Consider the following 103,214-nt stretch of genomic DNA (forward strand, 5'->3'; position numbering starts at 1 on the left):
TTTTCTTCCCATATTCAATGCTGACTCCTCTGCTGTTTATCTGCAATACGATTTCTATGCCAATGGTTTAGGAGGTTACGGAGAAGGTAATGGAGCAATTTTCTTAAAGAAAAATGGGGAATGGGAATATCAGGATTTCATCCCGGGCTGGATAAGATGAATTGGTGTCCTAACTTTCTCAATCTCATCTTAAAATAGGATCAAATCACGTTATAAAATAACCAAAGAATACATAAAGAGCTCTATGATTCTGTCTCATGAATCTTGACTCCTGCTTCTTTTTCTATCTTACTGTAACTGTAAACTTATAATTGATCACTTTTTACTCGCTCTTCAATGTTTTCACGGGATTTGCACGGACGCTCTTATAGGTTTGGAAGAAAATCGTAGCCAAAGCCAATCCGAAGCAGGCCAGTGTTGCAAGCAAAACCACCCAAATCTCAATTCCTGTTCTGTAGGCAAATTCCTCAAGCCATCGCTTCATAAATAGCAGCGCCAGTGGCACTGCGATCAGCATGGAAATCAAGATCAATTTGAAATAGGAAGCAGAAAGCATCAGGAAAATCTCAGGCAAAGTCGCTCCAAACACCTTTCTTATACCAATCTCCTTGTTTCTCAACTCAGTGGTATAAGCCGTCAATCCAAATAAGCCCAAACAAGCAATGATAATCGAAATTCCCGTCAACACCTGAAGCAGGTTCGCCATTTTCATTTCAGACTGATAGACTCTTCCGAAATCCTCATCCAAGAAACTGTAATTCATCGGCACACGTGGTTCAAATTGCTTCCAGGCCAACTCCAACTCATCCACTCCTGCCTCGATGTTTCCACCCTGAATCTTTACAGAAATGTAGTCTCTAAGGAAGTAATCGTGCATGTATTCTATCACGAGCGGTTTAATCTCATTCCGAAAAGATTCAAAATTAAAATCTTCTACCATCCCCACGACTTCAAGCGTGGCTTCGTCATTCTCCCCTTCGTTTTTCATTACCAACTGACCGATGGGATCATCCAAAATACCAAGTTGCTTTGCAGCCATTTCGTTGATTACAATTTTGTTTTTGTCCGCACCTGATGTTTCTCCAAAGTTGCGTCCCTTCAGAAGCTTGAACTGATAGGTCTCCAGATAGGAAGCATCCGCTTCATACCAATTCATTCCCTGTTCCAGATCGTTTGTAGGGACGTTGAAAGAACGCATCTGGAACTGGCCTGACATGGGAATTCCCGTAGAAAAGCTCAGTGCCTGTACATTCGAGCTGGACACAAAATGCCCTTTGAAATCCTCTCTTTGTGAATTTTGGATTTCCCCGTCATTATGAATGATCACCAATTGATCCCGATCATAGCCTGGATCAGAATTTTGGATAAAACTCATCTGACGTTGAACCAGCAGTGTACAGATAATCAGCGTAAGTGAAGTAGCAAACTGAAATACCACCAGTCCATTGCGGAAACTGTGACTGTTTTTCCCAACAGATAATTGCCTTCTGATGATCTGAAGCGGCTTAAAAGAAGAAAGATAGAATGCAGGGTAAAAACCTGACAACAGCGTCAGGATTACCACCAAAGCCGGACATATCCACAGGATCATTTCATTTGTGTAGAGATTGAACTGTAAGTTTTTACCGGTTAGTTGATTGAAGGCCCCATTACTGAGAGATACGACTACCAATGAAATGGATACACTGATCAGCACCAATAGGCAAGCTTCGGTGAGAAACTGATAGATGAGTTGGGACTTCCGTGATCCCATTACTTTACGTACCCCCACTTCCATAGAGCGAAGTCCAGCTTTGGCAGTAGCCAAATTCATAAAATTAATACAGGCCAAAAGCAGCACAAATGCCGCCACTAAGGAGAAAATGTAAATGTAACTCTGGTAGCCATTTGCCTCGTGCTCGCGGAGCAAATGTGAATGAAGATGAATGTCCTTCACGGGCATGACTTTCAGGTTGTAACCCGAATTTTCGTCTCCACCCTCCAGCATAGGAATGGCGTAGTTGGTTACGATTTGATCCAGTTTCCCGGCGACCACATCCAGCTTATCCGATGGGAACTTTGCATAGGTATAAAGTATTGCCCATGACCAGCTTTCCATCTCAAAAATCTCAGCATTCATTCCAGGCTCATATACCAGCATATCAAAATGAAAATGCGATTGAGCAGGAATATCTTCCACAACCGCTGAAATCTGCTTTAGGTCTGGGTTATTACTTCCTATCATCAGGCTCTTTCCCACCATCTCATCAGGCGACTCATCACCAAAGTATTTGTGTCCCAAGCTCTCGGTGATCACAACATTCTTGGAATCTGCCAAGGCTTTCTCTTTATTTCCTGCCATCACCTTGAGGTCAAAGACATCAAAAAAGCTAGGTTCCGCATAATAGACTTTTTCCTCCCTAAAAACCTGATCCTTGTTTTGGCCTGAGCCTGGCTGTATGGTGAAATCATTCCATTTCAACAGTCTAGTGACTGCTTCTACCTCAGGAATATCTGCTTGAATCCTCGGCCCAAGGGATGGCGGCGCGGTGGCATAGCTAGCTGTACTATAATCTCCCCAGTGCGATGTAATCCGAAAAACCGATTCAGCATCTGGATAAAAGCGGTCGTAATTTACCTCATCCTGAATGAAGAGCAAAACCATCAAAAAACCCGAAATCCCCATCGTCAACCCTAATACATTGAGAACTGTGTAAAGTCTGTTCTTCTTCAGAACTCTCCATCCGATTTTAAGGTAGTTTTTCCACATGGTTTGCTATTGAAAGATTTGAAAGATTGAAAGATTCGTTTTATCCGTCATTGGTAGAGAGCTAGTACTATTTTTCGAAATAACAAACAGGTTTCTTATCCCTCTGTCGTTCGCAATAACCTAAATCACCAATCGTATATCCGAAATCATAAATACCCTTACTCGCTTTTCAGTGTCTCGGCAGGATTTACCAACGCTGCTTTGATCGCCTGAGAGCTCACAGTCAACAGTGCAATCAAAAGTGTAATTCCACCAGTCCATAAGAACACAGTCCAGTTTATGCTGGTCCTATAGGCAAATGTCTCAAGCCAGTCATTCATGAAATACCAAGTTGCAGGGATGGCGATGATCACAGAAATGAATACCAATTTGGTAAATTCTGAAGAGATCAAGCCTACCACGCTGGTCACAGAAGCCCCCATGACTTTGCGTACAGAGATTTCCTTTTTTCTTCGTTCAGCGATGAAAGTAGCCAAACCGAAAAGTCCCATACAGGATATTATTACAGCCAAACCTGTGAAGAGCGAGGTCAGCTTAGCTGTTCGCTCTTGAGAACTGAATTTACGGGCATGCTCCTGATCCACAAACTTATACTCAAAAGGTGAATCGGGATTAAACTTATCAAAAACCGTCTCTACATTGGCCAAAGAATTTCTATAGTCTCCACCCTCCGAAAATCGAATATGAATGAAGTTCAGGTTCCGTTTTGGTCCCATCACCATAATAGGAATTACCTCATCAAAAGGTGATTCCATAATAAAATCCTTGACTACCCCCACTATGGTAAACTCATATGAATCGTCCTTAATTACCTGACCTATAGGATCTTCAAAACCCATAATTTTCGCAGCTTTTTCATTGACTACTGCCGAAAGACTATCACCTGGATAGGTATAAACATCGATATCCCTACCTGCAATCAGCTCCATTCCTGCCGTTTTCACCAAGTTGGCATCAGTTCCCATTCGACTAATTATTGGCCTGAACTCAGGGTCTTTACCCTGCCATTCCATCCCATCTGTATCAGAATGGATATTCGTCAAGGGAGAAAAAGTATAACTCACTTCGGCCACTTCAGGAAGTGCAAGCAATTCATTTCGGAGTGCAGCTTTATTCTCTCTCATATTTTGAGTTACCGTATGAAAAATCAGATTCTCTTTAGTAATCCCCAAGTCTCTATTTTGGACAAATGTCATCTGGTCTTGCACAATCCATACACTTGAAATCAAAATGACTACCACCGCAAATTGAAACACAACCAAGACTTCCCGGGGCTTCAATCCAAAACTTCTTTTTGAATTCATTTTGGACTTGAAAACCACAGTCGGTTTATAGGAACTTAATAAAAATGCAGGATAGCTTCCAGCCAATATTCCTGTCACAAAGACATAAACCATAGAAATTCCCCAGAAAAAAGGCTGGGTAAATGGACTCTCCAATTCCTGTCCTACCAGATCTTTAAATCCTGAAAAAGATACCGAAACAACGAAAAGGGCTAATAAATAAGCCGCAAGAGCGATTAGCACAGATTCAGCCAAGAACTGTCCTACCAGCATTCCTTTGCCGGCTCCTGAGATCTTTCTAATTCCCACTTCTTTAGATCGCCTATCACTTTGAGCAGTACTCAGATTCACGAAATTGATGGCAGCGATGAGCAAGACTATAATGGAAACTATCCCAAACATCCAGATCATTTCAATTTTGCCACCAACAGACTTCCCATTTTCAAACTTCGAATACAGATGCAGGTTCCTAATTGGAAAAAGGAAATCAGAAACTTCATCCATTTCTGAATTTTTCGCCGTGAAGTCTATAAACTTTTCATTAAATGAAGCAAGGTCTGTCCCTTTAGTTAACATAGTAAAAGTGCGGTGAGAATTATTCCCCCAGGAGTCACCCACCCAGCCCAATACTTTCAGCTTCTCAAAAGGTAAAAATGCCGTAAAAGGGAAGTCTGTGTTTTTAGGCAAATCTTTAATAATGGCCTTGACTTCAAAGTCCATTTGCTTTTCCACTGTGACGGTTTTACCCATAGCCGGAGCAACCCCAAATAGCTTTTTTGCCACAGACTCTGTCAACACAATATTTCCCGGCTCTGTCAATGAAGCTACAGGATCACCTTCCAATGCTTCGAAACTAAACATCTTAAAAAAGCCCGGATCGGTAAAAGTGGTTTCTTCGTAAAAATTATTTTCTCCTACCGTTAAGAGTTGCTCACCCCATTCTGTGATTCTCGCTACCTCTTCCACCTCCGGAAACTGCTCTTTCATAGCAGGTGCGTAGGGTGCAGGGGTATAATCCCAGGTGAACACCTCACCTTGCATTTCAGCGTTTCTCCAGTTCGCATAGACTCGATCCGAATTCTCGTGAAAGCGGTCAACAGACATCTCGAATTGTACCCAAATAAGAATCAATATCGAGGCAGCCATACCGATTCCCAGTCCGGCTATATTGATAAATGCATATCCCTTACTTCTGGTGATATTTCTCCAGGCGATTTTAAGGTAGTTTTTCCACATGGTAGATAATTCTAGGTTGTTCTTAATTCTAGCACTTCATCATTCAGTGTTCATCATTCAACATTCAATTTCGCTTGTTGTCAGTTTCGTGTTATCAGGTTGTCGTTGTTAGCCGGCTCTTGTCTTCCGGACCCTTTAATTCCACTTTTATGCCATAAAGAAAGGCGCAAAACAATTCCCAAAGCTGTAAAAAGTTTAATCACGGAATAACTTCCGAACATTTTTGTCCGACTGCGGTCAATACTTAAGGTTTTCGAAACCACAAAGGGTTGGGTTTTTCAACAAGGGTTGTAGCATCTTCCTTCTTTGGAAAAGTTTCAGTTAGTTTCTACAGCTATACTACCCCAGCAAATCATGTTAGATTTCCCCAAACTCTTCCAAAAGGCTCAGGTGTCTATTCACTTTTCAGACTCTTCACAGGATTCACAATAGCAGCAACTATCGCCTGATAGCTCACCGTAATCAATGCGATGACAAGAGTAAAGACTCCCGCAATTAAAAACACTGACACACCAAGCTCAATTTTGAATGCAAAGGAATCCAGCCAACCGTCCATCGCAAACCAGGCAATTGGTGTAGCCAAGAGAAATGCGGTTCCAACCAGCTTGGCAAAATTGATGGACAAAAGCAGGACGATACTTCCTACTGATGCTCCCAGAACTTTACGGACACCGATTTCCTTGGTTCTCAAAAAAGCAGTATAGGAAGCCAGCCCAAACAACCCAATACATGCAATCAAGATCGCAAGCATGGAAAACACCCCCAAAATCTTGCTTGAAGTTTGCTCATTTTTGTATAACTCCGCCATACTATTATCCAAAAAGTAATACGATAAAGGAACTCCATCAGCCTGTGCTGCCCATTTTTCTGCCAATGATTGCACCACTTCACCCTGTCGGTCCGATGCATATCTGATCGCCAAAAAATTGGTGAAACCAGCTGGGTTTTTGGTGTTGAAAATAGCTAAAGGTGTCACCTTGCTGTGCAATGATTCGAAATTAAAATCCTCAACTACTCCTATCACAGTAAGCTTCGTAGTTACATTTTCCCCGCCAATGGCATTGGTAGTGGTGAGATACTGGCCCAGCGGATTTTCATTTCCAAAAAACACTTTCACCGCTGCCTCATTTAAAATTAAAGAAAGTGAATCATTAAAGGCTTCATCAAAAACCCGCCCCATCTTTGGATTCAGCCCGATTGTTGGGAATAAACCTGCGTCGGCGGCAAACCCCTTGGTAGTCAACACATCCCCTCCTCCTGGCTTGGTAAACTGCACGCCGAATGTTCCTTGACCGGGCACAGTACTCGTCTTTCCAGTGGAAATTACCCCTGGTAAATTTTCTATCTCTTGCTTCAGCGCATCATGATTTGCCTGTCTCCCAAACCTCCGAAGGACAAGCACATTCTCTTTGTCAAAACCAAGACTGGTGGATTGAAGAAAGTGGAGTTGGTCATTGATAATCAAAGTCCCTGAAATCAATACTATCGCAATTCCAAATTGAAATACTACCAGTCCATTGCGCAGCCAATTGCCCTTACCGGTTTGCAATTTCCCTTTGAGAATGCTTATGGTATTGAATCTTGAAACACGGAAAGCTGGATAATTTCCCGCCAAAAGCCCTACCAGCAGTCCAAAAACCAGCAACAGTGGGATAGAAGTGATCATCGCCTGAAAGTCAAATACCAAGTCCTTTTGTGCCAGATTATTGAAATAAGGAACTGCTAAACTCACCAAAATAATCCCCAACAGCAGACTAGTGAAAGTCAGCAATATAGCCTCCATTAGAAACTGGGTAATGATTTGGCCCCTGCCGGAGCCCATCGCTTTTCTAACGCCCACTTCTTTTGCCCTGTCTGCCGATCTAGCTGTCGCCAGATTGATGAAATTAATACAAGCCAAGACTAGGATAAAAATTGCAATGGAAATAAAAATATAGACATATAGATAATTCCCATTTGCCCGCATTTCAGCTTCCAGATTGGAATGAAGATGAATATCAGCCAGAGGCTGAAGGAAATAATGATAGCCATTTCCGGTAGCGGTATAATCAGCATAGCTTACTCCCAAATTCCGCTCTATTTCTCCTGAAGCATATTTGTCTACTAATTCTGGGATCTCTGCCTCCACTGCGTCAGGACTCACATTTGGATCTAATTTCAGGTAAGTATATGCTGAGAAAGAAGTATAATTAGCCTGATTTACGAAGGGATGGGAAGCAGTAGAAAATAGATAATCTACCATCATATGCGTATTCTCCTGAAGATCTCTCATCACTGCAGTGACCTCATATTCACCCTGCCCCTGCTTGATCGTTTTTCCAATTGCTGTACCTCCTTTGAAAATCCTATCGGCCACAGATTCAGAAATCACCACTGTATTCGGTTCTGTCAACGCTGTTTTCTGATTTCCCTTAACCAGTTCAAAATCGAATACTTCAAAGAAATTAGAATCAGCAGCAGCTAAAAAATCCTCCTCAAACAATTCCTCCTCGTAAGACACTATATTGCCAGTACCATAATAAAACAGACGGGTAGCAGCTTCCACGCCTTTTACTTCCTTTTGGAAAGTTTCTGAATAGCTATGTGGAATGATTGCATAGAAACTCACATGATCAGGATAGACCCGCTGCAGTGCCACGCGGTAGATATTTTCATGATCCGGGATAAACTTATCATAAGACAGTTCATCTTTTACATGGAGCATAATCAATATGCAGCTCAGAAATCCTAACGTCAACCCCAACACATTGATACTGGAGTAAACCTTATTTTTCTTGAGGTTTCTTATTGCAATTTTTAAATAGTTCTTCCACATTTTTCACTGATTTAAAAATTGAAATAGTTCAATTAATTGCCCGCTTTGGCAGATTTGATAATTGGTTTAATTCGAATTCCAATTAAGTAATACCTTTGATCTTTACGCACAAGGTATTATAATACATTGCAAACGACCATTGAAGGCCTCTTAAGGATAAAGCAAATACTTCAAACGCATTTCCTTATACGCAGAAAGCTCAGGTTCCCAGCCAGCTCTAATAACTTCCATAGGGACATCATCGATGATTTGCTGTCTGAAATCTCCTCGCCCAATTTGGATTTCTATATTGTTCATCTGGTTGCTAAACTTAGACTCAAAAAACTTCTCCTTTTCCGGGCTGGCTTTGTAGAGTTCGCGTATCCACTCAAAATTAATCTGCCCGCTCTTTCTCAATAGCTCGGTGTCGTATTCACGCAAATCAATTCCATAGCATACTTCGTCCATGAAAATAGGTGTTTCGGCCATTCCTTTTATACCTGTTGGCTTAAAGCTGAAATCATAAATACCCTTATAAGCTGGGCTGCCTAATACCGTAAATGGAAAATAGGTTCCCCTGCCATGGTTTATGTAGACACCCTCAAACATGCACAAACTTGGGTAAAGCAGCACCGACTGTGGGGTATTCAGATTTGGCGATGGGGCAACAGGCAAAACATAGGGCATATCGTGTGCATAATTCGCTACTGGAATTACTTGGATGTCTGCCTTTACCTGATTTGTCAGCCAGCCCTCTCCATTTGCCATCATCGCAAACTCTCCTACTGTAAGCCCGTGAGACATCGGAATCGGGAACATACCAATACCCGATTTGTACTTCATATCCAGCACCGGACCGTCGATTAAATAGCCATTGGGGTTTGGTCTGTCCAGGATCAACAAGGGTTTGCTGTTTGCTTCGCAAGCCTCCATCAAACGAGCCAAGGCATTGATATTGGTATAAAACCTCACGCCAACATCCTGAAGATCATAGATCAAAATATCCACATCCGCCAGATCGGCTGCACTCGGCTTATTCTTCTTGCCATAAAGCGATATGATTGGGATGCCTGTCTGCTCATCTATTGCATCACTTATCTTGGCACCTGCACTGGCATTTCCCCTAAAACCATGTTCCGGCCCAAAGACTTTTACTATGTTGATTCCCAATTTTTGCAGGCTATCCACCAGATGCGTTTTGCCAATGATAGAGGTTTGATTGGCCAGAATAGCGACCCTTTTTCCTTCAATTAAATGCAGGTACAAATCAGTTTGCTCTGCCCCTGTTTTAATTTCTTGTACAGGTTCTTCAGTTTGGTTTGCAGCAAGTTTTGTAGTGCAAAAGCAAAGAAGCATGCTTAGCGTCAAAAGTAAAGTGGATTTCATCTTTATTGGGAAAGTAAGTTTCAGGTTTTTTAAAAATACATCATTGCGAGGAACGAAGCAATCCCGATTATTCTGCCTTGGTCTGTGTCTTCAAAGACCACTATTATTTCGGTTTGTGAGACAGACCGAGGTGACCAATCCTATCTTGGGCAAAAGATTTTTTGCCCATACGAAAAACCCTTCTACAACCAGATTGCCACGCCTCGTTCCTTGTCCCGCAATGACGGTAAACGAAATCCCAAATCCGAAATCACCTCATTCACTTTTAATTGCCTTCACAGGATTGGAATTGGCAGCTTTCAACGATTGAATGGTCACCGTCAGAAGAGCAACTCCCATGATCGTGGCAGCGGCTAAGGGTATAAACCACCACTCAAAACTGATCTTGTATTGGTAGCCATTCAGCCAGTCCTGCATCACCCAGAATGCCAGCCCCGAGCCGATGACAATCGACAGGAATACAATGAGGATAAATTCCCTATTGATTACCTGAAGAATAGATAAGGTGGAAGCTCCCAACACTTTTCGGATCCCGATTTCCTTTGTCTTTTGCTCTGCGATATGGGCTGATAAGCCTAACAGACCCAAACAGGAAATGATGATGGTCAAAATGCTGAAGTATTGCGCCAAGTCTCTGAGGCGCACATCTTCCTGATATAGACGCGCATAATTTTCATCCATAAAGCTGTATTCAAAAGGGAATTCAGGATTGAGGTTGGTAGCAACATTTTCCAAGTAAGCAATCGTCTCTTGGATTTGGTCAGTATTCACTTTTACATACCCTTGCCAGGTATTGGCTGGATCTAACAGCAAAATAGCCGGAGCCACATTTTGTCTGAAGCTTTCGAAATGGAAATCTTTTACTACTCCGGTAATAGCTCTTTCTTCTTCCCACAACCTGAAAAACTCAGATCCTTCGTGGTCTTTTTGCATCAGCTCATAGGCAGCCTGATTTAATATGGCTCCCGAGGTAGAATCAGCCCCATTTATTCGATCAAAATCCCTCCCTTTCATCAACTCCAAGCCAGACGTTTTCAGAAAATCATAATCGACACGGATGATTTCAAAAAGGGCTGCATTTTCAGGGTCTTTTCCTTCCCAGGAAACTCCTCCCGAATTGGAGTTTCTCCCCAAAAAACCAAAGGAGGATCTGCTGACGGATTCTATATTTTCATTCTTTTCCAGTTCAGCTTTAAAGACATCAAAACTTTCTAAAAGCTTTCCTTCCAAAGGAATCTGAATCAGTTGATCCTTGGAATAGCCCAAATCCTGGTTCATCGCAAAACTAATCTGCTGATACACGACCAAAGTGGAAACAATCAGAATAGTTGCTAGAATAAACTGGAATAACACCAATCCTTTTCTGGCAATCACCACCCCTTTACTTGCTTTGGTAAAGGACCGAAATACCGAAACAACCTTGGTAGCTGACAGATAAAATGCAGGATAGCTTCCCGCTACAATCCCTGTAAAAAGAATAATTGAAATGAGTTGCAGCCAAAAAGCCCCAGTCCCATAAGGCACATACATTTCTTTACCTGTCAGGTTATTGAATATGGGTAAAGTAGCCTCCACTAGGAGCACCGCGAAAATCGCTGAGAAAAACGTGATCAATAAAGACTCAGACATAAACTGCATGACCAGCGAACTCTTATCAGCCCCTGCCACTTTCCTTACGCCCACTTCCTTGGCTCTTTTCTGGGATTTGGCAGTGCTGAGATTCATAAAGTTGATACAGGCAATAATCAGCACAAATAGGCCGATCATGGCAAAAAGCTTCACATTTTTGATTCTACCTTCTACTTTTTGACCATCTTTCCAACTGCCATGTAGGTAATAATCTGCATATGGGTAAGCGAACAGACGAACGTTTGAATCTTCGTTTCTATCCTTGATATAATCCTCCATGCTTGCAGAAAACTTCTCTCCGTCTACCCCATCCCGTAGTCGTATGACAGTTCTTGGACCATTGTTCCCCCATTCCTCCAGCCAGTCATTTTCCTCAAAAAAGACAGAATAGGGAAGCACAAAGTCGAATTGCATCGAAGAACTAGTCGGAAAGTCCTTCACCACACCCTGAACGATGAAGTCTTTGGAATCTGTCCCACCTTTGATTTCTACATCCTCACCCACTACATCGGTTCTTCCAAAAAGCGAAATCGCCCCGCTTTCTGTCAAAACCACATGGTTACTTTCAGTGAGCATGGAATTGAGATCTCCCTCCACCACTCCATAGTCGTAGATTTTCAGCAAATCAGGCATAGCATACAAGCCTTCCAGCTTGATACGCTTATCCTCCTGAATAAACAGCAAATTCTGCATCCAGGTATAGGTGGCGGCATATTCCACATCCGCCAAGGTTTCCTTCATGCTTTCAGCCAGGACACCTGGCGTAGAATTGGTCGTGAAAATATCCGCCCCATAGGATTGATGCTCCATCATCTGATAGACCCGCTCTACCTGAGGCAAGTCCTTATTGACGTTCATCTCCGAACTCACCCAAAGTCCGATCAGAATTGCTGCCCAAAGCCCGAGTGACAACCCGAACAGATTAATGAAAAAGGTGAGTTTATGCTTTGCAAAACCTCTTAATGCAATTTTAAAGTAGTTCTTGATCATGGCTTCGGATTGGAAGATTGAAATATGGAAAATTGAAAAATTAGAGACAACCTTTCATATCTATTTGATCCTTGGTTGGTGTTCTCAATTTTTTGTTCTAATTCTAATGCTAGATCTAATTAAATAGATGCATCTGGACAGCAACTAGTTGCATAGCCAATGCCAAAAGGATAAAAAAGGCCTTTAGTGAACGTATATGTGGATTTACCTGAATCCCTTTGTCCGACTTTATTGGTTTTTGGTCGCTTTCGGACGAAAAAACAAAATCAGATGTGAGAAATCTTAAATCCACCTCCTGTGTTTATTATTTTTACTTTCTTATTTTAAAATTCTGGCTTCCGCTTTTAAGCTCCGGAACCCCGCCCGGCGTAGTCAATCAATTCTTCACTTTAGCTAGTATTGGTACGTTAACTATTAAAATACTCCATCAAGCATCGCCATCAAATTCCTTCTCCTTTTGTAATCCTTTTTTATACTGTTGGCTATTTCAACAGCTTTTATTGGGTTTACTTTAAAAATAGACTGTAGTAAATTGACAATTGATTCATAGTGGTGATCCCCTGTGTAGGGCAGTTCCTTATCGATCAGTTTGATGAAATACGCGGTGGCATCACCAGGATATTTTTCGCAATACTTTTTGAAAAAATGTAAAATAGATTGATCATCCAATGTATTACTAGCCAGAACAAGTTGATGTGCCTCGTCAATCCTATCCTTTTCTATCAAATATTTCAGGTAAAAATGGTGACTCGCCGATTTGCCAATTTCCTCAAACTCTATTCTTTTGTCCGGGTAAAATTCGATTACCCTACCCAGTAGGGTATTGGTTTTATAAGTCTTCAAACCTGAAATCAAATCCTCAAAAATAGGCTTGCCTCCAGCGTTTTTTAAATAAACCAACTTTAGAAAAAGGTCTTCAGTAAATACCCAAGGATTGGAATTTGCATCCCTCAAAGCTTCAAGATATTGGATGGCTGTTTCAGGTTTTTGGAGTTGTACCAAGGTGTCCACCAATTCTAGGCAGAGACTTTTATCCGAATGATAGATTTTCTCCAGGATATATGCCCTTTCCTCAAGGTTCAGTATATCCCTCAGGAACCTGTAATAGTGTGCATGATTAGGTTTATCTTCCCTGCTAAGGGACTTGAGAAACACCTCCTTCATCAATGGCTTTTCCGAATCCTTATAGATCAGATGAAGCTCGTTCCCAAAATTGGAAAATGTTGAATAACCAGAGGATTCCAATTCCTTTTCAACTTTTTCTACAAATTCTATTTTTTGCCCAAACGGCAGGATAAGGATATATCTCTGAATCACTGCTAAAAAAGTATCACCTTCAAAATATTCCTCAGGATAATCGCGATAAAGCATGCCGTCATCCTGGACTTCCTCGATTTTCTGGATGCAAAAAAGAAATAATTTTCCCGTTTCTACAGGAAACCGATCCCATAAACCTGAGAGCCTTTCGGATAAACCTTCCAGACTGGCTTCAAATTCATAAGGCTCGTATAATAAATTTCTGTCATCAAACAGGCCCTTTATATCTTTGGCTATGCGATCAAAGGCTGTCCTTGCCTTATCAACATCAAGGTGTTGATTGCTCACTTCTTCCCTAAAACTGTTCGGGGCAAACTTTAGAACTAATTCTACTAGTTTTTCTTGGGGTAGATTTTTTACAAAGGTGGTAAAATCAAATTCAGGCATAAGCTATCGTATGAGGGATTCTGGTAATTTTGAATTTTGTCAATTATAAAATTCTACTTTAAACAGGCTCTGCAAAATCTTGGTTAAAGTTTACTGAGCTCATCCAGCATGGCCGGTCGTCGGGGGAATTTTTCTCTGAGTTGTTGCGCAATAGCTTTGATCCTGGCTGACCCGGAAGGGATATCCTTCATGACTTTCTTCATTAATCTCGCCAGTTCGGCATAAGCAGATCGATCATTGGCCAGCTCCCCCTTTTTTAAGAACAAGGGTATGTACATATCCATCATCGCATCCGGGAAATGTCCATACAGGTGAGGATGATACTCCAACACTGACCTTAGACTCCTTGCATTTTGCACCAGCGTAAGCAGTCTATCCCACATGTTCTCCTCGATATAAATAGGCCCAAGCTCCATGAGAAGTGCATCATTTGTGCTCCATAAATTTCTGGACAACCTGTTTTGCTCAGCTAGCACTTGTGCTGTCCGCTCTGAAATAAATTCCTCAATTAGCGGTTTCCACTCTTCATCGGTATAAGTAGATTTCCACTGCAAATAATACGTCCTGTCCAGACCCCGATCAAAAGCCAGGTTTTTGCTGACCTGCCTTACAGAAGTCGTATCCCTTTCCAGTGTAGCAATATGCAACAAGTCTTTTTGCCAGTCTATGACTGTTCCTAGATTTCCTTTGGCCTTTGCTATACTGATTCCCTCTTCAATTAGATTCTTGGCTGATTTGTATTCCTTTTGGGCCAGCTGCTTCATCAGCTCAGCTTTCCGTACCGCCACGATATCCATGTTTTCCGAAATTAGCCTGTCCGCTTTATCGTGCTGTCCAACTTTCTGAAAAAAATCAATCAGCATAGTCTTAAAATGTGCACCCCTTTCCTTGCTAAAGCCCCCTCTCTGTATTGAAATTAATTCTCCCACAAACTGAGGATACTCCTCATTCTTGCCCAGCCGTATGGCCAAGGAATGAAAAATGGAGAACAGGTCATCTCCAAAATCACCATAGTCAAAATACAGACTGTTTCGGAGTTCGTTCTTCAGGAATTGGAATAGTTCTTCATGGACACCACCGGAAACCAAATCTTCCTCTGCTACACTTTCAATGAGGCTAATGATATAGGAAATACTTCCACCAATACTACCGCTAGAATCGTCACATTCCTGAATGATCTCTGTTGTAGGCAGTAGTAAGGCTTTGGCTACCTTAAAAGCTCCTCTGAAATCACCCTTATGCGCAAATAAATAACCATTTCCTGTCAACGAATCGATTTGAGAAGACACTGCATAGGCACTTCTATAGTTTATATATCCGCGATCTGAGTTTTTTTCAATAATGGATTCAACCAAGGATCTGTACATCTTCACTTGATCAATGCCTGCATCTTTTGAGGCAAAATAGACACGTACCTCTGTTTCAAAGTCAGGATCTTGGATTGCCTGGTGGAGAATAAATTCCCTGAATTCATCTGCTTTTATCTTTAGAAGGAGTTTTTTGAATGAAGTTTCAGCCATGACAGAGCGGTTGATTCGTTTCAGCAACTTTACGGAATAAAGGTTTCAGATACCACTCAAGCTATAGTCAATCACGGGAATTTGACAGTATTTGTCAAACAAAAGATTAATGTTTTACAATTTTTGTGTTACATACAACTTCCACTCAATGGCATATCTGGATCGCCTTCAGCTAAGAAAAGCCCTGGATAAAAAAAGGGAGTTATTGGATTCTGTATATCTGGGAACTTTGTAGTGCAAAGAGCATTGCTGCAGATCGAGAATTGTCAACCTAAGGCCTCTCCTCCCCATTACAGCTTTCTGGCTTTAGACTTCTGACTTTCCATTTTAGCTTTATTGGCCCTAGTAACTAAACCTGCACTTCTTAATTACTGATTTATTTTAAGTAGCTTTTAGGGGCTAGGAAAATCCATTTCTTTTCGAAGGATAAATTTCAAAATGGTGCTTACGAAAGAATATCACTATACCAACTAAAAAAGAATGAACGGTAACGATACCAAACGGCTTTCAAGACTTACCTCCATTTTGTTGCAATTACAATCCAAACGCATGGTCACGGCAACAATGTTGGCAGAAAAATACAAGGTAAGTACCCGTACCATCTACCGCGATGTCAAAGCTTTGGAACAGGCCGGAGTACCTGTGTTGACAGAAGATGGAAAAGGTTATTATCTGATGGATGGGTATAGGATTGCACCTGTGGCTTTTACAGAAAGTGAAGCCAACGCCTTAATTACTGCACAGAAGCTAGTGGCAGGTAATAGTGACAACTCTTTTATAGAAGAACTGACCAAGGCTATGGATAAAGTCAAGGCCGTATTGCGTCACAAAACAATAGCTAATTCAGAATTGCTTGCAGAGCGCATGGCCATAAGCACTACCTATCCGAAAGACTTTACTACCAAATTCTTACCCGCTTTACAATCAGCTATTATCAATTTTTCGCTCACTAATATCGACTATCAAAAAGAAAACGAAAATTCTTCTACACTAAGAACGGTAGAGCCCTTTGCTGTCCTTAATACACAGAACAATTGGCTGTTGTTAGCCTGGTGTAGATTGAGAAAGGACTTCCGGTTTTTCAGGATAGACAGGATGAGACGGATTGATGTCCTAGACGAGAAGTTTCAGCCACATAAGCTGACTTTAGAAGAATTCTTTAAACAGGCAAAATGATTTTCAGACCCTTGACATAGGGCTGTCATTGAGAGCTTACAACTTTGTGGTATCATAAACCTTTAATCTAGAAAATATGAAACCACATTTCAAACTCAGAGGACTGGCCACCGTCAACTTCTATGCAAAAGACCATGATGGTGCGAAAAAATGGTATAGTGAATTTTTAGGCCTTGAGCCTTACTTCAATGTGCCGGGCTATACCGAATTTCGAGTTGGTGACTACCAACAAGAATTAGGGATTATTGATAGTAGTTATGCTCCAAAAGGTTATTCTGAGAAACCATCAGGAGCTATTGCTCATTGGCATGTTGACGATTTAAAAGCAACACTCGATAGACTAAATACTATGGGAGCTACCGAATATCAGCCTATCACTGATCATAGCCAAGGGAAAGGGACATTTGTAACAGCATCGGTTGTTGACCCTTTTGGCAATATCCTTGGCATCATGACGAATGTTCATTATCTCGATATTTTAAAACAAAAGAATTCCTAAATCATGATGGAAACAAAAGATGGAAAACAAGCTGTCTATGCCAAAACGAGACAGGAATGGCGTAATTGGTTGCAGGATTATAGTCAAACCGAGCAATCCGTTTGGCTGATTTTGTACCATAAAAAAAGCAAAGTTGAGAGTGTTAATCTTATCGAAGCAACTGAAGTAGCTTTATGTTTTGGCTGGATAGACAGTCTATGTAAAAAACGAGATGGAGAAAGCTATTATCTGACTTTTTCTAAGCGGAATGAAAAAAAAAGTAACTGGAGTAAAATAAATATTGAGCGGGCCGAAAGAATGATAAAAGAGGGTAAGATGACTTCCTACGGTCAACGATTAATTGACATTGCCAAACAAAAAGGTAAATGGAAATTTTGCTAACAGAATCCCATCAAAAGTGTGGAAAACAGATGATTCTTCATTTAACCCGGAATTATGCATTAGGTTTCGTTATGAAGGCATTAATAGCAAGAAAATCAGGATGTTTGGAAACTTAGGCATAGCACCACTTCGGTGAAGTTAAAAACAGCAATGCAATGACTGATTTTGAAGCAATTAATGGTTGTAATAGAATTGCTAACGCATATTTCGGGGTTTAAAGCTTGTCCGTTGAGCAGTCTTGGAATAATGACGACTTTATCCAATGGTAAATTTTTGATATCGGCCATCCCTACGGTATTTAGTAGAACGAGAACCAGCACTGTAGTGATCCCAACCCCGAGGACACAGGTCAGGAAATTCATGAAAAATATTTGTCCTAAATAAAGAAAATTAAGCTTATAAGTCCCAGAGGGACGGTCGATAGCTACACCAACTCTTTAAAAAGGAATTTTCCCTTTGTGGTCTGTGTGCTCCACAGGCCACGGTGACCAACCCTAACCCTTACGTAAAACCCTAAACTTACCTTACCAATAGTTGGTCTGTGAGTACATACCGAGACAAAAGCAAGCCTTTCGAAATCCGAAATCCAATTATTCACTTTTTAGGGAATTCACCGGATTCGCTGTCGCCGCCTTAATCGATTGATAGCTGGTCGTCAGCAAGGCAATCACAATAGCAAAGAGTCCTGCTCCCAAAAATACCTGCCAGCCTAGCTCCTGCTTAAACTGGTAATCTTCCAGCCACTTTTGCATGGCCCACCAAGCGATAGGTGAAGCAATCAGGAAGGCGATCATCACAAGCTTTGCAAATTCCTTGGAGAGTAATACCACAATGCTTCCTATGCTGGACCCCAGTACTTTCCGGATTCCTATTTCCTTGGTTCTTTGTTCTGCTGTAAAGGCCGTTAACGCAAACAAGCCCAAACAGGCGATTACAATTGCAAATCCTGCGAAAATGCCAAAGACTTTGCCTAGTCGGGTTTCAGAAGCATACATTTGACCGAATCGATCATCCAAAAAAGAATAGGTAAAAGGTTGCCCCGGAGCCATTTCTTGCCATTTTGACTGAATGAAACCTACCACTTCGTCTGTATTGGAAGAGTTGAATCTGAAGGAAGCTATACCATTTGGCTTGTCGCTTAGAAAGATCATCACAGAGCCTATATTTTCTTTGAGCGATTCGAAATTGAAGTTTTTCACTACGCCTACCACAGTCTTACTTTCCAATTCATCCAAGTTCGCTGTCTGGTTATCACCAGCCAGGGTATAGATTTTTTGACCTACGGGGTCGCCCACAAAATTGAATTGCTTTGCAGCAGTTTCATTCAGGATCACCGCACTGGAATCAGAAGGGAAATCCATGGAAAAATCCCGTCCTTCAGCGATTTCCATCCCCATAGTCTTCACGTAGTCGTAGTCCACCTGCCAGTTTTGCAGGCTCACCATATGCTCAGCTTGCTTGGGATCTTTCCCTTCTGCCCACCAAGCCGTGTCGCTTCTCCAGGTTCCCGCCACCGGCAAATACCCAGTAATCGTCCCGGACTCCATCATACTATTTGCCAGAATTTCCCGCTTGAACGTTTCTGCCTGATCCCCTAGCGCATAGACATCTTCTACTGTTATAATTTGCTCCTTGTTAAAGCCGATCTTCTTATTCTGTATGTAATTCAGCTGATTGAAAACAGCAATCGTGGCAATAACCAAAATGATAGAGATGGCAAATTGAAATACCACAAGGGAGCTTCGGATCATTCCGCTTCTCATTCCCATGGAGACATTCCCTTTCAGAATACTGATCGGCTTGAAGCCCGAAAGGAAAAATGCCGGGTAAATTCCTGCCAAAAGACCTGTGGCAATCGCTCCTAGCAGTAGTATCCCATAAAAGTTAAAATAGGAAAATGGAACGACAAGTTCTCTTCCTGCCAAATCATTGAAAAATGGCAGCAAGAGGGAAACCATCGGCACAGCGATCAGAAATGAGATAAAGCTCAGCAAAATGGACTCCATAAGAAACTGACGGATCAAATGTGCACGAAATGAACCCATCACTTTTCTGATGCCTACTTCCTTGGCACGGTTGGCGGATCTCGCCGTGGACAAATTCATGAAATTAATACAGGCAATGACCAGAATAAAAAGTGCCACTGCTATAAATAGGTAGATGTAAGTGATGTTGAAATTAGGCTCAAACTCCCCCATCAGGTCACTTTTCAGGTGAATATCCAGCAAAGGCTGAACTTCATACTCCATCTTGCCACCATCGGCTAACATGGCATCCAACGTGGCTCCTTCACCGAATAATTTACCTAATTCTGGCTCTGCATTCTTTTTGACCAAAGATCTAAGTTTTTGATTTAAATTTTCCGGATCAGCATCGGCTCGGATTTTCAGATAGGTCTGGAAATTATTACTCAACCAGGATGTGTTTTTTGCTTCATCTAAGCCTTCCATGGACAGTAAAAAATTAAAGTGGAAATGGCTATTCTGAGGTATATCTTCATATATGCCAGTGATCCTAAAATTCATTTTATTATCCAGAATCAAGGTTTTCCCCAAGGCACTTTCCTCCGGAAAATACTTCTCAGCAGTGCTTTTGCTGATAGCCATGGTATTGGGTTCCACCAAAACCCTATCCTGATTCCCTTCTAATAGTGTGGTCCCGAAAACATTGAAAAAGTCTCTACTAGCCCAGATAACACCATTTTCCTTAATATTCTCATCTACCTTTTTGACTAGGTAAGACCCGCGTCCCCTAAAATTAACAGCATATTCAACTTCGGGGAATTCTTCAGGAAGTGCCTCAACCATCGCAGGTGGAGCCAGTATCATATCCCAATGATTCCCTCCAAAAATTATATCCGAATGAATCCTATAAATCCGCTCGGCATCTTTAAAGTGCTTGTCATAGGAAAGCTCATTGATCACAAAAAGAGAGATAATCATGCAGACTGCCACCCCTACCGATAGTCCAAGGATGTTGATAAAAGTGTAGAACTTATGCTTCTTTAAGTTTCTCAGGGCGATTTTGAAGTAATTCTTGAGCATGATTTATTGATTTAAAAATTAGAAGATTAGAAGATCAGAAGATTTCAAAATTGAAAGATTCGATTTATCCGTCATCTGTAGTGAGGAACGAGCGCTTCTGCATCGCTCGCAATGACCTACTCTTCACCATAGCTTATTCACGTCACATACCGTAGTAAAGAAATAGCAGAATAATCCTCCTCTTCCAATTAGATGCGCGAAAAGGGTGTTTGGTTGCATTACTTCGTCGAGGTTTGTATCTCCACATTACACTATACCTCGCACCTCACTTTTCATTGTAGCTACCAAAGAGCACATCCCCCAAGCTTCAAATTTTTCAATTTTCAAACATCAAATCCTCTCACTCACTTTTCAGTGAATTCACTGGATTTGCCGAAGCAGCTTTGAATGCCTGATAGCCCACCGTAATGAGTGATATTATAATTAATACCATCCCTGATCCAGCAAAAATCCACCAACTCAGACTTGTCTGATACGCATAGGTTTTCAGCCAATTGTCAGCAAAATACCAAGCCAAAGGCACTGCAATGATGATAGATACCAGAATGAGCTGCACGAAATCCTTGGACACCAACCTCAATATCCCGAAGGTAGAAGCTCCCATTACTTTGCGGACTCCGATCTCTTTCTTTCGCTTTTCTGCCGTGAATGCTGCAAGTCCGAATAATCCCAAGCAACTCAAGAAAATAGCCATCACTCCAAAATATTTTGCAAGCTTGGAGACACGCTGTTCGGAAGCATACAGCGACTGATAGTCCTCGTCCATAAAAGAATAATCCATCGGTTGGGCTGTTCGCCTGACGAAAAGCTCCTCGATTCCTGCAATGGTTTCCTTTTGATTCTGTGTCCCGATTCTCACCATGATCTTTTCGGCAAAACTCTTATCATACTTCAGAAACGCAGGTTTGACATTTTCTTTTAGTGATTCAAAATTAAAATCCCTGATTACACCTATGACTTCTTTGTCCTCTCCCCAAAGGTTCACAATTTTACCGACCGGCTCATCAAATCCGATTGTACGTACTGCTGTCTCATTCAAAATTATCTTTGAACTCTCTTCTCCAAAGTCAGGAGAAAATGCCCGCCCACTCACTAACTCAAACCCCATGGTTTCGATCAAACCCATATTGACCGAAATATTCTCAAATTTCACCTGTTCATCGGGATTTTTCCCTTCCCAGGTAAGACCAATGGTAGAACTACGTAACCCAACTAAGGGGTGACTCAAACTGGAAGCATCTTCTACGCCTGGACTATTTTTCAGCTCTGCCAAAAATGAGTCCAGCTGATTGGGATGAACCCCTGAGGCATTTATCTGAAGGAGATGACTCTGGTCATAGCCGAGGTTTTGGTTTTGGATAAAGGACATCTGCTTACCGATAACAGATATCCCGATGATCAACAGAAGTGAAATCGTAAACTGGAAAACCACCAGACCTTTTCTGGCCAATAACTCTCCAAAACTTCCTTTGATCGTTGATTTCATAACCTCCATGGGCCTAAACTTGGATAGGTAGATTGCCGGATAAACCCCTGCGAAAAACCCTGTTACCAGACCTATGGCTAATAAAGCCAAGATCAAATCAGGTTGAAACGACAAGTTTAACGACTTGGAAGTGACCTGGTTGAAAAAAGGCTGCAAAATATAAGTTGCCACAACAGCCATCACTAAAGCCAAAAAAGTGAGCAGCATTGATTCGACAATGAACTGGGTGAAGAGACCTCCACGACTTGCTCCCATTGACTTTTTGACACCAATTTCCTTCAAGCGGCTCATCGATCTGGCGGTGGTCAAGTTCATGAAATTGATGCAGGCAATGATCAAAATAAAAAGCGCAATGGCTGAAAAGAGTTTGGCATAGCTGATCCTGCCTCCTACAACTTTGCCATCTTCATACGTTCCGTACAGATACGTATCTCCATAGGCTTGAACAAAAGCCGAGACATTACTTCCCTCGTCTTTGGCTTTTATGAATCCTTCAATTTGCTCATTGAAGTCTTCTATATCTGTATTTGGACGAAGGAGTACATAGGTGGAAGCATTGAAATTGCCCCAGTGTACTCCATCACCGAGCATCTGTTTGAAATAGGAAAAAGACAAGAAATAATCATGCTTATCCACATCCATAGACCCCAGATCTTTGAAAACTCCCGTCACTTCTACTTCATTCTGAAAATCAAAAACCTGCCATTTCACAGATTTTCCCAATGCTTCTTTCGGTGAACCGAAGAGTTTGGTAGCCATAGTTTCCGAAATCGCCAAGGAATTGATTCCGGTCATGACCTGATTTGGATTTCCTTCCACAAAATCAACCGAAAAAATATCAAAATAACTTTGGTCCACAAACAACCCTGCTCCGGTCATTTTAACATTTTTATTTTCGAAAGTAACTCCTTCAATGAATGGAGAGGTCCCAGCGGACAATTCTACCTGAGATAACTCTGCTTTCATTGCTTCGGCCATATCACCCGGAGTAATTCCTATAGTCACGATTCCACCACTGTTATCATGATTGGTCATCACTGCGTAAATCCGATCTATCTTCTCATGATATCGGCTAATACTCAACTCATCCTTTACCCAAAGTAGGATCAAAACCACCGTGGTAAGACCTATGGCCAATCCAAACAGATTGATCGCAAAGATCTTCTTGAACTTCATAAAGTTGCGGAATGCAAGGGTTAGTTGATGGTGGAGCATGTTTTTTCGATTTTAAGATTAGAAAATTGGAAACCTAAAAGATTTCAGGATCCTTTGCAGTGGGATGCACCTTCACAGACCACTTGTATTTCAGTCAACGAAGACACCGAAAGAGGGGAAGAAATCATTCCGGGTATGATCCGCGAAGCGAAGGCCAGGTTGACCGATTTTCCAATTTTTCAATAGTTAAACATGAAACTGCTCCCTGATATTCTCTGTCACCACTTTACCATCAAATAAGTTGATGATTCGGTGCGCATAGTTTGCATCATGCGGAGAGTGGGTTACCATCACAATCGTGGTTCCTTCATTATTGAGTTCTTCCAGAAGACGCATCACCTCTTCACCGTTGGTAGAATCCAGGTTACCCGTAGGTTCATCGGCAAGGATCACAGAAGGCTTGGCTACGATGGCTCTGGCAATCGCTACACGCTGCTGCTGACCACCTGAAAGCTGCTGGGGAAAGTGATTTCTTCGGTGCATGATGTTCATGCGGGTCAATACTTCTTCTACCCGTGTCTTGCGCTCATCGGAAGGTATTTTAAGATAAAGCAAGGGAAGTTCCACGTTTTCAAATACAGTCAGTTCATCTATCAGGTTAAAGCTCTGAAATACAAAGCCGATATTGCCTTTTCTAAGTGAAGAGCGCTGCCTTTCAGAGAACTTTGCTACCTCATGTTCGAGGAAATGATATTCGCCTGAATCTGGATTATCCAGCAGACCGAGGATATTCAAGAGCGTGGATTTACCACATCCTGAAGGCCCCATGATAGCGACGAATTCGCCCTTTTTGATTTCGATTTGAATACTGTCCAATGCTGTAGTTTCCACTTCTTCAGTGGCGTAAAGCTTTCGGAGATCGACGGTTTTGATTACGTTCATGTGAGTTAAGTTTGAGACCGGAGACCGAAGACCGAAGTCATTTGATCCTCCATTCTTGTTTTATTTTTATATTCTTTTAATATCAATGATTAGCTTATTTTTTAAGTGCCTTTTCGCCATTGCGGGGAATAGTTAATTCCAATAGTTAATTCTAGCATTTTGACCCGAAGCAATCCAGTATTGAATTTAAGAGATTGCTTGGCCACACCATGACGAACTCCACTATTTTGCGTCCATCAACCAATCGTCTCTCTTCTGTTTACCCGACACCCAACATCATCTCAACTCCAGCACTTCATTCTTCCCGAAATTCTCGTAGCCGCTGATGATAACTTTCTCACCTTCTACCAGGCCTTCCAGCACTTCGTAATATTCTGGATTTTTATTCCCAAGTCTGATATTTCTCTTTTCTGCATTTCCTGAAGAGTTAACCACAAACACCCAGTTTCCTCCAGTGTCCTTAAAGAATCCTCCTGTCGGCAAAAGCAAACTCTGCTCACTATCGCTAAGTTGCAGTCTGATTCTTACACTCTGCCCTCTTCTGATTCCCTTTGGACTCTCACCTGTAAATGTCATATCCACTTCAAATCTTCCATTGGTAATCGTCGGATAAATCTTGGTGATTTCAAGCTCATGATCTTTACCACTTAATGTGAACTTGCCCTGCAAACCCTGACCGATCCTAGGCAGGTACAGCTCATCTATAGGCACACGTACTTTAAATTCGTCCAGTACATCGATCTGTCCATATCTGGAACCTGAATTGATCGCCTGACCAACTTCGATCTGCTCCATAGCCAACTGTCCTGCGATGGGAGCTTTTATCACCAGTCCATTCAGTATCTGACCTACCCCCTCAAGTGAAGCATTCATTCTCCCCTCAGACTGCCGTAGTTGCGCAAGCTGATAAGACCTGGCAATGGAATCACTCCTGTATGATTTATAAGTTAACTCCTTCCTTTTCAGGTTGTACTCATATTGCTCTGCAACTTCTTCGAATTCCCGGTCAGAAACCAGTTTCTTTTCATGGAGCTCTTTGAACCTCTTATACTGAGGCTCCAGCAGACTGATCTGATAATCTATCTCTGCAAGCTGGCCTTGCTGGCTCAGGTCATTTTGATCCAGGAAAAGACGTGTCTGACGCAAATTATTGATTTGCTCATAGAGCATAGTTTCCCGCTGCATCACATCCAGCTGCAAATTGGAATTGGCCATAATCAAAATCGTGTCTCCCACTTCAACTATTGCTCCTGACTCCCGTACGATCTCCGATACCATACCACCTTCCACTGCATCGAGGAAAAAAGTCTGTGCTGGCTCGATCTGTCCGGAAACCAATATATAATCTGTAAACTCACCTTTCGAAACTGTGGCAATACTTAAGCGATCTTTCTCCACATTCATCGTAGATCTATGATCGGCATATCCGATTTGGTAAATGATCCCGGCGACTAAAACAACTCCGCCTACTATCCAGGCAATTCTTTTAGGGGTCCAGGTTTTCTTAGCTAATTTTCTATCCATTGTGTATAAATGCCATTTTCGGGCTGTCCCCAATATGCCAAATGGTATGCCATGCAAAAAATCGCCTTTACAGGCCCGTTTCGTTGATTTGGGAAAAATCGGAATCGAGACTCGCGAACATTTTCGTCCGCAAGCGAACAAAAGAATGCAAAGTCGAATACATTTCTTTTTCCTTATATCCTTAAATCATCCTATAAAAACAGCCTCATATTGTCCGAAATCAAACGTTTTGTAGCAAATTTATATGGTCTTGTTTTTCGGTATGCTTTTGGAACAGGAGCACAGCGCAAGCAGGATAGGTTTCCATGCTTTTTTAATTCCTTTTTACTATGAGCGAGCAACGAACAGGCAAAATTCTTATTGTGGATGACAATGAAGACCTCCTTAAAGCAGCAAAAATTTTTCTAAAGCGGCATTTCTCTCAGGTAGACACAGAGACTAATCCTGATCTGCTCCCCATCCTCACGCATAATGAATCCTATGATGTGATTCTGCTGGATATGAACTTCACCAAGGATGTGAGTTCAGGACAGGAAGGATTCTATTGGCTGGACAGGATCCTGGAACTTGACCCTTCCGCTGTGGTGGTTCTGATCACTGCCTATGGTGATGTGAACCTAGCTGTCAAAGCCATCAAAGAAGGTGCGACTGATTTTGTCTTAAAGCCGTGGGAAAATGAGCGCCTGCTGGCTACACTAAATTCTGCTTTGCAGCTTCGCAAAAAGAAAATTGAAGTAGACCTGCTAAGGGATCAAAAAGAAACCTTGCAGCAGGATATGGATAATAAATTCAAAGACATTATTGGTCAAAGTGAGACCATGCAGAAGGTTTTTGAGACGATCGAACGAGTGGCTGTCACAGATGCCAACGTGCTGATTCTAGGGGAAAACGGCACCGGGAAAGAATTGATTGCCCGGGCCATTCACAGGCATTCCCGTAGAAACAGAGAGGCATTTGTAGGAGTTGATTTGGGTTCTATTACTCAAACTCTTTTCGAATCGGAGCTTTTTGGCCATAAAAAAGGATCATTTACAGATGCCAAGGAAGATCGTGCAGGCAGATTCGAGCAAGCACATAAGGGTACGCTTTTCTTGGATGAAATAGGAAATCTACCCCTTGCCCTTCAATCAAAACTCCTGGCAGTACTTCAAAACCGCCAAGTGACACGCGTGGGAGCAAACAGACCTGTGGATGTAAATATCCGGCTGATTTCCGCTACCAATATGCCTATTCATAACATGGTCTATGAAAATGGCTTCCGTCAGGATTTACTTTATCGTATCAATACCATTGAAATTCAGCTTCCTCCGCTTCGTGAGCGTTTGGAGGATATCCCTCTTTTGGCGGATCATTTTATTACTTTTTACTCCAAAAAATACAACAAAGACATCCGTAAAGCCTCTGAGCCACTGGTGAAACGAATGACAAAGTATCACTGGCCTGGTAATATCCGTGAGCTTCAGCATAGTATAGAACGGGCGGTAATCATGTCCAATCACAATGTCCTGCAACCAGAAGATCTGTTTTTGCAGAAAATGGCACAACCTGAGCGACAGGATGAATCCGTAAGCTTGGAACATCTGAATATCGAAGATGTGGAACGCATTTTAATCAGAAAAGCGCTGCAAAAACACAATGGTCATATCACGCGTGCAGCTGAAGAACTCGGTCTGACACGATCTTCACTCTACCGCAGACTGGAGAAATATGGTTTATAAGAGGTTTTCACTTGGAGTTGGTTTACGGATTTTCGGAATTATCGCTAGCCTGTACCTAGGACTTTGGCTGTATTATAGTCAGAATCTTTGGCTGGCCCCTGCTATTTTGGGGCTGATCTCTCTTATCCAGATTGGCGAGATGATCTACTATGTCAATTCCATCAACCACAAACTCGCACGATTTCTAGACTCCATTCGCTACGCTGACTTCTCAAGCTCCTTCACTTCAGACAGTAAAATGGGAAAGTCCTTCCGCGAAGTAAATGCTTCTTTCAATGAAGTGATGGAGGTTTTCAAACAGACCCGTGCCGAGAAGGAAGAGCAGATGCTTTTTCTTCAGGTGATTATCCAGCACATCAATACCGGAATTATTTCTTTCAATGACGTAGGGAAAATCGGGGTAATCAATAATGCAGCAAAACATCTGCTTCAGATTCCACAATTTCGGGACATTACAGACTTGGGCAAGCTATCTCCCAAACTCCTTGAGGATGTAATGGATATGAAACCAGGACAGCGGATCTCAAAAAAAGTCAATCCTTCCCTACATCTGATCATACAGTCCACTTCCCTCAAGATGGGAGGCCAAAGCTGGACCCTACTTTCTCTTCAAAACATCAATGCTGAACTTCAATCCAATGAACTTGAAGCCTGGCAGAACCTGACAAAAGTACTGCGGCATGAGATCATGAATTCCATTACTCCGATTTCCAGTTTGGTGGAATCACTCCGCACCATTTTGGATGAGGATAGCTATGTACAGCAGGAAGGATTTTTGATTAAAAAAGAGGGCTTTATGGACATGCAGGAAGGCTTAGATACCATTGCCAATCGCAGCAGAGGCTTAGTGAATTTCGTAAATGCCTACCGGGATTACACCAATATTCCTGCCCCGAAAAAAGTAATTATGCCTGTAAGGCAACTATTTGAGAATGTGCTCAATCTGATGAAGGAGGATTTAAAAATGGCTGAGGTAAAAATAGATACTAAGATTCATCCCGGTGATTTGGAAATCCGCTGCGATCCCGATCAGATTACCATGATCTTGATCAATCTGGTAAAAAATGCCTCTGAATCCTTACAGAATCAAGCTGATCGTACCATTTGGCTATCGGCCATTGGCCAAGGGGATCTAGGATTGATGATACAAGTGGAAGATTCCGGGCCTGGGATCATTCCTGAAGCGTTGGAGCGGATTTTTGTTCCTTTTTACTCTACTAAAAAGACCGGAAGTGGTATAGGCCTTGCAATCTCAAGGCAGATCATGAATCTCCACAACGGCAGTCTTCAAGTGACTTCCATCCCAAATGAACGGACTATTTTTACGATGAATTTCAGGTAGCCGATGCCAATGTGAGTGTCTCACTCACTTTTTATAAAGGAATTATTTTTCCATTCGTGACGACACGGACGGCGGCCTCGTGTTAGCATAATGGCTATATATGCTCTACAGACTCTACTCTGACCTTTGTGAAAAACCTCTGAGAACGGATGAACGCAAAGGCTTTTCAGCAATTTGAGATTTGCAGTCTTGCGCTGTTTTACTGATTAAGATTTGCAATCCCGGACTATTTAAAACTTATACATCCCTGTTACACCGAAAGTGGCTGGATTGCCTAGGTGGGATGGACCAAAGTTGTAGGCGTAATCAATATAGGTAGTATCAAAGATATTTTTAGCCCATACAGTGAGTTCCAATTCATCTGAAACCACCCCGAATTTTGCATTGGCTATCTGATAAGCATCCTGGCTGATGGTATTCTCTAGATTGAAAAATTGCTCTCCAAAGTACAACCACTCTCCTCTAAGCATCCAATCCAGTTCATCGGAGTGGAAGAACTGAGGAGTCCACTGAGCGGCAAGCATTGAAGTCACATCAGGAGTAAAAATCTGTCTGTTTCCAGCGTAATCCACTTCTCCCGATTCTCCGGGAAGCATTAACTTATCAAAGGTAGCATGCGTAAATCCAAAGCTCCAGTCAATGCCCAAGTTTCTGGTAGGAATGGCGTTGATCTCCCACTCTATTCCCGCACTTGTCATATCACCCGCATTTTGAGTCACCACAATAGCATCCGGCAAGATTAGGCCTGGAACTTGCACATCAGAAATTGCAGTGATGAAAGCTGATACATTTACTCGCATCCGTCTGTTGAAAAAGTAGTTTTTACTTCCGATTTCAAAGTTATTTGAGAACTCAGGATCATAGGCAAACAGGGGAGGATTACTCGGATCAGAACCGATCTGAGTCAGACCTCCTGGCCTAAAGCCACGGCTGTAACTTCCATACACTTCATTGGTAGGTGCCAGCTGATAAGCCAGAGCAACTTTAGGGGAAATTGCATTGTAATCTACTTTCCCTGTAGTATCAGGCTGGGTCACCATGAGATCTCCTCCAAAATCCATCTCTTGGGAAACTGTTAGTTTCTTCTTTTCATAATCAGAGCGTAGCCCGGCCGTCAGTTTCAGTTTGTCCGTAAGACTATAAGTTGCCTGACCAAAAAATGCAAAACCATAACCTGTCGCCACATTGGTATTGATCGTCGTGAAATTAGAAACGGGGGAGCCCACCAAAGCAGCATCAGCTCCAAAATATACTCCCTGCCTGGTCGGTGCATCTGAAGTGAAGCCAAAGAATCCAACCTGCCAGTTCAATTTCTGTCCTGTATTCGCAGAAGCCAATCTGAGCTCCTGAGTCCAGACCGACACGGTATTCCAATCCTTCCCATAATCATTCACAATAGAAACCCCATCGATAGGCGAAAAATCCCCGTCTATTGGCGCTTTGTAATAGCGGTAATTGTTTTGGTAAGAAGTCTGGGAAGAAAAATTAAACCGAGATCCAGTATTTTTTAGTACCAAAGAAATATTCTGACTGTTGTCTACCATCTCTGTGGTAGCATTTTGATTCACTTCATAAGGGTTCTCAATAGCAGAATCCGGGTCAGGGGCCAAAGAAAATGGGCCGTTATTTCTGCCAGTGTTACTTTTGAAGTTTAAAATGGCTTCCCAGTTTTTTGCAAAAAGATAATTAAGGTTCCCTGCCACCAGCAAATTCTTTTGCTTATCAAAATCACTGTCATTGTATAGATTGGTATAATATCCGTTCAATTTGTCGGCTAAAACTGACATGCCTACATACAACTTTTGCGGAAGCAGCATTGTCTTCACGCCTGCCGCCAATCTTGTAAAACCATAATTTCCTATATCGGTGCGGACAAATCCAGAAAGTTCATCAGACTTCGGTTTGGTAATGATGTTCATCACACCGCCCATGGCATTCCTGCCATAAAGCGTCCCCTGAGGGCCCCGCAATACTTCGATTCTCTCTACGTCATTGAGCAGGAAGAAATAAGTATCCAAGCCGAATTGATTCACTCCATCTACATAAGTCGCTACCGCTGGTTCATAGGAAGTGGTGGTGATGCCGCGGATCGAAATCACGTTCCGGTTGTCACCCGGATTGGATGAGTAAAAGTTTGGGATGTAACCGCGGAGATCTTTTGTCTGCCAAAGATTCATTTCTTCCACCTTCCGATCATCAATTGCAGATACACTGAAAGGTACCTTTTGAAGATTTTCAGATTCCTTTTGTGCCGTGACCATGACTTCTCCGAGCTGGGTGGTTTCCGGAATAGTATCATTTGACTGTGCAAAAGAAATCCGGCTAGCAATGCTTAGCCCTGCGACAAGAAATAAGGTTGCTAGTGCTTTGTGGGTTATAATTGACATAAAAGAATTGATACAGTTTCAGCGACGAATTTAAGGCTTGAAGGATTAAATACCTGCTAAAGAATAACTATTTCCGTCATTTCTCCGCAGAACATTGATATTGTGTTTTTTGGGAAAAACATAAATTGAAATTGTTTTCTATAACAACAATTCTTGAATTTGTTTTTTACAGAAAACAATATGGAAAAGACTGGCAGAAATTTCAGACAGAAAAAGCAGCCAATAAATTCAGGGAATTCCAAATTCCTTTGTTGCAGTAGACGGGTTAAAAACCTGTGGTGAAAGTAAAACTCCGCTTTGGCTCTTTGGCTTTTTGTTTTGAATTGAATTGAAAATCAAAGCAACTTCCTGTCTCCCAATTTTTTAAAAAACTCATCTCTATAATTCCGACTGATCGGGTAAAGATCTTTTCCGATCAAAATCTCATTGGAATGGACCTCATCGATATGTCGCATATTGATAATAAATGAGCGGTGGATCCTGACAAACTCTCCCGGCAAAGCATTGGCAATACTGGTCAGGGAAACCAGCGACATCACTTTCCTAGTAGATGTGATGATCTTGATGTATTCCCTTTGAGCCTCAATAGCCTGCACTTCAGCAAAGAGGAATTTCACAATCCTTGTATCGGTTTTGATAAAAAAGTAATCAGGTTTCTCCGCAGTTTCCTCAGCTACCACCTGTACAGAAAGGTATTCCACAGCCTTATCAATGGCCTTACTGAATCGTTCAAAGGAAACCGGCTTCATCAGGTAATCAATCACATCCAACTCATACCCTTTTACTGCATATTCCTCATAGGCGGTAACAAGAATCGTTAGTGGTCTCCCCGGAAGCTCTTTGAGCAAATCCATTCCCGTCATTAGAGGCATACGGATATCCAACAGCAGAATATCCACAGAATTTTCCTTCAGAAAACCCATCGCCTCTTCTCCATTACTGCACACACCTGCCAATTCCAGGTTTGCAACTTTAGATACATAGTCCGAAAGCAATTTCCTTGCTGGTGGCTCATCATCGACTACAAGAATTTGGTAATTCATCTGTTTATAATTGATTTTTTAATGGTCACCTAGAATAGTCGGGGCAAGCTATGGAATCTCTCATGGTGAATAATCATCCCCTGCGTGACTTATTATTGATCATGCCTGTCTTCCTCCTTCAAGCAAGCCCGATTTCATTTCAGGTCTATGGTTAGTTTCACTTCAAAGGAGGTTGCTTCTTGCTCCAAAACCAATTCATGTTTTCCTGGGTAGATAAGATTCAGCCTTTTTTTGACATTTGTTAACCCTACACCACTCTCCTCCTCGGCCGTCTTTCGGGCATCGATTACATCATTTCTAATATAGAAAAACAGCTGATCACTGGCGTTGATATTCAGGTTAATCTCTATGGTTCCATCGATGGTGTTGCCGTGTTTAAAGGCATTTTCCAGAAAAACCAAAAATATCAAGTGTGCGATTTGGTGCCGGTCCTTCACTCCCCGATGGTTAAAAAATATCTTTGGCTTTTCATCCAGCTTCAACCTCCACAGTTCGATGAAATTCTCCATAAAGGAGATTTCTTTGGAAAGTGAAACAAACCTTCCCTGATCTTCATAGAGCATGTGGCGCATCATTTCGGACAGCTTCATTATCGCCGGAGCGGTGTTGCTGTCGCTGAAATAAGCCATGGAATAAATGTTATTCAATGTATTGAAGAGAAAGTGCGGACTGAGCTGGAGCTTCAGAAACTTCAGTTCCGAAGCCAACTGGCTATTTCGTAGCTCTATAGCATTTCTCTGCGCTTTGATCAGATTGGCAAAAAACCAGATCACCGTAGTAATGAGATAAAAGCCAATAGCCGGAACAGATCTGATAAAATAAGTATAGGTAACAGACATATGGGTCATCCCGAGAAAATAAACCCTCAAAAGTACAATGATCACCACCAAAGCAATAGACGCTAAAATGTAGGCAGAATACCTTTCCTTTTTATAAAGCCGCGGGAGAAGTAAATAGTAATTGATATATGCTATAGACGAAGAAGTCAACACATCAGAAATGACGGCCTTCCACACATCGTTGGGAGATCTAGTCCAGTTGCTAAGTGAAGCAAACAATATTGCCCCATAGCAAAGCCAGAAAAGTACATGCAGCGCATAAAAAACCGGACGCGATACGAGATTATTTTTCATCGTGGAAATTTAGGATTTTAAATAACACCAGATCCCAGAGATCATCCAACTGACACTTGTGATCTACAGAAGGCCTTTTTTATCCAGCAAGAGGCGGACGCTAAGCTTTTCAGCGATCTATTAAAGACAGCTTTTTCATTCGTAGATCAAATTTGTTGTCTGGGTGAGAGAATTCTGCTGTCTGTTGATTTCATCTAAACCGTAGCATTTGTTTACGTCTATTAGTTATGGATAAATCGGTGAGGACGCTCATATATGTTGGATACTACTCTTTAATAAGTCTGATAAAAATAGATGAATGGTAAAGTGAGTAAAATAGCACCACGCCCGTCAGTGGACTCCACCACCCGAACCAACTGAAACAAACTATGAAGTATTTTCTCTTATTCATATTCCTCTTCGGCTCTTTGAGTTGCGCCAGCCAAACATATACTGCCTAAAAATGTAAAAAGAGATTAGAAAAGTCAATGATTCAGACAGCAACCAAGATACAACCAAAAATCAAAGCTGAAGTGCCGTCAAATTCTGCAGCAACCAGGATCAATGCGGATTTTCTGGAACTGCTGGAAAGTCAATTTCCTATAACAGATCTGCGCAATACGTTAAAGCTAAGATCAGCCTCAGATTTTGCAGAAAAACTAAGCGTTCATGTGAACCATCTAAATAGAACTGTAAAAGCAATAAATCACAAACCAACTTCAGTATTCATACGGGATAGAATTCTTGCCGAATCCAAGCGCCTGTTGGAACAGAGTAATTGGAATGTATCTGAGATAGCTTATGCATTGGGATTCACAGAAGTAACTCATTTCAATAACTTCTTCAAAAAAGCCATGAATATGAATCCATCCCAATTTCGCCAATCGCTGACAGAAAATTGAAAATATATAGCTAGGTAGGGTTAAAAGAAAGTTCAAATCCAGATGGACTTGGTTTTTTAGTATTCAGGTTCAAGCGAATTCTAAGGCACCTAGATCGGAATCCTTTGATATAAAATTCACTTAGAGTAACTTTTAACTATCACACCATCAACCCAAAATAAAGACTGAATGAAAAATACACTTTTAGGTTTCCTTTTTATTTGCTTTGGCTCTACCCAATGCTATTCCCAAAGCAATCGGGTAATAAATCTTTTCCCTGAAGGAACTGTGCTTCACAGCAATATCCCCTACCAAAATGACACCTTAGAAAAACATTTGTTGGACATTTATTTACCTGCAAATGTTAGTGGCAAAGTCCCTCTGGTGGTATTTATTCATGGAGGAGGCTGGCTGAGTAATGATAAATATGCTGATATGGGCTACATGAAGGAGACCGTTTCAGAAATCATTGAAAGCGGCTATGCCTTGGCGTCTATCGATTATCGATTTAGCACTCAGGCAGTTTTCCCAGCGCAAATGCTGGACTGCAATGCGGCCATTTCCTTTTTGGTGGACAATGCAGATAAATATGGCTTTGACACCGAGAGAATCGTGGTGATGGGCTTTTCCGCAGGAGGACATCTAGCTTCAATGGTTGGATTGGCCAAAAACAATGCGGTGGATGCTTTCTCCATTCCGGGCAGTACTAAGGATTTCAACTTCAAAGGCGTGGTAGATTTCTATGGACCGGCAGACTTAACCCTATTTCCAGGAGCAAATGATGCCAAATCTCCTGAGGGAATCTTGATCGGAGCAGCTCCACTAGATAGACCAGACTTGGCCAAAAATGCCAGCCCGGTGAGTTTTGTAGACGAAAATGATCCTCCTTTCTTAATAATCCATGGAGAGAAAGACGATATGGTCTCCCCCAGACAATCTCATTTGTTAAGTTCTTGGCTCACAGTGAAAGGCGTACCCAACGAACTGATTATTGTCAAAGGTGCTCCACACTTCGGGCCTATGTTTGACATGGAGGAAATCAGAACGAAAGTGATGGCATTTTTAGGAAAAAGTCTAAAATGAAAACTATGATACCGGCTGCCTACCCTCCTGTTTTCGCGGCTTTGGCAAATGCACTAAATAAAGCTACCGGGAAGAGGTTTTATGGTCAGCCTTTTATCAATCAGTTGAAAAGTTAGTAGAATTTAGATTCCTTTTAAATAGCCCACTTCGGCAGCAGAAAATAAACTTCGTTTGAATTTCGTAAGCAACACTCCTTGTAAATAATTAATTTAGAGACAAATACAACACTTATGGCACAGTTTAATTTGAACATCAACGGAAACTCCATGAATGTAGATGTAGATCCCAATACTCCTTTGTTATGGGTGCTGAGAGATCATTTAGATTTGGTCGGAACCAAATTCGGTTGTGGAATCGCACAATGCGGTGCATGTACGGTTCATGTAGATGGTGAAGCAGTCAGGTCATGCTCCTACCCTGTCAGTGTAATTGAAGACAAAAAGGTCGTAACGATTGAAGGCTTGTCTGAAACCGGCGATCACCCGGTACAAAAAGCCTGGCTGGAACATGATGTCCCACAATGTGGCTATTGCCAATCCGGGCAAATCATGTCGGCAGCAGCATTGCTGAAGAAAAACCCAACACCAAATGATGAGGATATAGCTAATGCCATGAATGGAAACATCTGCCGCTGTGGTACCTATACCAGAATCAAAGCAGCTGTTAAAACTGCCTCTCAATCACTTTAATCCGCCAAACCATGACATTAATTGATAAAAAATTAAATAGAAGATCCTTCCTGAAAGTCTCTACACTGGCCGGAGGCGGAATGATATTGAGTTTCAGTTGGCTGGCCGGATGTAAACCTACCGCAGAAGAAGTGTTAACCATGCCTGATGAGTGGTTTGAGATCAACAGCTATATCAAAATCGGAGAAAATGGAGCTGTTACGTTATTTAATCCGAATCCTGAATTCGGTTCAAATGTAAAAACCTCTCTTCCTATGCTTCTGGCGGAAGAGTTGGATGTTGACTGGAAATATGTCTTTGTTGAACAGGCCGACTTCTATCCTGAGCGCTTCGACCGCCAATTCACCGGCGGAAGTCAGGGAATTCGTTCCGGTTGGAAGCCACTGCGTACCGCTGGAGCCACTGCCAGACATCTAATAGTTGCTGCTGCATCCCAAGCCTGGAATGTACCTGCCGATGAAATCACCACCAATGCCGGAACAATCGAACATAAATCATCAGGAAAAAAAGCTGGATATGGTGAAATGGCTTCTTTGGCAGGAACATTGGAAGTGCCGGATCCTGAATCTGTTAAACTGAAGGAAATAGCAGATTTTAAAATAATAGGCAACTCCAAAAAGAATGTGGATGGCATAAAAATCGTAACCGGCAAACCGATGTTTGCCCTGGACCATAAAGTGGAAGGGATGAAATATGCAGCCATTGTCCATCCTCCTGCTTTTGGGATGAAGCTAAAATCATTTGACAAAAGCTCTGTTACTTCCTTACCGGGAATTCAGGATGCCTTTGAAGTGAAGGTCTTCAAGGATGATTACAGTAGGAATTTCTTTGATACTACCACTTTTCCTGAGATTATCGCCATCGTTGGAAACTCCACCTGGGAAGTGCTGCAGGCTAAGAAAAGTCTCAAAGCAGAATGGGAGAAAGCCCCGGAAAGCACTTTCCCTATGGCCGGAAGAGGTGGCCAGGCTATGGACATCAAAGTACCGGAAGGACTTGAAAATTCCAGTTCACATAAAGAAAAGATGGCTGAGTACATAACCAAACCTGGAAATGTACTTAGAAAGGACGGGGATCCGGAAGGCGCTTTCAAATCTGCGGCCAGAGTTCTCGAAAGAACCTACTCGGCGCCATTTTTGGCACATAATACCATGGAGCCGATGAATGCATTTGCAGATGTAAAAGGTGACAAAGCTATCATCTATGCACCTACCCAAGCCCCAGAATTGATCAGGCAGACAATTTCCAGCAGCCTGGGGATCCCACTGGAAAACGTACAGATCAACCTTGCCCGAATGGGAGGAGGATTTGGGCGTAGAGCATATAGTCATCATCTGACAGAAGCGGCTTTGATTTCCCAAAAAATCCAGGCTCCGGTGAAGATGGTTTATACCCGTGAAGATGATATGAGTGCAGGTGTTTACCGCCCTACTTACGCTGCCACCTATCGAGCCGCTTTGGACGGAAACAATAACCTACTTGCACTTCATGTGAAAGCCGGGGGTATTCCTGAGTCCCCTATTCATGCCAATAGGTTCCCTGCGGGAGCTATTGATAATTACCTGGCAGAAGGCTGGCAGATCGAATCCAACATTACCATCGGGGCATTCCGGGCACCGAGATCCAACTTTATCGCCGGTGCGGAACAGAGCTTTTTGGATGAACTGGCAGAGGAAATGGGCAAAGATCCGATCGATTTCCGCCTGGAATTGCTGAAAAGAGCCGAAACCAATCCTGTAGGTGAAAACAATGATTACGATCCAAAACGCTATGCAGGCGTACTGGAACTGGTCAGGGAAAAATCAAACTGGTCTTCCGTACCAAATGGGGTTTCGCGTGGGGTTTCTGCTTACTTCTGCCATAATTCCTACGTCGCTGAAGTGGTAGATGTCAGCATCAAAGACAATCAGCCCGTGGTAGAAAGTGTGTTTGCTGCAGTGGATTGTGGAATTGTAGTCAATCCCGATGCTGCCGCAAATATGGGAGAAGGTGCGATTGTGGATGGAATAGGCAATGCTTTCTTTGGAGAAATGGCTTTCGAAAATGGAGCACCGACCAAGACAAATTTTGATAAATACCGCATGATCCGACACAGTGAAGCACCGAAGAAAATCGAAGTGCATTTCGTGGATAATAAGGAAGATCCTACCGGCTTGGGTGAACCACTCTTCCCTCCTGTCTTCGCGGCTCTGGGCAACTCACTCTATAGAGCAACCGGCAAGCGACTATACGAGCAGCCGTTCCAGCCGCAAATCATGCAGATGGAAAATCTTCGAATGTAATTCAAAACCGACAATGACTATGTCAATTAGCCCTGGATTCTAAGCTTTTGACATAGTCAATGGTCGATTTGGCCACCCCAAAACTTGCTGGAATCATTAAGTAATCGAAATTAATACACGCTACTTTGATAAGCGCCTGATGATGGATACAATGTTCTAAATTATAGCAAAGCTCCCGGTAGTAGCTACTTCGTATAGTTTCACGCTCTGATCCTGAGGATATGTTTAGAAGAATTTCTTTGTCCTGTAATTGAAGATTTACTTGGATCTCTTTGATCCTTGCTAGCGCAAAATCCAAATCTATCTCCAGTCTTTTATCCCGTTTTCTATCATCGTAACAAACAATTCCTGACTCATACTGAGCCAGTAGACACTCGTACAATTCCAGAATATGGCGAACATGCTGTCCAATACTTGAAGTCTTCAAAACAGGAGAAAAATCTTCAAAATCTTTGGGCCTTATTTGGATTAAAAAATCTGACAATTCTCCAAGAACTTCTAAATTCAACTTTGCTAGCATAGGTACTTTTTATATGGGTTAAAAACTGGTTTTTTAAAATACCACAAAGAATCAAACAAGCCAAGAAACATGTGATGGTAAGAGAGAAAATAGCTCCTTCATCTCCCCTTATCTCGAATAATTTCACTTTGTTGAGTTCCTTACTTTTTCAAATACTGCCATAAGCTTCTCAGTGTATCTCTCTTGCTATATTTTCGGTTTTGCCAGGTAAGATTAAGTTCCGCCATATTTGCCATATATTGAAAATAGGTGTTTAAAGTTTTCAGTCCCTCACGATAGTTTTTCTCCGGGGAATACATCTGAATAGGCTCTGCGTTGGCTCCGTTTACCTCCAAAATTATTACTTTCTCCGGATCTGATAGCTCTTTCATATCATCCACCTTCACATCCAGCCTACCATAATTGATCCCTTCCACTGGTTCAAAAATTCTTACAAAAGCTGTGGTCATTTCTGCACTGAGGTGGGTACTATAGTCCAAAAACACCGCGCCTTTACAGTGGTTTCCCATAGGGCTCAGTTTGAAGATTTCATTTCTTGAAGGGATAAAATCGGGGTCGTGCAGATGAATCAGAGATTGATATCTACTTGCTCTCGGATGATTTTGAATCAATTCAGAAATAGTGGAAACTCCATCTCCAATCACTTGAAGCGAAATCTTTTTGGTAAGGGAGGGAATCGAAAATTCTCCGGTTACAGGATTCTTAACGAAAAAAACACCGTATTCTTGCGACTTCTCAATGAACTCCTGAATCAAATAATCTTCTTTGGGTTGATCCAGTAGATATTTCTCCAGCTCATTACGATTACTGATCAGCTTTACCCCTTTTCCTCTCTCGCCTTTATCAGGCTTTATAATAAAGGGAAACAAGATCTGTTGAGTTCTGGCTTTTTCTAAAATCAACCTGATATCTTCATTTGAATGAATCAAGCAAGAAGCTGGTAAATTGACTTTAGGAAAGTGATTTTGAGCTGCAAACTTGGAATAATTATATAAGCCGCCATTCTCTAAAGTTGGATTAGCGGCAGCAAAGAAGTTTACTTTTCGGAGCCGGATAGCCCAGTAAATCCCAATTATGAACATGGGGATATGAAACCACCAAGCTGTCCTAAACTCGAATGAATTGTACATCCGGGTAGGATCTGTCAGCTTTTCCCAGCTTGTGGTTGAAATCTGCGATGATCCCTGGCTTTCATTGGCTACTACCTGCATGCCTTATTCGTCCTTTTTGACCGTCGGCCAGTTTTTATCTGCTTTTTTGATCATTTCAGCTTGATCAGCCATCCAATCCGTTTGCACTTTGCTATTGTAATTCAAATACAATTTATCATCTACAATCTTCCAGGCATCCGGGGAAATGGGAGCCTTATAGCCTGATGCCAAACCAAAAGCACAGTAACCACCGTATTGAGGCATATATTTCGAAGGATTGGATTTGAACAGGTCAAGATTTTTCTGGGAAGAAAAATACCAATTCGCTCCGTTGTGGGTAAGCCTGAATTCTTCTTTTCCCATCGTTGGCGCTGATTCTGTAAAATAAGCGACAGGATCATATCCCTTTATCGCTTTGTTGTTTTCAGAAAATACCTCCGGTTTTTGGGCATATGCTATACACACCGCTAGCATCAGCACAAAACTTAGGCTCACTTTTTTTAAGCTAATGTTCATAATAAACTAGGTTTGGGTTGGAGTGTTATCCAATCAGCAACTTTTACTTGTACTTAAAGAACTCTCCTTAGGCTGGAATTTTTTGTCGCTTGATATACAAATTGGAGAAAAAAAATTTAAACTTTCATCTCAACTCCACAAATAGTGACTCAAATCTCAATCCAGAACCTTAGGTTCCAGCCAAATCATCGTCAGACTCAATAAAAATAACCCAAGCCAAAACCAATCGGAAACTCTCTTTTGTGAAGGAACATTATCGGACAAGGCTTCTAGCTTTTCGTGGGATTTCAATAAATCAGCCCGTAATTTCTTAGCCCTCAAACTTGGCCATGCATCTGCAGCGTAACTGTAAAACGCTAAACTATCTTCCATTGAAACCCATCCAGAGTCCAGGTTTACAAACTTTCCTGTTTTGGAGAAAGGATTCACCAGAGATGGCTGGAGAAAAATTGAATCAGAGTCAATATTTACAAAATCCTCTTCATAATTTTCGCGATTTACCCAGATCTCAGCTTGCATTCCTGCAAATGCAGGTTGCTTAATCCCAACGGAACCTGATTCCTGAGGGAGCATCGCTCCCAGTATTTCTTGCCAAATCTCCTCATACCTCAGGCTATCGCCGGCCAATTTGAGCGGGAAAGTCTCACCCAGCAAACTCACGCCCACTTTGGCATTGCCGGTTTGCTGCATGGCAAAGGCTTGCTCAAAGGACGATTTCTGTGCAGTAGTATTTTCCAAAACATAAGGTGATGCTACCAGCTCTTGCCCAGCTTCCCTACTTACTTCAGCTGTGATCCGTTTAATTTTAAAGTAGGTTCCAAATGTCTTATTAATTGCAGAAACATCCTTCTCTGCCTCATCCAAATTAATTACCAAAACGGAGGTTCCATTATCAACAGCCTCGAGGGCTGATTGTTTGACAAGTTGTGACGGATCAATAATCAAGAACTGAAGGGAATCCGATTCGTTAGTTCCTGAACTTATGACGGAGTTTTTTGAGATATCAATCCGTTCATCTACCTGCTCACCTGAGTTGATCAAATGCTGCCTCAACGTCCTGATTTCAGCATCAGGAAAAGCAAATTGTAAACTGTATTGAATGGGTTTAGCAGCTTGCACAAAGAAATGAACAGGGCCAGCCAGACTATCATCCACCATGAGACTCAGCTCATTTCTTCCAACAACTTTAGCAGGAATTCTTAAGCTAAAAGTACCTGAATTCGGGTCTGTAATCGTTTCAGCCCGCGTTTCTCCTTGTTGAGCCAATGTAATTGTTACCGAATCCCCTGCTTCAATTTTGCCATTTACTACTTGCATTTCCCCCTCACGCAGAATTCCCTTCCATTCCAAAAAGGAAATTGAACCTTGTTCAGAATCTACAATCCATCTGACATCTTTCGTAGTGAATTTCAATAAATCTGCCTGAGTGAAATCATCACCTAAAAGATAAACAGGATTTCCCTGTCGGTTGTAATCGGTGATTCCCATTGATTTTTTGATTCCCAGACTATCTTTCCAAAAGCGCAGCTTATCTTTTGTAACAGATGCTGAATGAACCAATACTGCTTGCTCAGGCCGATTGGAGATCCAGGCCGGCTGAAATAGGTACGCGATCAGCACTAGAACAAAAAATGCGTTTAATGAAATCTTCACCGCTTTTCTCCAACCTTTATGGGTGGACTTTAGTATCCATGAAAGCTGAAAGCCGAATACGGCAATAGTTGACCCGGCAAAAAGCCATGCCCATGGATAAGATATCAAAGGTTCGAATTGAATCATTTAAACTTCCTCCAAAAAGCTTTTTCTAGTTCTTTTTGTTTGAGAGAAGATGCATTTACACCTTCACTTTGGGCTAAAAGAGGATATAGTTTCTGAAATAACTCCCTTTTCCCCTCTTCATCTATTTTTCCAGCATTCATCTCCTGAAGCCGCACCAAAACAGGCCAGTCCTGCATCCCTGAATAATTCATCCTGTAAGTCCAGAGCTCACCAAATTTCTTTACAGCGGTTTTGTCGCGGGCCGAAAGTTGTTGCTTGGGAAGCATTCCCAATACTTCCGCAGCAAGGGGCGCCAGTCGGGTGTTCATGGCTAGTTGAGCTACTTCAATTTGGGTCTTTAGTTCGTCCAGATCACCGGTCAACCGCTTCTCCTCTTCCTTTATCGGAGGTGGATCAAAACCAGTGCGCTTCACATAAACCCTCGATTTTTGCTGAACAGTTTTTAGATATTCCAGTGCCTTTTCCTGAAAAGGCAAGGCTTCTTCCGGCTCAAAAAGCCTCAGTTGCAATTCAGATTTCCACATTTGATCCAAGGCCATTTTCAGTGTGCTTTTTGTGGATTCCTCAAAATAAGTATTGGCTTCAGCATCCTCGTGATTGTGCATATAAGAGTCCAATAAGTCTCCCAGACCTCCGTCATCATCCGAAACATGGGATGATTCAGATTCATTGTGGGATTCCTGGTCATGGTCGTGTTCTGGCAGCAGTACATTTGCCGTAATTCCCGCCTCATGCTCCTCATCATGCCTGTGCTCATAGCCTTCCAGGAGATTCTCATTATCCTCCAACTTTCCACCGCCGGCAGTTTCTTCAAATTCTTCTCCCAGATACTGGCCATAGCGTAATCTAAGCATCTTCTGGTCATAGCCAATTTCATTGGAAATGACATTGAATTCCCGCTCAGTGAGATTCTTTTTATCAGCCAAAAGCTTTTGGGTATCGATGATGATCTGTCGCTGACTTCTGAAATAGTCCGGCATGACATGTATGGCCATTCCCACAAGTTCCTCCTCAGTCATTCCCGCCGAATCCACATAGTTGATAAAGTAGGTGTCGCTTCTCGAAAAGTTAGGTTCAGGCATCTTATTATCGATTGCCGCCCAATAATAATAAAGCTCATCACCTTGCCTGAAATCCAAGGCATCCAGGTCCAGCTTTACAGACAAATTTTCAGACTTGAAATTCCGGGAAGGAATCGGAATTCTACTTTCACGAAACTTCACATTTTCACCTGACCCACGGGCCAAAGTTGCCACCAGGAAAACTTCCCGAACCTGAAAGTCATCCGAGACTTTTGCAGACACCTGCATGATCTTAGGATCATTAATGAAATGATAGGTGTACAATTCCTTATCCGCAGGTTGGATCACAGGAGGTGTATCCAAGACAGCTTCCAAAGGAAAGTAATCAGATTCAAAGACAAGCTCATTATTCTTACTTGCGCGAAGCGAATAGATCCCGGAATTTCTCACCCGGTCACGGAGAACAAACTGATCTTCATTTTTCATAAACAGCAGCCCATCACCATTGGAATTGACTAATTCTAAGTTGAGATCTTGGGATTCTGAAAATGAAATAACCCATTCTATATCAGATCCTATAATAGTTTTTACTTCAAGTGATAATTGATTTACTTTTGGCAACCTTGTATATGCAGGAGGAGTGATAGAAACAGATGCCGAAGTCAGCTCTACAGGTAAATCAGGTACGGAAGTCCCTTCGACTTTACTGTTTGATTTGGTCTGAATTGCGGGTGCTATTTCTTCAGGAAGACTTAAGAGCGATAGTCCATATACACCCGATGCTAGAAATAAAGCAATCAGGAAAGGCCAGGTATTCTTATTCCAGACCCTAATTTCACTGCCATGGAAATTAGCATTTACCCGCTCCCACTGAAGCTGCTCCGCTATATTTTTGTCGGTCTTGTCGAGAAGTTGCAGACTGAATTCTAGGTTAGGAAACTGCTGATGCAGCAGCTGAATAGCTTTTATCCTCATACTTTGAAACATCCCTAAAAAGTATCCCGAAATGAGAAAACCAAGTACCACAATCAAACAGATCAGCCAAACAGAAGAAACAAAAATCATCGCAAATACAGCAACTGACAATCCGGAAAGCAAGGATTTCAATCCGACCTGCACATGCAGTTGCTGCTCACTTTTGGCGATATATTGTGCTATACTGCTCATAACCCTCTCTTATTGGCCAAGTATCGCTCGGCTCCAAAACATAGCGCAAAAAGGCCCAATAAAATCAAATTTAGATTTGCCTTCTTGTTTTCATTTTTGCGTGGCTTTATCAAAAACCTGCCCTTAATCTGGGCATAGCTTAAGGGGGAATCTTTCTTTTCCAGTCCCGAAAATTCCAGAAAAGCCTCAAGAATCACCTCAGGCAATTTCCCTGTCTGTACCAGTTCAGAATGTTCGAAATCCAGTTTATCCGAAAAAGTTACTAGGTTGGATTGCTCCGAAAAAGAGAAGCTGTCTGAGATAAAGTAGAGTTTATCCCTATCTGCTGCTGAAGAGATAATGCGGTCAAAAACAAGTCTTGCACTATCAATTTTTCCTTTTTCCGAGAAACCAAATCCATATACATCCTTGATTGCTTCCAGAGATGCATTGATAAATTCACGCTCGGTAGCTGAAACATCCCCCAGATAATACCCGAAATCTTCCTTTTCCAAACCAATCAAAGTTCCTGTTTCACCAACTTCTGAACTAGGAACCACCACGCCACTTGGATCAACTTCAAGCATTCCCCCGCCCTCTACTGAGATAAACTGTATTTGCGAGGCTGTCAAATCAACACTCCCCAAATGCAGAATTGGTTTGAGAGGACTCAGGTAAAAAGCTGATTTCAACCCAATTCTGGAATTTACCAAGTACAGATGAAGAGTAGATGTATTGCTAGGAACTAGATCAAGTGAAACTTGAATATTTCCTTCTTTTTTCTCTGATTTTAAATCATCTAAGTCTTCGATTAGAGTTAGATTATCATCTGCCCAATATACTTCCTCTTCCTTTTCTAAAGCCTGCAGAAGCTCAAACTTAAACTCTTCAGCCAGTTGGTCATTTGGCTGTACCAAATGGATAACCCGCTCTTCGGGGGTTTTACCCATCATAGGGATAAATAGCTGACTTAGCAGCGCCACCAGTAGCAAAAGCATAAGTATCCTCAACAAAAGCAGCAGGATATTCTCCAGACGGAACCCTTTGGCAACAGTGCTCTGATCCTTGGAAAGCCAGTGCATCGCTGCCCAATCAATTACGTGACCATTTCTTCCCTGCCACAGGTGAATCAAAACTGGAATGCTGATTCCCAGCAACCCCCAAAGCAATATGGGCTGAAGAAACTGCATCAGAAGAGTGTTTGCTTGGAAAGAAATCTGCTGATTACTTCGAAAATAGGATCTGTCAATTGCATCTGAAACAAGTAAACTTTTGGTAGAAGCAAAGATCTTTTAAACTCTGATAAATAGTTTTTTATAGATTCATTATAGTTTTTTTCTATCGACTTATGATTCAGAATTACAGTATGGTCGGACTCCAAATCCTTGAACCTAAAATTGCCTTTTAGATCAAACTCTTCCTCCTGCTTGCCTAAAATCTGGAACAGCACAATCTCCTTTTTGGGATGTCGCATTTGCTCTACTATATCGAGCCACTCATTCTCCTTTTGCAGAAAATCGGAAACCAGAATGATCAGTTCTTTCTGCTTGCTTTTCAACACCGGAAAATCCTGCTTCCCTATCGGCCAGGATCCTGCCGCCATTTCTTCTTCCAAATAGTACAGAATACGTTGAAAAGCCTTGGGTGAGGCAGAGACCTTCTGAACCACTTTCCCGTCCTGACAGGCAAAATAACTCAATGAGTCACCTTGCTGATGTGCCAGGTAAGAAAGTGATGCCAGTAGGTTTTTAGCGTAATCAAGGCGTTTGATTCCATTTTCCCCATAATTCATCGATCCGGATAAATCAAGCACCATACGGATGTGCAAATGGCTTTCTGCCTGTGATTCTTTGATCATGTACTTACCGGATCGGGAGAAATACTTCCAGTCGATCCGTTTGGGATCATCTCCGGGCTCATAGTACCTGTACTGCTCAAACTCAGACCCAACTCCCACACGTTTGCCAAGGTGCACACCGTTCGTGAGTTGTTCGCTTACGATTTTGGCAGCCAACTTCAAATTATTGAGTTTGATGATATCCAGATTACTTGCTTGCATGGATTGGCAATGATTCTAGGATTTTGGAGATGATTGCTTCAGGTCGGACATCCTCGGCTTCCGCCCGGAAGTGCAGTGAGAGCCGATGTCTCAATACGGGGAAAGCCAGCGTCTTGATGTCTTCAGGTGTGACAGCATAGCGTCCTTTCACCAACGCCCGAGCTTTGGCACAAAGAATCAAAGCCTGGCCTGCACGGGTCCCTGCCCCCCATTCTACGTAGTCTATAACAGCTTGAATTTCTGAATTTTCAGGACGGGTAGCTCGAATCAACTTATTGATATAAACAAGCAATTGAGAATCGATGTGAACTTCTCTTGTGAGTTTCTGTAAGTTTAATATATCTTTTGCTGAGAAAACAGCATCAGGTTTGCCTTTGTAAGTCCCTGTGGTTTTTTCCAAGACCTCCAGTTCCTCCTGCTCAGATGGATAGCCTAATTTGATATATAGGAGAAAGCGGTCAAGTTGGGCTTCCGGCAGCGGATAGGTTCCTGATTGCTCGATAGGGTTTTGTGTGGCGATAATCAAAAAAGGAGCAGGAAGCGGATGCTGCTGTCCGCCGTATGTAACTATTTTCTCCTGCATCGCCTCAAGCAGTGCTGCCTGCGTCTTGGGCGGAGTTCGGTTGATCTCATCTGCCAAAACCATATTGGCGAAAATCGGGCCTCTGTTGAACTGGAAAAACTTCTTGCCTGTCTCATGGTCTTCTTCTAGAATTTCCGTCCCCAGAATATCGCCAGGCATCAAATCCGGGGTGAATTGAATTCGCTTGAACCTCATCTCCATTCCCTGAGAAAGAGAATTTACCATGAGAGTTTTTGCCAATCCGGGCACCCCTTCCAGCAGGCAGTGCCCCCCTGCCAGCAGTGTGACAATAATTTCTTCAATCACAGACTCTTGACCGACTATGACTTTTGCAATCTCTTTTTTGAGCTGGGGAATCTTTGCCACCAACTCTTTAAATGCTGTTAATAATTCCGTGTTTTCCAATATCATTGTGTTAATGCATAAACCACTATATTGACACCAAACCTGGTATTGTCAACCTTTAGGAAGCGTTTGTTTCTGAAGTCATAATCCCACTCACAACCATAATCTTTATTACTATAGAGCACTCCTATTCTGCCATTTACGACAATAGCTTTCAAGTAATCATGGATCAGATCATCTCCCCATCCATTGAGCTCAAAGGAAGTTGCAGGTGGACCATCTTCAAACTCGAAGAAGGACGAATAAATTGGGTGGTTATTGGGTATTTTTTGGAGTGCATTTTCTCCAAAGATCTTGGCCATTTCGGCCTCGAATGACTTGGCAAAAAGCCCGTCTATGTCATGATTGCAATCGTCTGCAAAGACAAAGCCCCCATTCTCTACGTAAGTCTTGAAATTCCGCCGTTCTTCAGAGGAGAATTCCACCAGTTTATGTCCACTGATATAGCAAAAGGGACTCTTGAAAATCTCCCTGCTGCCCAGCTCTATTACTCTTTCCTTCTCGTCTACCGGAATGGTTGTGTATTCCACCAGAGAATTGAGCAAGTTGACAGGCATGCGCTGATCTGTGTCCCAATTGCCGGAGTTGTATTTTATTCTGGTAAAGAAGAAGGCTTGCATTGTAGGGAATAGTGTTCAGTCTCAGTGATCAGTTTGCAGTGATCCGTCTCAGTTTCCAGTTTGCAGCCAACCTTTCGGCTGCAAACTGAATATTGTACACCGTCAACTGAATTAAACAGCGTCAGACAAACTGGTAAAGGTAAAGTCCCGGATTTTCATAGCCGGAATCAAATCACCTCCTACTCGCTGCTGCTGACCCAATGCTTCAATATTGTTCAGCATGATGATAGGACTTTCGTTGAAGCGGAAGTTTTTCACAGGGAATTTAATCTGGCCATTTTCAATGTAGAAAGTTCCGTCACGCGTCAGGCCTGTATATAGTAAAGTCTGGGGATCTACCGCTCTGATATACCAGAATCTGGTTACCAAAATACCTCTTTCGGTACTTTTCACCATATCAGCTATGGATTGGTCGCCACCTGCTATAATCATGCCGCTGGGCCTTCCAGTAGGTTCCACTCCTTGCTTCTCTGCCCAATAGCGGGAATAGAACATATTTTTCACTACGCCATTCTCTACCCATTTCATAGGTTTTTGAGGATAGCCTTCATTATCCCATGGCGCACCCGGAATCTGCGGGCTAAGTGGATCCGAATAGATGGTTACACGCTCGTCAAATAGCTTTTCCCCCAGACGGGTTCCGCCTCCCTTTTTACTTAGAAAACTTCTGCCCTCATCAGCACTTCTGGCCTCCAGGCTTCTGGTCAGTAAGCCCATCAGGTCGCCGGCTGCCGTAGGCTCAAGAATGACTGTGTATTTACCAGGCTCTATGGCCTGGGCATTCTGTGAAGCCTGGGCTTTTTGCATGGCGATGTTTGTGACATCTTTGGAATTCAGCAGACTAACGTCGTTGAAATCACGGATAGCGTATCCTGATCCTGTACCGTCGACTGTACGCACCGTTATGGAAAAATCCACGGATGTGCTCTTGTTATAGCCAAAAAGGCCTTTGCTGTTTCCCTGAGCCACAAATCCCGAAAAATCCTCCAGATATCCGGCGGCAGTAAGGTTCTTCTCACTACTTGGACCGATACTATCCGCTGCGATCTGAGCCCGCTTATCAGGATTGATCTGATCTGTGGCGCTCACGAAAGTCTTGCTCTCCACATATTCTTGTGGTCCCAGCATCGGCATGTATTCGGGATTTTCGGGTGCCAGTTGGGCGATTTCCTCGGCTCTGGCAACTGCCTTTTTAAGTGATTCATCATCCAATTCATTGATTGTGGATGAGCCGGATTTTTTACCGAAGACCGAGGTAACATTCAATCCTATTTCATTTGTCTCTCCGCTGGTGCTCACAGAATTTCGTGCATAACGAATATTCCCGGTTCTGCCACCGTAAATCGTCACCTCGGTCTCATCCGCTTTTGCGTAGGAAAGTACTTTATCTATTATTTGCTTTGCTTCTTCTTTAGTCAAAATGGCCATAATTCTCGTGTTGAGGTTAAATATTTCTTCCCGTATTGATCACATTCACACCGTCGAAGCGGGTGGTAGAACTACCGTGTGAAACTGCGGATGACTGCGATGGCTGACCTTTCCCGTCAAAGAAAGAACCAAAAAATCTATAGTCATCTTTGTCGCAAATCTGGGAACAGGAATTCCAGAATTCCTGAGTATTGGACTGATAAGCCACATCTTCCAGCATACCTGCAATTTCACCATTTTTGATTTCATAGAATAACTGACCTCCAAACTGGAAGTTATACCGCTGCTGATCGATAGAATAAGATCCACGTCCGAGGATATAAATGCCTTTTTCCACATTCTTGATCATTTCAGCAGGACTTAGTTTCTCCGTACCTGGACGTAAAGAAACATTCGGCATACGCTGGAACTGGACGGAGCTCCAATTATCCGCAAAGCAGCAGCCATGGGATTCCTTTTCTCCCAAAATCCCCACCTGGTCACGAATGGCCTGATAATTCACCAGCACACCGTTTTTAATCAGATCCCATTCCTTGGTTTTGACACCTTCATCATCATAACCTGTATTTCCAAGGGAAAAAGGCTGGGTCTTGTCCGCAACTATATTTACTTGGTCAGAACCGTATTTAAAATCACCTGATTTCCACTTGTCCAATGTAGCGAAGCTAGTTCCTGCATAATTCGCTTCATAACCAAGTACCCGATCCAACTCAAGAGGATGTCCTACCGATTCGTGGATTGTCAACCCCAAGTGATCAGGATCCAATACCAAATCATATTTACCCGGTATCACAGACTTTGCAGCAATTTTCTCCTGGGCGTGTTTGGCAGCCTCGCTGGCATCTTCTACGATGTCATAGGTATTTTTGTAACTGTTGAAGCCTGCCGGATTCATGATTTTGTCTTCTGCCAGACCATCCATGTACTCATACCCCATTCCCATGGGAGCACTAAGCGCCTGTCTGGTCCGGAAACCTCCGGATTCTTTATTTACCGCCGTCACAGTGAAGGTAGGCCAGATTCTATGGATATCCTGATCGATGTACGAGCCATCAGTGGAAGCGAAATACTTCTGCTCATTGATCATAAACAGTGCGGAATTGACAAAAGCCGCTCCATTGTCTATTGCGGCATTATTTGCCTTCAACAAAAGATCAATCTTTTCTTTCACGGGAATCTCCAATGCATTCTTTCTGATTGGGGTATTCCAAGTCACTTCTCCGTGACCCGGTTCAGGAGCAAGTTCCACTGGCTCTTTCTGAAGCTTGGAATTTGCTTTGGCTATAGCCACTGCATTTTCGGCGCATTTCTTAATTCCATCAGGTGAGACATCAGAAGTGGACGAAAAGCCCCACGTACCATTGGCAATTACCCTAATCCCAACACCAAAGGTCTCTCCGTTGGAGATATTCTGGACATTTTTGTCACGGGTGAACAAATTTTGTCTTAGGTATCTTCCGATTCTTACATCGGTGTAGGCCGCTCCCTTCGCCTTAGCTGAATTTAAGGCAATATCAGCCAGAACTTTTTTGGCAGCAGCATCGATTCCCGGTTCGAGCAATCGCTCTGCAGAGACAGGATTCCCCATCATGACAAGTCCCGAAGTGGCCAGGGCACCGAGCCCCATTCCGGAAAGGTGGATAAAATCTCTTCTTTTCATCTTAGATTTCAATTGATCTCTTGGTTAAAGTTTATGGTTTATATTTCTACTGATGTTATTGGGTTTACTAGTTTTTCTCAAAGTACTTCTATCTCTGGATTAAGCAAAATAAAAATACAGACTCGGTAAATTTGCAGGGTATGAACCGGAATATCCCTGTTGAAAATTTCAAAAGTCCATTTTTTGAACCCATAGGTTACGAATTTTACAAAAATAAACCAGCCGCATAAACTGTACTGAACCCTTACTCTTATTAAGACACCAGGCCTAGTTGAAATCCTGTTTTGGGAGTTTGTCCTGACCGGTGTAAACATCGCTCCAACACATCCTCAAACTAAAGAGCCAGCCTTAAGCTTTCCATTTTATCCTAAGATAGCCGACCATATCAAGAAACGAAAGAATTTCAAATAAAACCAATTTTTAATATTTTTACATAATATCAATAATTATTGGCTAGTTTTTAAACCATTATTTTAAATAACACTGAAATATTTTCAGATTTATACTAATTTTTTACCCTATATTTTAAATTTGGTAAAACCACTCATGTAAATCCATTGTGGATTTTTAGAGCTCCAGCCAAATTAAATTTCTTCCACTAATTTATTTTTTCTCAAAAAAAAGGGAAGCAGCCCATTTTCAAAATTTATTATTGAGGCAGGTATTTAGTTCTCAAATCTGTAAAATAACCAAGATTTCAATTCTATTTTTTCAATAGAATTAGCCTATTAATAACCAAATCACAACCATATGAAAAAACTTAGACTAATTCTTCTATTGACACTTTTGTCGGGGGGAAGCCTTTTCGGTCAGTCAATGACAATCACCGGGAAGGTAGAATCCTCAGAGGACGGGCTTCCAATACCCGGAGCAAGCATCCAAATCAAAGGAACTACCAATGGGGCTATAACTGATTTAGATGGAAACTATTCCATCTCAGTCCCGGGAGCATCTTCAGTACTGATATATTCATTTGTCGGTCACGCTACCGTAGAGGAAACTGTGGGAACCAGATCAACAATTGATGTATCCCTGAACCCCTCTGTTAGCGACTTAGGAGAAGTAATCGTCACGGGTGTTGCCGTAGGTACTCCCACGAAAAAATTGGGTTTTGCCATTGGCAAAGTAGACAAAGAGCTGCTACAAGAAGCCCCGGCAACTGATCCCGGAAATGCTATCCGTGGAAAAGTTTCAGGAGTTCAGATTGTACAAGGGACCGGAAGACCGGGAACTGCCCCCTCTATTCGGCTTAGGGGAGTGACTGCTATTTCAGGAAGCCAGCAACCGCTAATTATAGTAGATGGTGTAATCACACAAGGGAGCTTGGCAGACATCAATATGAATGATGTCGAAAGCGTTGAAGTCCTGAAAGGAGCCGCTGCCTCATCACTTTATGGTTCTATGGCCGGAAACGGAGTAATACAGATTATCACCAAAAGAGGGGCTGAACGGGAAGGTGTGACCAGGATAACTTTACGTCAGGAAATAGGAAATAGCTACCTGGCAAATCAAGTCCCCCTGTCCTATCATCACAGATATCAGCTGAACCCTGACGGAAGCTATGTATTGACCAATCCCAACAACCCCAACACCCGGGTTGAGGAGGCGGATGGGATCATGGACAATGAGTATCCTCAAATATTTAATAATCAGGAATTACTGTTTAAGGCCCAACCATTCTACACTACCAATGTGTCTGTTGCAAACACAGGTTCAAAGACAAACTTCTTTCTGGGTTTTGAAAATCTGAACCAGGGAGGGATTGTAGTGGATATGCCCGCATACAAAAGGCAGAGTTTACGTCTGAATGTAGATCACCAACTTACGGACAAAATCAAACTGACAAGCAGTACACTCTATGTCAATTCGGATAGCCCAAACAATGGCGAAAATGGACAAAGCGGCTTGTTTTACCCTGTTCTAGCCCATGAACCTGATCAGGATTTGTTCGCCAACAGGGATGGAGGTGTATTACCGAGGTCTCAGAGCAATCTACAGAATCCTTTATATGAGGTGCGCAACAGGTTTTTCAGAAGAGACAGAAGGAGGTTGCTTCAAAATATTCAAGCAAATTATAAAATCCTCAACTGGCTTAGTTTAGAAGGACAATACTCTATGGACAGGGAGTGGAATACCAACGAAAACTATACTCCTAAGGGATATGTCACACAGAATAGGCCAGAAGGGGGGCTTGGCTCACTTTCACAGACTTGGAGAAACAAAAGTGCCGAAGTTGTTACCGCATCAGCGTATGCCCAAAAGAAATTTGGAGATTGGAATTCACTGCTGACGCTCAGGTATCAATTTGAGAAATATACTGATGAAAGAACTGATATTGAAGGTTCCAATTTCGCTGTCATTGACATTCCCAGATTTACAAATGTAGACCCAAGCACCTTAGATGTAACCAATTCAATAACAGACATTCGAGCTGAAAATTTATTTCTGAATTTGGGGCTGGACTATAAGGATAAGTACATATTTGAAGGATTAATAAGAAGAGATGGTTCTTCACTATTTGGAGAGGATGAGCGGTATCAATTATTCTATCGTGGAACCGCAGCATACAGGTTGTCTGAAGACATACAAATACCAGGATTTCAGGAACTTAAATTAAGAGCCTCCTATGGAACATCTGGGGCTAGACCTCGGTTTGAAGCACAATATGAAACATTTGACTTAGACCGAGGTGTTGCCTCAAAAGACGTATTGGGCAACAGAGCGCTAAAACCTTCAAAAATCGGAGAATTTGAAGTTGGTATTAATGCTACTTTCTTCAATAAATGGACTTTTGAGTTTAATTATGCCAACATCAAAGCGGATGATCAGATATTGGAAGTACCTCTTTCCAGTGTTGCAGGTTTCAGTTCTCAGTGGCAAAATGCCGGTACTGTACGAACTCATGCCTATGAGTTTAGCCTAGGTTCATTTTTGATTGAAAGAACAGATTTCTCCTGGAACTTCAATATCGTTGCGAGCAATTCCAAGTCCACAGTGGAGTACCTTGGAGTACCAACTATACTTCGCGGTGATGGAATAACCAGCGGCATGTTCAGAATAGCCGAAGGAGAACAATTTGGTGTTATGTATGGGAACGTGTTTGCAGAATCCGCAAGTGATTTTATTTTAGACAACGATGGTTTTATAACCAATATATCAGGCTATCTGCCAAATTCTGAATCCAATAAGACTCCTGCAGATTTTGAGCAAAACTCAGATGGGTATATGGTTGCAGCAGGTACAGAAAATACCTCAGCTGAATCCGCTACGATTTTATATGATCCTACAACGGGCCAAAAGCTTGATGCAAAAATAGGAAATAGCGCACCCGATTTGATAGTAGGATTAACCAATACACTTCGCTATAAGAATCTATCACTATTCGTACTCTTAGATGCACAAATAGGTGGGGATATTTACAATTCTTCCAAGCAAAATCTCTACTTCCAGGAACGTCATGGGGATCTGGACCAATTCGGTAAGCCTGAAGGTCAGCGCAAATCAGTGCCTTATTACTCAGGTGCTACCAGTTTGTATAACGGTGCTGCACCTTCAAAACATTTTGTGGAAAAGGCTACTTATATGAAGCTCCGCGAGATAGCCTTGACCTATAGAATTGATGAGTCCATGATGAATACAATAGGAATAGGAAAAGTCTTCCATGATGCAAAATTTTCTCTTATAGGCAGAAACCTCCTGACGTTTACAGACTATACAGGCTTTGACCCAGAAGTTGCTTCGCTCAGTGCCGATGATCCTACGACTTTCAGATCTGATTCCTATGTATATCCAATGTTCAGAACATTTACTGCCGCCATTGAATTAAGGTTCTAATTCTAAATTCCATCAATTATGAAAAAATCACTAAGAATATATTTGGGTACAATACTGACTGGCACCATGCTTATAACTGCCTGTGCCGATCTGGATGTAGAAAACCTAAACAATCCCAATACTGACAAAGTACTAGCCACACCTGATGACTTAAAAGGTGTTGTGGGAGGTGCATTTTCAGATCTCTATGGTCTTTTTAGTGCATATAGAGGCCAGGTAAACCTAGAACATACTGCTGACCATACAACTATGACAAACAACGTCAGCAACTGGTGGTCTGAATTCAAAGTAGAGCCTAGGCCCCAATTTGCCAACAGTTTAGCCAATTCAAACAGAGCTGGGATCATAGACAACCCTTTTAGACTAACCAATTCAGCTATTTCCTCAGCCATAGATGTAATCAGACTAATTGAAAATGATGGAATAGAAATCGGCCCTGATGGATCAGAGACCGAAATGGTACTGGCATCTGCCTATTTTGCAAAGGGTATGGCAGAAGGCTATCTCGCCTCTACTTATGATCAAGGGTACGTGGTAGACAAAGACACAGAACTCACCTCAATTGAGCTATCCCCTTACGATGCTGTAATGGACATGGCATTGGCTGACCTGGATAAAGTGATCCAGCTAGCCTCTTCCAATACTTTCCAATTAGACCCGACATTCATCAATACGCCGTCTCCAATGGGAAGCACCGAGCTTGCCGGGCTGGCAAGTACTTACTCAGCCCATTTTATGATGACTAGAAGCCGGACAAAAGCACAAAATGATGCAAATGACTGGGAAAAAATCAAAGAACTAGCCCAAGGTGGTATTACTGACGATTATATTATCGTGCAGGATGGCTCCAACTGGAGCAATTCATTTGTTGAAATTTCTGGGCTGGATTGGTATTTTAGAATTGACCATAGAATCATCCGGATTTTTGATCCTTCTTTTCCAAAAAGATATCCATTGGAAGCAACAGCTTTGTTACCTCCTGCTACTACTGATGACAAAAGGCTGGAATTATATTTCTTTTATGAAGAAGATATGTCCCGATTCAACCTTACACGAGGTGCACAATTGAGAAGCAATTACAGAATAGGCAGATGGGATGAATTTTATAGAGCGGGAGGAATTGGCCCTATCCCTTATTTCTTCGATTATATCAATCAACTAATCATAGCCGAGGCAGAAGTGATGACAGGAAATACGCAAGCAGCGATTGATATCCTAAATGAAGGAAATAGAGTTACTGTCGGCGGATTAGAACCTCTTCCAAGCACACTATCTGACCAGGAAGTACTGCAAACAATCTGGGACGAACGGGATATCGAAGTTTGTAGAACGGATTGGGCAATTCCTTTCATGGATGCAAGGCGAAGAGGTATTCTACAAAGAGGAGTATTACTTCACTTTCCTGTGCCTATCACGGAGATGCTTGTACTCGGTCTTCCTGAATACACATTTGGAGGTCAGTCTGCAGCGGATGGGGTAAATACCTCTGACGGTGAGGGAGCATGGTACACCCCACCTGGCTTGTAATCCAACAGCAGGTTTCAGCATCCTGATTAACCAATGCTGGTAAAAGCAAATGCGTTGTGCCTTTTATTGGTACAACGCATTTTTTTTCCATCACCTATCAATCGTCCGAAAGGTCAAGTTGACCCTTGGCTTAGAAACTACCTTGGTTGGAGGAAGTCTATGCATCCAATGCGTCTGGGTAGTTCCCTTCATCACCAGCAGACTCCCGTTTTCCAAGATTTGCGAAACAGTCTCTTTTGAGACTTTATGCTTGAAAGCAAACTTGCGTTCAGCTCCAAAACTCACTGAAGCAATGGCTCCATTCTTTTTCAAATCTGTTTCTCCATCACTATGCCAGGCCATTCCCTCACTCCCATTGTGGTATAGATTCAGCAGGCAGGAATTGAACGTCTCCCCCGTTTTGGTTTCCACCAGTCCCTTCAGTTCCAACAATTCCCTGGTCCAGGGTAAGGCAGTTTTCGTATGGTTAGAATAGGTGTATTCAAACGGAATTTCTGCATACCATGCAACTTTCCGCTTGGTTTCAATGCGCTTTCCAAAAATAACAGCCACATCATTCTTCCATTGAATCTGATTCAATAAATAATCAAGGTAGCTCATCGCCTGAATAGTGGGCATAATCTTGCCATAGTAATTCACTGTGCCATCCTTGGGCAACAGATTTATATTCTCGATTAAATCCTTATTGAATAAATCCATGTTTTTCTGTTATTCTTCTCCGTTCAGCTGGGCAGCTTCCCAACCGATAATTGCTGATTTTCTGGTATTGCCCCACATGTAGCCACCTAGTTTACCGGTAGACTGAATCACGCGATGGCAGGGAATCAGGAAAGCAACAGGATTACTGCCGATGGCAGTTCCAATAGCGCGGGAAGCTTTTGGTTTATCTATTTCCGTGGCGATACTACCATACGTTGTGAGATTCCCCTGCGGTATCTTTAGCAGTGCCTCCCAGACTTTCAATTGGAAGGGAGTGCCATGCAAATGCAATTTGATCTGGTTGAGTTTACTCCAATCATGATGAAAAATAAACAAGGCTTCCTGCTGAATTTCATCCACTAATTGATTGTACTTTGCATTTGGAAAACGGGCTTTCATCAACGCTTCCCCTTCTGTTTGGTCGGCAAAAAAAGCTAAATGACAAATCCCCTTTCCCGTAGAAGCCACAATGATTTCTCCAAATGGGCTTTCTGCAAAGCTGTAATTGATATGGAGGTTTTCTCCACCATTCTTGAATTCCCCGGGAGTCATTCCTTCTATTTTCACAAATAAATCATGAAGCCTTCCGGTTCCGGATAGCCCCGTTTCCTGCGCAGTATCAAAGAGGGTCGCTTCTTTCCCCTGCAAAAGCTGCTTGGCATATTCCACGCTCAGATACTGCATGAATTTTTTGGGGCTTACTCCTGCCCAATCACTAAACATCCGCTGGAAATGAAAAGGACTCAGATGCACCTGCTCTGCAATCTGCTCAAGAGATGGCTGGCTTTTAAAATTGGATTGGATATAACCAATTGCTTCGGCAATCCGCTTATAATTAATTGATTGGCTCGCGTTCATATTTTGAATACTTAGGTTACTCAAAAGTAGAACGATTCATACTATGTCAAAACCCAAATCTTGCGCAGTTTTTCCAATATACAAAGCTATTTTACTCCCTCTTCACCTTTAGCTCCCGCTTCTGGAGATGCAAGGTAGCTTCATAAAAAACGTTTGCTTAAAAGTGTCATGACTTGGACCAATCGTAATGAAGTGCCCAGACGGCCATAAAAAAAACTTTATGACAATCAGCTTCCTATATTACAACCACTCCAGAGTTGCCCTGCGCCCCCCCGCTCCCCATAATTAAATAGACACTTTTAAAAGCCGTCCATAAAGCATGAAAGGCTTAATTATGCAGAAACAAAAACCTTAAATCTTCTTCAGCGCATTTGCCAGATCGCTTTTTAGATCTTCGGCATCTTCCACTCCTACACTCAACCTGATCAGTGAATCGACCAACCCCACTTTCTCCCGTTCTTCTTTTGGGATACTTGCATGAGTCATAGATGCCGGGTGGCCACATAGTGACTCTACTCCACCAAGGGATTCTGCAAGAGAAAATAAGCGGAAGTTTTCCATCACTTTTCTTGCATCTGATTCCTTGTTTCCGACTAGTGTAAAGGAAATCATCCCACCATAGTCACGCATCTGCTTTTTGGCAATATCATGATTTGGATGATCTTCGAAGCCAGGCCAATAGACTTTTTCTACTTTGGGATGGTTCTTCAGGTAGGCTGCTATGGTTTTACCATTTTGAGAATGACGCTCCATTCTCAGGTGAAGGGTCTTAATCCCTCTCAACACCAAGAAACAATCCTGTGGCCCTGGAGTGGCACCGGAGGCATTCTGGATGAACACTAGTTTCTCGGCCAGCTCATCGTTGTTGACCACCAAAGCTCCCATCACTACGTCTGAATGTCCTCCAAGATATTTGGTTACCGAATGCATCACGATATCAGCTCCGAGATCCAGTGGATTTTGCAGGTAAGGAGAAGCAAAGGTATTATCCACAGCCACAAGGATATTTTTGCCCTTTCCTAACTTTGCAGCCGCAGCAATATCTATGATATTCATCATAGGATTGGTAGGGGTTTCAACCCAGATCATCCTCGTATTTTCGGTGATATGGTCGGCGATACTTGCCGCATCCGACATGGGTACAAACTTGAATTTGATCCCATATCGTTCATAGACTTTAGTAAACAGGCGATAGGTTCCGCCATAGAGGTCATTTGTGCTGATGATTTCATCACCGGGACTGAAGAGTTTGATCACCGCATCGATGGCTCCAAGTCCTGACGAAAAGCAGATGCCATGTTTGCCATTTTCCAATGCTGCCAGGTTATTTTGCAAAGCGGTACGGGTGGGATTGTGTGTGCGCGAATACTCGTAACCTTTATGGTCTCCAGGTGAGGTTTGCACATAGGTGGAAGTCTGGTAGATCGGAGTCATAATTGCTCCTGTAGATGGGTCAGGCTCTATTCCTGCATGTATGGCTTTTGTTCCAAATTTCATTTGTAATCGGATTAGCTTGTTTTGGTTCTTACTAAAGAAAACCTTTTGAGATTTTCACGGTGATTTAAGGATCTGCTTATTAAACTTGCAGACATTCTTAGTGAATCAAATGATGATTAATCAAATATGACAAAAAAGGGCAGGATATTCAAAACTATCCGTCGGTACTTCAGCAGCCACCCTGCCGGAATTTTTGCATGGCTATGGGTCACGGCTATGCCTTTTGTAGGTAGTGTTATTTTTGCAGCAAATTATAGTTTTCTTGATGCATATCAGCTGCACGGTGCATTGGATTATCTTGCCTACACTGTGATCGGTGCATTGCTGATGGGGTTGGCGCTTCTTCCCACCACATTGGTTGCCTTGGCTTCGGGTTTTTATTTCGGCTGGACTTCTCTGCCATTTTTGATTTTAGGCTATTCGCTAGCCTCTGTTTTGGGATATGTATTGGGCACACTGACCAATATGGGCTTCACAGAATTACTTTTTAAAAAAAATCCAAAGTTTCATGCTGCGCTTGAGTCCCGTAAAGAAAAAGAAGGCTCCTTGGTATTCTTTGTAAGGATCTCACCGGTAGTTCCCTTCGCCGTTTCCAACTTCCTTTTTGCCAATCTCAATATCAAGCTCTGGAAAGTGCTGGTGTATGGAATTCCCGGAATGCTTTCACGGACCGTACTCGCATTTGCTGCGGGAGTGGCAGCCAATTCTTATTTGGCAGCAAAACAATCCATGAATACTCCCCTACAATGGGGAATTGGACTGGCACTGCTGCTTATTGGTTTGGCAGGAATCTATAGCTATGTGAAAAAATCAAGAAAATAATCAGCTGAGCTGAAAACCAGCCTACAACCTCCTATTGTCAGGACTTTGTCTATTTTATCATCAAATCAATGAAATACCCTATCATTAACACCGAAATGGCAAAAGTGAAAACACCTAATATGTAAGAAAAAAGCGCTTTGAAGTAATTGGAGACCTGCTTTTTATCAAAAAATTGCCCGATTGCCCAGCAGCTATAAACCATAAAAAGCATCCCGCCATAATCTAAAACCTTAAGATTGGTCACCCCTTGAATGATTCCAAACCCAGCAAGAATAATCATCCCCATTCCCATTACAAAGCAAAGAAGAATCAGAATCTCATAGAAGTTATAGCCATATTTTTTAAAAAGTAACTTAGTCCATAAGGCTATAAAAACCCCCATGATCAAATTCCCATAGCCGTAATTATTTTGTATCCACTTAAAAATGACAGTTGCCGTCGTAAAATTGGAATCATCATAGTTGATATATCCATCTTCAAACTGGAAGAATCCTCTTAAAACCGAATATACCAGCGAGCTGATGATGATGAAAATCACTGGTTTCACCAGCCGGTTTCTATCTTCAGCAATAAACCTCCTGACGGTCACCCCCGGCCTGATGAGCAACTCTTTGACAGTGTATAATATTCCCTTATCAAAGTTTAAAACACTACTGACTTCTTTGACTATATATTTTCCATCTATCCGTCGCAATTCTTTGGCACTGCCACAGCTTACACAATAATTCCCACTGATATATAGCTCGCACTTTTTGCAATAGTCAAAAGAATTCTGATTTTCCATTTGGATTAATAAGATGAGCTAGGTTTGATTACTAATAAAAGTATCACCATTCCCTATTTTAAGTTCCTCTCCTTCAAAACTTTTTCCAACTCTAATTTTTTGAGCTTGTTCTTGGCAGCTATAGGTAAGTAGATCAGGGGAAGAAAAGTCAACAAGCCAAACCCATTATTAAGGGTGCTGTAAATTGCAATCCCAACCAACATTCCTATGATTATTGCATCGTAAATCTTTGTGGGTTTACTTTTTTTTGCTACTGCCAGCAGTTCTTGGTCAGTGAAAGCAGCTAATTTATTTTGATTCATTTTTTTTGCTTGATGGTTTGGTTGGATTAAAGTCAAATTATGAATTTTACTAGAAAGAAAGGTACAACGGCAAAGCGACCACTTACCACACTGATAACTTGTACATTGGATTTTGTACGGAGGTCTTCTATTCAATTCGTGGTAGAACCATAGTTTTGCATTATTGTGAAAGCTTATAATTATGTTTATTGCTAGGAATGCGATCCTGTTTTTTTTATGGAGGATTAAAACTTATATCCCCACTAAGTTAAGGGTATTACCATTTAAAAAATCAACAACAGCCACCACCATTGTAATGAAAGGTAGATCCAGAAATATAAATATCATCTCTACCCAACTCTTTAAACTGTCTAGCTGTTTTATCACAAATAGCTAGGGGCTGATTTTTCACTAAAACATGTCCTTTTTTATCATCGAAATATTCTTCATCTCCGTAATAAATTGCCGCTCTTCCAGTAAAAACACAAGCACCGTCCGGCAGAACCGGATCTTTAATGGCTGCAATTTCAATGCTTTCAATAAATATTAATTCCTCTGTGGGATAATTTTTAGTGTCGAGTATTCTATATGGTTTGCGTGCTCTAATTTCAATGGTACCAAATCCAGCATCGGTCAAGGCTTTTATATATTCATTTATTGAAAGACTTCCACTTAAGCACTGAGCACGTAGGCGTTCATCATTTCTTAGTGTTTCGTTCATAGGTTGCTCACAAATTGGGTCACTCATTACCAACCTCCCATGTGGCTTTAACACACGATACATCTCATTTAATGCCTGTTTGAGATCCGCTTCTTTGAAGATATTAAACAGGCAGTTCTGCGCAGCAACATCTATAGTATTATCAACTACAGGTAAGTTTAATGCATCTCCCTTCTTGAGTTCAATGAATTCACTTTTAAACCAAGGGTTCATTTCTTCGGCTTCCACAAGGTTTTTACGGGATGCTTCCAGCATTTCATCTACCACATCAATACCAATCACTCCTCCTTTCTGACGAGAGAAATAAGAAAATTGTAATAATTCCATTCCACCACCCACACCAACATATAGAATTTTGGGATTTTGAGTTAAATCACGAGCATTTATAGTACTACCGCATCCATAGTTCATTTGTTGCATTATTTTCGGAATCTTTAAGCCTGGTAATTCCCAAATTGGATTGGCAGTACAACAAAGCCCAATATTTGGTGTTAAGGCTGCTTCTTTATATAAGTCGTGTGTTGCTTCTAAGTAGCTCATAAAGTTTTTTTAATAAAGTAATCGCATTATACGCTACTTTCCATCATTTCTTAAATGTACGGGTTGCACTGAACGTGATTCAACTTGCCGGGCAGACAGCCTTGGAGACGGCGGGCTACCTCAGCAAATACATCTTCCCATAGCCCTTCCTGAAAGCCTTGTCCCCTGCCGTAGGTCTATGTTCCATAAACTGCCCGTTTTTGCGGACTAGCACCCGATAGATATATACGCCATTGGCAAGCTGATCACCAAATTCATCCTTGCCGTCCCAAGCATATTCAGTCAGGTTATTTCCGATACGGATCGGCCCAAGCTCATTCTGCAAAATCTCCCGGACGACTTTTCCGGTCACAGTCATAATCTGAATCTTGATTTCATCAGGCACTTCCATGCCCGTCACCGTAAAGATAAACCGCACAGCCGTGCTGAAGGGATTTGGATACGGATAGAAATTGGTAATCTGGGATTCATTGATCACTTCGAATGTAATCTCATATGGCTCCGGAGAATCTTCATTTGCAATCCGAAGTGTATAAATACCGTCTTCCAGTGGTCCAGGAATCAGCGAGACCTTGAAGTCCTCGTCTTCTGAGGCTGGTGTCCAGCTCAGATTTGGGTTAGAAAAACTAACGCGTTTGAAATCGCAGGTTTCACAGTTTTGCTTGAGGTATAAATCCAGTCCCACCGTATCTTTTTTGTAAAGCAGTGTCTGGTCATTTTTCAGCAATGCTGTAATCATCACATTTGGCGACACGATATCTCCATCCATGATGTAAATTCCATCGAAGTTCACATCCAAAAGTGCTGTGGAATTATCGCCTTCTACTATAAAATAAGACCCCATATCTACCTGATTATTGCGGAAAGTCTGCTCACGCTGGATTCTGGGATTCGCAAAAATCTCCAGTCGGTTTTCACCTGATTTTCCTACAGAATTAAATTCTATCGTAAGGTCAAACGCTTCCCCAGCTTTCAACGCCGGGAATTTCTTAGAAAACTCTTCCACCTTTTTACTCGTCAGGTTGGTCATTTTCCAGTCCACCTGAATGGAGTCTGAGAAGTTATACTTGGAAATATTCTTGAATTGCAGTTCCAAAAGTCCAGTCTCGCCCTCACGAAGATTGATCTGATCCTTGGCTGATTTCAGAATCAAAACACCTTCCGGCACTCCGGTATAATTCACCTGCCACTTCTCCAATTGCGCCGGAGCCGTGGACTCAGCATCATTCATGCTGTAGCGCAACTTCAAGTATGGATAAACCTCCGTGTTGATAAATGACAGATCCATTTCCTGATCAAAAGTATTCCCGACCAGTAGTTCTTCCTGGCCATTATCTTTCACTCCGATGATATCAAAGTAAGTTTTCTCCTCTTCATTAATCCAGTTTCTCGAATTCACATGTTGGAAGAATCGCTCCCAGGATGACGCCGGTCCCACCCTAGGTGTCAAAATCATTCCAGAAGTCAGGTAACCTGAAAGTTCGGTGTCGAATGAAAGCGTTTGCTGGGATGAAGGCACCTCCATGGTTTTATCCCCTATTATCTCTATCGCCTCCCCCGGACGCATGCCTTTTCTACCATAAAGAATATAAGGATCCCCTGTTTTCAAGGCTCTCAGCGTAGCTTCACTGGCTCCGAATTCTTTCAACTTCTCAATGGCAATATCCGGCCAAGCTTCAAAGGTGACATTACCTACGGAAAAAATCACCACATAATCACCCACTTTCACATTATTCACATAGTCCACCAGCATAGTTTGGCCCGGTGTAGTAATCCAGGAATTTTGGATGCTCTGGATCATTTGGGGCACCCGACCGCAGGCCCGGGAATCCAGGATATCAAAGCCTGGAACAGGGATAGCCAAATAGGGCATCAGACTCTTTTGCTCAAAAGCAACTAAACCCAACGAGCCATTTGGACACAAGCGACTATTGGCATTGTTCACATTATCGATGATCTGAGGAATCTGATCCAGATAGAACTGGGTATTTCGGAACGAAAGTGTGTCCACTCCTGCTCCTACAGTAAAGACCTCGACGTTTGCCTGAATATCCAAGTATTTCCATTTTCTATCTGATTCACCGATTTCCAGATTCGTCAACTGATCCTCTTCCAGTTGGTAGCTCGTCCGCTGTGTCCATCCCTCCGGACCCGAAGGGATATAAGAGAAGCTGGAGTTCGTCCAGACATCTGTCTCACCGGGTATGGCTTCCTGAAATTTTGATCTCCAATAGAACGTTGTACTATCAGTGAATAAAGAGAGCTCTAAAGGCATTTCCGCCAATCCCCTCGTGGTGACACGAGCCTCTTTGCGGAAAGCGGAATTGAAAGCAGCCGCTGTATCTAATTGAATAATAACGGTACGATCTTCTGTAGTTTTCCCAGGTACTTGAACGATCAGGTTTGTGTCGGTCCCATTCACAATTCCATAATCCACCGGGTATAAATTCAATGTGCCACTAAGCGGAATGAACTTGGAATACGTGACAGAATTATTGGCAAAGGTCATTTCCCCAACTTCCATTTTAGAATTCACCTCAATAGTGAAAGTATTCTCACCGGCGGAATTACGGCCTGTATTAGGAATGGTGAAAGAGAGTGAATCTATACGGGAGATGTAGGGGACTTTTACCGGAGAAAAGGACTCAGTAGAACCATCAGCTAATTTTCTGGTTACTTTATATTCCAGAGAGTCTGTATCTACCCTCCCGATATTCCGCAAAACAAAACTTAATTTAAGACTGTCTGAAAGCACCGAAAGCGGCACCTCATCAAAACTATCCACTGATACTTCCTCAACTTTGACCGCATAGTCAGCTTTGTCCGCAGGAAAAATTCTTAAACCCGGATCACCATAATTGATCATCTGCTCCATGTGGGAATACGAAAGCGGACTGGAACCGTAAGCATCCAAATAAGCGGCTTCGGCTTCTTGTTTTACTTCACCAAGTGTCCTATAAATCAAAGTACTATCCGAAAATGCCTTCCTGTAGAACATATCAGAATATCGCCGCAGATACACATCCACACCGATAGCCGAATTTGCCATTACTGAAATTGCACCTTTGTCCGGAGTAATCACCCAATCTTCCCCTTGGGTGTAACTATTTCCATAAGCACTTCCGTAGTCACAGCCGTTAAACAGCATGACGGGATATTTGCCTTTATTCTGATAGTTCAAGGTGGGATCTGAAGCAAAACCGATTTCTATATCGATCACCGTAGGAGCTCCATGTCCAAAAAATGTCAGCATGGATCGCCCTTCATTCAGATCCCCAGTGATATCAATGACTTCAACGGTAGAGTTTGAGCGCTTTCTATAGGTAGTAACATTTCCTCCCAGAAAAGGTCCTTCGGCAATAGTTTTAAAGCCATTCATGAAATTAAAATAGCGCTCCAACTCAAACTCAGATACACCTCCGCTAAGGTGAATCAATTCCTTTTGCCAGGAATCAGAAATCCCTACCCCATCTTTCTCTATCGCTTTTCCCAGATAATCTGCCAATTGCTGCGCATTTCTTGCAGGAATTCTACCCACAGCTAAGGCAGGGACGTTTGGTTTGGACCGATCAAGTCCAACCGTGTATACATTATCTGAAAAGGGAAACCCTCCTGCCGGAATGAGGTCCCGGAAGCTAAATGCTGAGGGATTATTTCTGTAGAAATAAGTTACTCCCCCTGCTCGCGCGGTAGAATACATCGCCAATGATCTACCTGCAAACAGCATATGTGTTGGCTTGTGAACAGGGTAATATGCCTTCAAAAATTCATAAATAGCTACCGGGGAATATTCTCCATAGCCGAATTGATTATACAGATCCTCGACCTTTACAGTCAGCGTATCAAAGCCTCCTCCTGCTGGAGAAGCCCGGTGTTCGGCATAGGCTTTCAGCGGGTTGTCAAACTGGGTGGTAGGCTGCTCCAGCACATGATGTCCTACCAAAATATAATTTGCTGGCTGTGCTAGGTAATTTCTGAATTTCACCTGTTCCAGTGAGGTTATTTCTGTGATATTCTCTTCATTCTGCAGCCAAATACGGCTCGAATCATTAGGAACAGAGGCTCTGAAGGCCAAGGTTTGGGCATTGACAGATAGCTGAACTTTCTCAGGATTTGCCGGATCAGTGATCTCCAAAGCGGAATAAGATCCGGAAAGCTGAGAGAGCTGAATCCGCTGATTTCCGGGAGGGGAAATAAAAAGCTCTGAAGAAAAATCCCCCGTACCCACATTGTTTTGCAAGGTAACCTTAGCGAAAGCTACAGATATATTATCCACAGATTCTGTTCCTACTGATTCGAAGGATACAACTAGGCTTCCATCTGGGTTGAAATCAGACATTGTCAGGTTAATTGATTGCTGGGGATAATCAAATCCGGCAAAATTCACTGTGGTCAGTAAGCGTTGAGATGCGGCATTGGGCCCAGCGTAGATTCTTGTAGCGTGTGCATTCTCCGATCTGCCTACCAGCCCAAATTCCAACTTTGCCAATCCCGAATTCGCCATCGCTCCCAATTGGTCCAAGACAATCCGGCGGGTGTTGCCTTTAGTGATCACCGAAGACATCCAACCTTGTCCCAAGTCAAATTTGGACAATCTAAATCCCAGCGCATATCCAACACCCAATGAATACTGTTCGGAAAAAGTCAGTAGTTTTTCCGAGGCATATCTATTTGTCAAAGGCAAAGTTGTCTCTGGCACAGACCTGAGAATCATCCTTTTTCCACTTTGGCCACTGGTGATAGTCAGGAAAAAAGCGGTGGTATCAGAAGTAGTGTTCAAGTATGGATTCGGGATCTTTTCAAAATCGGAGTAAAGCAATCTATCCAGTGTCCCATCATTTCTCCTTCCATAAAAGTCAATGAAATCTCCTGTATCAAACTTCCCGTCATTTTCTCCTTCTACATGGATCGCTACTTCTTTTCCGCGATGATAAAGCCTGATAGTTCTAGGATCCAAGCCAATCAGATCGATACCTGAGTTACTCAGTGATGCTGCTGAGATGCGATGTATACCATCGGAAGCAGTAGAAATCTTGTAGTAAGTCTGATCATAACTATACCAGACTGGCTGCTGGGCTTGAGCAAACTCATAAAGCATCAAGAATGTCAGAAAAACGAATAGTAGTCTTTTTATCATTTGTCTGTCCAGCTTTTAAATTTTCTGAAATCAGGATCCAGTTTCTCCAAACTCACTTTGACACTAAACACATGGGAATAAGGTGTTTCAGATACATTTCCGATATCAGAAAGAGCATAATCAATTTGAAATTTATCACTAACAAAAACCCCTATTCCCATACTCGGCTGGACATTTATACTTTCTTTGCCCTGAAAATCTTTGATGTACTGGAAGTTTCCGATTCCCGCACGGAGAAATGCTATATTCTGAAAACCTGCTTCCAATCCAAACCGGGGATCAATACTTAACAAAGATGTGCTTACCACTGTATTTCTCTGCCCGTCAAAAGTCATATCCAAATCCAGCGTGGTCAGTAAACTGAATTGGTTTCCAATCTTCCAGTTGTAGGCCACACTGGATATCGCACGAGGTAAAGTCAATTCTATCGAATTAACCGGAATCTCATTATCTGTCTGTGCATATATCTCGCGAACCAACTCTGCATCATGTGACCAAGCATTGAAGGTGGTCGTAATATCGCGTACCATCAAGCCCAGTGTCAGTCGATCTTTGATATAAATTCCTCCTACATCCAGTCCAAATCCCCAAGCCTGGGCGAATTTGCCGACATTCCTGTGGATTACTTTGACATTCATACCTACTTTGAATTTATCCGAAAGATCTCGGGCATAGCTCAGAAGCAAAGCGTAATCAGCGGCATTGAAAAACTGAATATTATTATAATTCAAAGCGCCATTGGCATCGTACAGAAATCTGGTATCGGGAATATCATCCACTCCGAATCGAATGAGCGAAACTGCCACTTGGCTTTGATCTTTGATCGGTGTGGTAAAAGCCATATAATCGTACTGGGCCACGCCGGCAAAATACTCAGAGTGCATCAAACTGAATTCATACTTATGCCGCACGCCCATCAGCGCAGCAGGATTCCAATAGGCTGCTGTCACATCCCGAACGGCAGATACCTGGGATCCCCCCATGCCAAGCGCCCTGGCTCCTACTCCAATACTTAGAAATTCGTTGGAATATTTTGGAGCCAAATCCTGAGCGAACAGTTTAGTATGACCTGCCCAAAAAGCCAGTACTATTGCCCAGAAAAAAAAATGACTTCTGATTTTATGTTTCACCTTATAAAATAAACCTTTTTATCAATCCCATTTTAATCCAAACTAGAATTCCTCAAAATCGACAAGGCACCTGTCCGCTCTCGTACATAAATATGTTCAAATTTTTAACATTTTATTAAAGCCCAATTGGTCGTATTTTTTCTAAATATTTTTTCCCGACTTCCTTATCAAAACAATAATCGTCTCTTAGAGTACGTAAAGACACTTTTTGATCTTATTTTTTTATACCTACTACCTGTTTATGACAAGGAAATAGGTTATACAAGGTAGCTTGGAAAAGATTGGTATAATTTTTCTCTAATAAGAAGGGACGGGAATAAGGATTTTCCGGAACAAGACACCTAATCACCTAACAAATGAATGTCGCCAACACACAGATTCAAATGCGCAAAGGACTCTTGGAGTTTTGCGTATTGCATATCATTTCCCGAGGCGAGGTTTATACTTCAGATCTGATCGAAGAGCTCACCCAAGCTCAGATGATTGTAGTGGAAGGCACACTGTACCCACTACTGAACCGACTGAAGTCAGCCTCATTGGTCGAATATCGCTGGGTAGAATCTGAATCCGGTCCTCCGAGGAAATACTACTCCATCACAGAAGAAGGAAAAGCCTTTCTTGGCACACTTTCCACTACCTGGGAATCACTAGTCAATTCCACCCTCCTAATCACCTCAAAGAATTGATCATGAAAAAGACTATAAGTATAAACATCAGTGGGATCCTTTTCCACATCGAAGAAGACGGCTACGATACGCTCCGCAAATACCTGGATGCCATCAACCGCCATTTTTCTTCTTACAAAGATAATCATGAGATCATATCTGATATTGAAAACCGTATCGCTGAGATTTTCCTTAGCAATCTGAAAAACAACAAGCAGGTAATCACTGCGGAGAATGTCGATAAGCTCATTGAGAAAATGGGAACCATAGCTGATTTTGCTTCTGTAGAAGAAGAGAAAGCCGATTTGGAGGAAGAAGAAGAAAATGCAGCGAATGATCAGGATTTCTATAAATATGTAACTCCCCCGGATGCAGACAAAAAAGGCTATAAGAAACTAGTTCGCCTGGAAAACAGAAAAATCCTGGGAGGTGTGTGCGCAGGAATGGCTCATTACTTCTCGATAGATCCACTGTGGACCAGGCTAATAGCTATTCTATTGTTATTCTCTGGCAATCTGCGTTTCAACTTTGGATTCTTGGATATCTGGCCGTTTGATGATTTTAGACTCAATCTGAGTTTTGGACTTTTTGCCGCTGTGGCTTATATCGTGCTATGGATTATCTTGCCTGTCTCCTATGAGATTGAAGAGGATAAAAATATCAAAAAACTCTATAGAAACCCAGATGACAAGGTAATCGGGGGTGTGGCCAGTGGATTGGCGGCATATTTCGGGGTGGAAGTAATCTATACGCGATTAGCTTTGGTTTTATTGATCTTAGCCGGTGGGTCAGGATTTCTTATTTACCTGATTCTGTGGATCATCACTCCTGTAGCCAGTTCAATTACAGAGCGAATCCGTATGAAAGGGGGAGAGATCACCTTAGACAATATTGATTCCACACTCAAAGAAAACATCAACCCTATCCCAAAGGCCCCAGAGTCAAGGACCAGACAGATACTGTTGACCCCTTTTAGGATAATAGGGCAGGTGATCGAAGGTATTGGAAGTGCGCTGGGACCATTGGGAAGATTCTTCCTGAATGTGATCCGGGTGATTTTCGGCTTATTTGTATTCTTCATTGGCTTAGGACTGACCATCGCTCCCATTTTTAGTTTGGCTGTTTATATGGGCGTATTCACCAACGATGATTACCGGGTTCTGATGGACAATTTCCCTGTGGAGCTATTCTCCAATCTGGTTCCTATTTGGCTGGTGGTTGGTGCATCATTCCTACTGATCATTCCTGGCATCATCATCATTCTGCTCGGTCTAAGTGTATTGATGCAAAAGAACCTGATTGGATCCAGATTTGGTTTTGTAGCACTTGGACTATGGTTATTGTGTGTAGGAATATGCGCATTCCAGATTCCTCTGATAGTTGCCCAGTTCAAGGAAGAAAACTGGCATAAAATAGAGGAGACTATACCTGTGACAGAGGGGATTATGATCCTGAGAATGAATCCTATAGGAGAAGAGTCCACTTTCAACAATGTAAACCTTAAGTTGGAAGGAACCTCAGATAGTCTGGTGACACTTCGGGAGGATTTCTTCTCCAGAGGAAAAACAAAAGCAGAAGCCATGAACAATGCTAAATTGATAGGGTATAACTACACCGTTATGGATTCGATCATCACTTTTGACGAGGGTTATGATATTTCAAATATTAATACTTTCCGCGACCAAAAGCTGAATCTGTTCCTTGAAATACCATATGAAAAGCCTTTTATCATGGAACGTTCACTTTTGGAAATCCTCAGAAACACTATTTATAGAAACGGCTTTAGATCCAATGATGTCTCCCAAAATACAATCTGGGCATTCAATCAGCAAGGTTTGGTCTGCCTGACTTGTAAAGAGGAGGTGCCACAGAATGAAAGTGAAAACTCAGAGGGAGTTAATTTTGAAGTTGAAGAGCCTGATACTGGAGAATATAACCGGGAGCAGCTCGACAGCATCAGTAGAGCGAAATTTAACCAGCCCAAGAATCCTGCAAACAACGCCGCCGGGCTTAACTAAATCAAACAGGCACCCAGTTGGGTGCCTGTTTTTTTTGTATCTTTTTGCCCTAAACCCAAAAGCAAAATGGATGTAACTGTAAAGTTTTTAGGCGCAGCAGGCACGGTGACTGGCTCCCGATATTTACTGGATCTGGGAAATTTTGAATTCCTGGTAGATTGTGGACTTTTTCAGGGAAGAAGAGAACTTCGTCAGAGAAACTGGGATAAATTTCCGATGCCACCTACAGAAATGGAAGCAATCGTGCTCACCCATGCGCATATGGATCATATCGGATGCCTGCCTAAGCTGGTCAAAGATGGTTTTTCAGGGCCTATCTATTGTACGGAAGTGACAGCGGAACTTGCGAAAATCTTACTCCTAGACTCTGGAAAGCTTCAGGAAGAGGAAGCTGAATATGCAAGGAAAAAAGGCTATTCCAGACATAAGATTCCTGAGCCCCTTTATACTGTGGAAGATGCGGAAGCAGTATTTCCATTGTTGGTGCCAAAGGAATTCAAGAAACCTTTCCCTATCCATCCGGCAGTAGAAGTCACCTATTATCACGCAGGCCATATTTTGGGAGCGGCAAGTGTGAAGATTACGATCAAAGGCGATCATCAAACCAAAAAACTTGTGTTCTCAGGCGATTTGGGAAGATATCATGACCCGTTGCTTTTTCCTCCTACCCTAATCCCGGAAGCGGATGTGGTCTGGATAGAATCAACCTATGGGGACCGGATTTCCACACCTGTGAAACCCGAAGAAGAACTTGCCCGCGCCATCAATGAGGTGTTTGACAAAGATGGTTTGGTGATTATTCCAGCATTTGCAGTAGGAAGGACACAGTTGGTGATGTATTATTTGTACCAGTTGGTGAAAAAAGGAAAAATCCCGAATGTGCCTATTTATTTAGATTCTCCTATGGCGATAAATGTTTCCAGGCTGTATAAGGAATTCCATCAGGATCACCAGTTGATAGCCGTATTGGACAATACCGATCAGCATCCCTTCCAGCATTCCCAGCTGCATTACTTCCAAAAGCAAGAGCAATCACGTATGCTAAATGAGCTCAAGGGGAAAGCTATCATTATCTCTGCCAGTGGCATGGCAACCGGTGGACGTGTATTGCATCACCTTTTCCATCACTTGCCAAATGAAAAGAACGGAGTCATTTTCGTAGGTTACCAGGCAGAAGGCACCCGGGGCAGACGGCTTGTGAATGGTGAGACTGAGGTAAGGATTTTTGGCCAGGAAGTCCCTGTGAAAGCAAAGATCTACACTGTGGAAGGACTGTCAGCCCATGCCGATCAAAACGAATTAATGGAGTGGGCAGAAGGCTTCAATGAGAAACCCCAACTAACATTTATAATACACGGAGAAGAGAAGAGCACAACGGTGCTTGCCTCAAAACTAAAAGAGGAACTTGGATGGAATACTGTCATTCCAAATTATTTGGAATCATTTATGCTGTTTAAGGGAATCTGATACGCTAGCGCAACTTCTGTATAAAAATACCTTAAACCATCAATCCATGAACAGACCAGTAAAACTTCTTTTCATTTCAGCATTTATCCTGCTGCTTTTTCAATGTGCCCCCTACCAACCGGAAGGCCAAGGTGTAGTAGGACTTGTCACCTGGCAGGAAGGCAATCAGATGCCCACGATAGTGGAAGAAGGCAGTCAGGAAAAGAAAAACAAACGAACAACTATTGGAGATCCTGTTAAAAGAACTGTGCGGGTTTATCCATTGATTAAAATCTCTGATGTAACCTTAGAAAATGGTTTGTTCCAATCTGTGGCAGCCAAACCTATCACTGAAATAGAAACTGACGAAAACGGTGAATATTCAATCAACCTGAGTCCCGGTAGATATTCTATTCTTACAGTCGAAGAAGGCGGATTATTTGCCAGCATATTCGATGGTGATGGTAATATCCAGCCGGTTACTGTAAAAGAAAACGAATGGACATTGTTGGATATCGTCGTAAATTATAAGGCTGCATTCTAATCCAGAGAAAACAAAATACGGTTCATTTATAAAGGTCTCCTTTTGACATTGAATTGATCAAAAGGAGACCTTTTATTTTTAATTCTTAATTTCAGCACAATATAAAACAGGAAAGTACGTAGCTTAGAAAAAAGCACATGACACTTATAATAAGCCATTTACAAGACCCAAAAAAACTTTGAATAGCATTATTGATAAAAATTATTAACTTTTTTTCACTTGCCTAAGCAACCATTTTTTCACTAAAGGCATCTACCTAATTGAAAGCTTAATCGAATGTTCAGCAGAGTCAATTTTTCAACCGAATCAGGATTATTACAAGGATGCCTCAAAGGCGACCGAATGGCGCAGCGCCACTTGTATGATCAATACTCGGGGAAATTCTTGGCAATCTGCATCCGGTACCTCAAAGACCGGGAGCATGCCGAAGATGTGATGATCGAGGGCTTTATGAAAATCTTTGAAAAGCTGCCCCAATTTCAATCCAAGGGAAGTTTTGAAGGCTGGATGAAGCGGATCATCGTCACTCAGGCTCTCATGACGCTAAGAAGTCACCGTCACCTAATGATGGAGATCAATATGGAAAATGAGACCGAATACCAGGACCATAATTATGAGCTCAATCACATGGAAACTGAAGACCTGATGAAACTGGTAGAAAGCCTTCCGGTAGGATACAGGACAGTGTTCAACCTCTACGCAATCGAAGGTTTCTCACATCAGGAGATCGGAGAGCTCTTGGGAATAAGCGAAAGCACTTCGAAGTCCCAGCTCAATAGGGCAAGGAATACTTTAAAAGAAAAAATTGCCAGTCAAACACCAAAAGAAAGGAGAATCAATGGCTAAGGAAAAGAATAATCTGGATCAGCTTTTCAAAGAAAAACTGGAAAACCATACAGAAAAACCAAGTGTACTTGCCTGGGAAAGATTAGAATCCCAGTTGCCGCAGAAGTCCAAGTCCTACAAAGGGATCTGGTGGGCCGCAGCTGCATCAATGACTATTTTCTTCACTATTGGGTATTTAGTGTTGCGGGAAGGAGATACCACTTTAGAAAACCCAATACTTGCTGGCAATAACACAGAAGAAAGTACTGAATCACCTATTCAGACCGAAGTCATAACACCAGAAGCATCACAGGAAGGACAAAAAGAAACGGAAAATCAACAGACAACTGAAGAACCGATAACTAAGCCCACTAGTATAAAACCTAAAGCCAGGCCAGCTGATTCTTCTTCTAAAACCCAGAAATCCCAGCCAACAACTTCTCAAAATCCAGTGGCTATGACAGAGGTAAAAGAGGGCACCGGGCAAGACAAAACGGTAAGGGAGGAAACACCAACTATTACTTTGGAAACATCAGTGATCCCAGAACCTGAATTTCCTCCTGTGGAATTGGAAAAAGCTGTGGCCGAAGTAACAGAACCAGTTGAAACACAACCAGCCTACACTGTAAAAATCTACTCTAGCGGATTAAAAGAAGAACCAAAAGATAAAAACCTCATTGCCGAAATCGGCAAAACAGTCAATGAAGTGGAGGGATTACTGGGCAAAGTAGATCAGGGATTTGCAGACCTGCAGGATGCAAAAAACAATCTATTCGCCAGCATTACCACCCGTAAGCCGAGAGCTGAGAAATAACAACTCACCAACTAGCATTAATCGAAACAAAAAATGAAAAAATACCTTCTATTATTCTCTATGATGGCAATCGTGCAACTAGGATTTGCCGCAACAATGCCATCGATAGCCCACAGCGTTCCCAGTGACAGCGTGGTGATTGAATTCGGGAAATCCGGAAGAATAGTCATCATGGTGGATAGCAAAGAAGATTTTGAAAAACTAAAACTGATGAACATCAATCAGATCATCCGTGAGCTTGACCTGGAAGAAGATGAGGACAGTGGAGAAACCACCATAGTGGAAATCAAGAAAAAAGATGGTTCCTCCAAGCAGGTGGTAAAGGTGACAGAAGATGGAGCAGAAACGGAAGTATATATAGGAGGTATGCGGATTTTGGTAGATGAAACAGGCGAAAATACTAAAGTTCGTTTTGAACCGGGCTTGAAAAGGAAAAGCGATCCGCCATTCAGAACTTACTTCAACTTTGATCTGGGGGTAAACAACTACCTGGAGGATGGTAAATTCCCTACCTCCGACAAACCTTATGCAGTAAAAGGCTGGGGAAGCTGGAATGTAGGTGTTAACTGGATGGCTGCTCAGCGAATCTCCAAAGGGTTCTACTGGGACTTCGGCCTAGGATTTCAGTTCTATAACTTCAAGTTTGAAAACAGAGACTACCAGGCCATAAGAGGTGATGAAGCCATAGATTTTATCCAAAGAACGGACGTTGATGGATTCAAGAGTAAAATCTCTGCTTCCTACATTACAGCGATGACCATGCTGGAGCTGGATTTTGGCAAAATGAATGACAATGGACGAAGAGGCGTACGCATTGCCGCCGGACCTTATGCAGGATACAGACTCGGTGGTCAATCCAAATACGTCTATCGTGAACTGGGCGGATCAGGTCGTCACAAAGACAAGCAAGACACTGGACTTTACCTTCAGAATTTCAGGTACGGAGTGCGCGGTGAGCTTGGCATAGGCAGAGTCAAATTCTTCACTACCTATGACCTGAACGAACTGTTCCAGGAAGACAAAGGACCGGCTCTTAACCCGATCACTTTTGGGATAGTATTTTGAGGGATTGGATCATTTATCCAAATGTCTCATTAAGCACCCTGCTGGTGAGCAGGAAGTCAAAATGGGCTTAACCACCACAAAGGTTTCTTACTCAGCCTGACACATGAAAAACGAGTTTTGACCCAAACCTTTTAAAAATGAAAACTACACTACTACCCCTGTTATTTTTGGTTCTCTCCTTAAGCCAGGCTTTTGCACAGGGCGAACCCGACACAGTGATCTACACCAAAACCAAAGTGATCAAAGTCTTTGGGAATACCTGGTCCTATCAGCAGAAAGAGGACGGAAAATGGATTTTGGATATTGAGGAAGACGATGAAGTAAAGATCAAAGACATTCATCAGAGACAACGATTTACCGCTGGGCTTGATACTGAGTTGGGAATCAACCAGGTCACACCTACTGATCAGATGCCAACTGTGAAACCTTGGGGATCCTGGTACTATGCCATCAATATTCTAGGCACAACTAAAATTGCCAAAAACTTCCATCTGTATTCCAGCATCGGGGTAAACTGGTACAATTTCAAACTGGAAGACAGAAGTTTGATTGCTGTAAAATATCCAGACGGAATAGTCTGGGAAGAATTCTCAGGGTCTGGCACTGGAACAAAATCCAAAATATCCGCCTCCTACCTCAACTTCACCTTAGTCCCTACGCTACTGTCCAACAACCAAAAACTCCGACTTGGACTTGGTGGCTATGCCGGCGTAAGAATCGGTGGACGGGGAAAATTTGTGTATGATGATGAAAATGGCAAAAAACAAAAGCAATTTGAAAAATCAAACATGTACGTAGAGAACTTCCGCTATGGGGCACGTGCAGAAATCGGAGTGAGCGATGTCACGCTTTTCTTTAACTATGATTTAAATAACCTTTTCCAAGAAAACTTAGGTCCGGAAGTTCAGGCAATGAGCTTCGGAGTTACCATCAGATAAACACCATAACTATGAAAAAATTCTTCAAATTATCAAGCTTGGCTATGGCCATGATGCTGATCTCCGTTGTCAGCTTTGCGCAAAAAGTATTGGTAGATGCCAATAAAAACTATACTAATATCAAAGCAGTGGAAGTAAGTGGAGGGTGGCTGGACGTCTCCTATATGGGTGGCCCAGATTCGGATGTAAACGTGGAAGCCTATCTGGAATCAAACGATGAAAGTCAGGACATCATTTTCGTGACTGTAGGCGATGTGTTGAAAATATCCTACGAACAAAGTTCCAGAAATTCTTCTTGGGGAAACAACCGAAACAAAGGATATATCAAAATCACGGGTCCTATGAATATGGATCTGGACATGAAAAATTCCTCCGGCACTCTCACTGTGGACAAAATAGTTGGGAATAAAACGAATTTAAGAGTTTCATCCGGCAAGATCACAGCCACAAATATCTCAGGAGATTTGGCAATCAAAGCCAGTTCAGGAGCGCTATATATAGACAAAGTGTCGGGAGACATAGAAGCGGGTGTGACTTCTGGAAATGCCGACATAAGTAATATAGGGGGCAGTGTAGATTATCAGTCAACAAGTGGGTCGTTGACAGCTGACCGAATAAAAGGACAATTAAGCGTGGCTTTAACCTCCGGAAATGCGAAGCTCAGCAACATAGGCACTTTGGGAGAAATGAAATTCACTTCCGGAAATATTCGTGCTACCAACGCCGGATTGAGCGGAAACACCAATTTCAATGGCACCTCTGGAAACTTCAGAATCCAGACTCCCTCCAATTTAAAGGATTTCAACTTTTCCCTGAAAGCATCTTCTGGCAACCTAAAAGTGGGAGGTATCAATACCGGGAAAAACCTGGAAATTGATAATGATGCATCTGCCTGGGTAAAAGGATCTATTTCCTCAGGAAATATCACGATAGAAAATTAATTAGCTATAATTATCCAAAAAAGGCCAATCCATATGGGTTGGTTTTTTTGTGAAAAAAATTTTCGTAGTGTACACGGATGTTTTCGCAGAGAGCGCTCTTTAAATCATAACAACAACTTATAAAATGGGGGCTGAATCCCCCCTTTAAAAAAGAAAAGTGTTTAAAATTTATAGTACCACCGTTCAATTAGCTAATTTTTATTGTCCGTGTTCAAGGCTCAAATAACTATTGAATTCTTGGCCCCAATTTCTTGATTCGAAAATCTTCAATCTTACTCCGGCCTAGAAGCTAATCTTATGACTTCAGCATCTTCCTTGTTCAGTTTAAGCAAAGTTTTGATTCGCTCAGGAGTTGGTTTAGCTACAGAAAAAAAGAACAGTACCCCAGCGAAAACCACATTGTAAATAGCCGATCCAAAAAAGAGCAATCCTGCCGAGCAAATCAAGGCAGCCACGAAAAGCATTATATATCGTTCGCGTGTGGCATTTGCGTAGATTTTTAGCTTGACCAACAAATCCTCTGTCTGAAAAACTGCCTGTACTTTTTTTCTAAAAAGCAGGTACTGAGCCAATAAAAGGCCTATTCCTGCACCAGACAAAAATTGATCAACTAACAGTGGTAATTCAGGAAGGTTCCATGTTGCTTTCCCGGTTGATTGATACAAATAGATCATCCCGAAAATAGGAAGAACCAATACCAATAAAATTAAAATAAGCCGATCGAGTTTTATGTAAACCTTCCTGAATTCCTCTATTTCCAAAATAAGAGCTTTAGTGAGATTATAAGAATTACTCAATGGTGATCTTCACATCATCGCTGAGCGGATGCCCTACGCAGCAAAGTACATAGCCTGCCTCAATTTCATTAGGACTCAAACCGGCATCTTCATCCATTTTCACCTTACCACTAAGCAACCTCCCTCTACAAGCGGTACAAAGGCCGCTTTGGCAGCTGTAGGGCATATTCAAGTCCTGCGACAATCCAGCTTCCAGGATAGTTTTATCCGGCGATACAGTCACCACACTTTCCTCACCTTCTAAAATCACGGTGACATCTCGAGTAAGCAATCCTCCAGTAATCCCGTGAGCGGCATCCTCATGTGCCTTATCAGCAGCGGCTGAGTAGAAACTCTCTCTGTGCACTTTCTCGCTAGGAACTCCCAATTCATCCAATACCGCCACCACATTGTCCATGATCCCTTCTGGTCCGCAGGCGAAATACTCCTTATCGAACTCAGGTTCTGACTCAGCTTTTTTAGCGAAATCCAGAATTCTTTCTTTGGACAATCTTCCTTTTAAACCTGTCCATGCCGCGCTTGGTTGACTCAAATTGTGAATCACTTCCAGCCTATCCCCATCCTTCTCGACCAAAGATTCTAATTCCCTTTTGAATATGATTTGTTCCTCATTTCTGCTACAATAAAGTAGGGAAATTTTAGAATTCGGCTCATTTATCAACACAGATTTCAAAATCCCCATAATGGGCGTTATTCCACTTCCTGCAGCCACCAAGAAAAAATGCTTTTTATTTTTGGAGTGAAAATCAGTGGTAAAATTACCTAAGGGTTTGAGTACGTTGATCGTCTTACCGGGAAAAACCCGCTCGTTTAGGAAATTGGAAAATTTACCTTTAGGGACACGCTTTACAGAGATTCCCGGAAAGGGATCTACATAAGGAGACGTGCATAGGCTATATGACCTACGTTGCTCTTTGCCTTCAAAATCCATGACAAGCGTAAGAAACTGACCTGGCTTATAATCAAGAAACGGCTCTGGCTGTTCAAAATACAAGGTGACTGTATCTTCTGTTTCTTTTACTACCTCCCTCACTTTCAGTGGCAAAAACTGTGATGCCTTTACCTCCTTCTTTTTCTTAAATAAATTGAACATTCCTGATCTGAGCTTTTATCTGTTTAAACGGTGCAAAATTAATCCACAAAGCCAAAGTATTCGGCCTTATGGTTGATTATTTGTAAATCTTAACCCAGATAAAGACGCTGTGGTTCGAATTTTTTAAAGGATATTTCCTGAATTAGGCGACTTAAAACCGAACTTTTGGCTTCAAAAAATTAACTTTGCACCTTCCTAAAACCAATTTGACTTAAAAAAGATGGAATTAAACGCTTTGACCGCAGTGACTTCTGTAGATGGACGGTATGCCGGCAAAACAGCTCCTTTAAGAGCATATTTTTCTGAATTTGCCCTGATCAAGTACCGTGTTCATGTAGAAGTGGAGTATTTCATTGCACTTTGTGAACTTCCATTACCACAATTGAAGGACTTTGACAAGGATCTTTTTGAGAATCTCCGGTCGATTGTTTCTGATTTTTCGTTCGCTGACGCGGATACTATCAAGGCAACCGAAAAAATCACAAACCACGATGTAAAAGCTGTGGAATATTTCCTAAAAGAGAAATTCGATGCGCTGGGGTTGGAAGCGCACAAGGAATTTATACATTTTGGCCTGACCTCTCAGGACATCAATAATACTGCGACTCCTTTAATGCTGAAGGAAGGGTTGAATGAAGTGATTCTACCGCAGCTGCAAGCAGTACTCGACAGACTCTCTGTATTGGCAACTAATTGGGAAAACATCCCAATGCTTGCAAAAACCCACGGACAGCCCGCTTCCCCTACCCGTCTGGGTAAGGAAATCGAAGTATTTGTAGTCCGTCTTAAAAAGCAACTTGAATTACTTCATCATATTCCTTTCTCTGCGAAATTTGGCGGTGCTACCGGCAATATGAATGCACATCATGTCGCCTACCCTTCCTTTAAATGGAATGAATTTGCATTTCAGTTTGTGGGCGAATACCTGGGCTTGGAGAGAAGCTATCCCACCACACAGATTGAGCATTATGATAATCTTGCGGCAGTTTTTGATGGGCTGAAACGAATCAATACGATTCTTTTGGATCTGTCCAAAGACGTCTGGCAATATGTGGCAATGAATTACTTCAAGCAAAAAATCAAAGCCGGTGAAATCGGTTCTTCTGCAATGCCGCATAAAGTCAACCCTATTGATTTTGAAAATGCTGAGGGTAATCTGGGCATTGCAAATGCATTATTGGAGCATTTGGCTGCAAAGCTACCTATTTCCAGACTGCAGCGGGATTTGACAGACAGCACTGTACTGAGAACCATAGGCGTACCGCTAGGGCACATGTTGATTTCCTTTGAATCTTTGCTGAAAGGCTTGGATAAACTTGAGCTCAATGAGGCTGCAATCCATGCTGATTTGGAAGAAAACTGGGCGGTGGTCGCTGAGGCTATCCAAACTATATTGAGAAGAGAAGGATTCCCAAAACCATATGAAGCGCTTAAAGATCTAACCAGAACCAATGCTAAAATCACCGAAAAATCCATATCGGAATTCATCGCTAACCTTCCTGTTTCTAATGAACTGAAAGCTGAGCTGAGTGTGATTTCCCCTTTCAACTATACCGGGATTTGACAAAGTAGTGAGCAGTAGCAGTTGTCACCATACAAGTCACACTATTGCCGCCGTTCGTAAGTCACGAACGGCATTTTTTTCTCAATTAAGAAGTTAACTATGGGGTAGAAATATTTCTGCCATCATGCATCGGGCGCTTCCTCCTCCCAATTTTTCTATAGTAGCAATAGCTGGACTGATGATAGTAGTGTATTTTTCTATCAACTGGATCTGCCCGATAGTTAGAGAATCCAGCGCGGATTCAGACATTACCGTGAATTTCTCTCCCCCCGCATTTCCTACTTCGAGCATGTTTCCAGCGAAGTGAAATTTTTGTTTTGCTGTGATAGGCACCACTTTTTTACCGGCTTCAGTCAATCTTTTTTGTACTGCCTGTTTTTCTAAAGCTTTAGGAATACTATCCAAACAAACCACCGCTATATCGGACCCCACATGCATCATCACATTGGTATGATAAATGGGACTGATCACCCCCTGAACCTCTTGAGTTGCATGAAATGCAATGATTTTATAGCCAAGAAGCTTTCCTAAATAATCAAGCGGGATAGGATGTGTACGTTCAGAATAGCAGGCAAAAATTGTTTTGGACTGATGATCCATGACCATGCTTCCTGTTCCTTCCAAAAACTGCCCATCTTCTTCAAAAAAACTCAAATCAATAATTTCATCCACTTTAAACTTGCGCTTTATCAAGTTCTCAATCAAGTCCTTTCTCCGCTCTAATCTTCGATTGTGGGAATACATAGGATACAAAATCAACTTTCCGTCCGAATGTGTGCTAAACCAGTTATTGGGAAAAATCGCATCAAGTTTCACTGGCACAGCAGTATCTTCTTCTATGATGACATTGACACCCTGATCTCTAAGCATGAATACAAACCCATCAAATTCCTTTTGCGCCAGTCTATTGATTTCATCAGATGACCTTGTATCCGCTTGTTGATAAAAGTTATTCTCAGCAGTTTCCGGATTGAATCCAAAATTAGCCGGTCGAACCATCAGAATAGTAGAGGAAGTCTGCATTAATTTCGCGTAGCAGTGTACTTATAAAGAACGGGATCCAAGTCGAATCGTTTTTCACTGAGGGTGTAGTATACTTTGCCGTCAGGCCTAAAGCCAATTGCCTCTCCCTGAGGTTCTGGAGAATAAGGGAGTTCTACTGGAGCTCTACCCATAGCTCGTGCTACAGTTTCTCCTATGTTCCTTTTCCAATAGTAGACGGTAAGATAATTTTTAACCACAATTTGACTCCCGTCCGCAGAAATATCCGCTGCAGTTGCGTTGGTAAACGGGAGCTTGATCATTTCTTCGAGCTCAGCTTCACCAGTACCAAATTTATCAGCAGGCAATCTATAAACCATATTGAGGCTATCTCGCTTAGAAAGTATGAAAATATCTCCTGTGATAGGATCAATCATGAGGGATTCTGCATCCCTAGCTCCTCCAGGATAAGTGAGTTTTATCTTTTCGGGAATTACCTCGTTTTTAGAAATACCAGCACTTGGCTCAGGAAATCGATAAATAATAACTTCTTCATATACCGCATTGTTATCTCCGATCTCTCCCACGTAGAGGTACGATCCGCCATTAGCTCCTGGGCCTACAGCTATATCCTCCCAATCTCTATTCTCAGTCTCTAGCAATTTAATTTCACCTAGTCTATTTCCAAGCGAGTCTATCAAATAAACGACAGCTTCTCCACCACTGTCATTATGTATGTAGATCATGCCAGGATGCATCCTACTACAAGCCAAGCCTGAAATCTCATCTAAGGATCTATCCTTTAGGACAGCAACTGCAACTCCCTCTCCGAAACCTGGGACCAAATCTTGCTGCGCATTGACGCAAGAAAACGAAAAAAATAAAGCAATAATTCCTACAGTTGTTTTCATATGATTATATTTTGTCTGTTAAGGGCCATATGGAATCTCGCATGCATTATAATCATTCCTCTGTGTGTTGCCTGCAACATGCTCGATTTCATCTGTTTATAATTGTTTTAAATGGTCAGATGGAATCTTTGACGATCAAAATAATCATTGCCCTGTGTGTTTTAATGATGATTTTAATCGTGTCGATTTCATATGTTTATAATTTGTCTTTTAAGGGCCATATGGAATCTCGCATGCCTTATAATCATCCCTCTGTGTGTCGTTTTCGACATGCTCGATTTCGTATGATGGCTGTTAATACTTTCTAAAAGTAAATAAAATGGCAAGCTGCCTTACTATACGAATAGCTCTTTACAGCTTCTTTTTATATTGGAGACCTCAAACAAGTGAAAAAATGGATCCTATACTGAAGAAAATGACATGGAAAGAAGGAATGAACATCCAAATCTGGAATGCTCCTTCTGAATTAAATGAATTGGTTACTTCTTGGGAGAAGGACGGGCTTATCCATTCTGAATCCAAGCCTGATTTTATGCTGGCATTTGTTCAGACTCAAGATGAGATAAAAAAATACTTTTCAGAAATGCAAAACTTAGCTCCCGAAGATCAACAAATCTGGCTTGCTTATCCCAAAGGAACTTCCAGACGATACAAAGCACAAATCAACCGGGATTCAGGCTGGAGCTATCTGGGGCAATTTGACTATGAGGCTGTACGTCAGATTGCAATCAATGAAGATTGGTCTGCACTTCGCTTTCGAAAGACCAATCGTATCAAAAAAATGACACGAAACTTCAGCGTAAAAGATCAAAAGTGAATTGACAGTGATGGTTAAAAGATCATAACCCCTGCTTGTCCATTAGGCAGCGTAGGAAATGGTCTTTCTAGAGTTTGCCAAACCCTATTTTAGTGTCACCACTATAGCGTCATAAAAGTGGATAAATATAAAGTAGGATCATCCCCTGTTCCGATTCAAACGTCTAATATGAATAATAAATCAAAAAAATTAAGTCACTGATTTAGAAGACCAAAACTAGTAGTAGCACAAAAACATGGAGTTTTTCATGTTTGTAGTTTGGAATAAATGGAATAGCCTCCTACATTTGCATCACCAATTCGGAACAAGCGCCGAATACAATACAAAATTCCTTCTTAGCTCAGCTGGTTAGAGCATCTGACTGTTAATCAGAGGGTCCTTGGTTCGAGCCCAAGAGAAGGAGCTGAAAATCAACCACTTACGATTGAAAATTGTAAGTGGTTTTTTTATTTGCAAAATGTTAAAAACACGGATTGAAAGACCAACTTTTCACATATCATATATCTAAAAATCAATAGATTAACTTAAAAGAAACAATTAAGGCTTCTTGAATTTTCGGTCTTGAAATTTTCTTTTGGGATTGAACCTAATTCCTTCTACTAATCTGCCTTTATTTCCAGTCTCTATCCAATCGACAATTTCCTTTTTGAAAAAGTAAAGTTTGCCAGCCTTTTTATGGAATGGGATCTGTTTTTTGGACACATAGCTATAAATGTTTGTCTTTTCAGCTCCAGCAATTCGCAAATCCTACTTAATGTCAATACTTCTTCATAGGTCCCTTTTGAAAAACTAGCTTCTTGGATCGATTTTAAAACCAGTTTATTCTGCTCAATCAATTGAGAAATAGCGTCAGGCAAGTCTTCAAATTTCAATTCTATGGATAAGATAGATTTAATTTATATCTGAGAAGTGGTTGTATTTAAGAGAATAACTCTTCTGTTAAATTTAAGCCGGCACTTAAAAAAATAATCACACTGATATCCGAAGTCTGAACCACTTTAGGTCGAATAAAAAAGGGGATTTCCACTTTTAAAGCTCCCCTTCATCTGCAAAGGAATAATAACCTTCAGTTGTAATAATAACATGATCTAGAACAGGTAGATCCAAAGCCTTACCAATTTTCACCAGATTAGCTGTCAATCGTTTATCCTGTTCTGATGGAAGTAGATTCCCACTCAGATGGTTATGTGAAATTATTATCGACTGTGCGGCTCCCTTTAGCGCTGCTCCAAAAACCAGTTTGGCATCAACCACTGTACCGGCAGTTCCACCCTTTGAAATCGTACATATTCCCAGCACCCGGTTTGCCCTATTCAGTAAAATCACCTGAAAGTGTTCTGACAGTTCCAGTGAATCCTTATCCCAAAAACTATACAATACTTCATATACCTGTCTGGAACATCCTACTTTTGGGCGTTGGGATGATTTTACTTTTGGGGCATAACCCAGTGTAATTTCTGCTACTTGATTGAGATTGGTTCCTTGATTTAAAGCTTCCATGATAACTACGTTTAAGTTTGAAATTATTTAGGATGCCGTAATCAGGTGCTACGGGAGCGAGGATGCAGGAAACGGAATAAACCAGCAAAGGCAAGCGCGTGGGCTTTAAGCCGTAAGCTCTTGCCCCCTGTGACGGGATCAGGCTAATTTGGCGGAGGAAGGAATGGAAAAAAAATAGTCCTATTATTGGACTACCAGAAATTTCTAACTAAAAGACTGAATGATCGAATTGTATAAATTCCATTTGCAACACCTAAAACTAATGTTCCAAGGGCTAAAGGATAATGCAATGCCCATTTATAGCAATTTGCCATCAATTGCAAAAAACGATGAAGTTGGCCCCCGGCTGTCGATTTAAACTGATCCCATGCTGGTGATGCAAATTGGCTCCAAGCAGCTCAGTAAACTGACGGGTGTCTTTGTTTTCCGTTATCTGGGATTTTTAATTTCATTCCAGATACAAATTTCAGGATATTCCAGCAGGGTCAGTTTATTGAAAAGTCCTATTTCACTTTATTGAGAGGTCCAGAAAAACACGAGCTACGGATTTGCTAATCTCTGTGTCGGTACGGCTTTTGCCACCAAGAAACTGGCAAGCGGTTTACCTATCTGGCCCAAAGAACCTGTTAAAACAATTTGCATCTGCTTATGATTTGATGTTTCTATATTTCAAAAGCGTTTTGATTTGAAAAATCAGAAATACTCCAAAACACAGGAGTTGTAGCCAAATCTGGGTTACTTTCCTGGAAGTACAAATTGCTTTAGTGGAAATAAAACAAACTGTTTTATCATGTCAATTGAAAACGTACGTCTGTAATAAATACCCGCCAATCAGACCGATAGGGATTCCGATAATAGCATTGATCAATGCGGCCCGGGATTTCTTTGGAAATTCGGTTCTATATCTATAACTCAGATAAAACCCTACTGGAGGTAATGCATTGGAAAGTATGGTAAGACCAATGGACAATTTGTCTTTTGGGGTGATTTGCCTGTTCATTTACTTGGGATGGTTTAATAAACTCCTTGAATGAGCATGTAATTGGGAATTTGATGAGCGATGGAAACATCCAACTCTAAAAGTCAACTTTTGCCAACTTTTTAGATACTTCCCATAGTTTTAAAGATACTTTTAAGTCGCTTGCCTGGGTCGGGATTTTGGCGATAGCAGGAAATCCCCTGGTTTCCTGAATTTTGTCGGGACCATAATACAAGCCCCCTTTTGCCTCTGGAGAGGTAGCAGCGTATAACGTCGGCAACGCTCCCTGGGAAGAGGGTTGGAACAAAAAAGGAAAAAAGGTTCTCATGATGCCTGGCCCGCTCCACCGTCCTGCACCGGTGATCAGCAGATTGGTACGGGAGACACCCGGATGGGCAGCTATACTGGTAATGCCCCAACCGTATTTTTCACTCTGTCGCTGAAGCTCCAAAGCAAACATCAAATTGGCGAGTTTTGCCTGACCATAAGCCTTACTTGGGACATAGGAGGCCTCGGACTGTAAGTCATCAAAATTAATTTGCCCTGCGCGATTTGCAATACTTGATACTGTCACAACACGGGCATCAGGTGATTTACGCAATAAAGGAAGTAGCTGGGCGGTCAAAGCAAAATGGCCGATATGGTTTGTACCAAACTGCAACTCAAAACCATCAGCGGTTTCGAGTCGTTTTGGCGGGGTCATCACGCCAGCGTTATTGATCAGTAGGTCAATGGCTTGGCCTTTTGCAATCATATTTGTCGCAAAGGCTTTGATGGAAGACAGGTCTGCCAGGTCTATTTTTTCAAAACTCACTTTAGCCTTGGGGTTAATCTGATGTATCCTGACAATTGACTCGGCCCCTTTCTGAGGGTTACGCCCCATCATGATCACATTCCAGCCTGCTGCTGATAACGCCAGTACATCTTCATACCCAATACCTTCTGTACTACCTGTAATTACAGCCAACCCCCAGTTTCTTTGGGGAATATGATTTGCTGTCCACTTTTTGATTTCGTTTTGCATTTTTTCTGTTTTTTTATATGCAAAGTTGCTTTGCATATAAAAAACAGATGTAGCCAAAACGCCTTTCGTTGTAGTCAAAAAATGTTTTGATTATGAGAGCTGCGATAAACTTTAGAAAAGTGGCCAGGATTAGGATAAATTCTCCCTGTTTGGTTTTATTTGGCACTTAATCCTGCGAGGTTCTAAGTCAATAACAATTCCGCTCACTGAATGGGGGAATGCTAAAAAAACGGTTTCTATTTTATCATTATCAATAGATCATAGTCAAAAGCCAATCCTTTTACCAATGTTCATCCAAAGAATTTGAGACAACTCTTCCCGGTGCTCTTCCCTTAAAATCTGTTCAGGATAGAAGATAGGTTCATCACTGAGGTCAAACGTGCCATAGTGCATGGGAATCCATTGTCTTGCCTTTAAATCTTTAACCGCTTTAATCGCATCTGAAGGGCCCGTATGTGCAGGTTTCATAAACCATTGTGGTTCATAGGCTCCAATCCCTATCATGGCAATGTCTATATCATAGTCGTTGCCAATGTCCGTGAAATGCTTTCCATACCCGCTATCACTGCCATAATAAATTGTTTTGTTGGAAACATTATCCTGAATCATAAAAGAGCCCCAAAGGTGAATATTGGTATCTGAAAGCCATCTCCTTGACCAGTGTTGGGTAGGTATAAAGTCAATAGATAGGGAACTGGAGGTATTGAATTGTTGATACCAACCTGCTTCCTGAATTTGGTTATTCACTCCCCATCTCTTCAGGATTTTCCCAATTTCTAAACCTGTGAGTATCACTGCGTCAGGATTAAGTCTCGCAAGTTGCTTAACGCTGCTTTTATCCAGGTGGTCCCGGTGGTTATGCGAAAGCAACAAATAATCTACATTATTCAATTCCGGTAGATTGAAAGGGACTTTGGTATAACGTTTTAATAGCTTGTTTGAGCTAACCACCGGATCAATTAACAGTCGTTCACCGTTGATATCCACTATAAATGAGGCATGGCCAAGTGGAATAATGGCATTACTGCTTTTATCCGCAATATTTTCTATAAACTGAAAACCCAGCGGTGATCGTTGGTCTTTTTTTAGCGCGCTGAGTGGCTTGTCGCCCCGCATCCAACGCAGGGCTTCTCCAAAACTTTTGATATCATCCCCATATATATTTGTATATAAACCACTGGCGGTTAACTCATTTCCGGTCCAGTCTGCTTTTACAAATTTTAAATCGCTGTTGTACTTCTTTAACCCCATAAGATATTTCAAACACAGTAAGATTAGTATAATTAATCCAAATTGATAGAAGTGGATCTTCATTTATCAGATTACGTGAAACCAGATACTTGAAAAGTCAGGTTCAGCTAGGCCAATTGCAACTTCGTCACCTATTCCCTGATCGAATCCTATCACCAGTGCCACTCTCTTGGTACTTGATGATTCCTTTGCTTGCATAATTTTAAAAATTTAAAATTATGCAAGCAAAGGTTCACTACTGCTATTTCCCGATTCTATTTTGAACCTCTTTTGGATAGCGGTCTCCCACAATTTTTATTTTCTCCAATGCCGTATTTATCGTAACCAGCTCATCAGTTGACAGAGAAACTTCTGCACCGTCAATATTTTCCTGCAAACGTTGTAGTTTAGAAGTTCCCGGAATAGGAACAATGAACGGTTTTTGGGCCAAGAGCCAAGCCAATGCAATTTGGGCCGGAGTTACGTTTTTGTCTTTGGCAACAGACACTACCAGGTCAACTAACCCCTGATTGGTTTTTATGTTTTCTTTGTCAAACCGGGGAGACATAGTTCTGGCATCCTTCTCTTCGAATTTTGGTGTCAGCCGTTATTTCTCCCGTTAAAAAGCCCTTGCCCAATGGGCTAAAAGCCACAAAGCCGATGTCTAGCTCTTCCAATGTGGCAATGATTTCTTTTTCGGGTTCTCTGTAAAACATGGAATATTCGCTCTGCACAGCTGTGATAGGCAATACCCCATGAGCTTTGCGAATAGCTATTGAATCTGGTTCAGAAAGGCCGAAATGTATAACTTTCCCTTCCTGTATCAAATCTTTCACCTTGCCTGCCACGTCTTCAATAGGCACATCCGGGTCCATTCTGTGTTGATAAAACAAATCGATACAATCTGTTTTCAACCGTTTTAGAGATGCTTCTGCCGAGGCTCTTATAATTTCAGGACTACTGTCAATTTTGAATTCAAGGGCACCTGCTTTAAACCCAAATTTTGTGGCAATTTTTACTTTATCGCCAAACGGAGCAAGCGCTTCCCCAACCAACAGTTCATTGTCTCCGTATCGTTGTGCCGTATCAAAAAAGGTAATTCCTTTTTCGTATGCTGATCGGATTAATTTAACCGACTCTCTTTTTTCAGGTGCTCCAGGAAAACTCAATCCCATACACCCATAACCCAATGCAGACACTTCTAATCCTCTGGTTCCTAATTTTCGTGATTCCATTTTAATTGTTTAAGTGATGAATGAAACAAAGTTTGCCCATCAAAAAATGGAATCTTTTGCCTTAAGGCAAAAAGCACACTAGGGGATATTTTTTCTGATTCTGCTTAAGGTACTCTGCGTAATCCCCAAATAGGAAGCGATGTAAGACAGGGGAATCCGGTTGGTTAAGTTGGGGAATTTTTCAATAAACTCCTTATAACGTGTGGTAGCATCCTGCGAAACCAATTCGCTTCTTCTTTCAATTTTTTCGCTGTGATGTTTGGCGATTATGCGTTGAATAATTTTATCCCATCCTATACTAGTGTCGCAGATATCTTTCCAATCCCGTCTGGAAAAAACAACAAGTTTACAGTCAGAAATGGCTGACAGATATTCGGAAGGGATATAGACTTCATCAATCGTATTGCCTGATAAAATCAAGTGGTTTTCGTCAATAAAATAGCGGGTAATTTCTTCGCCTTTATTGTTGTAATAATAAACACGAATGACACCATCTATGAGAAATCCAACATGCTTAACTGTTTTACCTGCTTCCCATTAATATTCATCCTTGGTAAGCTCTAAAAGGGCAGCTTTGCTGGCTATAAGGTCAATTTGATGCTTGTTCAGATTCCCAAACTTTAAAACGTAAGCTATAAATTTTTCCATTTTTTAAAGTTAGAAACCGTTGCTGTATAGGCATTTGCCTTTTGGTAAAAAGTGACGCATCGTACTGTTTCAATTAAACGACTGCCTGAACTCCAAAGGCGAAAGTGCGGTCTTGTTTTTAAACAGTTTATTAAAGGACTGCGGATATTCAAAGCCTAACAGATAAGCAACTTCACTGACCGAAAGTTGGGTTGTTGTCAAAATATCTTTGGCCTTTTCTATTAATTTATCGTGTATTAGCTGTTGTGCTGTTTGCCCTGTCAACTGTTTCAGGCAATCGCTCAGGTACTTGCACGACATATTTAATTGAGATGCCAAATATGCAGGAGTTGGCAATTCTTGTTCCCCGGTATCGCTGAAGCAGGCGTTCAATAAATTTTCTACCCGGTTTAATAACTCACTGCTTTGGTATTGTCGGGTAACAAACTGCCTGTTGTAATAGCGGTTGAAATGGGTAAACAACAAATCCAGTGCAGAAATAATTACCTCCTGACTAAATCGGTCTATGGGCAACAAATATTCCTTTTCAATTTGCCCAATAATAATTTCTATGGATTGTAGCTCATCTTCCGAAAGGATCAAAGCTTCATTGACATCGTAATCAAAAAAGCCAAAGCTTTTCATTTTCCGGCTTAACGGATAAGTTCTCAAAAAGTCAGGATGTATGCTTAGGACCCAACCTACTTTTGCAAACGCAAAATCGGTATCCACAATGCTCACTTGCTTTGGTGCAAAACAAGAAATAATGCCTTCATCAAAATCAAATGGGGTTTGCCCATATTGCATTTTACATGGACATTCTTTCTTTAGGGCGATTTGGTAAAAATCACTGATCAATTTGGTGCGATGGGTAAGTTCCGGTTGCGGAAAATTCTCAAAACGAAGAATGCTGAACAGTGGATGCTTCGGTTTGGAAACACCGATAACGTTATGCATATCAGGAATGCTTTTGAGATGAATGGTTGAAGTAGTTAAATCCACTTTTCTATAGTTATAAGTTTTGCTATTTTTTCATGTATGACTTGGCAAAACTTTTGGCTATAAAAGCATTTGGTAACAATGCAGTTAAGCGGCTTGCCATACGGTTCATTCTTCCTGATACAATATAATGCTTACTTTTATCCAATGCGATCAATAGCTCTTCTGCAACTTGCTCAGGGGTTTGCAAAGGTGTAGAACCGTTATATTCCGCATTCAGCCTCCATCCTACTTCACCATCCATTCCGGCAGCGCTATTAAAATTGGTTTTGGTCAATCCGGGACAAAGCAACATCACGTGTACCTTGTATGGTTTACATTCCTGAGTTAACGCCTGGGTAAAGTGGCGGACAAAAACCTTGCTGGCCGAATAGGTAGCCATATACGGAATAGGCACAAAGGATGCCATAGATGCCACGTTGATGATTGTCCCCCTGTTGCGTGCTTTCATTTCCTGCAGGAATAAATGGGTCAGCGCTACCAAAGATGAAATATTAAGTTGCAACATCTCCAGTTCCGACTTCAGGGCCAGTTCAGAGAATTCTCCCCCGGAACCGATTCCCGCATTGTTGATGAGCATTTCCACGTCCAGCCCGCGATGCTTCGTTTCCGTAAAAACCTGTTCAGCAGTTCCTGATTTTGCCAAATCTGCAGTAATAAATTGGGCCTTGATGCCATACTTCTCAGTCATCTGCTTGCAGAGAGTGCCTAACTTTTCAGCATTACGGGCCACAAGTAATAGGTTGTGTTTTCTTTCCGCAAATTTTTGTGCAATAGCTTCCCCTATTCCACCCGATGCACCGGTTATTAAGATTACTTTCATTTTCTATCATTTTAAATTATGATGTAAAGTTGAGAAAGCAGGTAGTCTGAAAAGTATCCGATTGTCAGCAATATGTATCCATTAAGCGGTTAAGAGGATTTTTTTTGAAAATGCTGATCCACACAGTGGCAACCAACGCAATGCCCTACCAACGGAGAATAGTTGAACTGACTTTGTTTCCTTGGGAAATGGAAGGATGGGCTAAAGCGGGGTTATTAGTGATTTTAGACATGGACTGGAAACTATTTGTCAGGGAAAGGGCAGATCGGCGAAGTTGTTTTTGAGTTAGAGGTCATATTTGGGTTAATTGAAAGACTGTCTGAATTCCAATGGTGAGACGTTGGTCTTTGCCTTGAACAATTTGCTGAACGACTGGGGGTGCTCAAAACCTAGGTCATATGCTATTTCACTGACTGTCAAAGCAGAAGTAGACAATTTCTCTTTTGCCTTTTCGATCAGCTTCTCATGGATATGCTGCTGGGCTGTCTGTCCGGTCAGGGATTTCAGCAAACTGCTTAAATAACTGGACGATACATTCAGCTTATCCGCGAGGAATTGTACTGAAGGAAGTCCCCTTGACACCAGATCATCCCCATCGAAATAATTGATCAGCAACTCCTCCATTTCTTCAAGTAACTGATGGCTGGATTTTTTTCGGGTGATAAACTGTCGGTTATAAAAACGCTCGGCATAGCTCAACAGCGTTTCAAGATGTGCGACGATTATCCCCTGACTGAATCCGTCAATATTTGCATCATATTCCTGCTTGATATTGGCAATGATATCATTGATGATGAGTTCTTCTTTTTCAGAAAGAAAAAGTGCCTCATGGGACGCATAACTAAAGAAGTCATATTGTTTGATTTTCTTAGCTAAAGGAGTATTCCACAATAAATCCGGATGAACGAAAAGCATCCAACCCTCAAGACCTGCCGGTGCTCCCCCTTCCTCACCACGTAGTATCTGGCCCGGCGACATAAATGCCATCAAACCCTCATCAAAATCATATTTCTGCTGTCCGTAAAGCAAGTTGTTACAGCCTCTTTTGATGGATATGGCGTAGAAGTCAAAGATCACAGCATGCACATCGGTATGATTTTTAAATTGGGAAACATCCACCAAGCTGATCAAAGGATGCTTTGGCATTTCCAAGCCTGTCAACCGATGGCCTTCGGCAATGGTTTTTATTCTAAAAGGTTCAGCATTTTTCATAAGTAAGGATTTTCAGGATTTGAAAGGATATTTTAACCATATCATCACCAATGGCATGGCCAGAAAGGGAATTTCAAACAAAGCCATTTTATAGTTTCCGGCATTGAGAGCAAGAGCCATGATCAGCACGATGACGATGGTATTAAGAATGTTGCTCAAAACGAACGTTTGTGGAAAGAACAGCATCAGGCCGATAAGAATGGAGAAGACCCCAAAAAATGGCATCACGCTTTTGGTAATACCCAACTCTGACATCATCTGTGCCTGTTGGGCATTTGCAGGTTGAAAAGCATCCCATCCGTGTTTGAAACTTAGGAAGGCGGATATCAATAAGAGTACTATGCTAAAGATTTTCATAAAATTCAGTTAAATTAAATAAGCATGTATTGCTATGGTACTTAGAATTGGTTTTTCATTCATGATGACACCTTCCTCCATGATGATTAAGTTATAGCTAATTGATTAGAACTTCTATCCTGTTCCGCTTTGGCCTCTCGGCAAAGAACTGCACTATGTCTCAATTTCAAGTTTACAACCTCATCCTTATAGTTCGATTTTCACCCCAAAGGTTGGAAACATGCCTAGGCCTGAGCGTGAAACCTGTCCTGAAAGGGGAATGAACTGTTCAAAGTTTACATTGAAAGTATTTTGGATATCGGTGATGTCCAGAAACACGGTCAGATCGCTTCGCTTCATCCGGATATTGTAGTCAGCCCGGATATCAAAGCTCACAAAATCGTCCAGCAGCCTTCCGTTTCTGGAGGTTAATTCCTGCGAGTACCGCAACATGCTCAGGTCATTAAAAACATTTTCATGGACTATATAATCATCAATCGGTCGGCCTGTTGAGTACCTGAACTTGGCAGATAGTACCCATTTGTCATTTGGTTTATAGCTTCCCAATACACTGAATACATGAGGTATGTTGAAGGTAAAGTCGTATTCTCCCAATCCGTCGTTATCATCCCTTACACTTTGCATGTAGGAATAACTTACCTGGCCGTAATATTTTTTCGAGAGCCTTTTGATCAAACTGAAATCAGCCCCGTACGCATGCCCTGTACCGTCATTTGTCAGATAGCCCTCAATCCGGTTTGGCTGGACAATCAAGTCATCAAACTGCTTGTGCCAAGCCTCTGCCACAAATTTCAAGTCACCCGAGAACTGCATTTTGTAACCAAGGATATTCTGGATAGTCCGTTCGTTTTTGATTACATCGCCAAAACTTTGCGCAGCGATATTGGAATAGGCCACATCCTGATAATAGATGCCAGTGGCAAAATTGATACTCTGTCTGTCTCCCAATGTCAGACTGCCGCTCAATCTTGGAGAAATAGTGTGCTGCTCCGCAAAGCCTGTGTAATCGTAACGCAAGCCGGGATTCAGGGTCAATCTATTCGTAACGTTCCAAGAAAGGCTGACATATGCCGAACCATTGAATGCCGTATTTTCAAAGCTGGCATTGTAACGAGCCGGATCCAGAATCTGGTAATATTGGGATGGATCAGGCCGAACATCTGTAGACCGGAATGTATAAAGAGTATCCACCCGTGCAAGATTTCTCTCGTAGTCCAGATTGATTGCGATGGCATCCAAACCTGCGGTAAGTGTCAGATTTTCATAGTTCTTAGTATAGATGGACCTGTAACCAAATTCCTGCTGGTTATTTTGAATGGTTCGTAATTCATCTTCATGATACCCGAATTCCGGATCGAGTATTTCTCCGTCTGGGGCTAAAGAGGGCGTATAATAACCAAATGTGTTATCTACAGTAGATACCCTGAAATAAAGTACATTTTTCCAAAAACTGGACGTACTGGTGAGTGTACGCAGATTTAATCCTATCAAAGCATTACTGCCTCTATGATCCCATAGCGTTAGCCCCGCGCTGTTGTCATCGTTTACATTTGTACCCGGATCGATATCGTCGATGCTTCTGCTAGGACTTTCAGGATTGTACATGGCAATAAATGAAAGCTTGTTTTTCCCATTGATTTCCGTAGTGGTTTTAACCAGGAAATCACTTAGGGTTATGGTGCCCATATTGGAAATGCCCGTAAGGTTGGCAACTCCGGCAAAATTCTGATAGCGCGCTGAAGTAAAAAGACTTGTCTTATTGGAGAGTGGACCATCGTAAATCAAGGTAACACCCAATAGCTCAGCCTGAGCACTGAAAGAACTACTTTCCTTATTGCCTTCTTTGATACCAAGTCCAAGGTAAGAGGAAGATTTACGACCAAACGTGGCATCAAACCCGCCATTCTGAAACTGTACATTATCCACCACACGGGGAGCAAAAATGCTAAACCTTCCGCCGTTGGGATCATTGAAGCCCGAGGCGATACCCTCTGCTTCCAAATGTGACAGATTGAACATCGGCATATCATCGACCATATACACATTGTCCTGTGTGCCTTGCCCTCTTGCGGCAATGGCTGAGAACTGGGCTCCTGCACTGACTACTCCGGGCAAAACTGCAAGTGCCCTCATGATATCTCCCTGCGATCCGGCATTCCGGAATATTTCTTCCCTGGAATAGGAAAAAGAAGATACCGGGGTAACCGGATTGTTTTCACCCTTAAAGGCCTGTACTGTCACTTCCCCAAGTTCTCCCACCTCATCGAGCAGCTCAAATTCGGAGTAATAGGTTTTATTGCCAGAAACAATCACATCCGTGACTTTTTTGGTTTGAAAACCAATGAATGAAATCGTCAGCGCATAGGAGCCTACGGGCACGTTTTCAATGAGAAATGTTCCATCGGAATCCGTAATCGCTCCCTTTTGTGTATTATCCAACTGTACAGTTACCCCTATCATCGGTTGCTTGGTTGACTGTTCAATGATTTTTCCTTTGATATTCCCCATGGTTTGGGCTACAGACAGGACGCTCATCATACTAAATATCAGTGTCAGTATTAAGCCTTTTTCCAAAGAGAAGTATTTCATTTCAGATGATTTATAAAACAAAGTTGCAATTGCTTTATTCATCGGAGTTAGCCAAAATTGCCTTTGTTGTAGCCAAAATTTCCTGTCTGAAAAAGTTGCTTTTGACTGTACCTCAGGTTCAGTAGTTAAATTCAGTCTGCTACTTAGCTTTTGAAAGTGCATAGGTTTGTGATTTATCATGGTGTTTTGCATTAGTTTCCTCGGGTTGATTTTTCCGAGAGTGCTAAAGTAGATGGGATCACAAAGCGGTTTTTTGGAATTATACCAAACAGGCTGGCTTTTATAGCAAATGGGAATTTTAGGAGTAAATACTACTTAAAATCCGAGAAATACAGACCAGTGCATGAACTAACCTAAACTGAGGACTAGATTCTTACCCTTCAAAAAATCGATCAAGCTTGCTTGATGAAATCATAAAGATCAGTTTTTAGGATCAAGGAATAAGGAATTCACCGGGATTCTCTTGATTCCATTTGGTTTTGTATAATATGTAGTGGCTTTTGTATAAAATCAGGTGAGGACTTTTATTTCTGATCTACATTTGAAAGCAATTGGCATACACTCCGGCGCTCATTAACACATATATTAATAATGGAAAAAGATTGGGTATATAATTTTTTTGTTTCTTCCGACTACCGGTTGGCACGCCATATTTTAATGATTTTGTTGACCACATTGGTGCTATTCAATAGCCAGCCGCAATTTATTGAACCCGTTCAGTCCATTATCAATAGTGGACTTGTTTTGGTTTTCGTGTCATTGTTTTACCTGAATATGTACTGGTATGTTCCCCGGTTTTTCTTCAAAAATCAGTACTTCTCATATGCTTTATCTGTTATTTCCACCATTGCCGTTATTTCTTCCATATACTTTTTCAGTTGGGAAATTTTGGCTTCCTATAGGAGGGAAGATGCTTATAGAGAAGCCGCAGGAATACTTTCTGTATCCTTTGTGGTCCTGGTATTGACAATGGCTTCCACTGCAATTAAATTGTTTCAGCGCTCTATCCTTGATAGCCTCAGGATAAACGAACTCGAAAAAACGACACTGAGATCTGAAATGGAGCAACTTAAAAACCAGATCAATCCGCACTTTCTGTTCAATATGCTCAACAATGCTAACGTACTCACACAAAAAAATCCTGTGAAGGCATCCCAAGTATTGATGAAGCTCAGTGATTTGCTTCGGTATCAATTGTACGATAGTGCAAGGAGCAGTGTGCTACTCACTTCTGAAATCCATTTTTTGGAAGATTTTTTGAATTTGGAGCAAATTCGAAGGGATAATTTTGAATACCTTGTATCAAAGCAAGGGGAAATAAGCTGGGTTCAGATCGCACCATTGCTCTTGATCACCTTTGTGGAGAATGCCATAAAGCACAATGTTGATTCAGAAAAGAAGTCTTATGTCCATCTGTATTTTGAAGTAGGCCATAACCAATTGCTCTTTAAATGCATCAATTCAAAACCACGCATTATCTCCAAAAAAACCGAAGCCGGAGGATTGGGGTTGGCCAATGTAAAACGCAGGCTGGAACTGATTTACCCTGCGAGGCATGCCTTACAGATAGAAGATAATACTGACACATATAGCGTATCATTAACCATCAACTTATGACCTGTATTATAGTAGATGATGAACCACTGGCAAGAGAAGCCATTCAATTATTGGTGGGAAAAACCAAAGATCTGCTACTGCTGGACAGTTTTAGCAGCGCCAATAGCGCTTCAGCATTTTTAGCCGACCATATAGTAGATCTTATATTTTTGGACATTCAAATGCCGGGAATCACCGGAATTGAATTTGCCAGAACTATACCTCAAAAAACACTTGTTATTTTCACCACAGCCTACAGCGAATTCGCCCTAGACAGCTACGAAGTGGATGCGATAGATTACCTGATTAAACCTGTTCGGCAGGAACGGTTCCAGAAGGCTGTAGAAAAAGCACAATCCTATTTCAAGCTGCTTGAGGCCGATCATTCGAATAACAATATCGAAACAATTGCAGGTGATTATTTCTTTGTGAAGGCAGACCGAAAAACCTTTAAAATATTCTTCAAAGACATACTGTATATAGAAGGACTTAAAGACTATGTCGTGCTGCACACTGAAGAAAGGAAGATCATAACGGCCATGAATATTAAAACGATCCATGCGCAATTGCCGCATAAACTGTTTGTTAGAACAAGCAAATCCTATATCGTGAACGTGCAGCACATATCCTCTTTTGATAACAATTCTATCTACATCCAACAAAGTGAAATACCGATTGGAGAAATTTACCGAGGTTATTTCTTTGATGAGTATGTTACGAAGAAATTAATAGGCAGAGGGTAGTATGCTATCATATTAATGATTCTCAATTAAGTAAGTTATTTGAAACTTTAAAACTGCTAAAAACAGTAAACAGAATTGTAGATAATTCCACTTATCGGATTCACCGGCTCTTACCGATTTCAGTAAAAAAGGAGTGTCCTCAATTATCATCTAGGGATTTACCGGAAAGGAAAAGAGAGTTGGCCCTAGAAAAGACAAAAAAAGAGCCCTAAAGCCCCCCTTCATCTGCAAAGGAATAATATCCTTCGCCTGTCATAATCAAATGATCCAGTACCGGGATATCCAGAATCTCACCCGCTTTTGTGGAACAGTGAATTATGAAGCACCATCAGCGCTAAGGCGACAAAGCCCGGAAGGAAATGGAATAAATAGCGCAGCGGCTTTATGCTGAACGCCCCGACCGGAACGCCTATCTTTGTACCGAAATAATAAGAACTAAAAACTTTACTTTGAGTAGATCGATAACTGTTTTGTGTATCAGGCACTAGTATCCTTTGAAAACGATCCTGTACCTCATTTTTAAAACAGGTCATGATTTATCTCCAAATCAAGCTTTAAAAATGCAGCGTTGAAAGCTGCTGATTATAACCTGCACAAACCCGAGCGAATCTGGATAGGTTTTGTGTCCCATGACGTTTGTGTTTTAGGGTTGAACTTTGATTCAATTCCTCTTTGCCCTTAAATCTGCGGGATGCTGCTAAACATTTTTTAAAAGAAAAAACAGCAAAAAAGAAAGCACGAAAGACAGGGGCGGTCCATGGGACTAAAGGAGCCGGAATAAAAAGCGCAGCGGAGCCAGCGGCTTTGATGCCATCCCTTTTGTCCCCCTTTTGTAAAAGTCAACCTATACCACCCCTATATTCGCTGCGCTTTTCTGCCGTTGATTTTAAAAAGTAACAGAAGAAAAGCCCTCGCCTTTCAAAAATCTGTAATCTATCCCAGTATGCCCTTTTCGACCGTACAAAATCCTCTTTATGGTTATTGCTCTAATAATATGCGCTGCATATCCTCGTAAACAGGATGACAAAAAAGTCATTACCCATAAATAAGTCAAGAAAGCCTGCAAAAACCCACATCAGACGGTTAATTTCACCAATATCCCTGTTGTTTTCACCAATTCTTCAAATCGTATTGAAATTTTTCGTATGGGCTTCCCGACAGTGAATAATAGGTGCAAAAGTATCCTTCTCCGCATTAAAATCTAGCTGTTTTTTAGTGTTTTACCGATTTTCAGCCTGAATTCTACCAATAGTATCACTATAGCTTCCAAAATGGCAGCTTAACTACAGCGATTCCTCTTGCTTCAGACTTTTTCCTTCTTCTGGCAGGAAATTCCATATCATTTTTATTCAAAAACTCATCAAAAACCCTTGCTGAACTGAAAGTTTCACCAATATCCCTGTTGTTTTCACCAATTTTTCAAATCGTATTGAAATTTTACGTATGAGCTTCCCGATTGTGAATAAGGATTGCAAAAGTGCCCTTCTTTTCATTAAATGCGAGCTGTTTTTTAGGTGTTTAACCGATTTTCAAGTTGAATTCTACCAATAGCATCACTATACCTCCCAAAATGGCAGCTTAACCGCAGTGTTACCTCTTACTTCAGATTCTTTCCTTCTTCTGGCAGGAAATTCCATGACTTTTTTATTGAAAAACTGACCAAAAACCCTTGCTGAACTGTAAGTTATACCCAAAACCCTGCTAATTGTACCATTTCTGGATACCCTTGAGAATTCTTGCTGATATTTATTCCAAGCCTAGAACGGATTCTGATTGGTCTGAAAGCCCATTCTAATAGCTGTTGAGGGATTCAAAAATCACAGGACGCGATTCACATAACCACTAATAAAGAATCAAGCCCTTGAAGGTTAGGCATAGCATTTAGAAAAGGATGCGACAAATGGCGGATGACCAATAGGCTTAGCATCTTTAATTAAAAAACAAGAATGAAAAAAGTAAAGAAGGGATGGCTTATATCCCAAAACCCACTAGCTAAAATTACCAATTTCACCTCTGAGGCGGCGAATTTCACCGATATCCCTACTAGTTTCACCATTTCCTTGCTTCTGATTGCCATTTCTATTGACATTTATCCAAGCACAACAAAATCCACAATCGAATGAAAAACAGTTAGTTGAACCTATTAAACTTAGTCTGACCAAAACAGGAACAGAGATCTAATCACGATAACCATGAAATACCACGACACAAATGAAAGAACTTTCAAAAATACCGGCAGACCTATTAATCCTGCTTTGGATCTACACAGGTCTGGACAAACTGATCCGATGGGAAGACAGCCGGAACGCTTTCCGAAATCAGACCTTCCCAGAAGAATTGGCCGAAGTACTGGCTTATGCAGTGCCACTGGTACCACAGAACAAAATGAACCAACGAAATAAAGAAAAAAAGAAATAAAGGGCGGCGGAGGTAGATCCACCGCCCACAGCCCAAATATCTAAAGCAGGGGCTGCAAAAAATACCAGAAAGACGATATCCGAGACAGTAGTCTCAGGAAATCAAACAGAAGTACCGCACCGTCCATCTCAAATGACAGGGAGTTGAGATGCCTGTCAACACTCGGCGGTGCTGGGATCCGAACCGATTCCCAAACCGGGGCAACCCGGACGGTTCACCCGCTGATATGGAGTCCTTGGGCGGATTCCTCACGAAGGATGAAGTCCTCGGAAGGGGCTCCGCATCAGCGGAACTGAGTAAAATCTATGTTAAACCGGGAGGCAACTCCCAAAAACGACAAGATTATGAAATCACTTAAAAACCTGCTCCCTGCACTAGGATTAGTGTTCGGAGCAACTCTAGCTATGGCTATGAATTTCGCAACACCGGAACAAACCGGGACCCTACATGCCTTTGTAGACGACGAATGGGTAGAAATCCCGGAAACACAGCTTTATAACTGTGATGATGAAGATCCTCAGTGTGTAGCCAGATTCGATGAAAACGGGGATATGGTGGATGGTTCACTGGAAACAGGGAAGTATGTCCCAATTAATTAATAGTTTCACCTACTTTAAATCAGGCAGTCTTTGGTAAAGTCTGCCTGATTCTTTATTCATACCTGTTTTGCTGTATACCGCTTCTTCCTATTTCTTTTTGGGGAATGGGTAAGGCAAACCGGAGATCCCCTGCGGGCAACAGGATTTCTTCACCGTTGATAGTTCTTTTCAGGGTAATATCCGCACCCAGTACATTCAACCGTTTTATATCCCCCCAACGGATCCCCCTCAACACCAGCTCCTTTCTTCGTTCCACTAGAATCGTATTTATCAGCTCTTCTCCATTGAGGCCGCTCAACGGCTCAAAACTTTCAGGGATAAACCGCTTTTCAAGTAATTGGTTAAGGCTATTCAATGCCTCCGATTCCTCACCCAGCCTCGCCTCTGCCTCCGCCTTGTTCAATAGCAGCTCATCCACTGCCAATCCCCCAAATGGATTCACCAGGTAAGAGTACTGGCCACGGTAGGCCATAAAACCATCACGGGGATAATAATACAGCTCCTTCCTTAGGTCCCCATCCCCATATTGATCAATTAGGTCCGGGGAGATTGCCGATCCGGAAAAGTAAAAGTAAAATAACTGCGAAAACACTTCACTGTAATAAATCACCTCTCCAAAATTGCCTACAAATGGTCTGGAGGGTGAAGGATCAACCGAATTGTAATCTATCAGGGTGGAAAAAATCCCCAAAGCCAATTCTGCATTTTCAAGGCTTCCTGCAAAATCCCCTTGATACAAATAGACTCTGGACAGCATGGCATAAGCGGCCGCTTTTGAGGGACGGGTGTTTACAGCCGGTAAATCAGCCAGGAGTTCCCTGCTTGCAGTTAAGTCATTCAGTATCCTATCAAAAGTTTCCTCCAGGTTAGCCCGTGGCAACGGGCTATCGATATCGGGACTTGTTCTTAGTACCAGTCCAAGTTCCCCTTCCGCTGTAGTCCTGTCGTAAGGCAGACAAAAAGCCCTGGCCAATCCAAAATAGGCATATGCACGGTAAAACAATGCCGCCCCCTTTAGCTCCTTCCAATCTGTGGCCTGTTTTTCCTCTTCACTGAAATTCTCCAATTCGGCCAATACTATATTGGCAAAGAGAACCTGTTGGTATGGCC

The 103,214-nt window shown here is 41.9% G+C and carries 82 protein-coding genes and 1 tRNA gene (1 of these 83 only partly in view); 30 read left to right on the forward strand and 53 right to left on the reverse strand.

Annotated elements, in window-relative coordinates; translation table 11 throughout:
- Positions 1–160, forward strand: partial view of a hypothetical protein gene (locus tag AS141_RS21495; protein WP_057939772.1) — the 3' portion only. 419 nt of this gene lie to the left of the window's left edge; 160 of the gene's 579 nt are visible here — the last part of the coding sequence; its start codon lies beyond the left edge, outside the window; its stop codon occupies positions 158–160.
- Positions 161–322: 162 nt separating this feature from the next.
- Here AS141_RS21495 and AS141_RS21500 read toward each other — a convergent pair whose 3' ends face one another.
- From AS141_RS21500 to AS141_RS21530, 7 genes are all read right to left on the reverse strand, one after another.
- Positions 323–2,749, reverse strand: a complete 2,427-nt coding sequence (locus AS141_RS21500; RefSeq protein ID WP_057939773.1) for an ABC transporter permease — start codon at positions 2,747–2,749, stop codon at positions 323–325.
- A gap of 158 nt (positions 2,750–2,907) precedes the next feature.
- The gene (locus AS141_RS21505; protein ID WP_057939774.1) at positions 2,908–5,268 is read right to left on the reverse strand and encodes an ABC transporter permease; all 2,361 of its coding nucleotides are present in this window, start codon (positions 5,266–5,268) and stop codon (positions 2,908–2,910) included.
- A 394-nt stretch (positions 5,269–5,662) separates the two neighbouring features.
- Complete coding sequence (locus AS141_RS21510) at positions 5,663–8,083, reverse strand: ABC transporter permease (RefSeq protein WP_057939775.1); 2,421 nt, start codon at positions 8,081–8,083, stop codon at positions 5,663–5,665.
- Between the two features lie 150 nt (positions 8,084–8,233).
- Positions 8,234–9,448 (reverse strand): exo-beta-N-acetylmuramidase NamZ family protein, encoded by a 1,215-nt coding sequence (locus AS141_RS21515; protein ID WP_057939776.1) that lies wholly within the window; start codon positions 9,446–9,448, stop codon positions 8,234–8,236.
- Between the two features lie 255 nt (positions 9,449–9,703).
- Positions 9,704–12,067, reverse strand: coding sequence for an ABC transporter permease (locus AS141_RS21520; protein ID WP_057939777.1), 2,364 nt, complete (start codon positions 12,065–12,067; stop codon positions 9,704–9,706).
- A 414-nt stretch (positions 12,068–12,481) separates the two neighbouring features.
- The gene (locus AS141_RS21525; RefSeq protein WP_057939778.1) at positions 12,482–13,771 is read right to left on the reverse strand and encodes a hypothetical protein; all 1,290 of its coding nucleotides are present in this window, start codon (positions 13,769–13,771) and stop codon (positions 12,482–12,484) included.
- A gap of 83 nt (positions 13,772–13,854) precedes the next feature.
- Entirely contained in the window at positions 13,855–15,291 is a 1,437-nt protein-coding gene (locus tag AS141_RS21530; RefSeq protein WP_057939779.1) for a hypothetical protein, read from the reverse strand.
- Positions 15,292–15,771: 480 nt separating this feature from the next.
- Between AS141_RS21530 and AS141_RS21535 the strand changes: the two genes are divergently transcribed.
- The 3 genes from AS141_RS21535 (at position 15,772) to AS141_RS21545 (ending at position 17,347) form a co-directional block, all read left to right on the forward strand.
- Positions 15,772–16,467: a helix-turn-helix transcriptional regulator gene (locus AS141_RS21535; protein ID WP_057939780.1), complete on the forward strand. Its 696-nt coding sequence runs from the start codon at positions 15,772–15,774 to the stop codon at positions 16,465–16,467.
- A 76-nt stretch (positions 16,468–16,543) separates the two neighbouring features.
- Positions 16,544–16,966, forward strand: a complete 423-nt coding sequence (locus AS141_RS21540) for a VOC family protein (protein ID WP_057939781.1) — start codon at positions 16,544–16,546, stop codon at positions 16,964–16,966.
- Positions 16,967–16,969: 3 nt separating this feature from the next.
- Positions 16,970–17,347 carry a YdeI/OmpD-associated family protein gene (locus AS141_RS21545; RefSeq protein WP_232424982.1) on the forward strand — a complete coding sequence of 126 codons (378 nt, stop codon included), beginning with the start codon at positions 16,970–16,972 and terminating at the stop codon, positions 17,345–17,347.
- A gap of 590 nt (positions 17,348–17,937) precedes the next feature.
- Here the strand turns inward: AS141_RS21545 and AS141_RS21555 are convergent.
- The 4 genes from AS141_RS21555 to AS141_RS21575 form a co-directional block, all read right to left on the reverse strand.
- Positions 17,938–20,391, reverse strand: a complete 2,454-nt coding sequence (locus AS141_RS21555) for an ABC transporter permease (protein ID WP_057939783.1) — start codon at positions 20,389–20,391, stop codon at positions 17,938–17,940.
- A gap of 340 nt (positions 20,392–20,731) precedes the next feature.
- Positions 20,732–23,053 carry an ABC transporter permease gene (locus AS141_RS21560; RefSeq protein WP_232424983.1) on the reverse strand — a complete coding sequence of 774 codons (2,322 nt, stop codon included), beginning with the start codon at positions 23,051–23,053 and terminating at the stop codon, positions 20,732–20,734.
- 225 nt (positions 23,054–23,278) lie between these two features.
- Positions 23,279–23,974: an ABC transporter ATP-binding protein gene (locus tag AS141_RS21570; protein WP_057939786.1), complete on the reverse strand. Its 696-nt coding sequence runs from the start codon at positions 23,972–23,974 to the stop codon at positions 23,279–23,281.
- A 276-nt stretch (positions 23,975–24,250) separates the two neighbouring features.
- The gene (locus AS141_RS21575) at positions 24,251–25,498 is read right to left on the reverse strand and encodes an efflux RND transporter periplasmic adaptor subunit (protein ID WP_057939787.1); all 1,248 of its coding nucleotides are present in this window, start codon (positions 25,496–25,498) and stop codon (positions 24,251–24,253) included.
- Between the two features lie 329 nt (positions 25,499–25,827).
- Here AS141_RS21575 and AS141_RS21580 point away from each other — a divergent pair, with 329 nt between their 5' ends.
- Both AS141_RS21580 and AS141_RS21585 read left to right on the forward strand, forming a co-directional pair.
- Positions 25,828–27,216: a sigma-54-dependent transcriptional regulator gene (locus AS141_RS21580; RefSeq protein ID WP_057939788.1), complete on the forward strand. Its 1,389-nt coding sequence runs from the start codon at positions 25,828–25,830 to the stop codon at positions 27,214–27,216.
- Positions 27,206–28,558: a sensor histidine kinase gene (locus AS141_RS21585; RefSeq protein ID WP_057939789.1), complete on the forward strand. Its 1,353-nt coding sequence runs from the start codon at positions 27,206–27,208 to the stop codon at positions 28,556–28,558. Before AS141_RS21580 ends, AS141_RS21585 begins: the two co-directional genes overlap by 11 nt.
- A gap of 230 nt (positions 28,559–28,788) precedes the next feature.
- Here AS141_RS21585 and AS141_RS21590 read toward each other — a convergent pair whose 3' ends face one another.
- The 3 genes from AS141_RS21590 to AS141_RS21600 all read right to left on the reverse strand — a co-directional run bounded on the left by AS141_RS21590 (position 28,789) and on the right by AS141_RS21600 (position 33,121).
- Positions 28,789–30,945, reverse strand: a complete 2,157-nt coding sequence (locus AS141_RS21590; protein WP_057939790.1) for a TonB-dependent receptor — start codon at positions 30,943–30,945, stop codon at positions 28,789–28,791.
- 335 nt (positions 30,946–31,280) lie between these two features.
- Positions 31,281–31,988, reverse strand: coding sequence for a LytR/AlgR family response regulator transcription factor (locus AS141_RS21595; RefSeq protein WP_057939791.1), 708 nt, complete (start codon positions 31,986–31,988; stop codon positions 31,281–31,283).
- 134 nt (positions 31,989–32,122) lie between these two features.
- Positions 32,123–33,121, reverse strand: coding sequence for a sensor histidine kinase (locus tag AS141_RS21600; protein ID WP_057939792.1), 999 nt, complete (start codon positions 33,119–33,121; stop codon positions 32,123–32,125).
- Positions 33,122–33,588: 467 nt separating this feature from the next.
- On the opposite strand from AS141_RS21600, the gene AS141_RS21605 reads away from it, so the two are divergent.
- The 4 genes from AS141_RS21605 to AS141_RS21620 all read left to right on the forward strand — a co-directional run bounded on the left by AS141_RS21605 (position 33,589) and on the right by AS141_RS21620 (position 38,035).
- Positions 33,589–34,002 (forward strand): helix-turn-helix domain-containing protein, encoded by a 414-nt coding sequence (locus AS141_RS21605; RefSeq protein ID WP_057939793.1) that lies wholly within the window; start codon positions 33,589–33,591, stop codon positions 34,000–34,002.
- A 168-nt stretch (positions 34,003–34,170) separates the two neighbouring features.
- Positions 34,171–35,064, forward strand: a complete 894-nt coding sequence (locus AS141_RS21610) for an alpha/beta hydrolase (RefSeq protein WP_082632381.1) — start codon at positions 34,171–34,173, stop codon at positions 35,062–35,064.
- A 230-nt stretch (positions 35,065–35,294) separates the two neighbouring features.
- A complete protein-coding gene (locus AS141_RS21615) occupies positions 35,295–35,753 on the forward strand; it encodes a (2Fe-2S)-binding protein (protein WP_057939794.1) in 459 nt (152 codons plus the stop codon).
- 11 nt (positions 35,754–35,764) lie between these two features.
- On the forward strand, positions 35,765–38,035 hold the full coding sequence (locus tag AS141_RS21620) for a xanthine dehydrogenase family protein molybdopterin-binding subunit (protein WP_057939795.1): 2,271 nt from the start codon (positions 35,765–35,767) through the stop codon (positions 38,033–38,035).
- Positions 38,036–38,057: 22 nt separating this feature from the next.
- Here AS141_RS21620 and AS141_RS21625 read toward each other — a convergent pair whose 3' ends face one another.
- From AS141_RS21625 to AS141_RS21675, 11 genes are all read right to left on the reverse strand, one after another.
- A complete protein-coding gene (locus AS141_RS21625) occupies positions 38,058–38,555 on the reverse strand; it encodes a hypothetical protein (protein WP_057939796.1) in 498 nt (165 codons plus the stop codon).
- A 140-nt stretch (positions 38,556–38,695) separates the two neighbouring features.
- Positions 38,696–39,766, reverse strand: coding sequence for an ATP-grasp domain-containing protein (locus tag AS141_RS21630; RefSeq protein ID WP_057939797.1), 1,071 nt, complete (start codon positions 39,764–39,766; stop codon positions 38,696–38,698).
- A 3-nt stretch (positions 39,767–39,769) separates the two neighbouring features.
- A complete protein-coding gene (locus AS141_RS21635) occupies positions 39,770–40,222 on the reverse strand; it encodes a YHS domain-containing (seleno)protein (protein WP_232424984.1) in 453 nt (150 codons plus the stop codon).
- 156 nt (positions 40,223–40,378) lie between these two features.
- Positions 40,379–42,001, reverse strand: coding sequence for a hypothetical protein (locus AS141_RS21640; RefSeq protein WP_057939798.1), 1,623 nt, complete (start codon positions 41,999–42,001; stop codon positions 40,379–40,381).
- A complete protein-coding gene (locus AS141_RS21645; RefSeq protein WP_057939799.1) occupies positions 41,998–44,190 on the reverse strand; it encodes a hypothetical protein in 2,193 nt (730 codons plus the stop codon). The genes AS141_RS21640 and AS141_RS21645 overlap by 4 nt, the downstream gene beginning before the upstream one ends.
- Positions 44,187–45,359: a BatA domain-containing protein gene (locus AS141_RS21650; RefSeq protein ID WP_057939800.1), complete on the reverse strand. Its 1,173-nt coding sequence runs from the start codon at positions 45,357–45,359 to the stop codon at positions 44,187–44,189. The genes AS141_RS21645 and AS141_RS21650 overlap by 4 nt, the downstream gene beginning before the upstream one ends.
- Positions 45,359–46,228 carry a DUF58 domain-containing protein gene (locus AS141_RS21655; protein ID WP_057939801.1) on the reverse strand — a complete coding sequence of 290 codons (870 nt, stop codon included), beginning with the start codon at positions 46,226–46,228 and terminating at the stop codon, positions 45,359–45,361. Before AS141_RS21655 ends, AS141_RS21650 begins: the two co-directional genes overlap by 1 nt.
- Positions 46,215–47,216, reverse strand: coding sequence for an AAA family ATPase (locus AS141_RS21660; RefSeq protein ID WP_057939852.1), 1,002 nt, complete (start codon positions 47,214–47,216; stop codon positions 46,215–46,217). The genes AS141_RS21655 and AS141_RS21660 overlap by 14 nt, the downstream gene beginning before the upstream one ends.
- A gap of 2 nt (positions 47,217–47,218) precedes the next feature.
- The gene (locus AS141_RS21665; RefSeq protein WP_057939802.1) at positions 47,219–47,836 is read right to left on the reverse strand and encodes a DUF4159 domain-containing protein; all 618 of its coding nucleotides are present in this window, start codon (positions 47,834–47,836) and stop codon (positions 47,219–47,221) included.
- 111 nt (positions 47,837–47,947) lie between these two features.
- Complete coding sequence (locus AS141_RS21670) at positions 47,948–49,264, reverse strand: TldD/PmbA family protein (RefSeq protein ID WP_057939803.1); 1,317 nt, start codon at positions 49,262–49,264, stop codon at positions 47,948–47,950.
- 16 nt (positions 49,265–49,280) lie between these two features.
- Positions 49,281–50,924, reverse strand: coding sequence for a TldD/PmbA family protein (locus AS141_RS21675; protein WP_057939804.1), 1,644 nt, complete (start codon positions 50,922–50,924; stop codon positions 49,281–49,283).
- A 750-nt stretch (positions 50,925–51,674) separates the two neighbouring features.
- Here AS141_RS21675 and AS141_RS21685 point away from each other — a divergent pair.
- Together AS141_RS21685 and AS141_RS21690 are read left to right on the forward strand one after the other, a co-directional pair.
- A complete protein-coding gene (locus AS141_RS21685) occupies positions 51,675–54,758 on the forward strand; it encodes a SusC/RagA family TonB-linked outer membrane protein (RefSeq protein ID WP_082632382.1) in 3,084 nt (1,027 codons plus the stop codon).
- Positions 54,759–54,776: 18 nt separating this feature from the next.
- Positions 54,777–56,285: a hypothetical protein gene (locus AS141_RS21690; protein ID WP_057939807.1), complete on the forward strand. Its 1,509-nt coding sequence runs from the start codon at positions 54,777–54,779 to the stop codon at positions 56,283–56,285.
- 90 nt (positions 56,286–56,375) lie between these two features.
- On the opposite strand, the gene AS141_RS21695 is transcribed toward AS141_RS21690, so the two are convergent.
- From AS141_RS21695 to AS141_RS21705, 3 genes are all read right to left on the reverse strand, one after another.
- Positions 56,376–56,984: an alpha-ketoglutarate-dependent dioxygenase AlkB family protein gene (locus AS141_RS21695; protein WP_057939808.1), complete on the reverse strand. Its 609-nt coding sequence runs from the start codon at positions 56,982–56,984 to the stop codon at positions 56,376–56,378.
- A gap of 9 nt (positions 56,985–56,993) precedes the next feature.
- Positions 56,994–57,842, reverse strand: coding sequence for a methylated-DNA--[protein]-cysteine S-methyltransferase (locus tag AS141_RS21700; protein ID WP_057939809.1), 849 nt, complete (start codon positions 57,840–57,842; stop codon positions 56,994–56,996).
- 351 nt (positions 57,843–58,193) lie between these two features.
- Positions 58,194–59,339: a cystathionine gamma-synthase gene (locus AS141_RS21705; protein WP_057939810.1), complete on the reverse strand. Its 1,146-nt coding sequence runs from the start codon at positions 59,337–59,339 to the stop codon at positions 58,194–58,196.
- A 126-nt stretch (positions 59,340–59,465) separates the two neighbouring features.
- Between AS141_RS21705 and AS141_RS21710 the strand changes: the two genes are divergently transcribed.
- Positions 59,466–60,161 carry a VTT domain-containing protein gene (locus tag AS141_RS21710; RefSeq protein WP_057939811.1) on the forward strand — a complete coding sequence of 232 codons (696 nt, stop codon included), beginning with the start codon at positions 59,466–59,468 and terminating at the stop codon, positions 60,159–60,161.
- Between the two features lie 49 nt (positions 60,162–60,210).
- On the opposite strand, the gene AS141_RS21715 is transcribed toward AS141_RS21710, so the two are convergent.
- The 5 genes from AS141_RS21715 to AS141_RS21735 form a co-directional block, all read right to left on the reverse strand.
- On the reverse strand, positions 60,211–60,945 hold the full coding sequence (locus AS141_RS21715) for a DUF3667 domain-containing protein (protein WP_057939812.1): 735 nt from the start codon (positions 60,943–60,945) through the stop codon (positions 60,211–60,213).
- Positions 60,946–60,998: 53 nt separating this feature from the next.
- Positions 60,999–61,247 carry a hypothetical protein gene (locus AS141_RS21720; RefSeq protein WP_057939813.1) on the reverse strand — a complete coding sequence of 83 codons (249 nt, stop codon included), beginning with the start codon at positions 61,245–61,247 and terminating at the stop codon, positions 60,999–61,001.
- A 271-nt stretch (positions 61,248–61,518) separates the two neighbouring features.
- Positions 61,519–62,487 carry an arsenosugar biosynthesis arsenite methyltransferase ArsM gene (arsM, locus tag AS141_RS21725; RefSeq protein ID WP_057939814.1) on the reverse strand — a complete coding sequence of 323 codons (969 nt, stop codon included), beginning with the start codon at positions 62,485–62,487 and terminating at the stop codon, positions 61,519–61,521.
- Positions 62,488–62,602: 115 nt separating this feature from the next.
- On the reverse strand, positions 62,603–67,624 hold the full coding sequence (gene porU2 / locus AS141_RS21730) for a putative type IX secretion system sortase PorU2 (protein ID WP_057939815.1): 5,022 nt from the start codon (positions 67,622–67,624) through the stop codon (positions 62,603–62,605).
- Complete coding sequence (locus AS141_RS21735) at positions 67,621–68,742, reverse strand: putative type IX sorting system protein PorV2 (protein WP_449353808.1); 1,122 nt, start codon at positions 68,740–68,742, stop codon at positions 67,621–67,623. The genes porU2 and AS141_RS21735 overlap by 4 nt, the downstream gene beginning before the upstream one ends.
- 368 nt (positions 68,743–69,110) lie before the next feature.
- Here AS141_RS21735 and AS141_RS21740 point away from each other — a divergent pair, with 368 nt between their 5' ends.
- The 9 genes from AS141_RS21740 to AS141_RS21780 all read left to right on the forward strand — a co-directional run bounded on the left by AS141_RS21740 (position 69,111) and on the right by AS141_RS21780 (position 78,010).
- Positions 69,111–69,440 carry a PadR family transcriptional regulator gene (locus tag AS141_RS21740; protein ID WP_057939816.1) on the forward strand — a complete coding sequence of 110 codons (330 nt, stop codon included), beginning with the start codon at positions 69,111–69,113 and terminating at the stop codon, positions 69,438–69,440.
- 2 nt (positions 69,441–69,442) lie between these two features.
- Positions 69,443–71,437, forward strand: a complete 1,995-nt coding sequence (locus AS141_RS21745; RefSeq protein WP_057939817.1) for a PspC domain-containing protein — start codon at positions 69,443–69,445, stop codon at positions 71,435–71,437.
- A gap of 66 nt (positions 71,438–71,503) precedes the next feature.
- Positions 71,504–72,904, forward strand: coding sequence for an MBL fold metallo-hydrolase RNA specificity domain-containing protein (locus AS141_RS21750; RefSeq protein WP_057939818.1), 1,401 nt, complete (start codon positions 71,504–71,506; stop codon positions 72,902–72,904).
- 46 nt (positions 72,905–72,950) lie between these two features.
- A complete protein-coding gene (locus tag AS141_RS21755) occupies positions 72,951–73,427 on the forward strand; it encodes a hypothetical protein (protein WP_057939819.1) in 477 nt (158 codons plus the stop codon).
- Between the two features lie 276 nt (positions 73,428–73,703).
- Positions 73,704–74,273, forward strand: a complete 570-nt coding sequence (locus tag AS141_RS21760; protein ID WP_057939820.1) for an RNA polymerase sigma factor — start codon at positions 73,704–73,706, stop codon at positions 74,271–74,273.
- A complete protein-coding gene (locus AS141_RS21765) occupies positions 74,266–75,066 on the forward strand; it encodes a hypothetical protein (RefSeq protein WP_057939821.1) in 801 nt (266 codons plus the stop codon). The genes AS141_RS21760 and AS141_RS21765 overlap by 8 nt, the downstream gene beginning before the upstream one ends.
- A 33-nt stretch (positions 75,067–75,099) precedes the next feature.
- A complete protein-coding gene (locus AS141_RS21770; protein WP_057939822.1) occupies positions 75,100–76,131 on the forward strand; it encodes an outer membrane beta-barrel protein in 1,032 nt (343 codons plus the stop codon).
- Between the two features lie 137 nt (positions 76,132–76,268).
- Positions 76,269–77,069 carry a hypothetical protein gene (locus AS141_RS21775; protein ID WP_057939823.1) on the forward strand — a complete coding sequence of 267 codons (801 nt, stop codon included), beginning with the start codon at positions 76,269–76,271 and terminating at the stop codon, positions 77,067–77,069.
- A gap of 11 nt (positions 77,070–77,080) precedes the next feature.
- Positions 77,081–78,010 (forward strand): DUF4097 family beta strand repeat-containing protein, encoded by a 930-nt coding sequence (locus AS141_RS21780; RefSeq protein ID WP_057939824.1) that lies wholly within the window; start codon positions 77,081–77,083, stop codon positions 78,008–78,010.
- Between the two features lie 272 nt (positions 78,011–78,282).
- On the opposite strand, the gene AS141_RS21785 is transcribed toward AS141_RS21780, so the two are convergent.
- Positions 78,283–78,771: a hypothetical protein gene (locus AS141_RS21785; RefSeq protein ID WP_057939825.1), complete on the reverse strand. Its 489-nt coding sequence runs from the start codon at positions 78,769–78,771 to the stop codon at positions 78,283–78,285.
- A gap of 28 nt (positions 78,772–78,799) precedes the next feature.
- Complete coding sequence (locus AS141_RS21790) at positions 78,800–79,900, reverse strand: ferredoxin--NADP reductase (RefSeq protein WP_057939826.1); 1,101 nt, start codon at positions 79,898–79,900, stop codon at positions 78,800–78,802.
- A 220-nt stretch (positions 79,901–80,120) separates the two neighbouring features.
- Between AS141_RS21790 and purB the strand changes: the two genes are divergently transcribed.
- On the forward strand, positions 80,121–81,464 hold the full coding sequence (gene purB / locus AS141_RS21795; protein WP_057939827.1) for an adenylosuccinate lyase: 1,344 nt from the start codon (positions 80,121–80,123) through the stop codon (positions 81,462–81,464).
- A gap of 93 nt (positions 81,465–81,557) precedes the next feature.
- Here purB and ctlX read toward each other — a convergent pair whose 3' ends face one another.
- On the reverse strand, positions 81,558–82,487 hold the full coding sequence (gene ctlX / locus AS141_RS21800; RefSeq protein ID WP_057939828.1) for a citrulline utilization hydrolase CtlX: 930 nt from the start codon (positions 82,485–82,487) through the stop codon (positions 81,558–81,560).
- Complete coding sequence (locus AS141_RS21805) at positions 82,487–83,356, reverse strand: hypothetical protein (protein WP_057939829.1); 870 nt, start codon at positions 83,354–83,356, stop codon at positions 82,487–82,489. The genes ctlX and AS141_RS21805 overlap by 1 nt, the downstream gene beginning before the upstream one ends.
- Positions 83,357–83,750: 394 nt before the next feature.
- On the opposite strand from AS141_RS21805, the gene AS141_RS21810 reads away from it, so the two are divergent.
- Together AS141_RS21810 and AS141_RS21815 are read left to right on the forward strand one after the other, a co-directional pair.
- On the forward strand, positions 83,751–84,173 hold the full coding sequence (locus AS141_RS21810) for a hypothetical protein (protein WP_057939830.1): 423 nt from the start codon (positions 83,751–83,753) through the stop codon (positions 84,171–84,173).
- 329 nt (positions 84,174–84,502) lie between these two features.
- A tRNA-Asn gene (locus AS141_RS21815) sits at positions 84,503–84,576 on the forward strand.
- Between the two features lie 134 nt (positions 84,577–84,710).
- Here AS141_RS21815 and AS141_RS27465 read toward each other — a convergent pair.
- From AS141_RS27465 to AS141_RS21875, 14 genes are all read right to left on the reverse strand, one after another.
- A complete protein-coding gene (locus tag AS141_RS27465; RefSeq protein ID WP_057939831.1) occupies positions 84,711–84,917 on the reverse strand; it encodes a helix-turn-helix domain-containing protein in 207 nt (68 codons plus the stop codon).
- Between the two features lie 285 nt (positions 84,918–85,202).
- The gene (locus AS141_RS21825) at positions 85,203–85,673 is read right to left on the reverse strand and encodes a JAB domain-containing protein (RefSeq protein ID WP_057939832.1); all 471 of its coding nucleotides are present in this window, start codon (positions 85,671–85,673) and stop codon (positions 85,203–85,205) included.
- 793 nt (positions 85,674–86,466) lie between these two features.
- Complete coding sequence (locus tag AS141_RS21830) at positions 86,467–86,673, reverse strand: hypothetical protein (protein ID WP_057939833.1); 207 nt, start codon at positions 86,671–86,673, stop codon at positions 86,467–86,469.
- 76 nt (positions 86,674–86,749) lie between these two features.
- The gene (locus AS141_RS21835) at positions 86,750–87,676 is read right to left on the reverse strand and encodes an SDR family oxidoreductase (RefSeq protein WP_232424985.1); all 927 of its coding nucleotides are present in this window, start codon (positions 87,674–87,676) and stop codon (positions 86,750–86,752) included.
- Positions 87,677–87,940: 264 nt separating this feature from the next.
- Positions 87,941–88,939: an MBL fold metallo-hydrolase gene (locus AS141_RS21840; protein ID WP_157243550.1), complete on the reverse strand. Its 999-nt coding sequence runs from the start codon at positions 88,937–88,939 to the stop codon at positions 87,941–87,943.
- Positions 88,940–88,993: 54 nt separating this feature from the next.
- Positions 88,994–89,125 carry a hypothetical protein gene (locus AS141_RS27245; RefSeq protein WP_262481008.1) on the reverse strand — a complete coding sequence of 44 codons (132 nt, stop codon included), beginning with the start codon at positions 89,123–89,125 and terminating at the stop codon, positions 88,994–88,996.
- Between the two features lie 43 nt (positions 89,126–89,168).
- Entirely contained in the window at positions 89,169–89,474 is a 306-nt protein-coding gene (locus tag AS141_RS27305) for an aldo/keto reductase (protein ID WP_317043065.1), read from the reverse strand.
- On the reverse strand, positions 89,458–90,141 hold the full coding sequence (locus tag AS141_RS21845; RefSeq protein WP_317043066.1) for an aldo/keto reductase: 684 nt from the start codon (positions 90,139–90,141) through the stop codon (positions 89,458–89,460). The genes AS141_RS27305 and AS141_RS21845 overlap by 17 nt, the downstream gene beginning before the upstream one ends.
- Positions 90,142–90,219: 78 nt before the next feature.
- A complete protein-coding gene (locus AS141_RS27310) occupies positions 90,220–90,561 on the reverse strand; it encodes a Crp/Fnr family transcriptional regulator (RefSeq protein WP_317043067.1) in 342 nt (113 codons plus the stop codon).
- Between the two features lie 297 nt (positions 90,562–90,858).
- Positions 90,859–91,725: a helix-turn-helix domain-containing protein gene (locus tag AS141_RS21855; RefSeq protein WP_057939835.1), complete on the reverse strand. Its 867-nt coding sequence runs from the start codon at positions 91,723–91,725 to the stop codon at positions 90,859–90,861.
- A gap of 67 nt (positions 91,726–91,792) precedes the next feature.
- The gene (locus AS141_RS21860; protein WP_057939836.1) at positions 91,793–92,590 is read right to left on the reverse strand and encodes an SDR family NAD(P)-dependent oxidoreductase; all 798 of its coding nucleotides are present in this window, start codon (positions 92,588–92,590) and stop codon (positions 91,793–91,795) included.
- 303 nt (positions 92,591–92,893) lie between these two features.
- Positions 92,894–93,802 carry a helix-turn-helix domain-containing protein gene (locus AS141_RS21865; RefSeq protein WP_057939837.1) on the reverse strand — a complete coding sequence of 303 codons (909 nt, stop codon included), beginning with the start codon at positions 93,800–93,802 and terminating at the stop codon, positions 92,894–92,896.
- A 12-nt stretch (positions 93,803–93,814) separates the two neighbouring features.
- Positions 93,815–94,159: a hypothetical protein gene (locus tag AS141_RS21870; RefSeq protein WP_057939838.1), complete on the reverse strand. Its 345-nt coding sequence runs from the start codon at positions 94,157–94,159 to the stop codon at positions 93,815–93,817.
- A gap of 186 nt (positions 94,160–94,345) precedes the next feature.
- Positions 94,346–96,748 carry a TonB-dependent receptor gene (locus AS141_RS21875; protein ID WP_198293592.1) on the reverse strand — a complete coding sequence of 801 codons (2,403 nt, stop codon included), beginning with the start codon at positions 96,746–96,748 and terminating at the stop codon, positions 94,346–94,348.
- A gap of 591 nt (positions 96,749–97,339) precedes the next feature.
- Here AS141_RS21875 and AS141_RS21880 point away from each other — a divergent pair.
- On the forward strand, positions 97,340–98,365 hold the full coding sequence (locus AS141_RS21880; protein WP_057939840.1) for a sensor histidine kinase: 1,026 nt from the start codon (positions 97,340–97,342) through the stop codon (positions 98,363–98,365).
- Complete coding sequence (locus tag AS141_RS21885; RefSeq protein ID WP_057939841.1) at positions 98,362–99,087, forward strand: LytR/AlgR family response regulator transcription factor; 726 nt, start codon at positions 98,362–98,364, stop codon at positions 99,085–99,087. Before AS141_RS21880 ends, AS141_RS21885 begins: the two co-directional genes overlap by 4 nt.
- Before the next feature lie 208 nt (positions 99,088–99,295).
- Here AS141_RS21885 and AS141_RS27250 read toward each other — a convergent pair whose 3' ends face one another.
- Positions 99,296–99,406 carry a JAB domain-containing protein gene (locus AS141_RS27250; RefSeq protein ID WP_082632385.1) on the reverse strand — a complete coding sequence of 37 codons (111 nt, stop codon included), beginning with the start codon at positions 99,404–99,406 and terminating at the stop codon, positions 99,296–99,298.
- A gap of 1,627 nt (positions 99,407–101,033) precedes the next feature.
- On the opposite strand from AS141_RS27250, the gene AS141_RS26690 reads away from it, so the two are divergent.
- The 3 genes from AS141_RS26690 to AS141_RS21905 all read left to right on the forward strand — a co-directional run bounded on the left by AS141_RS26690 (position 101,034) and on the right by AS141_RS21905 (position 102,104).
- A complete protein-coding gene (locus AS141_RS26690) occupies positions 101,034–101,210 on the forward strand; it encodes a hypothetical protein (protein WP_157243551.1) in 177 nt (58 codons plus the stop codon).
- A gap of 88 nt (positions 101,211–101,298) precedes the next feature.
- Positions 101,299–101,505: a MauE/DoxX family redox-associated membrane protein gene (locus AS141_RS21900; RefSeq protein WP_057939844.1), complete on the forward strand. Its 207-nt coding sequence runs from the start codon at positions 101,299–101,301 to the stop codon at positions 101,503–101,505.
- Positions 101,506–101,849: 344 nt separating this feature from the next.
- Positions 101,850–102,104 (forward strand): DUF6520 family protein, encoded by a 255-nt coding sequence (locus tag AS141_RS21905; protein ID WP_057939845.1) that lies wholly within the window; start codon positions 101,850–101,852, stop codon positions 102,102–102,104.
- A gap of 52 nt (positions 102,105–102,156) precedes the next feature.
- Here the strand turns inward: AS141_RS21905 and AS141_RS21910 are convergent.
- The coding region (locus AS141_RS21910; protein ID WP_057939846.1) for a RagB/SusD family nutrient uptake outer membrane protein at positions 102,157–103,214 on the reverse strand (1,058 nt) is incomplete at its 5' end.

Origin of the sequence: Algoriphagus resistens, from assembly GCF_001442615.1 — a bacterium.
Lineage (GTDB): Bacteria > Bacteroidota > Bacteroidia > Cytophagales > Cyclobacteriaceae > Algoriphagus > Algoriphagus resistens.

What these genes read in the sequence shown, in the direction of transcription:
- AS141_RS21500 (WP_057939773.1), bottom strand. Translation starts at nt 2,749, where the DNA reads ATGTGGAAAAACTACCTTAAAATCGGATGGAGAGTTCTGAAGAAGAAC.
- AS141_RS21505 (WP_057939774.1), bottom strand. Translation starts at nt 5,268, where the DNA reads ATGTGGAAAAACTACCTTAAAATCGCCTGGAGAAATATCACCAGAAGT.
- AS141_RS21510 (WP_057939775.1), bottom strand. Translation starts at nt 8,083, where the DNA reads ATGTGGAAGAACTATTTAAAAATTGCAATAAGAAACCTCAAGAAAAAT.
- AS141_RS21515 (WP_057939776.1), bottom strand. Translation starts at nt 9,448, where the DNA reads ATGAAATCCACTTTACTTTTGACGCTAAGCATGCTTCTTTGCTTTTGC.
- AS141_RS21520 (WP_057939777.1), bottom strand. Translation starts at nt 12,067, where the DNA reads ATGATCAAGAACTACTTTAAAATTGCATTAAGAGGTTTTGCAAAGCAT.
- AS141_RS21525 (WP_057939778.1), bottom strand. Translation starts at nt 13,771, where the DNA reads ATGCCTGAATTTGATTTTACCACCTTTGTAAAAAATCTACCCCAAGAA.
- AS141_RS21530 (WP_057939779.1), bottom strand. Translation starts at nt 15,291, where the DNA reads ATGGCTGAAACTTCATTCAAAAAACTCCTTCTAAAGATAAAAGCAGAT.
- AS141_RS21535 (WP_057939780.1), top strand. Translation starts at nt 15,772, where the DNA reads ATGAACGGTAACGATACCAAACGGCTTTCAAGACTTACCTCCATTTTG.
- AS141_RS21540 (WP_057939781.1), top strand. Translation starts at nt 16,544, where the DNA reads ATGAAACCACATTTCAAACTCAGAGGACTGGCCACCGTCAACTTCTAT.
- AS141_RS21545 (WP_232424982.1), top strand. Translation starts at nt 16,970, where the DNA reads ATGATGGAAACAAAAGATGGAAAACAAGCTGTCTATGCCAAAACGAGA.
- AS141_RS21555 (WP_057939783.1), bottom strand. Translation starts at nt 20,391, where the DNA reads ATGCTCAAGAATTACTTCAAAATCGCCCTGAGAAACTTAAAGAAGCAT.
- AS141_RS21560 (WP_232424983.1), bottom strand. Translation starts at nt 23,053, where the DNA reads ATGAAGTTCAAGAAGATCTTTGCGATCAATCTGTTTGGATTGGCCATA.
- AS141_RS21570 (WP_057939786.1), bottom strand. Translation starts at nt 23,974, where the DNA reads ATGAACGTAATCAAAACCGTCGATCTCCGAAAGCTTTACGCCACTGAA.
- AS141_RS21575 (WP_057939787.1), bottom strand. Translation starts at nt 25,498, where the DNA reads ATGGATAGAAAATTAGCTAAGAAAACCTGGACCCCTAAAAGAATTGCC.
- AS141_RS21580 (WP_057939788.1), top strand. Translation starts at nt 25,828, where the DNA reads ATGAGCGAGCAACGAACAGGCAAAATTCTTATTGTGGATGACAATGAA.
- AS141_RS21585 (WP_057939789.1), top strand. Translation starts at nt 27,206, where the DNA reads ATGGTTTATAAGAGGTTTTCACTTGGAGTTGGTTTACGGATTTTCGGA.
- AS141_RS21590 (WP_057939790.1), bottom strand. Translation starts at nt 30,945, where the DNA reads ATGTCAATTATAACCCACAAAGCACTAGCAACCTTATTTCTTGTCGCA.
- AS141_RS21595 (WP_057939791.1), bottom strand. Translation starts at nt 31,988, where the DNA reads ATGAATTACCAAATTCTTGTAGTCGATGATGAGCCACCAGCAAGGAAA.
- AS141_RS21600 (WP_057939792.1), bottom strand. Translation starts at nt 33,121, where the DNA reads ATGAAAAATAATCTCGTATCGCGTCCGGTTTTTTATGCGCTGCATGTA.
- AS141_RS21605 (WP_057939793.1), top strand. Translation starts at nt 33,589, where the DNA reads ATGATTCAGACAGCAACCAAGATACAACCAAAAATCAAAGCTGAAGTG.
- AS141_RS21610 (WP_082632381.1), top strand. Translation starts at nt 34,171, where the DNA reads ATGAAAAATACACTTTTAGGTTTCCTTTTTATTTGCTTTGGCTCTACC.
- AS141_RS21615 (WP_057939794.1), top strand. Translation starts at nt 35,295, where the DNA reads ATGGCACAGTTTAATTTGAACATCAACGGAAACTCCATGAATGTAGAT.
- AS141_RS21620 (WP_057939795.1), top strand. Translation starts at nt 35,765, where the DNA reads ATGACATTAATTGATAAAAAATTAAATAGAAGATCCTTCCTGAAAGTC.
- AS141_RS21625 (WP_057939796.1), bottom strand. Translation starts at nt 38,555, where the DNA reads ATGCTAGCAAAGTTGAATTTAGAAGTTCTTGGAGAATTGTCAGATTTT.
- AS141_RS21630 (WP_057939797.1), bottom strand. Translation starts at nt 39,766, where the DNA reads ATGCAGGTAGTAGCCAATGAAAGCCAGGGATCATCGCAGATTTCAACC.
- AS141_RS21635 (WP_232424984.1), bottom strand. Translation starts at nt 40,222, where the DNA reads ATGAACATTAGCTTAAAAAAAGTGAGCCTAAGTTTTGTGCTGATGCTA.
- AS141_RS21640 (WP_057939798.1), bottom strand. Translation starts at nt 42,001, where the DNA reads ATGATTCAATTCGAACCTTTGATATCTTATCCATGGGCATGGCTTTTT.
- AS141_RS21645 (WP_057939799.1), bottom strand. Translation starts at nt 44,190, where the DNA reads ATGAGCAGTATAGCACAATATATCGCCAAAAGTGAGCAGCAACTGCAT.
- AS141_RS21650 (WP_057939800.1), bottom strand. Translation starts at nt 45,359, where the DNA reads ATGCAGTTTCTTCAGCCCATATTGCTTTGGGGGTTGCTGGGAATCAGC.
- AS141_RS21655 (WP_057939801.1), bottom strand. Translation starts at nt 46,228, where the DNA reads ATGCAAGCAAGTAATCTGGATATCATCAAACTCAATAATTTGAAGTTG.
- AS141_RS21665 (WP_057939802.1), bottom strand. Translation starts at nt 47,836, where the DNA reads ATGCAAGCCTTCTTCTTTACCAGAATAAAATACAACTCCGGCAATTGG.
- AS141_RS21670 (WP_057939803.1), bottom strand. Translation starts at nt 49,264, where the DNA reads ATGGCCATTTTGACTAAAGAAGAAGCAAAGCAAATAATAGATAAAGTA.
- AS141_RS21675 (WP_057939804.1), bottom strand. Translation starts at nt 50,924, where the DNA reads ATGAAAAGAAGAGATTTTATCCACCTTTCCGGAATGGGGCTCGGTGCC.
- AS141_RS21685 (WP_082632382.1), top strand. Translation starts at nt 51,675, where the DNA reads ATGAAAAAACTTAGACTAATTCTTCTATTGACACTTTTGTCGGGGGGA.
- AS141_RS21690 (WP_057939807.1), top strand. Translation starts at nt 54,777, where the DNA reads ATGAAAAAATCACTAAGAATATATTTGGGTACAATACTGACTGGCACC.
- AS141_RS21695 (WP_057939808.1), bottom strand. Translation starts at nt 56,984, where the DNA reads ATGGATTTATTCAATAAGGATTTAATCGAGAATATAAATCTGTTGCCC.
- AS141_RS21700 (WP_057939809.1), bottom strand. Translation starts at nt 57,842, where the DNA reads ATGAACGCGAGCCAATCAATTAATTATAAGCGGATTGCCGAAGCAATT.
- AS141_RS21705 (WP_057939810.1), bottom strand. Translation starts at nt 59,339, where the DNA reads ATGAAATTTGGAACAAAAGCCATACATGCAGGAATAGAGCCTGACCCA.
- AS141_RS21710 (WP_057939811.1), top strand. Translation starts at nt 59,466, where the DNA reads ATGACAAAAAAGGGCAGGATATTCAAAACTATCCGTCGGTACTTCAGC.
- AS141_RS21715 (WP_057939812.1), bottom strand. Translation starts at nt 60,945, where the DNA reads ATGGAAAATCAGAATTCTTTTGACTATTGCAAAAAGTGCGAGCTATAT.
- AS141_RS21720 (WP_057939813.1), bottom strand. Translation starts at nt 61,247, where the DNA reads ATGAATCAAAATAAATTAGCTGCTTTCACTGACCAAGAACTGCTGGCA.
- arsM (WP_057939814.1), bottom strand. Translation starts at nt 62,487, where the DNA reads ATGAGCTACTTAGAAGCAACACACGACTTATATAAAGAAGCAGCCTTA.
- porU2 (WP_057939815.1), bottom strand. Translation starts at nt 67,624, where the DNA reads ATGATAAAAAGACTACTATTCGTTTTTCTGACATTCTTGATGCTTTAT.
- AS141_RS21740 (WP_057939816.1), top strand. Translation starts at nt 69,111, where the DNA reads ATGAATGTCGCCAACACACAGATTCAAATGCGCAAAGGACTCTTGGAG.
- AS141_RS21745 (WP_057939817.1), top strand. Translation starts at nt 69,443, where the DNA reads ATGAAAAAGACTATAAGTATAAACATCAGTGGGATCCTTTTCCACATC.
- AS141_RS21750 (WP_057939818.1), top strand. Translation starts at nt 71,504, where the DNA reads ATGGATGTAACTGTAAAGTTTTTAGGCGCAGCAGGCACGGTGACTGGC.
- AS141_RS21755 (WP_057939819.1), top strand. Translation starts at nt 72,951, where the DNA reads ATGAACAGACCAGTAAAACTTCTTTTCATTTCAGCATTTATCCTGCTG.
- AS141_RS21760 (WP_057939820.1), top strand. Translation starts at nt 73,704, where the DNA reads ATGTTCAGCAGAGTCAATTTTTCAACCGAATCAGGATTATTACAAGGA.
- AS141_RS21765 (WP_057939821.1), top strand. Translation starts at nt 74,266, where the DNA reads ATGGCTAAGGAAAAGAATAATCTGGATCAGCTTTTCAAAGAAAAACTG.
- AS141_RS21770 (WP_057939822.1), top strand. Translation starts at nt 75,100, where the DNA reads ATGAAAAAATACCTTCTATTATTCTCTATGATGGCAATCGTGCAACTA.
- AS141_RS21775 (WP_057939823.1), top strand. Translation starts at nt 76,269, where the DNA reads ATGAAAACTACACTACTACCCCTGTTATTTTTGGTTCTCTCCTTAAGC.
- AS141_RS21780 (WP_057939824.1), top strand. Translation starts at nt 77,081, where the DNA reads ATGAAAAAATTCTTCAAATTATCAAGCTTGGCTATGGCCATGATGCTG.
- AS141_RS21790 (WP_057939826.1), bottom strand. Translation starts at nt 79,900, where the DNA reads ATGTTCAATTTATTTAAGAAAAAGAAGGAGGTAAAGGCATCACAGTTT.
- purB (WP_057939827.1), top strand. Translation starts at nt 80,121, where the DNA reads ATGGAATTAAACGCTTTGACCGCAGTGACTTCTGTAGATGGACGGTAT.
- ctlX (WP_057939828.1), bottom strand. Translation starts at nt 82,487, where the DNA reads ATGCAGACTTCCTCTACTATTCTGATGGTTCGACCGGCTAATTTTGGA.
- AS141_RS21805 (WP_057939829.1), bottom strand. Translation starts at nt 83,356, where the DNA reads ATGAAAACAACTGTAGGAATTATTGCTTTATTTTTTTCGTTTTCTTGC.
- AS141_RS21810 (WP_057939830.1), top strand. Translation starts at nt 83,751, where the DNA reads ATGGATCCTATACTGAAGAAAATGACATGGAAAGAAGGAATGAACATC.
- AS141_RS21825 (WP_057939832.1), bottom strand. Translation starts at nt 85,673, where the DNA reads ATGGAAGCTTTAAATCAAGGAACCAATCTCAATCAAGTAGCAGAAATT.
- AS141_RS21830 (WP_057939833.1), bottom strand. Translation starts at nt 86,673, where the DNA reads ATGAACAGGCAAATCACCCCAAAAGACAAATTGTCCATTGGTCTTACC.
- AS141_RS21835 (WP_232424985.1), bottom strand. Translation starts at nt 87,676, where the DNA reads ATGCAAAACGAAATCAAAAAGTGGACAGCAAATCATATTCCCCAAAGA.
- AS141_RS27245 (WP_262481008.1), bottom strand. Translation starts at nt 89,125, where the DNA reads ATGCAAGCAAAGGAATCATCAAGTACCAAGAGAGTGGCACTGGTGATA.
- AS141_RS27305 (WP_317043065.1), bottom strand. Translation starts at nt 89,474, where the DNA reads ATGTCTCCCCGGTTTGACAAAGAAAACATAAAAACCAATCAGGGGTTA.
- AS141_RS21845 (WP_317043066.1), bottom strand. Translation starts at nt 90,141, where the DNA reads ATGGAATCACGAAAATTAGGAACCAGAGGATTAGAAGTGTCTGCATTG.
- AS141_RS21855 (WP_057939835.1), bottom strand. Translation starts at nt 91,725, where the DNA reads ATGCATAACGTTATCGGTGTTTCCAAACCGAAGCATCCACTGTTCAGC.
- AS141_RS21860 (WP_057939836.1), bottom strand. Translation starts at nt 92,590, where the DNA reads ATGAAAGTAATCTTAATAACCGGTGCATCGGGTGGAATAGGGGAAGCT.
- AS141_RS21865 (WP_057939837.1), bottom strand. Translation starts at nt 93,802, where the DNA reads ATGAAAAATGCTGAACCTTTTAGAATAAAAACCATTGCCGAAGGCCAT.
- AS141_RS21870 (WP_057939838.1), bottom strand. Translation starts at nt 94,159, where the DNA reads ATGAAAATCTTTAGCATAGTACTCTTATTGATATCCGCCTTCCTAAGT.
- AS141_RS21875 (WP_198293592.1), bottom strand. Translation starts at nt 96,748, where the DNA reads ATGAAATACTTCTCTTTGGAAAAAGGCTTAATACTGACACTGATATTT.
- AS141_RS21880 (WP_057939840.1), top strand. Translation starts at nt 97,340, where the DNA reads ATGGAAAAAGATTGGGTATATAATTTTTTTGTTTCTTCCGACTACCGG.
- AS141_RS21885 (WP_057939841.1), top strand. Translation starts at nt 98,362, where the DNA reads ATGACCTGTATTATAGTAGATGATGAACCACTGGCAAGAGAAGCCATT.
- AS141_RS26690 (WP_157243551.1), top strand. Translation starts at nt 101,034, where the DNA reads ATGAAAAAAGTAAAGAAGGGATGGCTTATATCCCAAAACCCACTAGCT.
- AS141_RS21900 (WP_057939844.1), top strand. Translation starts at nt 101,299, where the DNA reads ATGAAAGAACTTTCAAAAATACCGGCAGACCTATTAATCCTGCTTTGG.
- AS141_RS21905 (WP_057939845.1), top strand. Translation starts at nt 101,850, where the DNA reads ATGAAATCACTTAAAAACCTGCTCCCTGCACTAGGATTAGTGTTCGGA.